This window comes from Natranaerovirga pectinivora, from assembly GCF_004342165.1.
Classification (GTDB): Bacteria; Bacillota; Clostridia; order Lachnospirales; family DSM-24629; genus Natranaerovirga; species Natranaerovirga pectinivora.
The window spans coordinates 1-115,343 of the sequence record NZ_SMAL01000004.1; the positions used below are offsets into that span (position 1 = coordinate 1).

General features: G+C 31.0%; 121 protein-coding genes, 1 riboswitch and 1 other annotated feature (1 of these 123 running past the window's edge). Of the genes, 12 read left to right on the top strand and 109 right to left on the bottom strand.

From position 1 onward, the window contains the following. Window positions 1-82: 82 nt before the first annotated feature. The 17 genes from EDC18_RS06995 to EDC18_RS07065 form a co-directional block, all read right to left on the bottom strand. Window positions 83-274, bottom strand: coding sequence for a GIY-YIG nuclease family protein (locus tag EDC18_RS06995; RefSeq protein ID WP_132251672.1), 192 nt, complete (start codon window positions 272-274; stop codon window positions 83-85). A 156-nt stretch (window positions 275-430) separates the two neighbouring features. Beyond that, window positions 431-685, bottom strand: coding sequence for a hypothetical protein (locus EDC18_RS07000; RefSeq protein ID WP_132251674.1), 255 nt, complete (start codon window positions 683-685; stop codon window positions 431-433). A 30-nt stretch (window positions 686-715) separates the two neighbouring features. Further along, window positions 716-1,624, bottom strand: coding sequence for a YecA family protein (locus EDC18_RS07005; RefSeq protein ID WP_165878509.1), 909 nt, complete (start codon window positions 1,622-1,624; stop codon window positions 716-718). 189 nt (window positions 1,625-1,813) lie between these two features. Beyond that, the gene (locus EDC18_RS07010; protein WP_132251677.1) at window positions 1,814-2,245 is read right to left on the bottom strand and encodes a hypothetical protein; all 432 of its coding nucleotides are present in this window, start codon (window positions 2,243-2,245) and stop codon (window positions 1,814-1,816) included. Window positions 2,246-2,443: 198 nt separating this feature from the next. Beyond that, the gene (locus tag EDC18_RS14760; RefSeq protein WP_279230916.1) at window positions 2,444-3,124 is read right to left on the bottom strand and encodes a reverse transcriptase domain-containing protein; all 681 of its coding nucleotides are present in this window, start codon (window positions 3,122-3,124) and stop codon (window positions 2,444-2,446) included. Between the two features lie 9 nt (window positions 3,125-3,133). Next, entirely contained in the window at window positions 3,134-3,463 is a 330-nt protein-coding gene (locus EDC18_RS14765) for a hypothetical protein (protein ID WP_243115082.1), read from the bottom strand. Between the two features lie 643 nt (window positions 3,464-4,106). Further along, a complete protein-coding gene (locus tag EDC18_RS07025) occupies window positions 4,107-4,703 on the bottom strand; it encodes an HAD family hydrolase (protein WP_132251681.1) in 597 nt (198 codons plus the stop codon). Between the two features lie 288 nt (window positions 4,704-4,991). Beyond that, on the bottom strand, window positions 4,992-5,456 hold the full coding sequence (locus tag EDC18_RS07030) for a GNAT family N-acetyltransferase (RefSeq protein WP_132251682.1): 465 nt from the start codon (window positions 5,454-5,456) through the stop codon (window positions 4,992-4,994). Between the two features lie 280 nt (window positions 5,457-5,736). Continuing rightward, window positions 5,737-6,294, bottom strand: a complete 558-nt coding sequence (locus EDC18_RS07035) for a hypothetical protein (protein ID WP_132251684.1) — start codon at window positions 6,292-6,294, stop codon at window positions 5,737-5,739. Window positions 6,295-6,621: 327 nt separating this feature from the next. Further along, complete coding sequence (locus tag EDC18_RS14860; RefSeq protein WP_341472719.1) at window positions 6,622-6,909, bottom strand: group II intron maturase-specific domain-containing protein; 288 nt, start codon at window positions 6,907-6,909, stop codon at window positions 6,622-6,624. Window positions 6,910-7,010: 101 nt separating this feature from the next. Next, complete coding sequence (locus tag EDC18_RS14865) at window positions 7,011-7,217, bottom strand: reverse transcriptase domain-containing protein (protein WP_279230913.1); 207 nt, start codon at window positions 7,215-7,217, stop codon at window positions 7,011-7,013. A 45-nt stretch (window positions 7,218-7,262) separates the two neighbouring features. Beyond that, window positions 7,263-7,475 carry a hypothetical protein gene (locus tag EDC18_RS14780; RefSeq protein ID WP_243115083.1) on the bottom strand — a complete coding sequence of 71 codons (213 nt, stop codon included), beginning with the start codon at window positions 7,473-7,475 and terminating at the stop codon, window positions 7,263-7,265. 684 nt (window positions 7,476-8,159) lie between these two features. Beyond that, window positions 8,160-8,810, bottom strand: a complete 651-nt coding sequence (locus EDC18_RS07045) for a flavin reductase family protein (RefSeq protein ID WP_243115084.1) — start codon at window positions 8,808-8,810, stop codon at window positions 8,160-8,162. A gap of 557 nt (window positions 8,811-9,367) precedes the next feature. Then, window positions 9,368-11,503 carry a heavy metal translocating P-type ATPase gene (locus tag EDC18_RS07050; protein WP_132251686.1) on the bottom strand — a complete coding sequence of 712 codons (2,136 nt, stop codon included), beginning with the start codon at window positions 11,501-11,503 and terminating at the stop codon, window positions 9,368-9,370. A gap of 23 nt (window positions 11,504-11,526) precedes the next feature. Continuing rightward, window positions 11,527-11,910, bottom strand: coding sequence for an ArsR/SmtB family transcription factor (locus EDC18_RS07055; RefSeq protein ID WP_279230914.1), 384 nt, complete (start codon window positions 11,908-11,910; stop codon window positions 11,527-11,529). 262 nt (window positions 11,911-12,172) lie between these two features. Continuing rightward, window positions 12,173-13,363: an N-acetylglucosamine-6-phosphate deacetylase gene (gene nagA / locus EDC18_RS07060; RefSeq protein ID WP_132251687.1), complete on the bottom strand. Its 1,191-nt coding sequence runs from the start codon at window positions 13,361-13,363 to the stop codon at window positions 12,173-12,175. Between the two features lie 51 nt (window positions 13,364-13,414). Next, window positions 13,415-15,490 carry an EAL domain-containing protein gene (locus EDC18_RS07065; protein ID WP_132251689.1) on the bottom strand — a complete coding sequence of 692 codons (2,076 nt, stop codon included), beginning with the start codon at window positions 15,488-15,490 and terminating at the stop codon, window positions 13,415-13,417. Between the two features lie 341 nt (window positions 15,491-15,831). Here EDC18_RS07065 and EDC18_RS07070 point away from each other — a divergent pair, with 341 nt between their 5' ends. Genes EDC18_RS07070 through EDC18_RS07080 form a run of 3 tightly spaced genes read left to right on the top strand, consistent with a single transcriptional unit; the run spans window position 15,832 to window position 19,481 of the window. Next, entirely contained in the window at window positions 15,832-16,773 is a 942-nt protein-coding gene (locus EDC18_RS07070) for an ABC transporter ATP-binding protein (protein ID WP_132251691.1), read from the top strand. After that, on the top strand, window positions 16,760-18,094 hold the full coding sequence (locus tag EDC18_RS07075; protein ID WP_132251693.1) for an ABC transporter permease: 1,335 nt from the start codon (window positions 16,760-16,762) through the stop codon (window positions 18,092-18,094). Before EDC18_RS07070 ends, EDC18_RS07075 begins: the two co-directional genes overlap by 14 nt. A 1-nt stretch (window position 18,095) precedes the next feature. After that, a complete protein-coding gene (locus EDC18_RS07080; protein WP_132251695.1) occupies window positions 18,096-19,481 on the top strand; it encodes an ABC transporter permease in 1,386 nt (461 codons plus the stop codon). A 63-nt stretch (window positions 19,482-19,544) separates the two neighbouring features. Here EDC18_RS07080 and EDC18_RS07085 read toward each other — a convergent pair whose 3' ends face one another. The 7 genes from EDC18_RS07085 to EDC18_RS07115 all read right to left on the bottom strand — a co-directional run bounded on the left by EDC18_RS07085 (window position 19,545) and on the right by EDC18_RS07115 (window position 28,205). Further along, window positions 19,545-20,924, bottom strand: a complete 1,380-nt coding sequence (locus EDC18_RS07085) for a class II fumarate hydratase (protein WP_243115085.1) — start codon at window positions 20,922-20,924, stop codon at window positions 19,545-19,547. Window positions 20,925-21,085: 161 nt separating this feature from the next. Then, complete coding sequence (locus EDC18_RS07090; protein ID WP_132251697.1) at window positions 21,086-23,077, bottom strand: LTA synthase family protein; 1,992 nt, start codon at window positions 23,075-23,077, stop codon at window positions 21,086-21,088. 184 nt (window positions 23,078-23,261) lie between these two features. Next, window positions 23,262-24,488 carry an MFS transporter gene (locus EDC18_RS07095; protein ID WP_132251699.1) on the bottom strand — a complete coding sequence of 409 codons (1,227 nt, stop codon included), beginning with the start codon at window positions 24,486-24,488 and terminating at the stop codon, window positions 23,262-23,264. Beyond that, window positions 24,478-25,278: an ABC transporter ATP-binding protein gene (locus EDC18_RS07100; RefSeq protein WP_132251701.1), complete on the bottom strand. Its 801-nt coding sequence runs from the start codon at window positions 25,276-25,278 to the stop codon at window positions 24,478-24,480. The genes EDC18_RS07095 and EDC18_RS07100 overlap by 11 nt, the downstream gene beginning before the upstream one ends. 3 nt (window positions 25,279-25,281) lie before the next feature. Continuing rightward, complete coding sequence (locus EDC18_RS07105) at window positions 25,282-26,286, bottom strand: FecCD family ABC transporter permease (RefSeq protein ID WP_132251703.1); 1,005 nt, start codon at window positions 26,284-26,286, stop codon at window positions 25,282-25,284. A 1-nt stretch (window position 26,287) separates the two neighbouring features. Next, window positions 26,288-27,280 (bottom strand): FecCD family ABC transporter permease, encoded by a 993-nt coding sequence (locus EDC18_RS07110; protein WP_132251704.1) that lies wholly within the window; start codon window positions 27,278-27,280, stop codon window positions 26,288-26,290. Beyond that, the gene (locus tag EDC18_RS07115) at window positions 27,267-28,205 is read right to left on the bottom strand and encodes an ABC transporter substrate-binding protein (RefSeq protein WP_132251706.1); all 939 of its coding nucleotides are present in this window, start codon (window positions 28,203-28,205) and stop codon (window positions 27,267-27,269) included. The genes EDC18_RS07110 and EDC18_RS07115 overlap by 14 nt, the downstream gene beginning before the upstream one ends. Window positions 28,206-28,381: 176 nt before the next feature. Here EDC18_RS07115 and EDC18_RS07120 point away from each other — a divergent pair, with 176 nt between their 5' ends. Continuing rightward, on the top strand, window positions 28,382-29,383 hold the full coding sequence (locus tag EDC18_RS07120; protein WP_132251708.1) for a helix-turn-helix transcriptional regulator: 1,002 nt from the start codon (window positions 28,382-28,384) through the stop codon (window positions 29,381-29,383). Window positions 29,384-29,428: 45 nt separating this feature from the next. Here EDC18_RS07120 and EDC18_RS07125 read toward each other — a convergent pair whose 3' ends face one another. Beyond that, window positions 29,429-30,409 (bottom strand): pectinesterase family protein, encoded by a 981-nt coding sequence (locus EDC18_RS07125; protein WP_165878510.1) that lies wholly within the window; start codon window positions 30,407-30,409, stop codon window positions 29,429-29,431. 162 nt (window positions 30,410-30,571) lie between these two features. Between EDC18_RS07125 and EDC18_RS07130 the strand changes: the two genes are divergently transcribed. Further along, window positions 30,572-31,213, top strand: coding sequence for an FMN-dependent NADH-azoreductase (locus tag EDC18_RS07130; protein ID WP_132251709.1), 642 nt, complete (start codon window positions 30,572-30,574; stop codon window positions 31,211-31,213). A 31-nt stretch (window positions 31,214-31,244) separates the two neighbouring features. On the opposite strand, the gene EDC18_RS07135 is transcribed toward EDC18_RS07130, so the two are convergent. The 11 genes from EDC18_RS07135 to EDC18_RS07185 form a co-directional block, all read right to left on the bottom strand. Continuing rightward, window positions 31,245-33,206: an ATP-dependent DNA helicase gene (locus EDC18_RS07135; RefSeq protein WP_165878511.1), complete on the bottom strand. Its 1,962-nt coding sequence runs from the start codon at window positions 33,204-33,206 to the stop codon at window positions 31,245-31,247. A 347-nt stretch (window positions 33,207-33,553) separates the two neighbouring features. Beyond that, window positions 33,554-35,827, bottom strand: coding sequence for an efflux RND transporter permease subunit (locus EDC18_RS07140; protein WP_132251712.1), 2,274 nt, complete (start codon window positions 35,825-35,827; stop codon window positions 33,554-33,556). A 5-nt stretch (window positions 35,828-35,832) separates the two neighbouring features. Continuing rightward, window positions 35,833-36,417, bottom strand: coding sequence for a TetR/AcrR family transcriptional regulator (locus EDC18_RS07145; RefSeq protein ID WP_132251713.1), 585 nt, complete (start codon window positions 36,415-36,417; stop codon window positions 35,833-35,835). Between the two features lie 178 nt (window positions 36,418-36,595). Further along, complete coding sequence (locus EDC18_RS07150) at window positions 36,596-38,635, bottom strand: sensor histidine kinase (RefSeq protein WP_132251715.1); 2,040 nt, start codon at window positions 38,633-38,635, stop codon at window positions 36,596-36,598. Continuing rightward, a complete protein-coding gene (locus EDC18_RS07155; protein ID WP_132251717.1) occupies window positions 38,613-39,299 on the bottom strand; it encodes a response regulator transcription factor in 687 nt (228 codons plus the stop codon). The genes EDC18_RS07150 and EDC18_RS07155 overlap by 23 nt, the downstream gene beginning before the upstream one ends. Before the next feature lie 174 nt (window positions 39,300-39,473). Continuing rightward, window positions 39,474-41,084: a SulP family inorganic anion transporter gene (locus tag EDC18_RS07160; protein WP_243115086.1), complete on the bottom strand. Its 1,611-nt coding sequence runs from the start codon at window positions 41,082-41,084 to the stop codon at window positions 39,474-39,476. 285 nt (window positions 41,085-41,369) lie between these two features. After that, entirely contained in the window at window positions 41,370-43,187 is a 1,818-nt protein-coding gene (ftsH, locus tag EDC18_RS07165; RefSeq protein ID WP_132252060.1) for an ATP-dependent zinc metalloprotease FtsH, read from the bottom strand. A 163-nt stretch (window positions 43,188-43,350) separates the two neighbouring features. After that, window positions 43,351-44,076, bottom strand: coding sequence for an Rv2686c family ABC transporter permease subunit (locus tag EDC18_RS07170; protein WP_132251719.1), 726 nt, complete (start codon window positions 44,074-44,076; stop codon window positions 43,351-43,353). Window position 44,077: 1 nt separating this feature from the next. Further along, complete coding sequence (locus EDC18_RS07175; RefSeq protein WP_165878512.1) at window positions 44,078-44,806, bottom strand: ABC transporter permease; 729 nt, start codon at window positions 44,804-44,806, stop codon at window positions 44,078-44,080. Further along, window positions 44,799-45,653 (bottom strand): ABC transporter ATP-binding protein, encoded by an 855-nt coding sequence (locus EDC18_RS07180; RefSeq protein WP_132252062.1) that lies wholly within the window; start codon window positions 45,651-45,653, stop codon window positions 44,799-44,801. Before EDC18_RS07180 ends, EDC18_RS07175 begins: the two co-directional genes overlap by 8 nt. Before the next feature lie 15 nt (window positions 45,654-45,668). Beyond that, window positions 45,669-46,280 (bottom strand): TetR/AcrR family transcriptional regulator, encoded by a 612-nt coding sequence (locus EDC18_RS07185; protein WP_165878513.1) that lies wholly within the window; start codon window positions 46,278-46,280, stop codon window positions 45,669-45,671. 271 nt (window positions 46,281-46,551) lie between these two features. Between EDC18_RS07185 and EDC18_RS07190 the strand changes: the two genes are divergently transcribed. Continuing rightward, the gene (locus EDC18_RS07190; RefSeq protein ID WP_132251723.1) at window positions 46,552-47,601 is read left to right on the top strand and encodes a tyrosine-type recombinase/integrase; all 1,050 of its coding nucleotides are present in this window, start codon (window positions 46,552-46,554) and stop codon (window positions 47,599-47,601) included. Window positions 47,602-47,731: 130 nt separating this feature from the next. Here EDC18_RS07190 and EDC18_RS07195 read toward each other — a convergent pair whose 3' ends face one another. Further along, complete coding sequence (locus tag EDC18_RS07195) at window positions 47,732-48,040, bottom strand: LysM peptidoglycan-binding domain-containing protein (RefSeq protein ID WP_165878514.1); 309 nt, start codon at window positions 48,038-48,040, stop codon at window positions 47,732-47,734. A 221-nt stretch (window positions 48,041-48,261) separates the two neighbouring features. Here EDC18_RS07195 and lexA point away from each other — a divergent pair, with 221 nt between their 5' ends. After that, window positions 48,262-48,870: a transcriptional repressor LexA gene (lexA, locus tag EDC18_RS07200; RefSeq protein WP_132251727.1), complete on the top strand. Its 609-nt coding sequence runs from the start codon at window positions 48,262-48,264 to the stop codon at window positions 48,868-48,870. A gap of 56 nt (window positions 48,871-48,926) precedes the next feature. Here the strand turns inward: lexA and EDC18_RS07205 are convergent, their stop codons facing one another. From EDC18_RS07205 to rplU, 10 genes are all read right to left on the bottom strand, one after another. Continuing rightward, window positions 48,927-49,916 (bottom strand): hypothetical protein, encoded by a 990-nt coding sequence (locus EDC18_RS07205; RefSeq protein ID WP_132251728.1) that lies wholly within the window; start codon window positions 49,914-49,916, stop codon window positions 48,927-48,929. A gap of 272 nt (window positions 49,917-50,188) precedes the next feature. Then, window positions 50,189-50,548 (bottom strand): ribosome silencing factor, encoded by a 360-nt coding sequence (gene rsfS / locus EDC18_RS07210; RefSeq protein ID WP_132251730.1) that lies wholly within the window; start codon window positions 50,546-50,548, stop codon window positions 50,189-50,191. Between the two features lie 31 nt (window positions 50,549-50,579). Further along, entirely contained in the window at window positions 50,580-51,152 is a 573-nt protein-coding gene (gene yqeK / locus EDC18_RS07215; protein ID WP_132251732.1) for a bis(5'-nucleosyl)-tetraphosphatase (symmetrical) YqeK, read from the bottom strand. 15 nt (window positions 51,153-51,167) lie between these two features. Then, on the bottom strand, window positions 51,168-51,779 hold the full coding sequence (gene nadD, locus EDC18_RS07220; RefSeq protein WP_132251734.1) for a nicotinate-nucleotide adenylyltransferase: 612 nt from the start codon (window positions 51,777-51,779) through the stop codon (window positions 51,168-51,170). Window positions 51,780-51,788: 9 nt separating this feature from the next. Continuing rightward, a complete protein-coding gene (locus EDC18_RS07225; RefSeq protein WP_132251736.1) occupies window positions 51,789-53,450 on the bottom strand; it encodes a helix-hairpin-helix domain-containing protein in 1,662 nt (553 codons plus the stop codon). A gap of 33 nt (window positions 53,451-53,483) precedes the next feature. Continuing rightward, entirely contained in the window at window positions 53,484-53,768 is a 285-nt protein-coding gene (gene yhbY, locus EDC18_RS07230) for a ribosome assembly RNA-binding protein YhbY (RefSeq protein WP_132252063.1), read from the bottom strand. Window positions 53,769-53,794: 26 nt separating this feature from the next. After that, window positions 53,795-55,072 (bottom strand): GTPase ObgE, encoded by a 1,278-nt coding sequence (obgE, locus tag EDC18_RS07235; protein ID WP_132251738.1) that lies wholly within the window; start codon window positions 55,070-55,072, stop codon window positions 53,795-53,797. A gap of 376 nt (window positions 55,073-55,448) precedes the next feature. After that, window positions 55,449-55,739, bottom strand: a complete 291-nt coding sequence (rpmA, locus tag EDC18_RS07240; protein WP_132251740.1) for a 50S ribosomal protein L27 — start codon at window positions 55,737-55,739, stop codon at window positions 55,449-55,451. Window positions 55,740-55,742: 3 nt separating this feature from the next. Continuing rightward, window positions 55,743-56,069, bottom strand: coding sequence for a ribosomal-processing cysteine protease Prp (locus EDC18_RS07245; RefSeq protein ID WP_132251741.1), 327 nt, complete (start codon window positions 56,067-56,069; stop codon window positions 55,743-55,745). Between the two features lie 8 nt (window positions 56,070-56,077). Next, the gene (rplU, locus tag EDC18_RS07250; RefSeq protein WP_132251743.1) at window positions 56,078-56,389 is read right to left on the bottom strand and encodes a 50S ribosomal protein L21; all 312 of its coding nucleotides are present in this window, start codon (window positions 56,387-56,389) and stop codon (window positions 56,078-56,080) included. A 507-nt stretch (window positions 56,390-56,896) separates the two neighbouring features. On the opposite strand from rplU, the gene EDC18_RS07255 reads away from it, so the two are divergent. Beyond that, complete coding sequence (locus EDC18_RS07255; protein WP_132251745.1) at window positions 56,897-57,661, top strand: alpha/beta hydrolase family protein; 765 nt, start codon at window positions 56,897-56,899, stop codon at window positions 57,659-57,661. Between the two features lie 58 nt (window positions 57,662-57,719). On the opposite strand, the gene EDC18_RS07260 is transcribed toward EDC18_RS07255, so the two are convergent. The 3 genes from EDC18_RS07260 to EDC18_RS07270 form a co-directional block, all read right to left on the bottom strand. Next, window positions 57,720-58,853, bottom strand: a complete 1,134-nt coding sequence (locus tag EDC18_RS07260; RefSeq protein WP_132251747.1) for a trans-sulfuration enzyme family protein — start codon at window positions 58,851-58,853, stop codon at window positions 57,720-57,722. A 1-nt stretch (window position 58,854) separates the two neighbouring features. After that, on the bottom strand, window positions 58,855-60,009 hold the full coding sequence (locus tag EDC18_RS07265; RefSeq protein WP_132251749.1) for a trans-sulfuration enzyme family protein: 1,155 nt from the start codon (window positions 60,007-60,009) through the stop codon (window positions 58,855-58,857). A gap of 125 nt (window positions 60,010-60,134) precedes the next feature. Next, window positions 60,135-60,238, bottom strand: a riboswitch (SAM riboswitch). Window positions 60,239-60,295: 57 nt separating this feature from the next. Then, on the bottom strand, window positions 60,296-60,670 hold the full coding sequence (locus tag EDC18_RS07270; protein WP_132251751.1) for a RidA family protein: 375 nt from the start codon (window positions 60,668-60,670) through the stop codon (window positions 60,296-60,298). A gap of 208 nt (window positions 60,671-60,878) precedes the next feature. After that, window positions 60,879-61,079: a binding site (T-box leader), on the top strand. 59 nt (window positions 61,080-61,138) lie between these two features. On the opposite strand from EDC18_RS07270, the gene argS reads away from it, so the two are divergent. Together argS and EDC18_RS07280 are read left to right on the top strand one after the other, a co-directional pair. Further along, complete coding sequence (gene argS / locus EDC18_RS07275; RefSeq protein ID WP_132251753.1) at window positions 61,139-62,899, top strand: arginine--tRNA ligase; 1,761 nt, start codon at window positions 61,139-61,141, stop codon at window positions 62,897-62,899. A gap of 172 nt (window positions 62,900-63,071) precedes the next feature. Further along, the gene (locus EDC18_RS07280) at window positions 63,072-63,467 is read left to right on the top strand and encodes an SHOCT domain-containing protein (protein WP_132251755.1); all 396 of its coding nucleotides are present in this window, start codon (window positions 63,072-63,074) and stop codon (window positions 63,465-63,467) included. Between the two features lie 235 nt (window positions 63,468-63,702). Here the strand turns inward: EDC18_RS07280 and EDC18_RS07285 are convergent, their stop codons facing one another. The 10 genes from EDC18_RS07285 to asnB all read right to left on the bottom strand — a co-directional run bounded on the left by EDC18_RS07285 (window position 63,703) and on the right by asnB (window position 73,221). Further along, on the bottom strand, window positions 63,703-64,116 hold the full coding sequence (locus EDC18_RS07285) for an FxsA family protein (protein ID WP_243115087.1): 414 nt from the start codon (window positions 64,114-64,116) through the stop codon (window positions 63,703-63,705). A gap of 50 nt (window positions 64,117-64,166) precedes the next feature. Continuing rightward, window positions 64,167-64,430, bottom strand: coding sequence for a TIGR03905 family TSCPD domain-containing protein (locus EDC18_RS07290; protein WP_132252067.1), 264 nt, complete (start codon window positions 64,428-64,430; stop codon window positions 64,167-64,169). Between the two features lie 158 nt (window positions 64,431-64,588). Further along, window positions 64,589-65,155 (bottom strand): MEDS domain-containing protein, encoded by a 567-nt coding sequence (locus tag EDC18_RS07295; protein WP_132251757.1) that lies wholly within the window; start codon window positions 65,153-65,155, stop codon window positions 64,589-64,591. A 57-nt stretch (window positions 65,156-65,212) separates the two neighbouring features. Beyond that, the gene (locus tag EDC18_RS07300) at window positions 65,213-66,022 is read right to left on the bottom strand and encodes a helix-turn-helix domain-containing protein (RefSeq protein ID WP_132251759.1); all 810 of its coding nucleotides are present in this window, start codon (window positions 66,020-66,022) and stop codon (window positions 65,213-65,215) included. A gap of 233 nt (window positions 66,023-66,255) precedes the next feature. Beyond that, entirely contained in the window at window positions 66,256-66,453 is a 198-nt protein-coding gene (locus EDC18_RS07305) for an aspartyl-phosphate phosphatase Spo0E family protein (RefSeq protein ID WP_132251761.1), read from the bottom strand. A gap of 424 nt (window positions 66,454-66,877) precedes the next feature. Next, window positions 66,878-68,107: an Rne/Rng family ribonuclease gene (locus EDC18_RS07310; protein ID WP_132251763.1), complete on the bottom strand. Its 1,230-nt coding sequence runs from the start codon at window positions 68,105-68,107 to the stop codon at window positions 66,878-66,880. A gap of 56 nt (window positions 68,108-68,163) precedes the next feature. Beyond that, on the bottom strand, window positions 68,164-68,844 hold the full coding sequence (locus EDC18_RS07315; RefSeq protein ID WP_132251765.1) for a TIGR03936 family radical SAM-associated protein: 681 nt from the start codon (window positions 68,842-68,844) through the stop codon (window positions 68,164-68,166). Beyond that, window positions 68,834-70,681: a TIGR03960 family B12-binding radical SAM protein gene (locus EDC18_RS07320; RefSeq protein ID WP_132251767.1), complete on the bottom strand. Its 1,848-nt coding sequence runs from the start codon at window positions 70,679-70,681 to the stop codon at window positions 68,834-68,836. Before EDC18_RS07320 ends, EDC18_RS07315 begins: the two co-directional genes overlap by 11 nt. Before the next feature lie 252 nt (window positions 70,682-70,933). Further along, window positions 70,934-71,323: a hypothetical protein gene (locus tag EDC18_RS07325; RefSeq protein ID WP_132251768.1), complete on the bottom strand. Its 390-nt coding sequence runs from the start codon at window positions 71,321-71,323 to the stop codon at window positions 70,934-70,936. A 59-nt stretch (window positions 71,324-71,382) separates the two neighbouring features. Beyond that, complete coding sequence (gene asnB / locus EDC18_RS07330) at window positions 71,383-73,221, bottom strand: asparagine synthase (glutamine-hydrolyzing) (RefSeq protein WP_132251770.1); 1,839 nt, start codon at window positions 73,219-73,221, stop codon at window positions 71,383-71,385. Between the two features lie 307 nt (window positions 73,222-73,528). Between asnB and tyrS the strand changes: the two genes are divergently transcribed. Then, window positions 73,529-74,758, top strand: a complete 1,230-nt coding sequence (gene tyrS / locus EDC18_RS07335) for a tyrosine--tRNA ligase (protein WP_132251771.1) — start codon at window positions 73,529-73,531, stop codon at window positions 74,756-74,758. 61 nt (window positions 74,759-74,819) lie between these two features. Here tyrS and EDC18_RS07340 read toward each other — a convergent pair whose 3' ends face one another. The 32 genes from EDC18_RS07340 to EDC18_RS07495 form a co-directional block, all read right to left on the bottom strand. After that, on the bottom strand, window positions 74,820-75,122 hold the full coding sequence (locus tag EDC18_RS07340) for a hypothetical protein (RefSeq protein WP_132251773.1): 303 nt from the start codon (window positions 75,120-75,122) through the stop codon (window positions 74,820-74,822). Between the two features lie 177 nt (window positions 75,123-75,299). Further along, the gene (locus EDC18_RS07345; RefSeq protein ID WP_132251775.1) at window positions 75,300-75,908 is read right to left on the bottom strand and encodes a hypothetical protein; all 609 of its coding nucleotides are present in this window, start codon (window positions 75,906-75,908) and stop codon (window positions 75,300-75,302) included. 166 nt (window positions 75,909-76,074) lie between these two features. After that, window positions 76,075-76,350, bottom strand: a complete 276-nt coding sequence (locus EDC18_RS07350) for a YesK family protein (RefSeq protein WP_132251777.1) — start codon at window positions 76,348-76,350, stop codon at window positions 76,075-76,077. Between the two features lie 16 nt (window positions 76,351-76,366). Further along, entirely contained in the window at window positions 76,367-77,101 is a 735-nt protein-coding gene (locus EDC18_RS07355) for a hypothetical protein (RefSeq protein ID WP_132251779.1), read from the bottom strand. A 3-nt stretch (window positions 77,102-77,104) separates the two neighbouring features. Then, window positions 77,105-77,326 (bottom strand): YdbC family protein, encoded by a 222-nt coding sequence (locus tag EDC18_RS07360; RefSeq protein ID WP_132251780.1) that lies wholly within the window; start codon window positions 77,324-77,326, stop codon window positions 77,105-77,107. 223 nt (window positions 77,327-77,549) lie between these two features. Continuing rightward, entirely contained in the window at window positions 77,550-78,464 is a 915-nt protein-coding gene (locus EDC18_RS07365) for a metal ABC transporter solute-binding protein, Zn/Mn family (protein ID WP_132251782.1), read from the bottom strand. A gap of 15 nt (window positions 78,465-78,479) precedes the next feature. Beyond that, a complete protein-coding gene (locus EDC18_RS07370; protein WP_132251784.1) occupies window positions 78,480-79,355 on the bottom strand; it encodes a metal ABC transporter permease in 876 nt (291 codons plus the stop codon). Continuing rightward, window positions 79,355-80,110: a metal ABC transporter ATP-binding protein gene (locus tag EDC18_RS07375; protein ID WP_132251785.1), complete on the bottom strand. Its 756-nt coding sequence runs from the start codon at window positions 80,108-80,110 to the stop codon at window positions 79,355-79,357. The genes EDC18_RS07370 and EDC18_RS07375 overlap by 1 nt, the downstream gene beginning before the upstream one ends. A 186-nt stretch (window positions 80,111-80,296) precedes the next feature. Beyond that, window positions 80,297-80,782 (bottom strand): transcriptional regulator MntR, encoded by a 486-nt coding sequence (mntR, locus tag EDC18_RS07380; RefSeq protein ID WP_132251787.1) that lies wholly within the window; start codon window positions 80,780-80,782, stop codon window positions 80,297-80,299. A 69-nt stretch (window positions 80,783-80,851) separates the two neighbouring features. Further along, a complete protein-coding gene (locus tag EDC18_RS07385; RefSeq protein WP_132251789.1) occupies window positions 80,852-81,205 on the bottom strand; it encodes a cytochrome b5 domain-containing protein in 354 nt (117 codons plus the stop codon). 83 nt (window positions 81,206-81,288) lie between these two features. Beyond that, on the bottom strand, window positions 81,289-81,609 hold the full coding sequence (locus EDC18_RS07390; protein ID WP_132251790.1) for a hypothetical protein: 321 nt from the start codon (window positions 81,607-81,609) through the stop codon (window positions 81,289-81,291). Between the two features lie 18 nt (window positions 81,610-81,627). Further along, window positions 81,628-82,356 (bottom strand): hypothetical protein, encoded by a 729-nt coding sequence (locus tag EDC18_RS14785; RefSeq protein ID WP_132251792.1) that lies wholly within the window; start codon window positions 82,354-82,356, stop codon window positions 81,628-81,630. 39 nt (window positions 82,357-82,395) lie between these two features. Next, a complete protein-coding gene (locus EDC18_RS07400; protein ID WP_132251794.1) occupies window positions 82,396-83,181 on the bottom strand; it encodes a hypothetical protein in 786 nt (261 codons plus the stop codon). Window position 83,182: 1 nt separating this feature from the next. After that, the gene (locus EDC18_RS07405; RefSeq protein WP_132251796.1) at window positions 83,183-83,716 is read right to left on the bottom strand and encodes an RNA polymerase sigma factor; all 534 of its coding nucleotides are present in this window, start codon (window positions 83,714-83,716) and stop codon (window positions 83,183-83,185) included. A gap of 143 nt (window positions 83,717-83,859) precedes the next feature. Continuing rightward, on the bottom strand, window positions 83,860-84,249 hold the full coding sequence (locus EDC18_RS07410; RefSeq protein ID WP_132251797.1) for a DUF2721 domain-containing protein: 390 nt from the start codon (window positions 84,247-84,249) through the stop codon (window positions 83,860-83,862). A 107-nt stretch (window positions 84,250-84,356) separates the two neighbouring features. Beyond that, window positions 84,357-84,782: a hypothetical protein gene (locus EDC18_RS07415; protein ID WP_132251799.1), complete on the bottom strand. Its 426-nt coding sequence runs from the start codon at window positions 84,780-84,782 to the stop codon at window positions 84,357-84,359. Between the two features lie 158 nt (window positions 84,783-84,940). Further along, complete coding sequence (locus EDC18_RS07420) at window positions 84,941-85,690, bottom strand: metallophosphoesterase family protein (protein ID WP_132251801.1); 750 nt, start codon at window positions 85,688-85,690, stop codon at window positions 84,941-84,943. Between the two features lie 110 nt (window positions 85,691-85,800). Further along, window positions 85,801-87,081 carry a dihydroorotase gene (locus EDC18_RS07425; protein ID WP_132251803.1) on the bottom strand — a complete coding sequence of 427 codons (1,281 nt, stop codon included), beginning with the start codon at window positions 87,079-87,081 and terminating at the stop codon, window positions 85,801-85,803. Continuing rightward, window positions 87,065-88,006 carry an aspartate carbamoyltransferase catalytic subunit gene (locus EDC18_RS07430; protein WP_243115088.1) on the bottom strand — a complete coding sequence of 314 codons (942 nt, stop codon included), beginning with the start codon at window positions 88,004-88,006 and terminating at the stop codon, window positions 87,065-87,067. The genes EDC18_RS07425 and EDC18_RS07430 overlap by 17 nt, the downstream gene beginning before the upstream one ends. A gap of 262 nt (window positions 88,007-88,268) precedes the next feature. Beyond that, window positions 88,269-89,510 (bottom strand): uracil-xanthine permease family protein, encoded by a 1,242-nt coding sequence (locus EDC18_RS07435; RefSeq protein ID WP_132251806.1) that lies wholly within the window; start codon window positions 89,508-89,510, stop codon window positions 88,269-88,271. 137 nt (window positions 89,511-89,647) lie between these two features. Beyond that, window positions 89,648-90,181 (bottom strand): bifunctional pyr operon transcriptional regulator/uracil phosphoribosyltransferase PyrR, encoded by a 534-nt coding sequence (pyrR, locus tag EDC18_RS07440; RefSeq protein WP_132251808.1) that lies wholly within the window; start codon window positions 90,179-90,181, stop codon window positions 89,648-89,650. 275 nt (window positions 90,182-90,456) lie between these two features. After that, window positions 90,457-91,371 (bottom strand): RluA family pseudouridine synthase, encoded by a 915-nt coding sequence (locus EDC18_RS07445; protein WP_132251810.1) that lies wholly within the window; start codon window positions 91,369-91,371, stop codon window positions 90,457-90,459. A 46-nt stretch (window positions 91,372-91,417) separates the two neighbouring features. Next, window positions 91,418-91,894, bottom strand: a complete 477-nt coding sequence (lspA, locus tag EDC18_RS07450; protein WP_132251812.1) for a signal peptidase II — start codon at window positions 91,892-91,894, stop codon at window positions 91,418-91,420. Window positions 91,895-91,904: 10 nt separating this feature from the next. Continuing rightward, a complete protein-coding gene (aroB, locus tag EDC18_RS07455) occupies window positions 91,905-92,990 on the bottom strand; it encodes a 3-dehydroquinate synthase (protein WP_132251814.1) in 1,086 nt (361 codons plus the stop codon). Between the two features lie 26 nt (window positions 92,991-93,016). After that, window positions 93,017-93,574, bottom strand: coding sequence for a DivIVA domain-containing protein (locus EDC18_RS07460; protein WP_132251816.1), 558 nt, complete (start codon window positions 93,572-93,574; stop codon window positions 93,017-93,019). A gap of 12 nt (window positions 93,575-93,586) precedes the next feature. Beyond that, a complete protein-coding gene (locus EDC18_RS07465) occupies window positions 93,587-94,348 on the bottom strand; it encodes a YlmH family RNA-binding protein (RefSeq protein ID WP_132251817.1) in 762 nt (253 codons plus the stop codon). 4 nt (window positions 94,349-94,352) lie between these two features. Then, a complete protein-coding gene (locus EDC18_RS07470; protein ID WP_132251818.1) occupies window positions 94,353-94,646 on the bottom strand; it encodes a YggT family protein in 294 nt (97 codons plus the stop codon). Window positions 94,647-94,734: 88 nt separating this feature from the next. Further along, on the bottom strand, window positions 94,735-95,199 hold the full coding sequence (locus tag EDC18_RS07475; protein WP_132251820.1) for a cell division protein SepF: 465 nt from the start codon (window positions 95,197-95,199) through the stop codon (window positions 94,735-94,737). Between the two features lie 11 nt (window positions 95,200-95,210). Further along, entirely contained in the window at window positions 95,211-95,909 is a 699-nt protein-coding gene (locus tag EDC18_RS07480; protein WP_243115089.1) for a YggS family pyridoxal phosphate-dependent enzyme, read from the bottom strand. A 13-nt stretch (window positions 95,910-95,922) separates the two neighbouring features. Next, window positions 95,923-97,239, bottom strand: a complete 1,317-nt coding sequence (locus tag EDC18_RS07485) for a biotin/lipoyl attachment domain-containing protein (RefSeq protein WP_132251822.1) — start codon at window positions 97,237-97,239, stop codon at window positions 95,923-95,925. A gap of 2 nt (window positions 97,240-97,241) precedes the next feature. After that, window positions 97,242-98,192 (bottom strand): tRNA modification radical SAM protein MnmL/YtqA, encoded by a 951-nt coding sequence (gene mnmL / locus EDC18_RS07490; protein WP_132251824.1) that lies wholly within the window; start codon window positions 98,190-98,192, stop codon window positions 97,242-97,244. A 119-nt stretch (window positions 98,193-98,311) separates the two neighbouring features. After that, a complete protein-coding gene (locus EDC18_RS07495) occupies window positions 98,312-99,565 on the bottom strand; it encodes a M14 family zinc carboxypeptidase (RefSeq protein WP_132251826.1) in 1,254 nt (417 codons plus the stop codon). 195 nt (window positions 99,566-99,760) lie between these two features. On the opposite strand from EDC18_RS07495, the gene EDC18_RS07500 reads away from it, so the two are divergent. Continuing rightward, a complete protein-coding gene (locus tag EDC18_RS07500) occupies window positions 99,761-99,964 on the top strand; it encodes a DUF378 domain-containing protein (RefSeq protein ID WP_132251828.1) in 204 nt (67 codons plus the stop codon). Window positions 99,965-100,017: 53 nt separating this feature from the next. Here EDC18_RS07500 and EDC18_RS07505 read toward each other — a convergent pair whose 3' ends face one another. From EDC18_RS07505 to rsxA, 17 genes are all read right to left on the bottom strand, one after another. Then, window positions 100,018-100,431: a twitching motility protein PilT gene (locus EDC18_RS07505; RefSeq protein ID WP_132251829.1), complete on the bottom strand. Its 414-nt coding sequence runs from the start codon at window positions 100,429-100,431 to the stop codon at window positions 100,018-100,020. A gap of 404 nt (window positions 100,432-100,835) precedes the next feature. Further along, entirely contained in the window at window positions 100,836-101,810 is a 975-nt protein-coding gene (locus EDC18_RS07510; protein ID WP_132251831.1) for a D-alanyl-D-alanine carboxypeptidase family protein, read from the bottom strand. 314 nt (window positions 101,811-102,124) lie between these two features. Beyond that, window positions 102,125-103,435, bottom strand: a complete 1,311-nt coding sequence (locus tag EDC18_RS07515; protein ID WP_132251833.1) for a zinc-ribbon domain-containing protein — start codon at window positions 103,433-103,435, stop codon at window positions 102,125-102,127. A 185-nt stretch (window positions 103,436-103,620) separates the two neighbouring features. Beyond that, window positions 103,621-104,016, bottom strand: coding sequence for a methylglyoxal synthase (locus EDC18_RS07520; protein WP_132251835.1), 396 nt, complete (start codon window positions 104,014-104,016; stop codon window positions 103,621-103,623). Between the two features lie 9 nt (window positions 104,017-104,025). Beyond that, window positions 104,026-105,147 carry an FtsW/RodA/SpoVE family cell cycle protein gene (locus EDC18_RS07525; RefSeq protein ID WP_132251837.1) on the bottom strand — a complete coding sequence of 374 codons (1,122 nt, stop codon included), beginning with the start codon at window positions 105,145-105,147 and terminating at the stop codon, window positions 104,026-104,028. Between the two features lie 11 nt (window positions 105,148-105,158). Further along, the gene (minE, locus tag EDC18_RS07530) at window positions 105,159-105,437 is read right to left on the bottom strand and encodes a cell division topological specificity factor MinE (protein WP_132251839.1); all 279 of its coding nucleotides are present in this window, start codon (window positions 105,435-105,437) and stop codon (window positions 105,159-105,161) included. 11 nt (window positions 105,438-105,448) lie between these two features. Next, the gene (minD, locus tag EDC18_RS07535; RefSeq protein ID WP_132251840.1) at window positions 105,449-106,240 is read right to left on the bottom strand and encodes a septum site-determining protein MinD; all 792 of its coding nucleotides are present in this window, start codon (window positions 106,238-106,240) and stop codon (window positions 105,449-105,451) included. A gap of 128 nt (window positions 106,241-106,368) precedes the next feature. Continuing rightward, window positions 106,369-107,043 (bottom strand): septum site-determining protein MinC, encoded by a 675-nt coding sequence (minC, locus tag EDC18_RS07540; protein ID WP_132251842.1) that lies wholly within the window; start codon window positions 107,041-107,043, stop codon window positions 106,369-106,371. Between the two features lie 15 nt (window positions 107,044-107,058). Continuing rightward, window positions 107,059-109,836 carry a penicillin-binding transpeptidase domain-containing protein gene (locus EDC18_RS07545; protein ID WP_165878515.1) on the bottom strand — a complete coding sequence of 926 codons (2,778 nt, stop codon included), beginning with the start codon at window positions 109,834-109,836 and terminating at the stop codon, window positions 107,059-107,061. Between the two features lie 3 nt (window positions 109,837-109,839). After that, the gene (gene mreD, locus EDC18_RS07550; protein ID WP_132251846.1) at window positions 109,840-110,343 is read right to left on the bottom strand and encodes a rod shape-determining protein MreD; all 504 of its coding nucleotides are present in this window, start codon (window positions 110,341-110,343) and stop codon (window positions 109,840-109,842) included. Window positions 110,344-110,368: 25 nt separating this feature from the next. After that, the gene (gene mreC, locus EDC18_RS07555) at window positions 110,369-111,199 is read right to left on the bottom strand and encodes a rod shape-determining protein MreC (RefSeq protein ID WP_132251847.1); all 831 of its coding nucleotides are present in this window, start codon (window positions 111,197-111,199) and stop codon (window positions 110,369-110,371) included. A gap of 179 nt (window positions 111,200-111,378) precedes the next feature. Further along, entirely contained in the window at window positions 111,379-112,416 is a 1,038-nt protein-coding gene (locus tag EDC18_RS07560) for a rod shape-determining protein (protein ID WP_243115090.1), read from the bottom strand. Window positions 112,417-112,541: 125 nt separating this feature from the next. Continuing rightward, the gene (gene radC, locus EDC18_RS07565) at window positions 112,542-113,240 is read right to left on the bottom strand and encodes a RadC family protein (protein WP_132251849.1); all 699 of its coding nucleotides are present in this window, start codon (window positions 113,238-113,240) and stop codon (window positions 112,542-112,544) included. A gap of 22 nt (window positions 113,241-113,262) precedes the next feature. Next, window positions 113,263-113,853: a Maf family protein gene (locus EDC18_RS07570; protein WP_132251851.1), complete on the bottom strand. Its 591-nt coding sequence runs from the start codon at window positions 113,851-113,853 to the stop codon at window positions 113,263-113,265. A 15-nt stretch (window positions 113,854-113,868) separates the two neighbouring features. After that, window positions 113,869-114,132 (bottom strand): DUF4321 domain-containing protein, encoded by a 264-nt coding sequence (locus EDC18_RS07575; RefSeq protein WP_132251853.1) that lies wholly within the window; start codon window positions 114,130-114,132, stop codon window positions 113,869-113,871. A 342-nt stretch (window positions 114,133-114,474) separates the two neighbouring features. Then, the gene (locus EDC18_RS07580) at window positions 114,475-115,272 is read right to left on the bottom strand and encodes an RnfABCDGE type electron transport complex subunit B (RefSeq protein ID WP_132251855.1); all 798 of its coding nucleotides are present in this window, start codon (window positions 115,270-115,272) and stop codon (window positions 114,475-114,477) included. Window positions 115,273-115,293: 21 nt separating this feature from the next. Then, window positions 115,294-115,343, bottom strand: the final stretch of a protein-coding gene (rsxA, locus tag EDC18_RS07585; protein WP_132251857.1) for an electron transport complex subunit RsxA. The gene runs 523 nt beyond the window's last position; 50 of the gene's 573 nt are visible here — the last part of the coding sequence; its start codon lies beyond the right edge, outside the window; its stop codon occupies window positions 115,294-115,296.

The window sequence follows — 115,343 nt, forward strand, 5'->3', positions numbered from 1 at the left end:
TATTGTTGTTTTTTGGCATATCAATTCTCCTCAGGTTATTGTCGTAGTTTTATTATACACTTTTTTCTATACGACAACTATCCTAACACATAGGGATAACCTCTTCTTCAAATTCTGATTTCATAATTAATACACTCGTTATTTCATGTGGGCATCCTGTTTTAATATTATGAACTCGTCTATATAAATCAGTTGTTCTACCAATTTTTATAAATTTGTATTCTTTAAATCTACATACTATTAAATATAAATAAGATATTTTTTCATATTTCATTAGTTTTCTCCAATCTCTAGAACTACCTTAATATGAGTATGTCAGCTAACGTTCTGTTGTTCCCGACGTTCCTGAACTGGACCCACAGAGCTCTTCTCCGTAGGCGGTGCTTGCACCCAGTGAAGGAATGTGCGTTAGCGAACGGGAACAAGCTTGTTAGCAGACGTTACGAACGGAAAGTTCTTCAATATTCTTAAACACGTTATATGGTACTGTTTTCAACACATCCGTGTTGAATCCCTTTTTATTGATTTCAATTAATGAATTCTGTAATGATGTAAGTAATCTGCTCGTTCTACGTTGACTTACTTCAGTCATCAAATACTGAAGCATCATTTGTCCTTCTTCAGAAAATGAATCATGCAACAATGGGTTTATAATCAAATTTTCCGAGTACAACGGCAAGAACATATTAAGATAAACCTTTATTAATTCATCATTTCAGCTTGATAGTGAATCGAAATACTGTCCATAAGATGTTAACTCATCTTTAAATCCTGAGAACAATATGTATGAACAGGTTTCATCTGGAACTATTGTAATAAATAATCTTTTCAGCCTCTTCTTAATACCTATTAGTCCTTTAATACGTTTGCCATTTATGTCGAATGGTGGCGAGATAGACATGTAACCTGACACCCCAATCGGATAAGGTAATTTCATGGTGTATGTGAACAACTCACCAAAATTTCTATCCCTCAGACATTCACCAAAGCGTCTCCAATAGTACTCTGTTTCATCTGCTTTTAGTAGTGCGTTTCTATACTTATAAATAAAAATAGGATTCTTAAAATTCTCAGGGAAATCCTTACACATTAAGGCATGGAACCTTCTAACAGAAATATCTTTATAATGTTCAAAAGAAAATGTCTTATACGCAAAAAGGAATTTCTGTTCTTCCGTCATTTTTTCAAATGAATGCTGTTGTTTTTCTATCTTTTGAAACAACTCATCATCATGTTTACCACAAAAACACCTAAAAGCAGTGGCTTTTTTAATATTAACCTCTTCGAGCAAATAGAATGGTTCTTTTTCTCCTCTACCCATATCTAACATGGTTGGCTTCCCAGAAAAGTCTTGCATTAAGACACGATTCTTATGCGCAATCTTCTTCAGAATTCTATTCTTTTGAAGTGCATGAGCAAGAATAATGTCTTTTGGTTTAGCATTGCACCCTTCGTAAAGACATAATTTCAGTTGACTCTTTTTTGAGTATTTATTTACCATACTCAAATAATGCTCTACATTCTCACAGTTCTTATTCTTTCTATTTTTACAGCAATCTTTGTATTTCTTGCCACTTTTGCAGGGGCAAGGTTCGTTGCCAAATATATGAAATAGTTTAATCATAGAAAACCCCCAATTTACTAGTTCGGAATGTATGCTAACGTTCCCGCAGTTTCCGACGTTCCTTCCTTTTAACGCCTTAGCGGAATAAGTGGCGCAAGGCTTGCCTCGCAAGACTTGTGACATCGGAAGGAATGCAGGAAACTGGCGTGTTATATGATTTTGTCAATCTTGCTTATTCAAAACACTTTACTATTTTAAAGCATGTTCCATTTTTTCTATTTTTCGGGTTCCAATCAATAGAACCTTACCATCAATTGTTCTTATACGCATAATGGTGTTTCCTCCAAAATAATAAAATGTACCACTCGGTGTATTCTTTATCTTAAACCCAAATATACCTAATTGACTTGGACGTATAGTATCAATTTTTACTATCGAATTAAGCATTATTACTCTATTGGATTTATGAAATGGAAATAGCTTATACTCAATTCTATCATCGTAAACAGTGAGATTTAGCTTGAGAATAAAAAATATTATTAAAAAAACAAGGCACATAATAGTTCCTACAATAAAATCTTCATTTAAAAATATAGTTAATGTCAAGAAAACGACAAATAATATAAACAATATTATTATAAAATTGCTACATATTCGCTGAGTTTCTTCAAATTTGGGCATTTGCTACCTCCTTCACTAAATTTTAATTTATAAACTTGTTCATAAGTAAAGCTAATTAGATAATGTACATATAATACAAAAAGATTGACAATTTCATAGTCACGATAGAGCCATCGGTTACCCGATGCCCCTCGCACAGATCCTAGCGTGCGGATTTCCCGCACTGGGCTCCTCAGTTGTAAAATCTACTTCCATATTTCAGCAACTTATCTTTATTGTCGTTTGTTGATATCTTGATGCTATATAGGGTTTTAAGAGCTTATATCTTTTTATTACTTTCCCAAACGCTCCCCATATAAAACTTTTTCTTTGACTACGTCTATTTAACCACTTATATAGAGTTCCTATTACTATTCTATATACTTGGGTTATTTTTTTGCTATTTCCTATTGTTCCATAGTAATTATAGTAGCCACGTAGTTTTGTATTTAGTTCTTTAAACATTTTCATTAAACGACAATGTCTATTTTTCCTTATCCATTCTTTGAACTTTTGTATGGTCCTTTTGAATCCTTTTTTACTAGTCTTATGGGTGATTATATCTTTTCCTTTTCTTGACTTTTCCCATCTGAAAGTAAATATAATGCCAGCTTTGAGCCATTTTTCTATTAATGTTATTATTCTTTTGTCTCTAACTTTTTCTTCTAGCATTCTTTTTAACCATTGATGATTGACATTATCAAAGAATCCCTTGATATCAGCTTCTACTATATAGGTGTATTTTCCGAAGTTCAGTTCTTTTCCTAGATATTCTACTGCCTGTTTTGCGCCTCGGTTTTTTCGATATCCCATACTACTTTCTATAAACTCAGGTTCATATATGGCTTCTAGTATTTTCTTTGTTGCAATTTGTATAGTTTTATCTTTTACCGTTGGTATTCCTAATGGTCATTGTCCACCACCAGGCTTTTCTATATATGTTCTTTTTACTAAGCTTGTTCTATATCTATTGGTTTCCAACTCTTCTTCGATTTTTGTTACTTCTTCTATCAAATTTTCACCGAATTCTTTTGCACTCTGCCCATCTATTCCACTTGATGCTTGTTTATTTATATCTCTATAGGCTTCTATTAGGTTTTGACTGTTTAGTAATTGATATAAGTTCTCGAAATTATGCTTTTTATTCTTAGTTGCTTTCCTTTCGATTTCATACAGGGAGGTTTGCAATGTTTTACCCAGCCCTACTTGTCTAGTCATTGTTTCCTTTGTATGATTCATACTCCTGTTTCTCCCTTCCCCTTGTAGCCGGCTCTCCCGACCTCTGAGTACTATGAAGAAATCCGACTCCTCATTACTCTTCAGCCATCCTCTTTTTCGATTGGGTAGGCTTACCAATCTTTGTTGGAAGTATTGAGGTCTCCCAAGTTCCTGACATTTCTCTTCCTACATACCACGTTCTTTGACCCCGACAGACCATCCAAAGTCTTGCCTTTATCGACTTCTTTGTATTGACTTCCGTGACGTTAAACACGTCGTCATCTGCGCTTCCTCTAATTCTAGAGCAACATTAACGGGGCTCAATGTGCTTCAGGGATTATGGTCTCCCTTATGGTCTATAGGATTCTCTGTGTACGCTTTACCTTTACTGTCACCAGTAACGGCACAACACTCGATAAAGGTGGTTGGCTAGACCTTACCTTGCAAAGACTCTCACTTTGCCAGAAATGCCAAGCTTCGCTTGGCGCACTAATGTTCTGTTGTTCCCGACGTTCCTGAACTGGCCTCTCAGAGCCCTTCTCCCTGTCGGTGCTTGCACCCAGTGAAGGAATGTGCGTCAGCAAATGGGAATAATCTTGTTAGGCGATGGAATCAATGGAAACTACCACCAAAAATAGATTAAGATTGCTCATATAATATTCGTTTATAATTTTGCAAGCATATTTTCGAGTTCTTTAAAATTCACAACGGTCTTTCCTTCATATTGAACATTCCTACTATTAAATAATATAGTTTCCATACCAAGGGATTCTGCTGCCGCTAAATTATATCTTCTATCATCTATATAAGTACAATCTGACGCTAAACAACCGAGTTTTTCAAGCGTGTACTTAAATATTCGTTCATCAGGCTTTTTTATTTTTAGATCTCCACTTATTGTTATGGCATCAAAATAATCATTAACTTTATATTTATCTCGAAAATACCTGCTCCATTCACTTGAATCGTTTGATATTAAAGCCAACTTGTAATTTTTCTTTATATTTGTAGCAAATTCATAAAATGATTCATCAATATCCACTGTATCCAAATATTCTTTTTCAATTTTCTCCAAATCACCTTTAAATCCTAGTCTTTTTAAAACTTCTAAAGAAGATATTTCTCCTACATCTGCTTTATCCCAATGCTGATATATATCACGTGAACTTAAATTAGGAAATGTTCGATTCACATATGTATAAAAACCTTCTCCTGGGTCTTTTAAGATTACCCCATACATATCTAATATTACTGCCTTCACATTATCACTCTCCCATAAAGATAGAAACTAATTGATTCTGTTGCCTAACGTCTCCGTGTTTGCGACGTCCCTGAGCGGGACCACATTAACCTTCCCCCTTGGTGGAGCTGTGCTCCCGGTGAAGGGATGTGGTGCTCTGATCTTTCCCTCAACTCGTGCTGCCAGCACCCTTGCGCAAACATTTTTGTTCTCTGATGCCACACGACCCGTGACTCAGAGTACGACAGGACATCGTACCCTTAAACTTATAATTTTCAATACTTCGCATTATAAAAAGTTTGCGAATCATTATTCTTTTGACTTCATCATCAAACATTCCGTTATACCTTGTCTGTATAAGTTAGGTATATCACCAATTACTGAATATCCTATATCTTTGTACAATCTTTTTGCATCCGGATTAAAATCGGATACTACCAAAAATAGTTTTGAATATTTTTTATAATAAACATCCTCAATAAATTTTAAGAGCATTTTTCCTATTCCCTGACCACGATTTTCACTTTTGACAGCAATAATATGTACATAAGGATGCATATGGAAGATTCCATTTAATATAACCCATACAAATCCTTTACAGTTGTTATTATTGTCTATTGCGACATATATATCATTTTTGTTAAATCCTTCTTCTAATGCTTTTCGAGCTTTTCCCTTTTCTGAAAAATATCTTTTTCCCAGTTCTGAATTTACTAATGCCTCCTCACAATCATCTATATAATTTATACTTCCCTTTATGACTGTTATTTCCATATAAAATACACCCCTAATCTTAAGTTAATTTCGCAATATATTACTAATGCAAATCAATAGTCTTAAATGTACCTACTCATGCCCGCGGCAGGACGCCGCGATCTTGCGTGTGGTTTCAGAGAACGTTTTGTTATTCCCGACATTCCTGAACTGGACCCTAAGAACCCTTCTTCGTAGGCGGTGCCTGCACCCAGTGAAGGAATGTGCAACGCGAACGGGAATAATCTTGATATATGAAGTTTGCCGCCCCACGAAGCCATACTCACAATTAATTTTTGTATTAGGTTAGTATAAAATCTGGGGCTTTCAAATAATCAATTGAGTATATACTGTTTCTTGTAGTAATTAAACCTTTAATCAATCCTTCATTATATTTGGGATCTACATAAACTATAGCAAAAGCATCTCTTTTTTTTGATAAAGGATAAATTATATTATCAGTGCTAAACACTTTATCAATTAAATCTAATGTTAATACACAAACATCTTTACTTCTCCATCTACCTTGAACAATCTTAAATGCTTTATTAGAAATTAACTCTATAAACATCTCTTTTTCTAAGTTTAATTCAATACCAGTTATATAACCTTCATTATCCATATCATTACAGTATTCCATATTAATATCAAAACTTTCATATACAGCGCTTCTATAAGTCTTATGTATAAGCTTCAATCCCTTTAATCTTTCTATTAATTTATTGTTAAAGAGTACAGGTATTTCCATATTATCTTTTTCTATGTACTTATCTAAATTATTACAACTATTGTAATGTTGTTTTGAAGGCATAAGATAAATGTAACCCATGCCACCATCTGCATCACATGTAATTCTCATTATCATCACCTAAAATAATTTTTCTTCAAAGCCTAAACCACACAAAAGCGGCTAATTTCATAGTCACGGTAGAGCCATCGGTTACCCGACGCCCCTCGCACAGATCCCAGCGTGCGGATTTCCCGCACTGGGCTCCTCAGTTATAAAATCTACTTCCATATTTCAGCAACTTATCTTTATTGTCGTTTGTTGATATCTTGATGCTATATAGGGTTTTAAGAGCTTATATCTTTTTATTACTTTCCCAAACGCTCCCCATATAAAACTTTTTCTTTGACTACGTCTATTTAACCACTTATATAGAGTTCCTATTACTATTCTATATACTTAGGTTATTTTTTTGCTATTTCCTATTGTTCCATAGTAATTATAGTAGCCACGTAGTTTTGTATTTAGTTCTTTAAACATTTTCATTAAACGACAATGTCTATTTTTCCTTATCCATTCTTTGAACTTTTGTATGGTCCTTTTGAATCCTTTTTTACTAGTCTTATGGGTGATTATATCTTTTCCTTTTCTTGACTTTTCCCATCTGAAAGTAAATATAATGCCAGCTTTAAGCCATTTTTCTATTAATGTTATTATTCTTTTGTCTCTAACTTTTTCTTCTAGCATTCTTTTTAACCATTGATGATTGACATTATCAAAGAATCCTTTGATATCTGCTTCTACTATATAGGTGTATTTTCCGAAGTTCAGTTCTTTTCCTAGATATTCTACTGCCTGTTTTGCCCTCGGTTTTTTCGATATCCCATACTACTTTCTATAAACTCAGGTTCATATATGGCTTCTAGTATTTTCTTTGTTGCAATTTGTATGGTTTTATCTTTTACCGTTGGTATTCCTAATGGTCTTTGTCCTCCACCAGGCTTTTCTATATATGTTCTTTTTACTAAGCTTGTTCTATATCTATTGGTTTTCAACTCTTCTTCGATTTTTGTTACTTCTTCTTTTAAATTTTCACCGAATTATTTTGCACTCTGCCCATCTATTCCACTTGATGCTTGTTTATTTATATCTCTATAGGCTTTTATTAGGTTTTGACTGTTTAGTAATTGATATAAGTTCTCAAATTTATGCTTTTTATTCTTAGTTGCTTTCCTTTCGATTTCATACAGGGAGGTTCGCAATGTTTTACCCAGCCCTACTTGTCTAGTCATTGTTTCCTTTGTATGATTCATACTCCTGTTTCTCCCTTCCCCTTGTAGCCGGCTCTCCCGACCTCTGAGTACTATGAAGAAATCCGACTCCTCATTACTCTTCAGCCATCCTCTTTTTCGATTGGGTAGGCTTACCAATCTTTGTTGGAAGTATTGAGGTCTCCCAAGTTCCTGACATTTCTCTTCCTACATACCACGTTCTTTGACCCCGACAGACCTTCCAAAGTCTTGCCTTTATCGACTTGTTTGTATTGACTTCCGTGACGTTAAACACGTCGTCATCTGCGCTTCCTCTATTTCTAGAGCAACATTAACGGGGCTCAATGTGCTTCAGGGATTATGGTCTCCCTTATGGTCTATAGGATTCTCTGTGTACGCTTTACCTTTACTGCCACCAGTAACGGCACAACACTCGATAAAGGTGGTTGGCTAGACCTTACCTTGCAAAGACTCTCACTTTGCCAGAAATGCCAAGCTTAGCTTGGCGCACTAACGTTCTGTTGTTCCCGACGTTCCTGAACTGGACCCACAGAGCCCTTCTCCGTAGGCGGTGCTTGCACCCAGTGAAGGAATGTGCGTTAGCGTACGGGTACAAGCTTGTTAGGTGTCGTATCATAAATAATAATTCACCTTACTTTGCAGTTGGATACAAAGGCAAATCAAATCCAGCAAACAAGAATTATCGAAGCTGAATACCCCTTTTTTTTAATATTCACCCATGTCCTTAAGCTTGTTCAATGATGCTATCCAATCATGTGATTTCCCCTCAAAATTTTCAGGATTAATTGGATAGTGTACATTATATAGGTAACCTTTTTCCCCATATCTTCCTTGAATATTTTCATCTAAATGCACTTCATCTGCGCAAATATTAATAACTTCTAAACATATTAAAACGTGGGTATCTCCATCTTTTATTTCCCGTTCCCACAGATAACGGCATTCCAGATTAAGAAAACATTCTTTGATACGTGGTGCATCTACACTTGTTGCTGCTTCAGCAGTAAGCCCCGATAACGTTATTTCATCATTATCAAACCCATTGTTAGCAATTGTTGCTGTGCATTTATCGTATATATCAGCAGAGGGAAAATTCAACACTGCCTCCCCTTTTTCCTTAAGCGTTTGATACATGTGTCCTGATTTATTTACACTAGAAAGAATCGCATAGAAACCACTAGGGTTACCCTTAAAACATGCCCACGACTGTAGGCAAGCATTTGGCATCCCATTAGATTTGTATGAAGTCACAACAAATAATGGTGATGGAATTGCTGTTACAAAATCCATCCACGAAAAGCCATAAGTTCTCATCTTGCCCATTGATATTGGAATATTAGAATATTCTATTTTCATTTCCGTATCACCTTCCTCAAATTTATTAATCTTCGCAATATATCTGAAAATCTTTGCTTCGCTGTGTCCACCTATAACGATTTAAATAAAGGCTACGAAGCCCTTCTCATATTGATATTACACCTAACTATTGTATCTCTGAATTTTACGTCTGACTATTCATCATTTTGGAGGTATCTGCGACGTTTATTTCGCAAATACCACTTATGTATTAACTCAATTTATGCCTCTTGCTTCCCAATAAACACAAACCTTGATTAACCAAGAACTTCAGCCCTTGCAATCAAGCGTTTAACTTCATTTTCATATTGAGTTATTTATTTGATAATTATACTACATTTCAAAACTTTTGGGTGTATTTATTTGTATAATTCTGTTTTTTCTTCCAAATCATTTATAGAACACTTATATATAACGAATTCAATTTATTTAATCCCACAAAAAAAGAAACTGACTTATTTCAGCTTCTTTTCTAACTTTTTACAAGTCTTGGATATTCATTTTGGCAATCTCATTGCTTTTCTTTACTTTTTCTCTACAAGCAAAATATATAGCCATTAAAATAAATGTTTCACTTTCATAACTCTCATTGCATTTAATACTGCTAGTATAGCTACACCAACATCAGCAAATACTGCCTCCCATAGGTGAGCAACGCCTAAAGCACCAAGAACTAAAAATATTATCTTTATTCCCATAGCCAGTATTATGTTTTGCCATACGATCTTTCTTGTTCTTTTAGCAATTTTTATTGCTGTACTAATCTTTGATGGTTCATCAGTCATTATGACAATGTCAGCAGCTTCAATGGCCGCATCTGATCCTAGACCACCCATAGCCATACCAATATCTGCTCTAGCTAATACTGGGGCATCGTTTATACCATCTCCCACAAAAACGATCTTACCCTTAGGTGATTTTTGGCTGTCAAGTTCCTCAAGTATTTCCACCTTTTCTGTTGGGAGTAATTCTGCATAAACCTCATCTATCCCTAATTGATTCCCCACTTTTTCACCAACGGATTTGGCATCTCCAGTGAGCATTACTATTTTCTTCACACCAAGTGCTTTTAATGCTTTAATCGCATTGGCTGAGTCCTCTTTGACTTCATCAGAAATCACAATATAGCCAATGTAATCACTATTTACTGATACATATAATATAGTCCCTATTGATTCAATTTTGCTATAGTTGATATTTTCTTTATCCATTAACTTATGATTTCCAACAAGTATCTCTTTGTCTTCAACGCTTATCTTAATGCCATGCCCAGGTATTTCATCGTATTTTTCAATCTTATCTTTATCTATTTCTTTTTCATAGGCTTTTAGAATGGAGATAGCAATGGGGTGATTGGAGTAACTTTCAGCATATGCTGCGTATTCAAGCAACCCTTCTTTTGTCACATCATTTTTCGGGTGTATCTCCGTCACATTAAAGACACCTTTTGTTAATGTTCCCGTTTTATCAAAGATGACTGTTTCCACACTATTCAGTGCTTCTAGATAATTACTTCCCTTAACTAGCACACCACTTTTTGAAGCCCCTCCAATACCACCAAAGAAACTTAATGGAATTGATACAACCAATGCACAAGGACAAGAAATTACTAGGAATACCAGTGCTCTATATACCCACTCGGAGAAACCAGCCCCTGGAATGATAAGAGGTGGCACAATGGCAAGGAGGGCCGCCACACTAACAACAATAGGGGTATAATATCTAGCAAACTTTGTTATGAAATTTTCCGTTGGGGCTTTTCTGCTACTTGCATTTTGAACAAGATCCAATATCTTAGATACAGTGGACTCGTCAAATTCTTTTGTAACTTCTATTGTAAGAACGCCATTTTTATTAATACAACCACTTAATACATCATTGCCTGCTTCAACTTCTCTTGGTACAGATTCACCTGTTAGAGCCGATGTATCAACCATTGAATACCCTTCAATAACTTTACCATCTAATGGCACTTTTTCTCCTGGCTTTACAACGATGATATCTCCAATGCCTACTTCTTCTGGAGAAACTTTTATGAGTCCTTCATTGCTTTTTAAGTTTGCAAAGTCAGGTCTGATATCCATTAGTTCACTTATTGAACGTCTTGATCTATTCACTGCTAATTCTTGGAAAAACTCTCCTACTTTATAAAATAGCATTACCGCTACCCCTTCAGGATATTCCCCTATCAAAAAGGCCCCTATAGTAGCAATACTCATAAGAAAGTTTTCATCAAAAACTTGACCTCGGAGTATATTTTTCGTGGCTCTTAGAACAATCTCTCCACCTACGATGACATAACTTACTAAAAATACAGATAGCCTTATCCAATCTGATATATTTAAAAGCAATCCTAAGGCAAATAGTGCCCCACCTACACCGAGTCTAATAAACTCCTGCTTATTATGTTTAGATTCTTTATTATTTTTATCATTTGCCTTTTCTTTAATGACTTCTTCTGCACTCACTAATTTTACATGTGATTCAATTTTCTTTATAATGATTGAAGCTTCTTTTATAATTCTATTAAAGTCATTCTCGCTATTTGCCTCAATGACTAACTTTGTAGAAAGAAAATCAACATTGGCATTATTTACGCCTGATAAGTTCTTAATTTGACTCTCCATTTTAGCTGCACAGTTTGCACATCCTAATCCCTCTAATAAAAACTCTTTTCTAAGTCCATTACTCATAGTCAATCCCCCTTTATGTCAAACTATTTACCCGTGTGGTTTTGTTCACTTATATGATCTAGTCCTTGGTCAAAAATTTGTTTTACATGGTCATCATCTAGAGAATAATAGACCACCTTGCCCTCTTTACGGTATTTAACAAGTCTTGCTTGTTTTAAAACACGTAATTGATGAGAGATGGCGGACTGAGTCATATTAAGTAATACTGCAATATCGCAAACACACATCTCCGAGGAAAATAAAGCATAAATGATTTTTATTCTTGTTGTATCTCCAAAAACTTTAAAGACGTCTGCCAAATCATATAAACTTTCCTCTGGAGGCATACTCTCTCTTACTGATGTTATAATATCTTCATGTATAACTGTACAATCACATCTTTCAAAATCTATCTTATTGTCTTTCACTTTTTATCCCACCTTTTCAAACAAATATATGAACAACTATTCATATGTTATAGTGTTATAATATTCCTTTTTATATTTATTGTCAATAGTTATATGAATGATTGTTCATATATTATTATATGCATTGCACTATTAAATGTTAATACAACCTTTTTACAAATTGCTAATTTATTTTTTATAATAAGAATTTAGGGCTTTATAGCATTAAAAAAAGAAACTGATTTTCACCAGTTCCCCATCAAAAAGCATCTTCTATTAATATCTAAAAATCTGAAGCCGTATAATTCACCTTACCTCTTACCATAACCATTTTAATATTAATATCTTCATCAAATACCACTAAATCTGCATCTTTGCTTTCACAAATGGACCCTTTTTTACGATCAATCTTAAGAAGTTTTGCTGGTGTTAATGACATCATCTTAACCACTTCATATAAAGGTGCTTCCGTTAACTCATGGAAGGTTCTTATTAATCTATCAGCAGTTGCCACACTTCCGGCAAAAGCACTGCGATCCATTAATTTGGCCACATTATCTTCCACAAAAATCTTTGTTCCATTTTCTTTACTGCCTAAATAGTATTCACCTTCTGGCATTCCAGCAGCTCTCATAGAGTCTGTAACCAAACAAATTCTATCGGGTCCTTTTACTTTATAAATCAATTGAAGCAATTCTTTTGGCAAGTGTTTCCCATCAGCTATCACTTCAACAAATAAATCATCTAACAAGTATCCTGCTTCAACTGCTCCTGCTACCCGATAAGCATCAATCCTTCTCACAGAGGACATTGCCGAATAAAAATGGGTCATAGCAGACAAACCATTTTCATAAGCTCTAAAGACTTCTTCACAAGTAGCATCTGAATGCGCCAATGAACTTATGATGCCATGTTCCCTTAGAACATTTAAGAATTCCATAGAGCCTTCTAGTTCAACTGCAAAGGACCAACGTATTATTTTGTCTGTCAGTTTTAATACATCCATATATTCTTTTGGATCTGGATTTCTTAAGTATCTATGATCTTGTGCCCCTTTTTGGCTATAGGCAAAATAAGGTCCTTCTATATGTAATCCTAATATATTTGGCAACCCTTCTTTCTGTAAATAAACAGAATTAAATAGTTCCACAAAATTAAAAAGGGATTCTTTTGTACCTGCAAGAGAAGTTGGGACAATAGAGGTTGTGCCATGGATCATATGGGTCTTACAGGCTTGATGAATGCTTTCAATATTCCCATCCATAAAATCTGCATTACCTGCACCATGGGTATGAATGTCAATAAACCCTGGTGATAGGTATTGCCCTTTTACATCAATGATTTCATCTGCCCCATCAATAATGGTTCCATTTAATACAACTTTTTTAATTTTTTTATTACAGACTAATACTTCGCCTTGGGTAATCCCTGTAGGTGTAATAAGTCTAGCATTCTTAAATACTATTTTATTCATAATGTAACAACCCCCTTATTATATGTCTATGAATTAATTAATACAGGCATTCTAAACATCGTATTTTTTTCTTATAATTTCTAACACTATCTCAGTATCAACAGGTTTGCTAAAATAGTACCCTTGTATATAATCACAGTTCAATTTTTGTAATAATTTTACTTGCTCTAAAGTCTCTACCCCTTCTGCTACCACCTCTAAATCATAAGCTTTTGCTAATAATATTAATTGCTTCATAATTTTTTGACTTGATACATTTAAATATTGTTGAATAAACGATCTATCCAATTTCATTTTTGCTACTGGAAATTTACTTAAATAATTTAAAGAAGAATACCCAGTACCAAAATCATCTAAACTAATTTTTATGCCTAACGCTTTTAAGCTATTTAAAAACTTAGTAGCCCCTTCGCTATCAATTAATATGTTTTCTGTAATTTCTACTTCTATATATTTTGTTTCAATAGTGTATTCTTTTAGTAGTTCTTCTATATAGTTTATTAATCCTTCATCATTTAATTGCTTAACAGAAAAATTAATGGCAATAGGCGTTATTTCTAATCCCTGGTCTTTCCATTGAGATAACTGATGAAAGACTTCTTTTATGACCATTCTTCCAATAGGAATAATTAATCCTTTTTCCTCTGCTATAGGTATAAATTCATCTGGAAAAATATTATGATTTTTAAATCTTAATAAGGCTTCAAATCCCACCGTTTCACCTGTAAAAACATCTACTTGCGGCTGATATAATATTTTAAATTCATTATTCGTGATAGAACTTCTTAAAATACTGTGTATATAATTCTTTCTTTCAGCAGATTCCAATAAAGACTCTGTAAAATATGCCCATTGGTTTTTACCGTTGGTTTTTGCTTCATACATAGCCAAGTCAGCTTTACTAATAAGGCCATCTAATTCTTTGTCATGTTCTGGATACAGACTTATTCCCATGCTTGCTTCAACAATAACTTCTTCACCTTGTACATAAAAGGGTCTTTTGAATAAATTTTCTAATTCTAATATGGTTTCTTTAATACGCTCTTCACTTTGGTGATAAATAAACACTAAGAACTCATCTCCGCCAAACCTTGAAATATATACCCCTTCCCCTTTTAATCCAATTAAACGCTGAGCTATTGCCACTAATAACCTGTCACCGTTCAAATGCCCCTTGGTATCATTGTACTCTTTAAAACTATCAAGATCTAATAAGGCAATTGCTCCTATTTTATTGTTTAGTATTACCTCATGGAATTTTCTTGCGAAACTAATTCTGTTAGGTATTTTTGTTAAGTAATCTTTATATGCAAGGTCTTTTATTTCTTCATTTAAATTAAAATTCTTATGTAGTGATTCATTTAACTTGTCAAAGAGTTCATTTATGGTATTGTATAAGCCTTCAAAATTTTTATTTTTAGATATCTCTAATGGCTTAAAATAATAGTCATCTGTATTTATGTTTCTAATATGTTTGTTCAAAGTTAGTATTGGTTGAATTACATTTATTCTCTGTGTGATAAAGAAAATAATAGAAATAACTACTGCCATTATGAATGAACCAAATGTTAATATAGCAACATTTTTTTTTGTTTCATCCATAGAAATACCAACACCAACAATACCAATTATATCCTCACCATATCTTAATGGTACCGCTGCTTCTAACACATAATCATCAATAATTGGATAATACCATGTTGATACACTTCCTACTCCATTTAGTGCCTTTTCATATTCCAAGTCTCCAGAATAATCTATTCCAATGTCTTCCACATCTGAGTCTGCAATACATATTAAGTTCTCATCTACAATAAGCGCATATAGGATCGTATCATTTTCCTCTTTAGTTCTTTCAACAATATTTTGTAAGTTATGAATATCTCTTTGTAAATTAATGCCAAGTGATTCGTCTTTATTTATCCCTTGATGATTTAATTCTAGCTCTATTTTACTGGATAAAAGCTTTGTAAATTCTATAACATTTTCTTCTTTCTGATTAAATAATATCCTCTGACTCAAATTATGAGTAAAAATTGCAATGGTAAAAATAGCCATCAATGTAAATACAATGGGTAAATAAATCAATTTGAAATTATTGGTTATCACTTTTTGTGTATCTTTCACTCATAACACCTCTTTTGTAGTAACTTAACTTGTTCGTCTTCCTTCCCAAGAAATACAAGCTTTATTGAAAACAAAAATTTAAGCCCTTGTAAAAAAGCATTAAAAAATTTTTTTCAAATTAAATACATATAGTTATATATTATAAAGGAATTTTTATAAAATGTCTTGGATAATTTATTTTCATCTATATCTTTTCAATATACTTTTACAGTGGTATAATATGTCTGTTAATAGACAAAGTATTTTTATAATCAAAGTATTTTTTTATTTTTTGTCTAAATACATATTATAAATTTCATTTCAGGTCAACTGTTATGAATCAATGGGAAAGAGGGTTTTTTATGTCTTTAAGCGTTAGGAATTTAACAAAGAAGTATGGAGATAAAGTAGTTGTTGATAATTTAAACTTTGAAATTAATGAACCAGGGGTTTATGCCCTACTAGGTACAAACGGCGCTGGAAAAACAACTGCATTACGTATTATTTTAGGTATGAGATCTAGTAATAATGGTGAGGTATTATGGAAAGGGAAACCATTAGTTGCTGTAAGTACAAATATTGGCTATCTTGCAGAAGAACGTGGATTATACCCAAAATATGCTCTACTTGATCAATTATTGTATTTTGCTAAGCTTAGAAATGTTCCTAAGAAAACAGCTTTAGAGCGTATTGAATATTGGTCAGAGCGATTAGCCGTTACTGAATATGTATTTCCTCCAAAAACAAAAAAAAGAAAATCTTCAAAATCTAACAATGCTGAACAATTGTCTAAAGGGAACCAACAAAAAATTCAATTAATGGCTGCTTTGATTTCTGATCCAGAGTTAATAGTTCTTGATGAACCTTTAAGTGGGTTAGATCCTGTTAATACAGATTTATTTAAATCCATCATACGAGAAGAAATTGCTAAAAACAAATATTTAATTATGTCCAGTCATCAAATGCCAACCATTGAAGAATTTTGTTCTGATATAACAATATTAAACCGTGGAAAGGCTGTATTACAAGGGAATTTAAATGAAATTAAGAAAAGCTATGGTAGAGTTAATCTTTTTGTTAAAAGCGATGTAGATATTTCATCATATATATCATCTTTTAACCTTACTATTGCTAATAAAACACCAAGTGAATTTCACTTAAAAGTTGAAAATGAAGAACAAGCTATGACATTTTTGTCTAAGTTGATTCAAGACAATATTCCAGTTGTAAAATTTGAATTACGTGAACCGTCATTACACGAAATATTCATTGAAAAGGTGGGGGTCGTTCATGAAGAAGAGTAATATTTCTGGTTGGAAGGATGTCTTCTCCTTTACGTTAATACAAATGCTTAAGAACAAAGCATTTATAATTACTTTTGTTGTATTGGTTTTGTTCGCTTTAGCATCCACACCAATTTTAAATCTTATTACACCTAGTGAACCTGATGATATAGATTCTCCTAACCCTGTACAAAAAATTTATGTTATTAATGAAACTAATTTAGTTGGTTTGGATTTTACTAATTTATTAAATCATAAAACAATGGATCATATTGTAATTGAGATAATGGATGAATCCTATGAAACCATTACAAATAGAATTGAAGAAAATGAACAAGACTCTATTATTTTAACCCTTAGTGAAACTGAGGAAGCTTATTTCTTAACCTTAGAAAAAGCCAGTACAGGGCCTGTTAAAAATTCTAGTATGCATCTGTTATCCATTGAAATCAGGGAACAGTTTGAAACCCTTTTAATGACTCAATTAGGCATATCAAGGGAACAGCGTATTATAATGACTACGCCTATCGAAACAAAAGTAACTATGGTTGATTTTAATGGAACAGAAATGATATATGAGGATACTTCTATCTCTTTTAATGAGTATTGGTTTATCTATGGGGTACTCTTTCTTATACTAATGATAAATATCTTTGCTAGTACTCAAATTGCAACTTCTATTGTAACTGAAAAATCTACTAGAGTCGTTGAATATTTGTTAATTTCTGTTAAACCTCTAGCCTTAATGGTTGGTAAAATAATAGCAATGTTAGTGGCTGTATTGTTACAGTTGATTTCTGTTTTTATTGTTGTCACTATTTCTAATAAAGTATTTGCAGGGAATGGTCAAAATCCCCTTACAGAATATTTACCTAGTGATATGTTTCAAAATTTGAATATTATTAATATTGTACTATGTATCATTGTCATCGCCTTAGGATTAATTTTTTATGGTGCTTTAGCCGGTGTAGCAGGTGCAACTGTTAGTAAACTTGATGAAGTAAATGAAGGCCTTACAGTATTTACTCTTATTAATCTAGTTGGGGCTTATATTGGATTAGGGGCAAGTGGTGTTTTAATGGGTAGTGGCATCAATACATTCGTAATATTTTCATTTTTGTTTCCATTATCTGCTCCTTTTATATTACCAGGTTCTATCTTAGTGGGTAGAGCAAGTCTTCCTTTAGCTGCTGGCGCTATTGGATTACAAATATTATTTATTATTTTATTGTTCCTTTTTGTTGCTAGAGTTTATGAAACCCTTATACTTCACAGTGGCAACAAGGTTAAACTTAAGGAATTAATTAAACTTTCTAAGACTGTGTCAAAGGAGGATTTATAATATGAAAAATAATTTTAGAGGATGGACCTCCGTTTTTAATTTTACATTTAAGCAGTCTACGAAACTAGTCGGTTTTAGGGTTGTTACCACTCTTATTTCTGTGCTTATATTATTAGGTCTTATACTTATGAACGTGTTAATGGCAAGGTCTGATGCTAAAACAGACCCATATGAGTATATGGATCCTTCTGAATATGTAATAGATGAAATAGAACGCTCCCCTATTAATACGGTTTACATTCTAGATAATAGTGGCTTAGAAGCTACTGATTTTAATGAGTTGCTAGAGGATATTACAGATAATCAATTTGCACACACTGAATTTGTAACTGTAACAAATCAATCTAGAGATGAAGTGGTTCAAAGTGCTGCCCAACATTCCAACCAAACCATTGCAGTAATCATATCTCTTAGTGATACAGGATATGAACTAGAGGCAATTGTACCCTATAATAGTTTAATTAGTACTTGGGAGGCAGAATCTTTCCTTTGGCCAATGTTATCTGCCTTTGATTATAATAAAATAATGCAAATGGGTTTAACAGATGATCAACTTAATGCTGCTCTTAAACCTATTGTTACATCTCACTTAGTTATAGGTGATGAAACAAATGAAATTGCTAATATGATTAAGGTAGTAGCTCCTATGTTTTTTGCTTTTGTACTATATATGATGTTAATCTTATATGGGCAAACTGTTAGTAAATCTGTTTCTTCTGAAAAAGTATCAAAAATTATGGAAACTTTGTTATCCTCAGTACACCCATACGCTATAATAACAGGTAAAGTACTCGCAATTACTGGAATGGCCATTCTTCAATTTTCTATTTGGATTGTATCGGCTATTGTAGGCTTATACGGTGGCAATGCTATTGCACAAGGGATTTATCCTGGTTTTGAAAATACCGCTATAACAATAATCAACTTCTTTAGAGATAATATTGGTGAAACAGCATTTACATTACCGGCTTTTGTATTGGCCTTAGTATTTTTCTGTGTTGGATTTTTATTTTATTGTGTCCTTGCAGGCCTTACAGGGTGTATTGTTTCTAAACCAGAAGATGTTGCTTCAACACAATCCTTATTTGTTTTCCCTATCATTATTAGCTGGTTAGTAAGTTACTTAGCCCCAGGTATGGGTAATCAAACATTGATAGGCATTATACGGTATATACCTTTTACTTCACCATTTTCTGTTCCTGTTGAAATCTTAACAGGTTCTATAAGTTATATAGAAGGCATTATCTCTTTACTTGTTCTATCTCTATTCTCTTTGTTTGTTATTATGATTGCAGGGAGAATTTACAAAGGCCTTGTATTATATTATGGTCAGAAACTAAGTTTTAAAATGTTTAAAGAAGTATTAATAACAAAAAGCAATCATTAAAAACATACAAAAGAGATTGTAGTGAATGTATTCAACCATTCATTACAATCTCTTTTTCAAAATCTAAACCATCCTATTAGGGTCTATTCCTTGACTAATCTCTGCTGTTAACATGCCTTTATCTTGTAGGATTTGTTTTAATGTTTTACTTTGTTCCTCTGCTTCCATACCTATCTGAGATGCCATATCATAACCTATTTTAGGACTTAAGCCAGTTACTAGAGCAAGACTCTCCTCCATCCATCTTCTACACTTTTCTTCATTTGCCTCAATGCCACTGATACATTTTTTAGTGAGTATTTCTATTGCATTTGTAAATATTTCAAGAGCGTGAAGAAATGTATAGGCAATCATAGGCATCATAACATTAATCTCTAGTTGGCCTGCTGTTACCGCTGTAGCTATGGCTGTTTCGTAGCCAATGATTTGGCAACATACCATATGCGTCATTTCTAATATAGCAGGATTTATTTTTCCTGGCATAATGGTTGAACCAGGTTGCACAGGTGGCAGGGAAATTTCTGCTAATCCAGTTCTAGGTCCAGAACTGAGCAAACGTAAATCGCTTGTTATTTTAATTAAATGGATCGCCAATTCTTTAAGGGTTAACATACAACGCATAGGTTCATTCATATTTTGCATAAAGGTAAACATATTGTTAGGTTGACGAAATGGCAGACTTGTTCTCTTACTCACTTCTTCAATAATCTTAGGGATATAGCCCGGTTGTAGATCTATAGATGTACCAATTGCATTACCCCCTAGACCAAGTTGGTACAATGCGTCTACATTTGCCATCAGTTCATCATAGATGGATTTAATAGTTCCTGCATATCCTGAGAATTCTTGTCCTAATCGAATTGGAATCCCATCGTGCAAATGTGTTCGCCCAGATTTTAATACTGGCATAAATTGATCCGCTTTTTTTTGAAGCTCTTGGTGCAATTGTGAGAGGGCTGGTAAAAACTTTTGATTTAATGTTTCTACTGCAGCAATATTTAAGGCTGAAGGAAAAGTATCATTAGTTGACTGAGACATATTTACATCATCATTGGCATGGACTTGTGTACTGCCTCCTAATATCTCAGAGGCACGATGGGCTATGATTTCATTGGCATTCATATTCTGTGATGTCCCTGCCCCAGCTTGATACACATCCACAACAAAATCCTGATCCCATTTCCCATCAATGACTTCTTCTGATGCTTGTATAATTGCTTTTCCCAGTTCTGGTGACAGAGTCCCTAATTCAACATTAATGGTTGCTGCAGCAGCCTTTATAATGCCTTGAGCTCTAATAAATGAACGGGGTAATCGTAGTCCACTTATAGGAAAATTATCTAATGCTCTTTGAGTCTGAGCCCCATAATAGGCTGATGAAGGAACCATTACACTACCTAGCGTGTCTGTTTCTATTCTATATTGATTGTTAGCATTCATCATCTCATCTCCTTATATACTATTTTTTGTATGCCTTCTTATCTTTAGTATACCCATTGCATTTACTAGTAAACTTTCATTTCTTGATTTTGAAAGCGTAAAAAGGGATACTTTGTATATCATACAAAATATCCCTTTTCTTCTATACTATTCGTTTTTTTCTTCTAGTAATCATTGTACCAATTAGGTGTCTGACTCATAACTCTCCTATCATCACTAACTTGTGCTACAAAAACATTACTGCCATAACCGAGGAATTCATTTTCAACCATCAATGTGCTCTCATCGATGAATCGTGTTTGTTTTGGTCTATTGTTAATATATACAACACTCCAAGGGGTAAATCCTACACCACTTATTCTAATATTATCTTTTTCTTGACGCGCATTCCTAATCTTAATATCCGTGACACCCATTTGCATATCAATAATCTCATAAGGATTTATACCATTAAACACGTATTGATTGCCGTATAACATATCATATTGTAGCATTAAAAGTTTATCCTCATAATCTTCTTCATTATTATAGGCCTGATGCAATTTTGTTAATGTGCCATTATTGATGCCAAGGAGCTCCAACACATAGGCGCTTAACTGGTATGTTGTTAGATCTTGATTTATACTTTCTATTGGAAAGTTACTCCAAATAACATACTCTGTTTCAAATAGATCTCCATTGACTAAGTCATCATCTGTAATAGACAAACTTGGTAAATGATCTCCGAATATTACTACTACTACAGGTTCATCATAATGAGATAATTCTTCCGTAAGGTTTCCAAGAAATTGATCTACCTCATAAATTTGATTGATAAAGTATTCATACGGTATGACTTCAATATCATTTTTACTTCCTGTTACTTTTATTTTTTGATTGCTATCCACCTCTACCCTTGGGTATTTGCCATGGGCTTGGACAGAGATAGCATAAACAAAATCTTTAGTATCCGTAGATTCCATAGCTTTAATAATCTCAGTTGTTAGGATATCATCCTTCGCCCAACCAATAGGAGAATACTCAACATTACTCATGTATTCAATTGGAATAAAGGTATCAAACCCTAAATTAGGAAATACTGTATGTCTGTTATAAAATGTAGCGGTATTATTATGTATGGCATGACTTTTATATCCCAGTTCACTTAGATTGTAGGCGATGGTCTCTGCCGTTGACGAAGTAAGTATTGTTTTATAAGGGTATTCTCCTAAACCAAAGTAACTTAGATTCATCCCTGTTAACACTTCAAATTCTGTATTTGCTGTACCAGCTCCTATGGATGGTACTTTAAGAAATCCTGAAGGAAAATCTTCTTTTAGTTGAGTAAAATAGGGTACTGGGTTTTCTGATAATTCTAACCCTTTTATGTGGTTCACATCAAAAAAACTTTCAAGTTGTACCATCACTATATTAGGCCTTCTTTGAGGCGTGTTGCTGTCTTCTATATTAAGTACTGATACTATTTCATCAATGTTTTCTTCTGAATAGTTTTCAGGTCTACCAATACCTCTATCTATTAAACTTGTAGAAAAACAATAAGCAAATCCATATTCGTTATATGCATCAACTAAATTTCTAAAAACCCTTGCTGATGATATTTCTGAAACTGAAAAAATTAATATTAAGGTTGAACTAACACAGATAAATGTTTTGTAATAGGGCACTCTATTTTTAGGCAATTTATTCCAAGCCATGACCAATCCCATAATAGACATTATCAATATTCCTAAAATCATCATAATTTGAATGGTATTTAAATAAATATCAATAATACCAAATACTGATTTAAGAATATAAAAATCACTGGCTGAGAGTGGTATTGTTCTATAGCTTAATAAAACAAAATTAGCTATTCCAAAAGCTATCCAAATAGTAGATATTAAAATAAGAAAAAAGTGTCTTCTAATGAATAACAATGAAAGTGAAAGTGTAATAAGTATTATTAGTGTATTATAAAGAAATATGTAAGGCCTAGTAACAATGTAGTCTATTGTTCCAAAGATAGAATGTCTTATGGAAACTTCTAAAAAAACATTTAACACTGTTGCTATAATCATTAATTGTATAATAGGATTAAAGTAACCTTTTCCACTTTTATTATATGTTGTATTGTTAATCTTTTTTAATAAATCAAATCCATCGTATTTCTTTAACATATGTCATCCCAAACCAACTTTCTATATATATAGTCATTCATTTTTTTATTACATATAATCTTATAATAAACATGTAAATAATATGCCTCTTAACAAAAGCCATTACAACTTATTATTATATCAAATTTTACAATGTTTGACTAATATTTTCTCTAAAAAATCAAAAGATAATAAGCAAAACTTATTATCTTTTTATGTTTCTAGCATTCCTCTTTATAAATGCAATAACGCCAATACTCATCACAAAAGTCAATATCAATATTTTGTAAAGGCTTACATTGATATCAATTAAATACCCATATATTAATTGCCCAGGTGCAACACTGGCCGTTGCTATGGCAGTAGAAAAAGCACTGACTTTACCAAGCATATCTCCCTCTACTTCATTCTGAATATAAGTTAAAGAAATGATATTGGATAACGCCAAAGAAAACATAATGCCAAATCCGCCTATAGCGTATAGTCCAATAATTAAAAATAAATTCCCACCACTTAAATATGTAGATACCACCATAGTTATAATGGCCAGTACCATAGGGTACATTGTTTTATGTATTATACGCATTTTAAAATGCTTTGGTTTTAATGTAATCAATAAACCCCCTATGATCATACCTAGAACAAATGTACCTTCTACAAAGCCATATATGGTAGATGACACATTTAATTGTACTTTAATAAAATAGGGAGATACAATACTAAGTATTGGTACTACGAAAATATTTGTTAACCCGTAGGAAATGATGATGCCTAATACCACTTGCTTCTTTTCTTTAAGATATATAAAACTTCTTTTCATTTCCTTAATCGATTTTACAAGGGGATTTTTCAGTTTTTCCTTAATTTCTAGATCAGGGATATGTAAAAACAACTCTAAAACTGCTGCTAGAAAAAAACTAAAACCATTTACAATGACAATTATTTTTATGTCTACAAAACTATACAATAATCCTGCACATATAGGTCCAATCAGATTGACAATAGAGCCAACTTGTTGAATAATGCCATTGGCTGAAGCCAGTTTTTCTTTTTCAACAATCTGTGGAATACAAGCTGTAACTGATGGGTTATATAAGGTATATACGATTGACAATATAAACATAACGCTTCCTACAATGATGGTATTGTCTTTTCCATTAAACAAGATGATGGCATATAGCCCTATTAAAGCTGTACTAAATAAATCCAAATAAAGCATTATTTTTTTTCTGTTTATTGTGTCTGCTAATAGCCCTGCAATAGGGGCGAACAATATATATGGAATCGTAGAAAAGGCTAATATTCTTGAAAAAACAGCCGCACTACCTGTTAAATCTAAGATATACAAAGACATACAAAATCTTTGAATGGCATTCCCAAACAAGGAAATAATTTGCCCAGTGACCACGATTAGAAAATTTTTATTTTTCATTGGACCCCCTAATAAGCTCAAAATCTACGCATATTGGGTACTTTTTATTTTCACTTAATTGTAACTTTACATCAATGCCATAAATGTCTTTTAAAGTATCTTTTGTAATGGCTTCTTTAGGATTACCCTTACAAATGATTTTGCCGTTTTTAAGGCCGATAATATGACTTGCAAATCGACAGGCATTGTTTAATTCATGGAGTACCATTACTATGGTGATGTGTTTTTCTTTGTTTAATTTTTCAAGGACTTGAAGGACTTCTAATTGATAGGACATATCCAAGTAGGTTGTTGGTTCATCTAGCATAATGATATCTGTTTCTTGTGCCAGTGTCATAGCAATCCAAGCTCTTTGTCTTTGACCACCAGATAAACTTTCTATTGCTCTATCTGAAAAATCTTTTAGACCTGTTTCTTCTATAGCCCAATCTATAATTTCTTTGTCATGGACGTTTAAACCGCCAATCATTTTCTGATGTGGGAACCTACCATAAGCAACCAGCTCTTTTACAGTAATCCCAGATGGACAGATGGGTCCCTGAGGTAAAAAAGCTACTTGTGTTGCAATGGTTTTTTCTTTTTGTTTTTTTATATTTTTTCCATTGATAAAAATTTCTCCACTTTTTGGTTTTACAACCCTAGCGATGCTTTTAAGCAAAGTAGATTTGCCACACCCATTCGCCCCTATAATAATACTAATTTGACCCTTAGGGATGGAAAGATTCATATTCTCTATAATCATATTGTCTTCATAAGCTACTGATAGATTTTGTACACTAATTGCTTCCATATACTACTCCTTCATCATTAAATAAATAAAATATGGCACGCCAAATATTGAAATTGCAATCCCTACAGGTATTTCGATTGGTGAAAACAAATTTCTTGACACTGCATCTGCAAGTAAAATAATCACCATACTAACCATTCCAGATATTACTAAATATTGCTTATGATATGGCCCTACTAATCTTCTAGCAATATGGGGTGAGATCAATCCGATAAAAGCCACATTTCCCGCAAAAGCAGTGGCACTTCCAGCAAGTATAACGGCGTAAACCAAGAATTTTTTTCGCTCTTTATTCAAGTTTAGCCCTAGAGAAATAGCGTGTTCATCTGATAAATTAAGAACATCTAATTTCTTATAATTTAATACAACTAGGATAACCATCAAAAAAACCAATGGCAGAATTATTTTTACATAGTTCCAGCCAGCCCCCCAAAGGCTTCCTGATGTCCAGATTAACACTCTATTATAATCACCAACACCACCTCTAAATGTAAAGAAAGTGATAAAAGCATTAAGGCCTGCATTTAATCCAATCCCTATAAGCAACAACCGTATAGGTTTAATACCATTTCTACTAGATAGAAGATAAATGCCTATAGCCGAAATCCCTGCTCCAATAATAGCCATAAAGGGCAAGACATAAATGGATAATGGCCCTAGAGCATTATAATAATTAACACTACTAAATGATATAAAGATCACTGCTGCCACTGCCGCTCCTGCATTTATTCCAATGATACTTGAATCGGCTAAATCATTTTTAGTGATGGTTTGTAATAAAGCTCCTGCTGTAGATAAGGCGATCCCTATAGCAATTCCTACTAGCATTCTTGGCAATCTTATATCAAATATGGCTGTATTTTGAAGTCGTGTCCCTTGTCCTAAAAAAGTCTTAATAATATCTAAAGGCCCAATCTTGTAAGATCCCCAAGACAAATAAGTTATAAAAGAGACTAATAATAAAAGCAATAAAAGAACTAGGGTTAATTTAAATTTATTTCTTTTCATATTAGCCTCTCTCCCTTCTAGCCAAGATGATAAAGAATGGTACACCTATTAATGCGGTAAATATACCAATTGGTGTTTCATATGGACTATAAACCATTCTTGCTGCTATATCTGAATAGATTAGAAGAATAGCACCTAATAAAAAAGAAAAAGGTATATTGATTCTATAATCTTCACCAAACAACTTTCTGATGATTTGTGGCACAATGAGACCTACAAATCCTATGTTTCTACCAACGGCAACGGCAGCTGCACACATTGGAATCATAAGAAATAATGTGATTAACCTAGTACGTTCAGGTTTTTCTCCAAGACCTATTGCCACATCGTCCCCTAAACTAAGAATATTAATCTTTTTGGATAAGTAAATTGCCATACACAAACCAAATATGCCAACAACTGCAACAAGGTTAAAGTCTGACCAAGTGGCATTTCGAAAACCTCCTGCAACCCAAAAAGCAATAAGATGAGATTTATTAGATAATAATCCGATTATGGTTGTTAAAGAGATAAAGAAAGTACTTAAAGCAGTTCCAGCTAAAAGTATTTTCGTCATAGAATTTCTTTTTGTTTTCATTGATAAAAAACCTATAACAATCATGCCACTAAAAACAGCACCTATTAATGCTGCCATCATAACATTTCTTGTATTTATTGTTATCCCTATTGCATAAAAAATAGCTATAACCAAAGTAGCTCCCTGGCTAACGCCAAGGAGTGTTGGTTCTGCTATTGGATTTCTTGTAACACCTTGAATCATTGCACCTGTAACACCAAGAATACCACCTGTGAACAAAGCACTAAGAACTCTTGGAATACGTACATCTCTTATTAACATAAGATCAAGGGTTTCACTATAATTAAAAATACTATTCCATATTTGAGTTATGCCAATAGGCGTTGCTCCTAAGCTTAAACTTAGGAATAGACCTACTAATAATATGGATACACTCAAACCTAAAAAAAGAATTATGTTTTTATTATTTTGTCTCATTTAACATCGCCACTATTTCATCTAAAAGTATTTCTCTACCAATAGAACTATAACCTTGAATAAAATAAGGTGAAGCAGGTAAAGTCACAACATTACCATTTTGAACTGCTGGTAGATTATTCCATATTGTACTGTCTAAAAGCAATTTTACATCTTCATCTGTAGCTATTAAAAAGATATGGTCTGCTTCTATTGTTGCTAATCCTTCAAAGGTAACTACTGGTAAACTAATATCACTTTGCTCTGGCATACCTACTGGTTTTTTTAATCCCATATCTTGATATAAAACGCTTCCAAATCCAGCACCATCAAAGATAAAGAATGAACCACCACTGGCTAAGAAAGACAAATAACTTGTATCTTCCCCATATGCTTGTCTAATTTCAATGCCAACTTCTTCTGCCCTTTGATTGTAATTTTCTAACCAAGTATTTGCAATGTCTTCTTTATTAAATACTTTTGCTAAGGCTTTTACATCATCTTGCCAATTCAGGGCTTCTAATTGAATCATTACTGTAGGTGCAATTTTACTTAATTGATCGTACATTTTTTCTTGTACTGTAGAAATGACAATTAAATCAGGGTTTAAATTCATTACAGCTTCAATATCCATTGTATCTTGCATGCTATATCCTAAAATAGTAGCGCCTTCTAATACTTCTTCTAGATATGTAGGGAATTTTGTATAATCGTATGCATCACTATTGGCAGTTCCAATTACTTTATAACCAAGTATTGATAAGATATCACTATTACCACTTAAATCAACAATACGTTCTGGACTCTCTGGAATCTGAACATCGCCTCTAACATCTGTTACAGTTACGGTCTTTACCTCTTCATTCTTTTCTGTTTCATTGTTTGAACAACCAACGAACATAATCATAGCCAAACAAACAACTAAAAGTGTTTTTACCTTTTTCATTTATATCTTCCTTTCAACTTAACTTCATTTTTTTGACAAAATTTATTGTATATGATTATCATTCTCATTTCAATATCTGCAACTCATTTAATTATTTTTGCATCTCTTATAATTATTTTTCTTGAATAATATAAAGTTATATCCTATAATCTTTTTTATAGATTAGGAGGATTCTTATGATTGTAAACTCTAATGAAGCATTTAAATCTGCTGTTTTAAATCAATTAACTTTTGATAAATATGAGCATACTCATTACACTTTACATACCAATAAAAAAAAGCCTGAACTTGGGTATCTCATTAGCTATACAAGGAGGGGGTACTACAACTTAGGCATTGCAGACTACACTATCCCAGAAGATTTTTCCATTTCATTTGATAACCCAGAGCTGTTGATGCGATTTGGTCTTGTTTATAAAGGTGTTACAGAATTTCAGATTGAAAATAACCCTGTTTCTTCCTTTACACCTGCTTCATTTTTCGTTGTTGAAAAAGATTTAAAAGGGCATCAAACTTGGAAAAAGGGGCAACATTTTCATGGCATAGAAATAACCCTATTTGAAAAATACTTTAGGGAAGTCATTGAGCCTAATTTTCCTAATTTAATGGACCTTGATTATTTTATTAAAAATCACACTTACATTTATTTGCCTTTAGAAGTTGTTGAGATCATCCGACAACTCCAAACATTGACCAATGAAAATGCATTAAATAATATCTATCTAGAAAGTAAAATACTTGAGTCTCTTGCTATTTTAATCAATGAAGTGACTAAGTCTCCAGAGAATGCTTTTACCAATCAGATTAACTACGGTAATATCCGTATTGGTAAGAACAGAATTATAAAATTAACCTCTTCTGATATCCATGCTATTCAAAAAGCTCATGATATACTAGAAGAAAATTATACCAATCCACCAAGCATCAAAGCATTAAGTAAGATGGTCTTTTTAAATGAACAAAAATTAAAAGCAGGTTTTTCCAAACATTATCATGTGTCCATTGGAGAATATGCTAACCATGTCAAAATGACAGTTGCTGCAAACCTACTCTCTACAACAGATTTAAGCATTGAAGATATTGCCATAAAAGTTGGTTACAATTATTCTGCTAACTTTTCAAAAATGTTCAAACAAACCTATGGAAAAACACCTTTACAGTTTAGAAAAACAAAGTAAAAAAGATTTTAGAAGTGTTATTTTCTAAAATCTTTTTTTCATGTATTACATTGATTCACTTAATCCTTTTATCATTTCATTTGGCAGTATCTTTTCTATTGAATACTTTCTTGCCTCAACTTCTGATAATACTTTAGCCCATTTTGCTCTTGATTCTAATTTTGCACCTGGTCCCTTGCTATTATACTCAACAAACTCTACTGTCGCTTCTGCCTCTACTTTATTCCAGTTGTGCCAGCCTTCTCTGTGGATGTGCTTATCCATCCAACAATTAATATAAGCTACTTTTCCTTCATTTCGCCATGGTCTCCCTAGGTAGACCGTTTCTTCTTTTGCATCACTTATTAAATCACACTCAATAAATACATACCCATAATCTTGGTTAGCAGGAGTAGATGGTGCTGTAATATAGGCATTTTCTTTCATATTTCTATCAATGGCTTCTATAACACATTTATAAAAAACAGTTTTTGACGAACCAAAAATAAAATCAATATCACCTTTTATATAACAATTGCTATAAAGTTGACAGGTTGGCTTTCTTTCTAAGTGTTCCCCTGGTCCCTTAAAACCACCAGGAATAATTTCTTTCAATGGTAAAGGTCCTGTAAAAAGGGTATCTTGGCTACCTAAAAATTTACAGTTATTAAATACAGCTTGATCCCCATTTGCATACACTGCTATGGCTTGTCCAACAATTGTGCCGGGTCCAGCTGAATTTTCAAAAGTAATATTCTCAGCCTTAAAATGATCTCCACCAATAAAAACAGTGTAAGACCTAAAGGTTCCCATTAATTCTTCACCAAATTCTTTTTTACCATAGTCATTGTATGTAATTATCGTTTTATCTTTAGATTCTCCTATAAGCTCTATATTAGATTGCTCTATAAAGAGTTTTTCTTTGTATGTCCCGTTTTTAATTAAAATACGAACTGTCTCATCTTTATACTGACTTGCTGCATCAATTGCTAATTGAATACTTGTATAATTGCCACTACCATCTAAAGAAACTATAATATCTTTCATCATATCCTCCTTAAAGCCACTGTTATATCTTCTAATAATTATATAACAGTAATAGGAAATGAACAACTAACAGTATTCAATAATTTCTGTATTCAAAGTATAAAAAGATATAGAAAGAGAAAACTACTCTAGATACTTATATTAATAAACGAGGTGTTTCATATGAAAAAATTGCTTTATATCACTTGCAACACAAAGCCTGAGATATTATCTACTAGCAAATCAATTGGTAGGGAATTTGTTGCTTCCTTTTTAGAAAACAATAAAGATGTGGAAGTTAATGAATTTGACCTTAATGATATCTCTTTGCCAAAGCTTCATTATAAGTATTTTAAAGAGAGAAATTCTCTTGTAGATACTGAATCTTATAACGCTCTATCTTTAGAAGAAAGAGCTAATGTTGACAGAATTATTGAACTTTCAAAAGAATTTAAGGATGCAGACATCTATGTTCTCGCTGTACCTATGTGGAGTTTGATGTTTCCTGCGCCATTAAAAGAATACTTAGATTGTATCATACAAAAAGATATTCTTATAAAAATTGGTCCTGAGAAAGTTGAAGGATTATTAGATGACAAAGAACGAACCATGGTATACATTCAATCGTCAGGTGGCAGTATTCCATGGCTATTAGAAAGAAAAATAAACCACGGGGGTACTTATATTAAGGACATCTTCAAATTTTTAGGAATTAAGCATTTCAATGAAATATTAGTTGATAATATAGGATTTACTAAAGAAGAACATGATAAGGCCGTTGAAAAAGGAAAAAAAGAGGCCAAAGCCTTAGGCATAAAGCTCTAATCCTCTTATCATATAATTCTCCAAATAACATTTATTTAATAAAATCCTCTAGTGATTTAATACTGGCTCCTTGGGGCAATGCGTTCATTACAACCTTTTCCCATGGAGATCTAACTATTGAATCTAATATAACAATAGCACCACGGTCATTTTGGGTTCTAATTAATCTTCCACAGCCTTGTTTCAATTTTAGTCCCATTTCAGGGTAGTCAACTGCTTGTATTGGGTCTAATCCATCTTCTTTTGCTTCTTTTCTCTTAGATTCAATTAATGGATCTAGAGTTGGAAATGGCATCTGCCATATAATTAAAAGGGTTAGTGCGTCGCCAGGTACATCTATTCCTTCCCAGAAATTAGAACCAATTAACACAGAGGATACATCTTCTCTAAAGGTTCTTACAAGATAACCTCGGTCTCCCTTATCCTCCCACAAAAACTGAAAGGGCAATTTATAAGTTTCAAGACCCTTTCTAATTTTTTTAACTTCATTTAGAGAATTGGTAAGTATTAATGCTTGACCCTTGTTTTGTTTTAATAAAGAGGCTAACTTTGTAATCTTCTCTGTGAAACTCATATCTACGCTACTTTTTGAAATAGCCTGATTCAAATAAACCACAGCTTGTTCTTCCATATCAAAAGGACTTTCAATAGTTGAAAATGAAGGGTTTGTTAAGCCAAGGGTTCTTATAAAATAACTAAAGTCACCTTTACTGCTTAATGTAGCAGAAGTAAAAACAATAGGTAAGCCCTTCTTATATAAGTTCTGTTCTAACCGTTTATCTAAATGTTTTGGTACTACCCAAAAACTATTATCTTTTTTATCAACCCAAGTTATAACATTTTTACTTTTGTCTCTATAAAATCTCATTAATGCCATCATTGCACTATCAATTTGACCTTCATATATTTGCAAATCTGTTGAATGTACAGATTCAATATATAATTCTTGTTCGATTTGTATTTCCAGTAATAGGGCATCTAATGCTTTATGAAGATTACTTGCTGCTTTTAATATTTGATCATCTACTTTAATGGCTAACCTTTCTGAACCTTCATCTAAAATAATCCTTTCGTATAATTTATTAAAAAACTCTGAGGAAACTTGACTTAGAGTACCTATTATTGAAACCAATGCTTTTCTTGCATCCTGAATTTTTTCTAAAGTTACAATTATATTATCTATATTTTCCTTAATAATTTGTGTTCCTGCTGCCATAGCTGCCGGAAGGATCACTTTATGACCCTCATCAAAAACAACCCCTGAATAAGTAGGAAGGATAGGTAATTTACCATCTGCAATGCGTTCATCCCTTGTCCATAAGTCTTTAAAAAAGATTTCATGGTCTGCAATAATTAAGTCTATTGTAGGCCTATAATGTTCTCTTGCCTTAATAAGTTTACAAAAACCACGACTGGAACACATATCACAAGGCAAATACTCATTCCAACTTATTTGTTTCCATACACGATCTGATAAAAGTGGCATTTCTGAGCGCTCTCCACTTTTTGTTTTATTAATCCATTCTTCTAAGTCATTGGAACTTACATTAGATACATTATTTAAAAAGTTCTTAGATTCACTAACCCGTACATCACAAAGATACTGGCTAGGATCCTTTGCCATTCTAGCATCTATTTCAATACCTAGTATCTTAGATAAAGCACTAATATCACCATTAGGCCCTGCAAGCTGTTCCTGAAGTGCTGTTGTTGCACAAGCAATGACAACAGGTTTTCCGCTATAACGGGCATAGGCAATGGCAGGAAGCAAGTATGCAAAAGTCTTCCCCGTACCCAGTCCTGCTTCAGCCAAATGTACGTTTTTACCAGAAATGGCATCTCCTACTTGAAAAGCTGTATATATTTGTTCATCACGCACTTCATAGCCATGCTCTGGAAGGATATCATAAAAAACATCTCCAATCCATTCTGATAACTTGGCTGGAAACGCGTCTGCTGTATCGTAATGAAAAAGTGGTTTAACTCTTGGCATAATTCTTTTCTCCTATATAATCTTAAGCACTATACTTAAGAAACTTCTTCTATATAATTATCAACTACTACATGTTTTAGCAATCTTTAGAGATTATATCATATTTTTACCTTAGTAAATTATAATATAACAAAAAACAAACCCAATCAAGATAATATCTCAAAAAGGGTTATTTACAATCTTATGTCTTTTGGGAATTAAGAGGAATAGGCTGAGTTCTTCTAAAAACAACTAAAATTACACTATTGAAGAAATTATATCATGTTTTTTACAATAATAAATATAATAAAAATAAACCCAATTAAAATATTCATTTTAAAAGGGTTTATACATCTATTTTTTAACTTTTATGAAGACTTATCATTTACAACAGTCTTTGATGAATATAGTATCAAAAACAATGCAGGAATTAGGGTCAAAGTAATAATAATGCATATCAATAATCCTAAAGCCACAGTAAATCCTAAATTAGCCATTCCTGGATGATTTATAAATGTTAATCCACCAAATCCAATTAAAGTTGTAAGTGCTGTTAAAACAATTGCTTTACCGGTAGTCATTAAAACATATCCAATATTTCTTTCATCCTCTGACTTTAAGCGGTGCAACAAATGAATGCTACTGTCGATACCAATTCCAATGAGTAAAGGAAAAGCTGCTATACTTAATACGTTAATATCTTTATCTAATAAAGGTAATACCCCTATGGTAAAATAAAGTGTCAAAATAACTGGTGCAATGGCTATTACCATATCTTTGAAAGATTTAAAAACGATCAATAAAAATACTGCCACTATAACAATACAAATTATTGAAATCCTAACAATATCCTCTTTTACCATAGCCACAACTTCATTCATAATTGCAGCCATACTTACAGGGGTATTCCCACTAACTTTCAATATTACTTCTTCTAAGTTTTTATAATGCTCTTCCTCATATATATTTACCGAAGGAATAACTTCCACTAACAACCTTCCTTCTAAGCCTACGTAATTTCCTTGTAAATTATCAGGGAGATCAATAATCTTCATCTTTTCAATATTAAACCCTTCTAGGTTCTCATACCCCATTGAAAGTAGGAAGTTTTCAAGATTTCTAATGACTTCTAACTTGTATCCTTGATCTTTGGGTAAGTACTCATATATAGAAAGCACTCTTTCTACATCATCTCTTTTTTCTAGGACTTCTATGGCATTTATTAACATGTTTTCATCTTCTACCATAAATGTTAATGTATTGGGATTGTAGCCAAATCCTTCTTTTATAATTTCTTCCCATTTTTTACTCTCAATATTATCAGGATATATTTTATCCATATCCCCCACAATTTCTGTATTCTTTACATTTAAGTAGAATAATGGGATTAATAATGTTATAACAAATATGATCAAATAAGGTCTTTTTTCTATTTTTAACCCAATACTGTTTAAAAATTTAAAGTTTGCTTTTTTCTTTGTAACTTTTATTTGTTTATTATGGTCTATTAAAAGTATTAAAGACGGTACGATTATTAACATTGTGATACACAAAGCAAAAACCCCTATTGCTGATATAATGCCCATTTGCTCAAAGGCTTTAAATTTAGCCAATACGAATGCAAAAAATGCTACACTTGTTGTAATTGCACCTGTAACGATACTTACACCTGTTTTCTTTAAAGATATTCTAACGGAAGTCACAACATCTATCTCTTTTTCCCTTTCTTCAATATATCTAGAGATTAAGTGAATGGCAAAATCAATTCCAAGGCCTACAAGCAAAAGTGCAAAACTCATAGAAAACATATTAATTGATCCATAGACCCCATAGGCAAATGTAGCTGCAATTAACGCACCTAGTACCAAAGGATAAATAACAGAACTTAGCAATATGGTTCTTCTAAAAGATATTACAATCAAAAGAATTATCAAACAAATAGTTATAAGAAATGTTCCAAAAAAACCATCAAAGGCCACTCTATCTGCTTCAATATCTTGAATAAAAGCACCACCTGTTAACCCTGCTTCAATATTACGATATGTCTCTTCATTTAACAAAGTATTAATCGAACTTCTTATTTCATCATAAAATTCTTCTCTACTTTCTAAAAAATTATTTCTTTCAATCTTTGGTCTTAACATCATTAAAAATATATTTTCTTCTTCATTTGTTATGTATTGTATTAAATCTTCATCAGGTATATCCTTTTCATTTGATATTGACAACAATATCGTATTAATGGTTTCTAAGTCCGTTGATTTCATAGCATTATCAATATCTTGGTATACTTGTATGTCTAAAAATAACATACTATAATCTTCTACTTCTTTTAAGTCAATATTATATAGTATTTCTACACTTACTTGTCTTTGAAGGATTTCTTTTTCTAGGTCTCTCATAAAAGGTTTTATTTTTTCTTTCTCACCTTTTACTACTACAATACCACTTTCTTGAGAATCAAAATATTGATCAAACTCATTACTTGATTCCAATATTTTACTATCTTTTGGTAACATTTCTTCCATATCAGAACTAATCTTAAGTTTTGATGCAGCAAAAGCTGTTATTACAAAAATAAACAAACTCATGATTAGTATCTTTTTATAATGTTTTATAATCATATTTTCTAATTTATACATTTTATTTACCACCCAATTATCTTATTAATGATATTTTTTAATTCTTCCTCTACCTCCAAAAGTTCGTATTCAAGAGTTCCTAATATAATTCTTTCTAAAAATTCATGTATGGCTATAAAAATAAATCTAGCATAAAATTCCGTATCTTTTATATTCAAAATACTTTGAGCAACGCCCCTATCAAACCATTTTTTCAGTGCACTTATATATTGTTCTTCTATTGAATTGTTTTTCTTATCAAAATGAATAAACTCTAAGAATTTTACTTGATGAATCATTCTGATAATTTTTTTGTTTTTTGATGTAAACTTTAACATTTTATTAATAAAATAGTCTATGGTTTCCTTTGTAATAGGCGCATAGTTAAACTTTTCTAACTCACTAGAAAATGTTAGAACCCCTTTTTGAACAAGACTCCAAGCCAATTCATCTTTGCTCTCAAAATATAAATAAAAAGTACCTTTTGCAACACCTGCTTTTTCTACAATTTCATTTACAGAGGTTTTGCTAATATCTTTTTCATAGAACAAAGCTTCAGCAGCTTCTAATATTTTTCTTTTTGTCTTTTTTGCTTTATCACTTTTTAACATTTAATTCACATCCTTACGCGCGTAGTAGGAGTTGTAAAATGACCCTTGGTCATATTTTATTATATAAAGGGTTTATAATTAATTCAATGTACACTTTTATTAAAAAGGTCAGTTTCTATGTATTAAACTAAAACCAACCCCTCCTAAGACAATGTTCTCAAAAGGGGTTGGTTTATCATTAAATTTGCTGTTCTACGTGTTTTGGAATTACAATAATTACTTTAAACAAATCACCATCTATATTAATATCTATCCTTCCATTCTGAAGTTCTACCAAACTTTTAGCAATGGAAAGACCTAAGCCTGAACCTTCTGTATTTCTTGATTCATCTCCTCTTACAAATCTTTCTGTAATCTCTCTAGCATCAAAATTCATCTCATAGGCAGAGATATTTTTAAATACAAATTCTATCTCTTTTTCATTTTCAATAACATCTATATAGACTCTTGAGTTTTCCATAGCGTACTTGAATATATTGTTCATTACATTATCAAATATTCTATAGGTTCTTTTTCCATCTAATTGACACATCACTTTGTTTTCTGGAAGATTCCATTTAAATGTCAGTGAAGACTCTTCAATTTTCTCTTCTAACTCACCAATGGTTTGTCTAAAAAGAGCTATAACATCTATGTTTTCGATATTTATATCAATATTGCCACTACTTGCTTTGCTGGCTTCAAACAAATCTTCAATAAGTATATTTAATCTTTTTGATTTTTTATCAAGAATTTCAATATACTCTTTTTGGGTTTCAGATTCTATAGGTTCTTTTTTTAGTAAATCAATATAAGTAATAATGGATGTTAATGGGGTTTTAAGGTCATGTGATACATTGGATATGAGTTCTGCCTTCATCTTTTGGCTTTTAATTTCTTTATCGACTGCTAATTGAAAGCCTTCTTTTATATTGTTTAAGTTTTCATTGATTGGTTTTAACATGCCCTCTTCATCAAGGGTAATATTAAAATCCCCTTCAGCGAGTTGACTAGTCCCATTGTACACCTTTTGCAGATCCAACATAAATCTAGTTAAATATTTAAAAATAAAGACACTATAGATACCCGCAATTATAAACATAATTGGTCCACCCATTAAGACTAACCATAATATTGTTATGTTAACAAGTAGTATCCCAAATATTTTTTTATGAGGATCTTTTGTAATGTCTATTGAAAGTAATTCCTTTATTGGTTTACTAAATAAATGAATTACCCCTAGAGGAATATTAATAAATACACTGTTCTTTAGAAAGCCATTTAAAAAGCCAGTATAATAAATGTATTTTAAATTAACAATGGATAAGTATATAAGCATATACAGTGTAAGTGTTATTGGTATTCCAATAATAAAGAAATAACTGTTTGCCTCGTAAATAATATTGGTAAAACTACTATAATAGGCTAAACTATTTCTATCCAGTGTCAATATAATGGCAATACTAATGCCAATTAATGAGGCCCATAATAAGGCTTTGACTTCTAAGAAGAGCTTATTATAGATTGTACAGATTAAGGTTCTTTTTTGAATGGAATAAGGCACACAAAATGCTATAACAACTAATAAAAATATACTTATAATCCCTATAGTGAGTATTAACAGTAATAAACTTGGCAAAATATATATTGCTTTCATATTAAAAGTAAATACATCTTGGTAATCTAAAAAATCTTGAGGCATTATATAATACATGGTCAGATTAGCAAAATCCATTTTGTTTTCAGTGTAAGAGATGATACTAATAAATAAATTTTGATTAAATCTATATCCTAAAGTATTCTGGGTAGTAAGATTTCCATTCTCATCAAATATTGCTTTAACATAAAACAAACTATCCTTAATTTGTTCTTCCAACACATTTTCATCCACATAGCCCATATTGGTAATATGAATGTCTTGTTCATTGGTTAAATAGTATTTTATACTTTCAATATTATCAAAATCTGATCTATATCTTTTTTCCCCTCGTATTTCAGAATTGAATAAATACCTCGTTAACCCGCCTAACTCATTAGCAAAGTGGAATCCTTCTATATATGCTCGTGTATCATTTCGAGAATGTATTCTAATTGCCTTAATAGGTACATAACTTGAAACGGATACTACTGTAAAAAGCAAAATCAACAAAAAGGTTATTAAGTTGTTTTTATAAGTATATTGAGGCTTTTTGCCACTTTCTCTATTCTCATCAGTATCATTTTTCAAATTTATATCCAATGCCCCACACCACCTTTAAATATTTTGGCTCCTTTGGATTAATCTCTATTTTTTCACGAATTCGTCTTATATGAACCGTTACTGTGTCTGGGTTATAAGCGGGTTCTTTCCAAACTTTTTCATATATATCATCAATAGAAAATACTCTATTTGGATTGCTCATAAGTAAGTAAAGAATTTTATATTCAATTGGCGTAATTTTTACTGCTTCACCATCTACAAATACTTCTTTGCTATCGTCTCTTAACTCAATGCCACCAATTTTTAGAACACTGTCTTTTGTTTCATTATTTGGTGAAAAAATAGTATATCTTCTTAAATTAGAGTTTACTCTTGCTAACAGCTCCATTGGATTAAAGGGTTTTGTTATGTAATCGTCAGCCCCAACATTAAGACCCCATATTTTATCTACATCTTCTGATTTTGCAGATAGAAAAATGATTGGGACAGTACTTTTTTCTCTAATTTTAATGGTTGCACTTGTGCCATCTAACCTAGGCATCATAATATCAATTAAAATAAGATGTATCTCTTCTTTATCAAAAATCTCAAGGGCTTCTCTGCCATCATAAGCCTTGAATACATTGTAATTTTGGTTTTTTAAATATATTTCTATTGCATCAGTAATTTCTTTTTCATCATCCACCACTAGTATATTATACATTTAATACTACGCCTCCTAATTGTAATGAGATATCTCTTAATTATAATAACATATACTTCTTAAATTACTATCATTATAATTATTAAAATTTTCTTAAGGTCTATACCCTTTTTTTTTACGCAAAAAAACTCATCAGGTTTTTTTCCTAATGAGTTTATATATTTTTGATTCTATTTATACATATGGGAATGGTGATGGTTCATTGAATGAATCGTCTATGTTAACACTTGTAATAGTCTCAGCATTTTTAAATAACACTTGGCAATTTTGACTTAATCTTATTAATGTTACTTTTTTGCCTAATGTATGGTATTTGTCAGCTACGCCATTAATAGCCTCCATTGCTGAATGATCCATTACTTTAGCATATTTCAAATCTATTATTATTTCATTTGGATCGTTATTAAAATCGAATAAGTCTCTAAAGTTTAATACTGAACCAAAGAATATTGTACCGTTAATTTTATATGTTGTTATTCCATTCTCTTCGTCATTTTCAACATTTGCATAGATAACTTTGCCTTTTTCCCAAGCAAATATTAACGCTGATAAAACCACACCTATAATTACTGCTGTTGCTAAATCTATAAATACCGTACCTACAGTAACAACAATTACAACTAATAAATCTTGCATAGGTATTTTATTTCTATATTTTAAACTCTCCCATTTGAAAGTCCCTACTACAACCATAAACATAACACCCACTAGACCAGCTAGAGGAATAGCGTTTACAAAACTAGATCCAAACATAATAAAAATCATTAATGATACAGAGGCAACAATACCTGATAATCTTGTTCTACCACCTGATTTAATGTTGATGATGGATTGACCAATCATAGCATCTCCACCCATACCACCAAAAAAACCATTTACAAAATTTGCAAACCCTTGTGCGATACATTCTTTATTACTTCTACCTCTTGTATCTGTCATTTCATCTATAACTCTAAGGGTAAGAACTGCTTCTGTTAATCCTACAAGGGCTCCAATTAACGCATATGGGAATATAATTCTTAGCATATCTATACTAATAACCACTTGTGGCATATGGAATCTTGGCAATCCACCTGTTAATTCCATCCCTGCAAAATCTTGTACATTTCTTAAGTGATATCCAAAACGTCCTAAAACAACAGCGATAACTGTCATTACGATAATAGCAACCAAGCTAGATGGTACTGCTTTAGTAATCTTAGGTACAATATGGATAATAGCCATTGTAAATAGTACAAAAAGTAACATTATAGTAAAATCAAGCCTTGGTAACCAAACTTTTTGAATGGTTTCGATACCATCTACTACTACAACTTTATCTACTTTGAATTGTGACCATTGAGCTAAAAATATAACAATTGAAAGACCATTAAGAAAGCCTAACATAACTGAGTAAGGTATAATCCTTGCAAATCTGCCTAATCTAAATACCCCTATTAACATCTGAATAATACCCATTAATACTACTGTTGCAAATAAGTACTCTAATCCATGTTGATATATTAAAGAAGCGAAAACCACTGAAATTGCTGCTGTAGAAGAACTAATCATTCCAGGTCTACCAGTGAAAATTGCTGCAATAAGACCAATCATAAATGCTGTTTGTAGACTTAATATTGGACTTACTCCTGCAACAAAGGCAAAGGCTACTGACTCAGGAATTAAAGCAAGGGCTACTGTTAATCCTGAAAGAATATCATTTTTAATATATTTCTTATTGTTACTAAATTGATGCTTCATCTTGATTACGAAGTTATTTACATTGTTTTTTATTGAATTTGTCATGTACATCTCCTTATTTATATTATTTATTATCATTTAAATGATTTGTTTATCCGCTCACATTTGAATCTTCCTGAAGTCTCAGGAAACATTAACTCTTAATAAATCTAAAGTTTTATGTTACAAGCCGAATAATGACACTTCCTCATAAACACTTTAAAATTATTTTTTAGTTAATAGCCACAAGAGAATACTATAGCAAAAAAACTCCAAAGAGACAAATAGAAAATTATGCACTATATACAATAAAAACCCTACAAAATATGTAGGGTTTTTATTGTTATATTATTAACTTTGTAAGATTTTCATAAATTCTTCTCCAGTTATCGTTTCTTTTTCAATAAGATAACTAGAAAGTTCGTGTAGTTTATCTATGTTCTCTTGTAAAATATTTATAGCCTTTTCGTGAGCTTTTTTAATTATACTTAATACTTCTTCATCTATCTTTGTAGCAGTTGCTTGTGAACAAGCCAAAGAGGAATCGCCGCCTAGATACTGATTAGAAACCGTTTCTAGTGCCATCATATCAAAGTTTTTACTCATACCTAAGCGTGTTACCATATTTCTTGCTATTTTTGTTGACTGCTCTATATCATTAGCTGCTCCTGATGTACATGTTCCAAATATCAATTCTTCAGCAGCACGGCCACCTGTGAATGTAGCAATTTTATTAAGGGCTTCTTCTTTAGTCATTAGCACATTTTCTTCTTCTGCAATTTGCATTGTATACCCTAGAGCACCAGATGTACGTGGTACAATTGTAATCTTATGAACAGGTGCGGATTCAGTTTGTTTGGCCGCAACAATGGCATGGCCTATTTCATGGTATGCAATGATTTTCTTTTCCTTAGGAGAAATAACTGCGCCTTTTCTTTGATATCCAGCAATAACAACTTCTACTGATTCTTCAAGATCAATTTGTGTAACAACTTTTCTTCTATTCCTTACAGCACTTAGAGCACCTTCATTAATGATATTGGCTAATTCTGCCCCTGATGCCCCTGATGTTGCTCTTGCAATGGCATTAAAGTCAACACTATCATCAATTTTTATATTTTTAGAATGAACTTTTAATATAGATTCTCTTCCTGCTAAATCTGGTAGCTCTACAGGGATACGTCTATCAAATCTTCCAGGTCGAAGGAGTGCTTTATCCAGAGAATCTGGTCTATTGGTTGCTGCTAATATAACAACACCTTTTTCTCCACTAAAACCATCCATTTCAGTTAATAATTGATTTAGGGTTTGTTCTCTTTCATCATTACCCCCTAAACCACCATTGTCTCTTTTTTTACCTATTGTATCAATTTCATCAATAAATACAATACAAGGCGCCTTAGCTTGGGCTTCTTTGAATAAGTCTCTTACTCTAGCTGCCCCCATTCCAACAAACATCTCAACAAATTCTGACCCGGATATAGAGAAGAATGGTACTTTGGCTTCTCCTGCGACAGCTTTAGCAAGGAGTGTTTTACCTGTCCCTGGTGGTCCTACAAGTAATGCACCTTTTGGCATTATGGCACCAATTTCTTTATATTTATTAGGATTGTTAAGAAAATCTACAATCTCATTTAAAGCTTCCTTCGCTTCATCTTGCCCTGCTACATCTTTAAATGTTTTACCTGTTTCTGCTTCCACATAAACTTTGGCATTGCTCTTTCCAAAGCCCATAAGGTTATTACCACCCATTCTCTTTTGCATAGAATTCATAAGTAATCTACTGATTCCAACAAATAAAAGGATAGGGAAAACCCAAGTTAATATAAAATTCATAAGAGGTGAATTCTCTCGAGGGATCACTCTTGTAAATTTTACCCCTGCATTTTCAAGACGGTTGGTAAGATCTGGATCATTCATAACACCTGTTACAAATATTTTTTCTTCCCCTGCTTCATTGGTTGTTGAAAAAGCAATTTGATTGTCTTGAACCTCTACTTTTTCTATAATACCTTCTTCTATTTTAGATAAAAATGTGCCATAATCCGTTTCTGTAATATTTCTACTTATAAAATATGGAAATATAAAAGCATTTAAAAACATTACAATAATCATAATGGTCATATAGTAAAAAAATATGGGTTTTTTTGGATTTTTTTGATCTTTCATCATTCTAGCCCCCTTCTAAGGTCTTTATCTATTTTAAACTATTTTATTTCTGTGATAGCTTACCTTATTGTATATAGTCAATATTAACTCAATATGAACTCAGAAACAAAGTAATTTATTCAGAAAAACTCGCCTAATAAGTTATAGACGAGTTTGATAAAAACTATACCATTATTCGTTTTTTAAATACTTTAAAGATTAATATATTCATTAAGATTAAATACACAAGGCCAACAACATAATAACTCCAAAACCCAAGATTTAAAACCCCTTCACCTAATACAGATACACTAAAGGCCTTAACAGACCAAAAATTAGGTTCAAAAGAGAAGAAAAATTCCTTAGCATCTGTAAAAAACAATGAACCTATCGGTAAGACAATAATCATCCCAACTGCCTTTAACATTGCAAAACCTTCTATTTTATTGCTTGCTAAACAATTAATTGCCATAGCAGCAATTGAACTAAAAAAAGCGATAGAAAGAGGCACTAGAATCATTGCGTATAGTGGTACTTCAACAAGTCCTCTCATAATTAACAAGGATATTATTGAAGTCACCAGAGTCAATACATAACTCATTAAAAACCTAAACCCTACAAAAAAATTAAAACTTACAGGTGATACATCAATGGCATATAAAATCTTATCATCTCTGTCATCCAAAATAGAAAATCCAATAATGGCTCCAGTAATTAATGCGGTCATAAGCATTAACCCTGCCATTACAATATGATAAAATCCCGCCAAAGAAAAGTTAAATTGTTCTTCTGCATATGGAATAGCAAATCTTGCTATGGTTGATAAAAGTAATGGATAAAAGAGTAAAAAACGAAGCAAAGGATCACGAAGCCATTTTTTAACTTCATACGTCATATAATTTTTGCTCATATTACTCACCTCCATATTCTTTGGCACTAAAGACATCAAATTTCTTGGATACAAAGTAATACAAAATGCCTGCAAATCCAATAAGATAAGCTAAGCTAAAGCTAAATTCAAGAGTGTCTGGACTTTCAACAGAGGCCATTAATATCACCAAAGCTGCTCTTGTAGGATTGATAAATTGTACCCATTCAAACCAATTGGCAGTAATAATATGAAGGGCTTGAAGCAATGTAGGAATGGCAAGTACAAAAGTTCCAATAAATACCCACATTAGTAAATTGGTGAAATCCTGAGATTTGTAAGTAAATAAAATACCACAACAAGCAAAGACAAATGATACTAAAATGACACCACCAAAAATGCCAAAGTAATTAATGGATAAATCCCTAAAGATCACACCATAAATCAAAAGGATTGCTAATGTAATAACACTTGAAATAACGGTAGCAACAATCTTTGATATCAAATAATAATGCTTACTAATAGGCGTAACCATTAGACTTTTTAAGGCATTTTCTTGTTTTTCAAACATCATCCCTGCACCAATTAATAAGAATGACATCATTGTAGCATCCAGATATATAAACAGTGGAAAATAGGCATCTAAAGGGTTGACATTAATCAACTGAATCATAATAATCCATATTAATGAGGTGCCTAAGCTGGCATAAGTAATACCATACTTTAGCATTCTACTTTCTTCACATTTTAATAGCGTTATAAATTTACTCATAAGCATTCACCCCAGTAACTTTGATAAATATCTCATCAAGGGTCGTTTCTCCACTGTGAATTGTAATAACTTCTTTATTTCTAAGTATTTCAAAAAACCCATCGTTCTTTTGCAAAGTATCCATATCATATACTCTTGTCATCATACCATTATCATCTTTATATTCGACTTTTATTTCTCTTTTCCCATATCTTAGTTTCAAATCTTTTGGTGTACTAATCTCTCTTATTTCCCCATTGGTGATAAATGCCACACGATCACAAAGCTCTTCTACATCGTGCATCATATGAGTTGTTAAGAAAACTGTACCGCCATTGTCTCTAAACTCAGCGATCATATTTTTAACAATACGTGCATTTACAGGATCTAGACCACTTGTTGGCTCATCTAAAAACAACATTTTAGGATTATTAATTAAAGCTCTTGCAAAGTTCAATCTAGATTTCATACCTTTAGAAAATGAGGCTACTCTTTTATCTCTGTCTTCCCATAGCCCTAGTCTTTCAAGAATAGGCTGAATCTCTGCCCCATAAGGGTATAAATCACGGTAAAACTTCAAATTCTCAAGGGCTGTTAATTTTGAAAATAAAACTGGCATTTCAAACCCTACACCGATGTCATTAAAAATACTTTTATCGTAATCTTCAAGGTTTTTACCCATATAAGTAATTTCACCTTCATAATTCTTTAGTATTTTAGTCATTAACTTTTGTGTAGTGGATTTACCCATTCCTGAAGGCCCTAAAAACCCAAAGATCTCTCCTTGTGAAAACTCAAAGGAAATGCCTTTGATGGTATCCTCTTTATTGCCTGGATACTTGAATCTTAAATCGGAAACTTTAAACATAATCATCCATCCTCCCTAATTTGAAATGCCTTTTTTTATTATTTGAAACACACCATCGAATATTGTTCTTACTTCTTCTAATTCAGAATGTCTTTCATATATAAGTTTTATAGCCATATCCGATGTAGCGTTAGAAAACAAAAGTAAAATTGATTTATTATTAAGATCTTTACTAATGGCACCATTTTCTTTGTCTTTATTAATAATCCTTTCAAAAAATGGATAAAAACTCTCTAATCCTTGTTCAATCAGTTTCTTAATTTTCTTATTTTTTGAAGTCATTATATATGACCCAATGGTTAAATATTTGGGCTGGGAAAAGGCGAATTCTAATGCGCCATTAAATGAGCTATAATAAAAATCATAAAAACTCATATTCATTGCATTGTCCATAGTATCCTTTATATATGTTAATTTTTCAGTTTGTATAATATTAATAATATGAAAAATGACATCGTCTTTGTCTTCAAAATACTGATAAAAACTACCACGAGCTATCTTAGCCTCTCTAACGATATCCGCCACATCTGTTTCATCAACACCTTTTGAAGCAAAAACATCTATAATGGCCTCTGTAATTCTTTTTTTCTTCTCATCTGGTAAATTCTCAAATCTCTGAGTTGGCATTAGTACCTTCCTTTCAATAAAATTCAAAAGTGACACATCTGTCATCTTTAAGATACCATAAAAGTGACACACGTGTCAATCTTTATTGTTTAATTTTTATACTTTTTCAATAGCCTTTTATTCCTACTATAAATAGTGTTTAACAATGACAGCTTTTTTTTCATATGGTATAATTTAGAAAAACCTAAGATACATTAGATTTCATAGGAAGTCTATTTCATTAAAAACTCTATCACAATAAAATAACTTAACTTTAAGGAGTTGCTTACATATGAAAAACGATTATAGCTATCATGATAAAGTGGATATAAATAATTCTCTAAAACTAAGAGAATTAATCAATGTGCTCCCCCCTTTTGCATTTGAATTTTTTAGAGGCATTGAGCCAACGACATCCTCTAGGACAAGAATTGCTTATGCTTATGATTTAAGAATCTTTTTTGATTACATTCTTAGCTTTCATGATGATTTTAAAGAAAAAGCATTAAAGGATATGATTGTAGATGATCTAATGATTATCTCACCAACGGATATAGAGAAATACATAGAATATCTTAGTTATTATTATAAAGATGAGAAAGAGCATAAAAACAAAGAACGTGGCAAGGCAAGAAAAGTTGCTTCTCTAAGGACTTTTTATAACTACTTCTATAAAAAACAAAAAATCAGCGGCAATCCTGCTCTACTAGTAGATTTGCCAAAAATCCACGATAAAAATATTACAAGATTAGAAATTGACGAAGTAGCAAGGTTATTAGATGAAGTGGAGTCTGGTGATCAATTAACAACTTCTCAAAAAAAATTCCATAAACACACTAGAGACAGGGACCTAGCTTTGCTTACTGTACTTTTAGGTACAGGCATAAGGGTTTCTGAATGTGTTGGCTTAGATATAAATGACATCGACTTTGATGTGAATGGTATTCGAATTGTTCGAAAAGGTGGGAATGAAGTTATAATATACTTTGGTGATGAAGTCAGGGAATCTTTACTTACTTACTTGGAGATAAGAAATAAAGTTATACCTGCTACTGGACATGAAAATGCTCTGTTTTTATCCTTACAGAATAAAAGATTATCTGTTAGAAGTGTTCAAAATCTAGTAAAAAAATACTCTAAGGTTGTTACGAAGCTTAAGAATATATCTCCTCATAAACTGAGAAGTACTTATGGCACCAATTTATACCGTGAAACAGGTGATATTTATCTTGTTGCTGATGTCTTAGGACATAAGGATGTTAATACCACCAAAAGACACTATGCACAAATAGAGGATGAAAGACGAAGAAGTGCAGCGAAGGTTATAAAACTAAGAAATTGACATATCTATGAGATATAAAAAGAACAAATAGAACACAAAGGGACGCTTCTCCTGTGTTAGTGTTAAGTCAGAAAAAAATAAGAAAAGCCATATGGCTTTTCTTAAAAAATATATAAGGGGTGAGAACGAATCAATAATTAGATTCGTTGCTAGCTAAGTTAGGTATTATCAGATATTCTCCTGCAATTATTTTGTCAGTACTAAGATTATTAATCACTTTTACTTCTTGTATGTATGTATTAATCGTATAGTAATTAGCATCCATATTATCCTTTGCAATGCTCCAAAGTGTATCACCATATTCAATGGTTATAACACTAAATATCTTTTCTGGATGATCAATATTCCCTCTAACAACATTTGAACTATTGAAAAAACTAGATTGAATAAAAACAACACACATAATAATCAATATTATAATTAAACCTTTTCTTTTCAAAATAATCGCCCCCGAACATCTGTTTGTTTTATTATATCGAACATACATTCTATTGTCAATGGTTTTTTGCAAAAAAAGGAACATTTGTTTGTAATGTGTAAATTAATATGTTATAATAACTAAAACCTTAAGAAATTGTAAATTATTTCAATTTACCCATAAACACTATGCTACAAGTGTACAAAATTATAAAGCACAATAATTGTTGAGGTGAGAATTATATGAGTAAAGGAACAGACAAACAAGAAAAAATATTAAATTTCATAAAACAAGAATTACTTAATAAGGGTTATCCACCTTCAGTTAGAGAGATATGTACTGCTGTAGGTTTTAAATCTACTTCTACCGTACATGCACATTTAGAAAAACTTGAGGAAAAAGGTAAAATTAGAAGAGATCCAACAAAACCTAGAGCCATTGAAATAATAGATGAATCCTATAACCCTCTAAGACAAGAAATGGCAAGCATTCCTATTGTAGGTCGTATAACTGCTGGACAACCCATTTTAGCTGTCGAGAATATTGAAAGTTATTTTCCTATTCCTACGGAGTATTTACCTAATGAAACTACATATATGTTAAAAGTTGAAGGCCAAAGTATGATTAATGCAGGGATTTTTGATGGTGACTTAATTTTAGTTAAGCAACAAAATTATGCTTACGATAGAGATATTGTAGTTGCTATGTTAGATGATTCCGTAACAGTAAAAAGGTATTTTAAAGAAGACAATCATATTCGGTTACAACCAGAAAACGATTCTATGAACCCTATTATGGCTGAAAATGTATTGGTTTTAGGCAAGGTTATTGGATTGTTTAGGAGATTTTAGGAAAGTAGTCATTTCCTAGCATATAGTAAAAGTCTGAGGCTCTCGCCTCAGACTTTTTATTTTGCTTCTAATAATGCATCTACAATATTTATGACATAGAAGATTCTATGCTGATTGAGGTAATCGTGAATGACTACCGCCTCACATTCATCCCTAATGCCTTTAATGCCTTTTTTAATCCAAACAACTTCTGTAGTATAGTCATTATCTTGTGCCTGTTCTGTTATTTCAATAGCATCTTCAGAAGGAATGCTTCTTTTGTTATAGATAACTTCCTTATTAAAATCCACAACCCAGTCCCCTAATTCATACTTGACTCTCTCATTAACATAAGACACATTACAATCCTGCTCATAATTAAGATTATATAAAAATTTTAAATGCTTACTTCCATAGTTTGTAATCCAATTGTATTTATCTTTTATGTACATCTCATTAGCTTTTTTCTGAAACAGTTCTAATTGCTTTAATCTATCATTTTCTTTCATTTGTAATTCTTCTACCTCTTGTCTTAGCAGCTCTTTTCTTTCTTCAAGCATTACAAATTTTTCACGAAGTTTTCTAACCAATTCAATATAATATTCAAAAGCCTTTTGAATGATTTTATTGGGAGAATCCTTTACACTAAATGTGTAAAAATCACTGGTCTCATTGTTAATACATATTTCTAATTTAGGCTCTTCAATAACTACTCTATTGCTTGTAATTGGTAATTTATCATCTATAAATACTTTACCGGAAGAACTTACGATACTTTCCATATCTACAGGTAATCCAAATAAATAATATATATCATTTATATACGATAAATTAATATACAAATAATTTTGATATGTTCTCGTCGATAAGTTTTTAAAATCAACTGTTAAATTGATATTGGATAAATCTTTAAAATGGGGTATTAATTCAAATAATCTTTTATGAACATCTGAGGTAAGCTCATTCAAATTGAATGACTGCTCCCAAATCGTTATATCTCCACTCTTTTTTTTCAAAAACTTTTTTGGTACATTATCAGAGTAATAAATAAGATTATATATAGCCATTTATAAAACCTCTTCTCCCTCAAATCCTTGCAAGCAAGTTTGAAATTTCATTGTCATATCACCCTTGTAGCATGCCTTTCGCTATACTACAGGCACAAGGTTTCAATGAAAGCATTAATTTCAAATCCTTGCAAGCAAGTTTGAAATTAATACTTTCATATATATTTTAGAACTTGTACTATAATTGGTCAAGCACAAACTTTGTCGTAATATGAAAGGCAATAGATTATTAAGTCATCTATTGCCTTCTGTTTTAAATTCAACTACTATATTTAATTATTTACATCTTGTAAATTGATTTCTTTACCATCTCTCCATACTCTTTCAAGGTCATAGAACAATCTATCTTCTTTTCCAAATATGTGGATAATAACATTACCATAGTCTAAAAGAACCCATGTACCTGTTGAATATCCTTCTTTTTGCTTAGCAAAATAACCCTCTTTTTCTAATGCTTCTTCAGTATTATCAATTAATGTCTTTACATGATTAATATTATTACCATGAGCTATAATGAAATAGTCTGCTAAAACTGTAACGTCTCTAATATCAAGAACCTTTATATCTTCAGCTTTTTTATCATCTAATGCATCATAAATTATTTTAACCATATCTTTTGAATTATCACTCATTATTTTATCTCCTTTTTTATATAAAACAATACTACTTTAATTTATCTAGATAAAAATCATAGGTTTCTTTTGTTAAAGAATCCATTGGTCTCTTTTTTTCTTCTAAATAATCAATAGTATTTTTTAGTATTTTAATTAAGCATAAATCTAAATCAATAAAAGCTAGGGGCCTTAACTCTTCTAGATCTTTTTGTATTCTATTTGGCTCAATATAATCAGCCACATATATGATTTTATCTAATAAGGTCATGCCAGGCCTTCCAGTGGTATGATACTGAATGGCATCTAAAACTTCCTTATCTTCTACTTTGTATTTTGTCTGTGCAATTACTGTACCAACTTTTGCATGTAACAAATCTGGCCAATTCATTTCTATGGTATTTATATCAATATTGTTTTTTGCACATAGCTTTAATTTTTTGTTATTAGATAAATCTTTCCCACAATCATGCAATAAACCTGCAATTTCTGCTTTTTTTAAATCGTATTCATATTTCATAGCTAAACATATAGCTGTATATGAAACGCCGATAGAATGATTGTATCTATACATCTTTAAATCTTTTTTTAGCTTTTTTTTAATTGTATGTGTTTCATATTTCATCAAAACACCTCAAATTTATTTGTACAAATCATTCATGTATATATAATTTTCTACATCTTTAGGGACAAAATACTTTATGGTTTTTCCATATTTCACTCGATCTCTAATATCTGATGAAGAAATATCTATGGTTGGCATATTCAAAATATGAACAGAGGTTTTAAATTTTTTCTCTATAACTCTTTTTTGTTGCTTTAATCTATCCATGTTCTGATCATTTCTTGCAGCAACCACTAATTTACACATTGATAAAAGTATTTCTGGAGCTTTCCATTTTTCAATATTATAAAATGAATCGGATCCGATAATAAAATAGTAATCTGTATTATTATTTTCTTTTTTTAGTACTTCTAATGTTTCATAAGAATACGATATGCTTTTTTTATCTAGTTCAATAGGTGAAACCTCAAAATGATTATTGTCATCTATAGCCAAATCAACCATTTTTAATCGATCTTTCTTAGAAACAATTTCTTCTTCTTGTTTATGTGGTGGTATACCTGCTGGAATAAAAACCACAGAGTCTAGCTCCAAATTTTCATAAGCACTTTCTGCTAAGATTAAGTGTCCAAAGTGTATTGGATTAAAAGTTCCACCCATAATACCCATTTTCATTTTTTTATGCATAGCTACTCCTTAATAAAATACAATATAATTTCTTATTGAATTAAATAGTACATTAGCATTATTATTATTAAAAACATAATTCAATTCATCTATTGATGTAAATGGTTGATCTTTTCTAAAGGCAATTATATCTTCCACTATTTTAGTGGTTATATCTTTGTGTAATAAAAACAATTCTTCTTTAGAAGCAGTGTTAATATTGGTATAAAAACTGAAGAGTCCAACACTTTTTTTATAATCAAATTGCAATTGATTCGTATTTCTATAAAATACATTAGGATTAAATCTTTTCCCTTCATCTTCAGTTAACTTCAAATAACCAACCACTAAATCTTTGCTGGCTAAGTTAATATTAATAAATGTTTTTGTATTATCTTCTACTATAATATATGGTCTTACTTCATTATAGAGACTTGAACCAATAACAGAAACTAAATCTTCTTCTTTATATATTGGTCTTGCCTTTACAATTAGTTCTGCAAAGTGTTTTTTTGTGTTATAATACATTTCTCTTCTACCGAATAATGATATTAATTCATTCAAAGATGCTGTATTAATATTTGTAAATGCTGTAAAGTTTGTATGTTCAAATTGTAAATCAACGCTAGTTACATTGGTCCCAAAATGTAATATCTCAGACACATTTTTATAAATATAATTATGCTTTCTCACATCAACGATTTGATTTGCAATAGAAGCTGATAAATTTGATGCATCAACAATTTCCTTGGCAGTTGCAGTATTAATATTTATAATATTTTCATTCTGTATACTTCTCTTATTATCTAATGTTATAAATCTTTCAAAATAGGAATAATCTCTTGTTATAGGCTTTAAATCCTCAATAGTCTTTATATCATTAAATAATCTATAATGGACCAAGCTATCTAATGCCACTTTTTGATTACTCGCACTAGGAAACAATGTTTGTAATTCATATTCATTTGCATATTTAACATTTGTTACTACAGATATTTTATCTCTATTTTTATTAAACCAATTATGATTAATAAGATGATCCGCAAACTTTATTTCTTCTATTGAATTAAAAGGATTTCGATTTCTATAATTTATGATCCTTGATGCCATATAAGCATTGGTATCTTCTAATAAATTCATTAATTGAGTCTGGGAAGCTGTATTAATATTAACTCGGTTTTTTTGTTCAAAAAATGAACTTCCATCCTCATTCCAAATGCCAATCAAATTACTCTTTGCGTATTCCTCTGCTCTTTTCAAGTAATGATAGCGTTCAGTTTGTGAATATCTGTCATCTACTTTTGCTAATCCCATTTCGATTAGATTCAAATTAAGCAAATCATTATATTCAAGGTATAAATACACTTGTTCAAAATTATTACGATCTACAGGTAATTTGTTTTGATTACTTCCCCTACTTAATATAAAATTCTTTCCTAGCAAATGATTGTGGGCATAGTCAAAAGCTTCTTGATTACTTTCAGTATTTACACCTATTAAACGTACTATTTTTTCTGTAGGCTTATTACCAAGATTATCTATTACTTTAAAAACTTCACCATCAATGATCTCAATAATTCTAGCAACAGTTATATTGTCTTCTCTAAAATCAAGATAATAACTTGCACCTACAGTCCCAATATTAATAAAGCATATGGATACAATTAATAAAACTGAAAAAAACTTTTTCATTAGTATATCCCCCCTATTTACTATAATTTAATATTATAATTCAATTTTTGGTTTATCTTTTGATTTTTTGTATAATATTATCTTTCTACCAATTACTTGAACAACAATAGATTTGGTTCTTTCAGATAAAACAATTGCCATTTCTTTTGGTTCTTCATAACAATTCTTCAATACACTAATTTTAATCAACTCTCTAGCTTCAAGGGCCTCTGCAATTGCTTTTGTTAAATCAGGTGTAATACCTGATTTGCCTATTTGAAATATTGGTTCTATATTATGAGCAAGACTTTTAAGTTGTGCTCTTTGTTTACTTGTGATTATCATCATATACCTCCTAGTATTATTTATTTATAAAAATCAAACTCAAGATCATAAATTTGTACTGTGTCACCTTCTTCAATTCCAAGTTTTTCCAATTCTTCGATAACCTTGTTATCACGTAAAAACTTCTGGAAGAAGTCAAATCCTTTTTCATTATCTAAGTTAGTATATCCTAACATTCTGTCAATCTTAACACCTTCAACTGAATATAGGTGATCTTCAATTTTTTCTACCTTTATAGGCTCATCGATGTTAAGTTCATCCTCAATAAAGTATTCTTTCTCAAATACAATTGGTTCATCATCTAACTTAGAAAGGATTTCTCTTACTTCATTTAACAGTTCTTGTACCCCTTTTCCTGTTACAGCAGAAATAGGGAATACTTTTATACCATGTGGCTCAAATTCTGCTTTTAACTCTTCTATTGGCTCATCTGAATCTAAGACATCAATCTTATTGGCTGCGATTACCTGAGGCCTGTTAAGCAATTCTTCATTGTATGCTGCCAGTTCCTTATTAATAGCTTTTATGTCTTCTACTGGATTTCTACCTTCTACTGAAGCTGCATCTACTATATGGATAATTGTTTTAGTTCTTTCAATATGTCTTAAAAACTCAAGACCTAAACCAATCCCTTCACTTGCCCCTTCAATTAATCCAGGAATATCAGCAATAACAAATCCTTTGCCTTCTTTAAAATCTACAACACCTAAATTTGGACTTAAAGTTGTAAAGTGATAATCTGCAATCTTTGGACGGGCATTTGTAACTCTTGATAAAAATGTTGATTTACCAACGTTTGGAAACCCAACCAATCCTACATCTGCAAGTACTTTCAACTCTAATTTTACCCAAATTTCTCTAGATTTTTGTCCTGGTTGTGCATATTCAGGTGCTTGCATTGTTGGTGTGGCATAATGTTGATTCCCTTTACCACCGCGACCACCTTTTAAGATGATTTCTTCCATACCCTCTATCGCTAAGTCGGCAATAACTTTACCTGTTTCTTCGTCTTTAATTACAGTACCTTTAGGCACTCTTATAATAAGATCCTCACCATCTGCACCATGTTTTCTCTTTTTCATTCCGTTTTGACCATTTTCAGCTTTATACTGTTTGTTGTTTCTAAAATCAGAAAGGGTGTTAAGTCCTGAGTCCACTTTAAAAATGATGTCTCCGCCTCTACCGCCATCTCCACCATCTGGTCCACCATTAGGGATATACTTTTCTCTTCTAAAACTTACAGAACCGTCTCCACCTTTACCAGATTTAATAAATATTTTCACTCTATCTATAAACATTATTTCACCTCTATTAGACTAATGTAGATTCATTTTAATATAGTATGTCTTGTTAATAAGGCACCAAATTCTTACTGTTTTTTCCATGTTTATTATATTACATTTATCGTCAAATTTATAGTATTTATGAACATTTAATTGCAGATTCCATATTTACTTATTATTGTACTATTGCTCCATTATTATAATACAAAATGAACATATATTTTTCTTTTGTATCCCTTATAATTTATTCCCTTAAAAACAAGACTAAACAATGAACCCACTTAAACTTACATTATTATCCATTTATCAAAATGTTAAAATAAAAAGCTTCAAGCCATTTGACTTGAAACTTTTTTAAGAGAAGAAATTATTAACAAGTATTAATTTCTTATTATTCGTTTGAAGCTACTGGGTATACAGAAACTTGTTTTTTGTCTCTGCCTTTTCTTTCAAATCTTACAACACCGTCAACAAGGGCAAATAAAGTATCATCTCCACCACGTCCAACGTTATTTCCTGGATGGATTTTAGTACCACGTTGTCTGTAAAGAATGTTACCAGCTCTTACTACTTGACCGTCTGCTCTTTTTGCACCTAATCTTTTAGATTCTGAATCCCTACCATTTTTAGTAGATCCAACCCCTTTTTTATGTGCGAAAAACTGAAGGTTAATTCTTAACATTGGTTACACCTCCTTAAATGAGACCTGTATATATTGCGTTCCATATTCACTTTCAATTCCATTTAAACCAAGTATAAGTGTATCTAGTAACAATTTTGTTTCTTTAGATACCTTATTATTAAACTTAATTGTTATTAAGCCTTCTTTTTCATTTTCATCTATATGAAATGAATCAGGTGTAAATGACTCAATGGCATTCACTGTGTTGATTATAAGAACAGATACAGCAGCGCATATAACATCATTGCCGTGTTCACCATAACCAGCATGGCCTTTTGAAGTAAATCCAATAATATCTTGGTCTTTTTTTATAAAATTAACTTTAATCATAATCGATCCTATGCGTTAATTTTTTCAATTTTTATTTTTGTAAATGGTTGTCTGTGTCCTTGTTTTTTGTGATAACCTTTTTTAGGTTTATACTTGTAAACAATGATTTTTTTGCTTTTTCCTTCTTCTACTACAGTAGCTGTAACAGAAGCGTTAGCCACTAAAGGACTTCCAACAGAAACAGATCCATCTTTGCTTACCATAAGAACTTCGTCAAAAGTTACTGCTTGACCAGCTTCTACATTAAGTTTTTCAACTTTAAGTGTATCACCTTCAGCAACTTTGTATTGTTTACCACCAGTTGTTATAATAGCGTACATATAGGCACCTCCTATCGTCCTAGACTCGCCGAAATATGGTGACTGGTATTATTTACCAATGCTTAAGACCTCTTCGAGCGGCATACCACTAATGAATGATAGCATAAAGGGTAATTCAAGTCAAGTATTTTTTTAAACTCACTATACATTAAAATTTAAATTATCAAACTATAACGCCTTCCTTTAAGAATGCAGATACATATTTTCTTTGTTTTTTTATACAGACTTTTAGCCAATCCTTTTTAATTTTTTCACATCACCTTAATTCTATTCTTATAACCTTAAAGGACATCCTTCTTATTTTTTTCCAAATGTATATAGCATTCATTAATGTACTTATAAAATATTGACATCTATATTAGTATATATTACAATTACATACATACTATTCATATATGTTTTATAGGAAATTAAGATTTGTTATTCTTTAGAATGTTTTTTACCAAAGCAAAGGTCATAAATTGAATTTATAGAATTATAAAATATACATTAAGAAAGGAGCTTTCTATGGAAACTTCAGTTAATATAATAAGCAATAATAAAACTTTAAGAGGGGTTTTACATACACCAGATATTCAAAATAGTAAGTATCCTATAGTAATGATTTTTCATGGATTCGGCGGGAATAAAATGGGACCACACTTCCTATTTGTAAAACTATCAAGATTATTAGAAAAATACGGCATCGCAAGTATACGCTTTGATTTTGGGGGAAGCGGTGAAAGTGATGGTGAATTTATTGATATGACCTTAGATAGTGAGTTAGAAGACGCAAGAAATGTTTTAGATTATGTTAAATCATTAGAACAAATTGACCCATCCAAAATTGGGGTCTTAGGATTCAGTATGGGGGGCGCTATCGCTAGCTTGCTAGCAGGAGAAAATCCTAATGAAATAGATAGGTTAACCCTCTGGGCTCCTGCAGGAAATATTGGAGAAATTGTAATCAATAATTTTATTGGAAAGGGCTATTCTGACTTCGTAAAAGATGGCTATTACAACTATGAAGGATTAAAATTTGGCAAAAACTTTGTTGAGAATGTTACCAGTACGGATGTTTTCAATCTGGCTTCGCCCTATACTAAAAAAGTTCTATTGATTCATGGCAACGCTGATGAGGTTGTTTCATTAGAAGCTTCAAAAAAATATCTTAAGATATACGGAAGTTCTTCTGAATTAATCATCATAGAGGATGCAGATCATTTATTCAGTCATCATTTATGGTCTGATAAGGTATTAGAAAAAACAGTTGATTTTTTTGTTGAGACATAGGTTATTTATATAAATAACAAGTAAAATAAGGTCAGAAAACCTCTGACCTTATTGATTTTCAAAGTAATGCATTCTTAAAATCATCTATAATATCATCTATTTCCTCTAGCCCAAGGGATACCCTAATAAGATTATCCGTTATACCTAACCTTTCTCTTTCTGTTTTAGGTATTGCAGCATGAGACATCTTAACAGGATAGGAAACAATTGTTTCAACGCCACCTAAGCTCACCGCTACCGCTGCGAGAGTCACCTTCTTCATAAAACTTCTTGCTCTTTCAGGTGTGTCTGTTTTAAAGGACAAAACAGCGCCACTACCTTCTGCTTGTGATAAATGCAACTCTTTACCTGGATGATTCTTTAACCCTGGATAATAGACTTCTGTTACCCCATCTTGTTTTTCAAGCCAAGTGGCAAGTTCTAAAGCGTTTTTTTGTTGAAAATCCATTCTTACTTTTAGAGTCTTTATACCTCTTAATAACAACCAACTGTCTTGTGGCCCTAAAATAGCACCGAAACCATTTTGAACAAAATAAACTTTTTTGGCCAATGCCTCACTATTAACAACAACTAAACCACCTATTACATCACTATGACCACCTATAAACTTTGTAGCACTATGAATAACGATATCCATACCTAAGTCAATAGGCCGTTGCAATAAGGGTGTCATAAAAGTATTATCAATAATGGTTAGAATATTATGTTCCTTTGCTATTTTAACAACACCTTTTAAGTCTGTTACTTTTAATAATGGATTGGATGGTGTTTCTAAAAAAATTGCTTTTGTATTCTTTTTTATATTTTTTCTAATATTTTCTATATTTGTCACATTAACAAAAGTAATCTCGATACCAAATTTATTAAAAAATTTACTTGCAACCCTATGAGTGCCTCCATAAACATCTTCACATACAATAATATGATCATCCTTTTCAAAAATTGAAAGAACAGATGAAGTAGCTGCCATTCCAGAAGAAAAAGCAAAACCTTTATACCCACCTTCAAGAATTGCTATAGTTTCCTCAAGGGCCTTCCGAGTTGGATTCCCCGATCTAGAATAATCAAATTCAACGGGTCCATCAATATCTTTTTGATGAAATGTTGACGCCTGATAAATAGGAATGCTTAATGCTCCTGTTTTTTCATCTATTTCATTACCATTATGAATCAATCTTGTTCCAAATTTCATATTATTCCTCCTTCATTGCTTGTTCAAGGTCATTAATTAAATCATCTACATCTTCTATACCCACTGACAATCTTAATAGCTTATCATTAACCCCAATTTTTTCTCTCATTTCTTTTGGTATTGCTGTATGCGTTTGTTTGATAGGATAGGTAATAAGACTTTCTACACCACCTAAACTTTCTGCATAAGAAATAATTTTTACATTTTTCAATAGCTTATTAACTGTTTCAACATTTTTAACTGCAAAAGATAGCATTCCCCCAAACCCAGAGGCTTGATTTATTGATATCTCATACCCTTTATGATCCTCAAGGCCTACATAATTTACTTTTTCTATTTCTTCTTTTTCTGTTAACCATTTTGCAATTTCCATTGCATTCTCTTGCTGTTTTTTTAACCTAATGCCTAAAGTTTTCATACCTCTAAGAATCAACCAGCTGTCAAAAGGAGATAATATTGCGCCAATTGTTTTTTGTAGCAATTGAATGGGTTCTATTAACTTTTCATCTTTAACGACAACAAATCCTGCTAAAGTGTCGTTGTGTCCTCCCAAATACTTTGTGCCACTATGGAGTACTATATCAGCACCTAATTCCAAAGGACGTTGATAATAAGGTGATAAAAAGGTATTGTCTACAATAACTAAAATGGATTGTTGTTGTTTTAATGCACTTATTTTTTTGATATCCGTTACTTTCATCATTGGATTTGAAGGTGTTTCAATATAAATCCCCTTAGTCTTTTCATTAATACAGGTTTGTAATTCTTCTATATTACTTGTATCAATATAAGAAATCTTTATACCATTTTTTTTAGAAACTTGTTCAAACAGTCTATACGTGCCACCATATAAATCATCTGAAACAATGATATGATCACCTGGATAAAACAATTCTAAAGTTGTAGAAATCGCTGCCATACCACTAGAAAATGCAAAACCTGCTGTACCATTTTCAAGAGTAGCAATTGCTTTTTCAACTTCCTGCCTTGTAGGATTATTCTCTCTTGAATAATCAAATCCTGTTGATTGATCCACTCCTGGGTGTCTAAAAGTAGCACTTTGATAAATTGGGAAACTTATGGCACCTGTGACTTGATTTTCACCTCTGCTGCCATGTACAATTTTTGTTTCAATACCCAAACCTTCTTTTTTCATTGCTTCACAGCCTTTCAATATGTTAAATAAATTATCTTACCCTTTATATATTACTTATAAAAATGAGAACTTTACTATACTGACCAAAAGAAAAAAACCTTCCTAAGTAGGAAGGTTTTTTCTTCCTCTTATCTTTCAGCTTTTTGCTGCAGGATTTAGCACCACTGCATATATTTATGCCGGTTGCTGGGTTTCATCGGGCCAGTCCCTCCACCACTCTTTATAAGAGTTGTCATATTAAATTATTGTATTAGATTATCATACCAGTAAAGTTGTGTCAATATTTTTAACCTTTTACAATCATTTCAATTTCTATACTTGCTCCCATTGGCAAAGCTGCTACACCAATTGCTGAACGTGCAGGATATGGGGGTGTAAACTTATTTTTATACACTTCATTCATACCAGCAAAATCATCCATATTGGTTAAGAACACCGTTACTTTAACCACATCATCAGAGGTCAATCCTGCCGCTGCCAAAACGTTAAAACAATTTTCAAAACACTGCTCCGTTTGAGCTTTGATATCCCCTTCTACAATTTTACCTGAAGCATCAAGGGGTAATTGACCTGAACAAAAAATAATATCTCCTGCATAAGCAGCATGGGAATAAGGTGCAATAGGTGCTGCGCCAGCTGCATTAAATGTTTTTCTAGTCATTAATAGCACTCCTTCTTATCTTAGCTTTTTCATATTTTAATCTTGTTTTTCTTTATCTTTTATTATATCTCTTAACTTTATTCTAATCAACATATAGTATCTTATTTTGCATCTCTACATATAATATTTATAACCAAATCAAGTTACTTTTACAGTAAGCATTGACATAAATCAAGCTATACTATATAATAATCCCAACTAAATTATGTTAAATTCTATGAAGAGAAAAGTATCTATAGTGTTTTTTATAGCGATCAGGAGATGGTGAAAGTCCTGAAGAAACTTATAGAGAAAAAGGGTCTCTGAGAATCTTATTCGAGCTTTGGCAAGAGTAAGACGCTAACTGCGTTAAAGTTTCGAGTGGACTTATGTCAATTAGAGTGGTACCGCGGATTACTCCGTCTCTTGTTATAGAGGCGGTTTTTTATTACCATTTTATAAAAAATTTTTATATCTAGGAGGATTATTATGAATAAATTTATTAAACAATTAAGCCACATCTTTGAAGATACTTTTGAGCAATGTGGTTATGACAGATCTTATGGAACCGTTACAGTGTCTAACCGTCCTGACTTATGTCAATTCCAGTGTAATGGTGCTTTGCCAGCTGCTAAGAAATTCAAGCAATCTCCTATTGAAATTGCTAATAAAGTTCTTGAGGCTTTAAAAGACAATCCGATCTTTAAGTCCATTACAACAGCAGGTCCAGGGTTTATTAATATTATTTTAGAAGATGAATACTTAGTCAATTATATTAATGAATTGTCAAAAGAAAACAAATACGGATGCGCCGACCTTTTAGAACCAAAAACAATAATGGTAGATTATGGCGGTGCCAATGTTGCAAAACCGTTACATGTAGGTCACTTACGCTCTGCTATTATTGGTGAAAGCATCAAAAGAATCTCACGTTTCTTAGGCCATAACGTCATTGGCGATGTTCATTTAGGAGACTGGGGCTTACAAATGGGTATGGTGGTTTCAGAAGTAAAACGACGTCAACCAGACTTACCATACTTTGATGAAAACTATACAGGCGAATACCCTACCAAAGCACCTTTTACAATTAATGAATTAGAAGAAATCTATCCTGCTGCCAGTGGTCTGGCTAAAACCGATCCTGCAGCAATGGAAGAAGCTAGAAAAGCAACGGCTGAATTACAAAAAGGCCGTAAAGGGTATATGGCTTTATGGAAGCATATTCTTGATGTTTCTGTTGCAGACCTTAGAACAAACTATGGTAATCTTAATGTAGAATTTGATTTATGGAAAGGCGAAAGTGATTGCCAACAACATATTGATTATATCGTTGATTATCTTAAAGAAAATAATTACACAACCGAAAGTGATGGGGCTTTGATTGTTGAAGTGGCTGAAGAAACAGATACTTACAATGTACCTCCATTCATTGTTTTAAAATCAGATGGTGCTTCTTTATATAGCACGACCGATTTAACAACCATTTGGGAAAGAGTAAAAGATTATAACCCTGATCGAATTATATATGTAGTTGATAAAAGACAACAACTTCACTTTGAGCAAGTATTTAGATGTGCTAAAAAATCTAAAATTGCTAACGATGATCTTTCCCTAGAGTTCTTAGGCTTTGGTACAATGAATGGCAAAGATGGTAAACCATTTAAAACAAGAGAAGGTGGTGTTATGCGCCTTCAAGACTTAATTCAAATTATTAAAGACAATGTACGTGATAAACTAAGAGACAATAGTGGCTTTACTCCTGAAGAAACTGAAGAAATCGCTCGTAAAGTTGGTTTATCTGCTTTAAAATATGGCGATTTATCTAACCAGGTAACAAAAGACTATGTGTTTGATATAGACCGTTTCTCTTCTTTTGAAGGTAATACAGGACCATATATTCTGTATACCGTTGTAAGAATCAAATCCATTTTAAGAAAAGCCAATGAAGAAGGTTTATCTGCTTCCAAAATCATTGGAGCTTATAGCGATACTGAAAGAGATTTATTATTAACCATTTCAAAATTCAATGAAGTCATAGAAGGAAGCTATTTAGACAAAGCACCTAATCGAATATGCGAATATGTTTATGAGCTATCTAATTTATTTAATAAGTTTTATCATGAAACTAAAATTTTATCTGAAGAAAACATTGGTAAAAAATCATCTTGGATTGGACTTATAACTTTAACTAAAGATATATTAGAAACTTGTCTTGATCTTTTAGGCATTGAAACACCTGAAAGAATGTAATTTTCTATTGATAAAGAGGACTATTTGAAGTCCTCTTTTGTCTTTTAATGGTTTCAGTTCATATATTTATTACCATGTTTTTTTCTAATTAATTTCCAATTTCCTACCATACTAAATAAAGGAGGTACTATTAAATTTATATTTATCTTTGTTAAAGAAAGGAGTAGATCTTATGTTTTTTAAAAAAGGTATACTATCTACTGGTCTTTCATTTGCCATACTTCTACCCTCTGCTTCTCTATCACATGGTCATGCCTTGTCAGATCACACCGTTTTTTTTCATTCTTCTGCCATAGTAGCTGAAGATGAAAAAACTGAATTCTCTCCAGACATTAAAGAAAAAGCTAAAGACTTAAAATCTAAGTTTAAAAAAGGTGAAATAACCGAAGACCATTACCATGAAGAGATGAAAAAAATCAAACCTAAAAAATGTAGTCATAAAAGAGGGTCAAAACTTTCTGCTGAAGATAAAGCAAAATTAAAAGCACTTAAAGCTCAATTAGAAAATGGCGAGATAACAACACAAGAATTCAAAAAACAGTTTAAAGGGCTCCAAAATAAAGAATAGTATTTCTTGCAACTAATGTGCCTCCTAAAAAGAGATAGATAAAAAATTTATCTATCTCTTTAATCATACCACTCACCTACTGTCTTAAACTATACTAACCCCTTCTCAACTTTTTATATCATATCTTTTTACCTTTATCAACTGTGAAAGACTATTTATCGAATAATTCTTCACAAAAAAACACCTATCCCATAGATAAATGTTTTTGAGAGTGACGAAGTCACTTTGTTCTAATCTAAAAATCCTTGTGCTCATATATAAAGGTATCTCTTTGAATTTTATTACTGAATTTTTCTCTTATCCATCTTTTATAAATGATTCTTGTCACTGGAATAATTAAAGTGAACCCAATTATATCTGTTAAGATGCCGGGAGTTAATAATAAGGCCCCACCAATTAACACACATAACCCGTTAATAAGTTCCTCGCCTGGTAAATGACCTGTGCTTAGTTCATTTTGAATCCTACTAATGATCTGTTTTCCTTCACTTTTAGCCATATAGGCCCCTATTATCCCTGTTGTAATAACTAGTAAAATAGTATAACCCCAACTGGTTTTACTAGCTATTTCAATTAATACATACAATTCAACCAATGGCATAACTGTAAATAGCAACACGAGTTTGGTAAAGATATTTTGTTTTTTCATTAGATTCACCCAATCTATTATTTGCTTTTGTAATGGGATTGTACAAATATTTATATACAATTTTCTAAGTCCTCATATGCCTTTTTTACACCTTGAGCAAGTTGATCACTACAAGAAGTTAATTTTCTCTCGCATATAATACCTGAACATTTTTCTATTATTTTCTCTACTGTCCATCCATCAATTAAATGCGATATTGCTTTTAAGTTGCCGTTACAACCATCTACAAATTCAACATTTGTTATTACATTATCATTTATATCAAATGTGATTTCTTTAGAGCATATATTTACTGTTTTATATGTATATTTCATACTATATCCTTCCACATTCTTATTAACGCCTTTTAAATCAACACGTCTTTCTTCATATAATTTTATCATATCTTAAAATGTATAGCAAATACATCTCCCTTAATATTTTACAATAATATAAACCCACTAATATACCTAGATGTTTTAGTCGGCTTATTTTATTTACTCATATACAAAGATGATCTAACAAACTCTGTGTCAGACATAATATATTCATGACTTCTCATCAGTCCTGTATAAAGGGATGCACATATCTCTGAGGTATTATAGGCACATACAACCATAATTTTCATATTACTTATGTTCTTATCTGATAGTTTCTCGTACTGTTCAACTATAGAAAAAATATTTTTCTGTTCTTTCCATTCAACATGTGCCCAAGCACGAACAGTAATTCGTTTTTTTAAAAAAGATTGAACCAATTCTTCAAAATGCTTTAATATGCTTTGTAATTCAAAATCTCCATAACATTTATAGAACATATGATTATCAAAATAGTGAATTTTTTTTTGGTCATCTTCAGATAATATTTTTTTAACCTTCTCCTGAATTTGCTTGTAAATTTGTAGATTTTCTATAATAATAATGTGATGACCTCTTTCAATTCCGGCCTTTATATAAGCCATCATATTATCGATATACCTGTTTTTTCTTTTAAAAACATAAGCAATGTGAGCAGCATTTGAAACTTTAAGGTATTTGGTTACGGGAATAAAATCTGACATTATATCACTACTTTCTAATTATGTCTAACACTTATGCGGTTTTTAATACACATCAAATTATAAATCCTCTTGTATGTAAAAGGAAGGAAGTACCAAAGATTTTTTTGAAATAAAAAAGGGTGAATTAACAATCTCTCCATCTGTCATTAGCAGAGGGTATTTTTTCATTAACTTTATATGCTCTTCTGCTGAAACTAATGAAGCTTTGTAGGTTTGAACAAATAGAATCTTATCAAGTTCTATATCACTTTTTTCTAGTTTTCCTATTATATCGTATTGGCATATTTTTTCATTATGTAGCCAAATATATATTGATTCTTTATACTTATATTGTGATTGCAATTCTTTAACGCAAGAAACTATTTCTTCAAGATTTTTCTTGCAGCGCACACCTTTTTTAAAATGATGCAAATATTTCTTAATCTCCGTGGTACTATATATTTTTTCAAGTTCTCTATTTATATTACAGTAATCCTCTTCATTTTCTACAATTATACAGTGTCTATTCTTCTGAATTACTGCTAAAAGATAGGTTAGAAAATTTATGTAATAGTTTTGTATATTATTATATAAATATATCATATGAGCATGTTCGTTGCTATTGAAATAACTAATGATATCACTAGGAAATGTATTATTGATAGAACTTGTCCTCTTCTCTTCTGCGGCAAAATCAAATTCACTGTTAAAAAATTTCAATGGATTAAATCCTAGTGTACTTGCTATGTTTTTAGCAACGTTAATACTTGGATTTCTTGTCCCTCGTTCTATTTGTGAATAATACGACCTTTCTATAAAACATTTTGAGGCAACTTGTTGTTGAGTTAACCCCTTCAACTTTCGAAGATGTATTAGCCATTCTCTCATCGATCCTCCCCCACTCTTGAAGTTATCTCGCTTATAAGTTGTGTATAAAAGATATGGGTGCTTAGCTACCGTTAACATAATAATATTATAACATACTAAAAAAATTTATAACCTTGGTAAAAAATGCTTTTTTGTATATTATGCTATGTAACCGAAAGGATCAAAACTCATGTTATAGACTAAGCAGACTTCACAGTAGAACTCATAACAATCAACTCATTAATTAACCTCATTTACGCATTTTTTTTACCATACCTTATTTGTTGATACTCATAATATTTATTGATCAGTATGTCTAAATCTTGACTTATCTGTATAGTAATATTAGAATTACAACCGAATTCATTTACCGCTCTATTTAATTTTTCCTTACACACTTCTATTTCTTTCATTATTATTTCTTTCTTTATTAAGTATATCTCCTTCTTCACCTAATCACCCTTTTTAAAATACTAATTTATATAACTATCATAATCAGTTGGCTGCAACGAATGTGTCAAAACTTATATACAAAAAAAAACACTTACAATTCCAATCAGGTGTAAATGATATGTATAGTATGAATTAAATTTACTTAAATTGCGAAATAGCAGAACACTACAGCCCATTGACATTTATAAATTTTGAAACACCTAGAAAAAATATAACATGATTATAAATGTAATGATAGTGGCAAAAAGCCACATTAAAGTTTCATAGATGAACAGGAAGAAACAACAGAAAAAATTAATACTTGAGTGGAGTTTATCATATCTTACCTTTAAGGTCAACTCTCAGAAATAGACTAGCAAAATAATTATATTTATACTCATAAAAGCCTAAAAAAAAGGGGATATTTTGAAACATAAGGGAGTCTTACTCCCCTGTATCCCAAACATACCCTCTTCCATTACAGGTAAAGCATTTCTTTCCGAATTGCTCATATATTGGTTTTTTTATCTTTTTTCTTGTTAATTCAACAAGATTCAAAGGTGTCATACCTATTAATGTAGTTTTTACTGGATCATCGGTTATATAGGAATTTAGTTCTTGCAATAAAGACTCTCTATATTCTGGTTTTTTCATATCAATAAAATCAATGATAATAATGCCTGATAAATTTCTTAACCTTATTTGTTTAGCAATTTCTTTAGCTGCTTCCATATTTATTTTATACACAGTTTCTTCGAAGTTTTTCTTCCCTGAATACTTTCCAGTATTAACATCAATAACAACTAAAGCTTCTGTTGGATTAATGACTAAATAAGCTCCTGATTTCAGCCATACTTTCTCTTTCATGGCTTGTTCTATTTTTGTTCCTAGACTATTTAAGTCAAATAATGATAGATTGCTATCTTCATAATATTGTAATTCTATGTTGTTTAAATTGTACTGTTCTAAAAACCCTTTAATATCCGCATATATTTCCTTATCATCTACTGTAATTCTATCTAATTCATTATTATAATAGTTTCTTAAGGAAGCAATAAATGGGCTTGGTGACTTTTCTATTATTTGATAACAGGATCGGTACATGGCAATCTTTTTAATATTTTCATATCTTTCAATCAAATCATTAATTTCTTGGATAATATCTTCTTCACCAACAAATTGAGCGTTGGTTCTTATAATAAAACCATATTCTTTGCTTTGATAAGGTTTCATAAGTCGTTTTAATGTACTTTTCTTTTTTGTGTCTATAATTTTATTGGAAATGCCTATATAGGTTTTTCCATAAGTTAAGACCATATATCTTCCTGTCACACTAAAATGAGTGGTTAATACTGGACCTTTGGTTTTTGTACTTTCTTTCGTTACTTGAACAAGAATCTCATCACCAATATTAATTTTATCATTATTTTTAGAATTAAGAAAGATAAAACCACTGTTTTCTGTTAAAGAAAGATAAGCATTTTCTTCTCTTCCAATATCTACAAAGGCAGCATTTATATTTTTCAATATATTTTTCACTTTACCTATATAAATATTGCCTATGATTTGAGATTCATCTATATCTTGATAATCTAAATCTATTAAATTATCATTATTCATAAGAGCTGTAATAACTCTATTACTATTTTTAGTTATAACTAATTTTCCACTCATACCTACACTCCAATCATCTCATTTGAGTTAAGCATTCTCATTAGATATGCTCAATCCTATAATTGGTCCAAGGGCTTAAAACTTCCCTCAGCGAAAGCATATAATTCATTTCTGTGTATTCTATATTCAAAAGGTTTAAATTCTTTATTAATAAACTTGCTAAATGCTTCTAATACTAAGTCAGGCTTTGTATTTAACTTACTTCCTGTTGCTAGAAACATTTTAAATTCTTTGTCATCTGTAAAATTAAGCATTAATATGCCTTCTTTTATATTAACTTCTCTTCTTTTTTTCTTAGATTCCTTCATTATAAGGATTTCTTCTTGACTCATAAAAGCTTCAATGGCTTTTTTTGTATCCTCAACAGATAATTCCCACATATTTGGCTGTATGGAATAAGTCCCAGCCTCAATAATGGCCATTGAGGTTTTTGCATCATCCTCTAGTTCTAACCAATCCGTTATCCTTAAGCCACTTGGCACTACTTCATTGATCATATGAATGGCCTTTTCTTTTTCTAGCTTTTCTTTAATAACAATATCAATGTATTCCCCTTCACTTGTAACACCAATAGGCAATGGTGCACCTATTGATATTAACTGGTGTGGGTTAAAACCTTGGGAATAAGCCATAGGTACACTAGCCCTTCTAAAGGTTTTTTGAAAAACTCTTAATAAGTCAAGATGTCCAACAAATTTCATTACACCAGTTTTAGTAAATTTCATTCTAATTTTCATAACAAACGCCTCCACCTAATTCTTTTAAGCCACAATTAGCACATCCCGTACGACAATTAGGTGTTATTTTACACTCTATAGCACGTTCAAATTCACGGTATAAAAAGTCTTTCTTAACTTCTGTATCTATAAAATCCCAAGGAAAGATCTCATCTTTTTCCCTTGTTCTAGTGGTATAGAAATTAGGATCAATACCTGCTAATTCATAAGCCTTTTCCCATTTACTATAATTAAAATGCTCAGACCAAGAATCAAATTTTGAACCTTGTTTAAAGGATTCGAAAATTAAATTACCCACTCTACGGTCCCCTCTAGCAATAACGCCTTCCAGTGTACTTAATTTTGCATCATGAGAGTTGTATTTAATATTCTTTTTATTGATTTTTCTATTTAAGCTTCTTTGTTTTTCCATAAAAGAGTCATAACTGTCTTGTGGTGACCACTGGAAAGGTGTGAATGGCTTTGGTACAAAGAAAGACGTACTTAAAATAACTTGAACCTTTTGATGTCTCTTTTCCTTAGGCATTTTATAATATTCTTCTACTATATCTTGTCCTAATTTAGCAATACCATCTACATCTTCCATAGTTTCTGTAGGCAATCCTAACATAAAGTATAATTTGACTCTATTCCAGCCACCATTAAAGGCTTCACTGGAACCTTTAATAATATCTTCTTCTGTAATCCCTTTATTAATAACATCACGCAGTCTTTGAGTGCCTGCCTCAGGTGCAAAAGTTAAACTACTCTTTCTAACATCTTGCACTTTACTCATTACATCTAAAGAGAAATCGTCTATTCTAAGAGAAGGCAAAGACACATTAACGCCTTCTTCTTCTAATTCATCTATTAAATAATAAGCCAGGTCTTTTAAGCCCGTATAATCACTTGAACTTAAAGAAACCAAAGAAATCTCATCATGTCCAGTATTTCTTATTAATGTTTTAGCTTGCTCTTTTAACTGACCAAGATCTTTTTCTCGAACAGGTCTATAAATCATCCCTGCTTGACAGAATCGACAGCCTCTAATACATCCTCTAAACAGCTCAAGAACCACACGGTCATGAATAGTCTGTATAGATGGCACAATTGGTTTCTCAGGATAAGGCAATTTATTAACATCCATTACAACACGCTTTTTAATTTTTTCCTTAGCTTTCGGATTGTTAGGTGTAAAAGATTGAATAGTCCCATCCTCTTTGTATGCCACATCATAAAACCTAGGCACATAAATCCCTTCAAAATCCAATAACTTCTCTAAAAATGTCTCACGACTGCCTCCAGCCTTCTTATGCTCTTTATACATATCAAGAATATCATTAAGAGACTCTTCACCTTCTCCGATATAAAAGAAATCAATAAAATCAGCCAAAGGCTCAGGATTATAAGCACAAGGTCCACCTGCACACACAATAGGATGACTCTCATTCCTATCCTTAGCATAAATAGGCACATGACTTAACTCCAATACATTTAAAATATTTGTATAACTCATCTCATACTGCAAAGTAAACCCAAGAAAATCAAAATGCTTTATATCATCCTGAGAATCAAGAGCAAACAAAGGAATATTCTTCTCTCTTAAGATTTTTTCCAAATCAACCCAAGGGGAAAAAACTCTCTCTGCATAAGTATCCTCTCTAAGGTTTAGAAAATTATACAAAATCTGTAACCCTAAATGAGACATACCAATCTCATAAACATCAGGAAAACATAAAGCAAATCGAATATCAACACCCTCAACATTCTTCTCAGTCATATTATACTCACTACCAACATACCTAGCTGGCTTTTCAACACTCAATAAAATCTCATCTGTAAGACTTAACTTTTTCATCCATTGTACTCCTTCTAATGTCTTTAGTTCAAAAACAAATCATTTATCCTTTAAGTATTAAGGCTTTTTACTCTCGATTTAACAATTACGTACTCTTATATAATGATTTCTCAGACTAGCAAGCATTTATATATAAGATTAAACAGCGGAGCCAAGGATGGCGTAGCTCGACCCTTATAGCCAGGGATGGCTATGGGTCGATAAATCTTATATATAAATGCTTGCTAGTCGTCAACAGCCACTCTCTAATATTTATTTGCTCCAGAAAGTCCGAATAGTCTGATCATAAGAATCCATAAACCTCTCACTTAATGTCTCAATTTCTTCGTTATAGTATAGCATATCATATAATTTTTCACTAGTAAAATTCCCAATATTAAATTGAAATTGATGTATTACAATAACAAATATGAGTATAACAACACAAAAATATACTTTTACTTTAAAAAAATTTAATGGCGGTTCATCATAATAATCCCTTCTTGACCTACTACTACTTCTAGAACCACTCCTTGAACTGCTTCTACTGCTACTTCTCGATGTGCTTTTCCCTGAATTTCTAGCATTGACCCTAGTGTTACTTTTAGGCTTAAGTTTAGGTTTTGATTGTGCTTTTTGCAAATTCTTAAGTTTACTAATCATTATTACACCACCTAATTAACATAATATTTTTACTGTATACTATTCCTGAATAACTCAAGCTAAACTTCAATCTTCACTTTATATTTTTCAAGCCAATAGTTTAACTGTACAATATATGCTAAAAATTGTGGACCTTTCATCAGCTGACCAAACCAAGGTTTTTCAAATGGTAATGTTTGATCTAAAATGCCTTTCAAGCTTTTTTTATCAATGAGTTGATGGACTGGAGCATTTTTATTATCAATAACCTCTTGAAGCATTAATTTTACAAGGTTCTCGTACTTAGGATTATAAGTTTTTGGATAAGGTGATTTTTTTCTAAAGGCTACTTCTTCAGGTAAGAATCTTTTTAATGCTTCTCTTAAAAGTGATTTCTCTACATCATTTTCGTATTTTAACTCCCAAGGTATATTAAAGGTATACTCAATTAATCTATGATCTGCATATGGGACCCTAACCTCTAAACTATTAGACATACTCATTCTATCTTTCCGATTTAAAAGAGTGATCATAAACCATTTTATATTTAAGTAAGTTAACATTTTTATTCTTTTACTATGTTCATCTTCTGGTTCAATAAAATCTAATTCTTTAACCGTATCCATATATTTTGAATACACATAATCCTCATATGGTAAATTCCTTATGCTACCTGAAAGAATGCTTTTACGAAAATCTAAATGCTTATTCCAAGGAAATCCATCAAAATAAATATCATCAAGGTCCCTAAACCAAGGGTACCCTCCGAAAATTTCATCAGCACACTCTCCTGATAAAGCAACCGTATTGTCCTCTTTTACTTTCTCGCAAAATAAATATAAAGAAGAATCAATATCTGCCATGCCAGGTAAATCAAGGGCTTCAACAGAATTATACAATGATAGAGCTAACAAACTATTGTCCACTACAAATCTATGATGTTCAGACCCAATGTGCTTTGATACCACATTCACCCAGTAATTATCACTTGTTGGTTGGTAATAGTCCCCTTTAAAATACTTGTCATTGCCTTCGTAATCCAAAGAGTAAGTTTTTAAAATTCTCCCTTGTTCTTTTTCATGTAGAGCAGCTATTGCAGAAATACCACTAGAGTCTAATCCTCCTGATAAAAAGGTACAAATGCCTACATCTGAAACCAACTGTCTTTTAATGGCATCTTCTACTAATTCACTTGTAACTTCAATGGTTTTTTCTCTACTATCACTATGGCTATGGGGTTTAATTTGCCAATAAATTTTCTTTATTGTGGTTTTCGGTGTTAGAATGATATATTCTGCAGGCTTTAATTCATTTATATTATGAAAAATTCCATGACCTAAACTTCGACTAGGGCCTAGACCAAATAATTCTAGAACACCATCTTTTTTTAAAATAGGTTCTATGTCTGGATGTTTTAATAAAGCTTTTATTTCAGAGGCAAATATAAAATTAGAATCTATATTTGCATAAAAGAGTGGCTTAACACCTAATCGGTCCCTCGCCATAAATAATGTATTAGTATAATCTTCCCATACAGCAAAAGCATATATACCATTGAGACGATAAACACAATCTTCTCCCCATTCAATATACGCAACGAGTAAAACCTCAGTGTCTGAATGAGATAGGAAATAATGGCCCTTTTTTTTCAACTCTTCTCTTATTTCCTCTGTGTTATAAAGCTCACCATTATACACGATTGTATATTTGTATTGACCAATTTCTCTAGTCATTGGTTGTTTCCCGCCTTCAGGGTCTATTACTGTAAGTCTTCTATGGCCAAGCAATACATTATTGTGACAATAATAACCTACCTCATTAGGCCCTCGAAGGGCTAGCGTATCTGTCATTGATTGAATGATTTTTCTATGGTTTATAATATTATCCTTATAATTAACCCATCCTGTGATACCACACATTAAAATACCTCCTTGTAAACGTAAAGAATAAAGAGCAATATAGGCCTTCTATCAATTACTTTTTAATCTTAAAATTAATGGAATAATAAGTTTATAGTTAAAATTAGCACTGCTTGAACACTTTTAGCACCTCTAACAAATATATGTTTAGAAAAGTAAAAATATGATATTTATAGGCTTGATACCACTTGGTAATTATGGTAGGATAATAAGAAAACTCATACCAAAAAATGGCTGAGTCACCGTGTCAACCTGAACAAGTGAAGTGAAGGAAATGACAAAATAAGATACATTCAGGAGGAAGAAAATGAATAATGCTTTTGATGTTTTAATGGAAAGAGGTTTTATTGAACAAACAACTCATGAAGCAGAAATAAAAGAAATGTTTGCTAAGGAGAAAGTTACTTTTTACATAGGCTTTGACCCAACTGCAGATAGTCTTACCGCAGGCCATTTTGTAACAATTATGGCTATGGCTCATATGCAAAGAGCTGGCCATAGACCGATTGCTCTAATCGGTGGCGGGACGACTATGATCGGTGATCCTAGTGGTAAAGCAGATATGAGAAAAATGATGACTTTTGAACAAATAAATGCCAACGCTGAAAAATTCAAAGGACAATTATCAAAACTGATAGATTTTACAGATGGCAATGCCATTATGGTTAATAATGCAGATTGGTTGCTTAACCTAAATTATATTGAATTTTTAAGAGAAGTTGGTGTGCATTTCTCTGTCAACCGTATGTTATCAGCAGAATGTTATAAATCAAGATATGAAAAAGGATTAACTTTCTTAGAATTTAATTATATGATTATGCAGTCTTTTGACTTTTTAGAGTTAAATAAAAAATACAACTGTACCCTTCAATTAGGTGGTAATGATCAATGGTCTAATATCCTTGGTGGTGTTGAGTTAATTAGAAGAAAAGAAAGCAAGCCTGCCTTTGGAATGACTTTTAAACTTTTAACAACAAGTGAAGGTGTTAAAATGGGTAAAACCGTAAGTGGTGCTGTTTGGTTAGACCCAGAAAAAACCACACCATATGAGTTCTATCAATACTGGAGAAATATTGAAGATGTAAAAGTACAAGAATGCTTATCATTATTAACATTCCTCCCAATGGATGAAGTTAGACGCTTAGGCGCATTAGAAGGTGCTGAAATTAATAAAGCAAAAGAAGTGTTAGCTTATGAAGTAACTAAAATCGTTCATGGTGAAGAAGAAGCTAAAAAAGCTGAAACAGCTTCAAAAGCTTTATTTACAGGTGGTGCTATGGCTGGATCTGTCCCTACTTCAGAAATCGGAAAAAATGTTTTTGAAAACGGCATTGATATCATTTCTCTTATGGATAAAGCTGGGTTAATTACTTCTCGTTCCGAAGCAAGACGTTTAATCCAACAAGGTGGTGTGGCTGTTAACGATGTGAAGGTTGAAAGTGTTGATGCAACCATTACTTTAGCTGACTTTAAAGAAGATGGTACTTTATTAATCAAAAAGGGTAAAAAAGTTTATCATCAAGTGAAATTTATATGATAAAAATAGTTTACAACAAGAAAAGAGTGGGTTACCCACTCTTTTCTCATATTTATTCCCTCTAATAGATTGTCTTTCTTTCCAGTATGGACTCAAAACCAACTACAAGGGTGTTAATAACATTATTATAATCCACTTTAACCGAACCATCAAAAGAAAGATCAGAGAGTCCTTTTACTTCTGCTAACTTCTCTTTAATTTCTACTAATTTGATCTCTAATTCATCTTTTAATTCTTCATATTCCAGTCGCTCTTTTGAATCTTCTTTAAACTCTTCAATTTTTTCATTAACTCGTCCAATTCTGTCTTCCAATCCTTTAACTTTGTCTTCAATTTCTTTGATAAATTCATCTCTAATACTCATAAAAATCCCTCCAGATATAAGGCAGATTTTCTAGTTTCAAATACATTCTTGACAACCTATCACCAAGAATTTATATATCAATTGTATCATATATAATGTATTTGTCAAGTTAATGAAATTTTTTTAGTATTTTTGTTTGCATTTTAATAGTTATTGTAATAATTAATAAACAATTTATTAGTCTTCTTCTCCGAATAAAAAAGCATCTAAAAGCTCCCAACTTATACGCATGCCTTCATCTATCTTATAGTGAAGTAATCCATAACCGTTTATATGACCATCCTCAAAGTATCCTAGGACCCATCTTTCATTTAATAATATAGACTCTGTTGGCCACCATGTCATAGTTCCTCCAAGAACACCTTCGTATGGAATTAGATCATTATTATTATTTAAATCTTCTAGAATAGTATTAATATCAGAAATACCTTTCTCTGCAATTATTCGAAGACTTAGTTCATCAAAAGGTAAAGTCATAATCATGTCTGTTTTTAATAACTGATTTTCATTTTTTAATATCTCATTTTCCCTTATTAAGTCCTCTATCTGATTCACTAATTTATCCAAAAGTACATTTTCTTCTAGTACCTCTTCATCTTCTACAACTTCATCTTCTATATTCTCAATCCTATCCTTGTATTCACTTAGTGCTGTATTAGCAAGCTTCAATTCTTCATTTGCATTTCTTAAATCTCTAAGTTCATTACCATTTACAAGTAATAAAATAAAAAGTATACATATAATACCTAGACTTGCTATAAATAAGATAAAGTTTCTGTTTTTCATAAATATCACTCTCTTCATTCTATATTTCTCTTTCTAGTAAGAATTCATTAACCTCATTTACATTTAACTTACTGTACAGAGATACCTAGTTTTATAATTATTTATTCTGTAGTATTCTCAACTAGAATAGATTATAACCATTAGAACTTAAGAATATAAATTTATATTACTTTTTTTTCTTATTCTTATAACCTATAAATAGTGCTGTTATCAAGGTTATAAAAAATACAACTACTGCGATAAATGCAAAAATAAGAAAAGCTATATCCTCCCATGTTTGGGAGAAAAAAACTGCTTTAATAAAGAAACCCACACCTAATAAAGCAGCTATAACTGATGGAATATACTTTATTTCTGATTTAGTACTTATTTTGCTTAAGTAGAGGGTAAGGATAACAAAAAGTATTGCAAAAAATAGTATCAATAATAATAAATTTTCCATATGAATGACCCCTTTCTTATTTACTTAATAAGTTTACTGGCACATAATACTTGGAATATCTTGAGCCGTTGTTATCCACAAATTGCCCCTTTGTATCCTTAACCATTACTGTTGCATTTTTATTAATTCTATAAATAACACCTGTTTTTTTATAGCCTTCAAAAGTAAAACTCACCATATCACCAAGATGTAGCCCTAAACTTTTCCCAACTATTTCTCTATTGGTGGGCAATTGATGATAACTGCTGGTATGTCCAAAAAGATTAAAAGCCAGTTCTTTAAATCTCTGTCCTTTACAGCTGGATTTATAAAAACACAAAAATTCTATAACATGACATAATTCATGTTCAAAAACCAATTGCAATGCTTCAAAACTATTATTGGTTTTAATGCCACAAACACTTTTTTCAGATTTTAATGCGTTGTATTTTAAAAAGAAGTTAACCCCTATACGAATTTCAATGGTTACATCTTCCGCCTTTATTACGCTTATATTTTTAGGACACATTGTAAGTCCAGCACTTTTTGTCATTCGATTTGATAATGAAAATAATAATTGGCCTTTGAAATGCTTTTTAAACCAACTTTCAAAAAAGATTTTGTCATAAAAATCAAACAAAATCCTTATATCATCATTACTTAATTTGTTAATATTAGGAGTTCTAATATTTAAAGATTCCAGAAAAAATTTGGAAGCTACTTTTTTTCTTTTTTCAGTTATGTTACTTTCGTTATAAGTAATATTAAGCATATTCTACATATCCATTTTCTCTAGTATTTCTTTTAAAGCAATTAATTCTTCTTTGGTAAGTGTAATACCTTTACCCATTTTTTCTCCATCTGGTGCCCATTCTCTTATATCATACTTTGGCTCTCTATCATTCCAGCTAATGGATCTTAATTCTTTTGTCCAACCTTTATTTGATTCTGATAAAACACCAAGTTTTTCTTTAATATCGTATTTAATTTCTGCCATAATAATCCTCCTTTATAAAACAAATAATATATCTTAATAATATCGTATCTTAACCCATTCGTCAAAATTTAATCATTAACAACAAAGTGACTTGGTCACTTTCAAAAACACTTATTAACTTCTTATCTGAAATCATCTTTTTACTTTATAAGAAAGAGAACTTTCTATAAAGTAATAAAGGGCTATTATTATATATGCCTATATAATAATAACCCTATAGCATTTATTTACTTAACCCTTCTACAAACAATTCTGTATTGTACCTAAGCATTTTTATATAAGTTTCTCCATCACTTCCAGGCTTTCCTAATGCATCTGTATATATGGCACCTGCAATTGGCACATTGGTTTCATTACTAATCATCTCCATATATCTTTCATCTACCGTTGTCTCTATAAACAATGCTGGTAATTCAATCGCTCTTACTAAATCTACAATTCTTGATATTTGTTGTGGTGTCCCTTCTGAGTGGGAATTTAATTCCCAAATACCTTCTGTTTTAAAACCATAAGCTTCACCATAATACTTTAAAGCATTTTCACTTATAATAATCACTCTGTTTTTTTCTGGTATTTTTTCAATTTCTTCTTTAATCCAAGTGTCTAAAGCTTCTAATTGAGAAATATAAGCTTTGGCATTTTGATCATAGTATTCACTATTATCAGCATCAATTGTTTTTAATTCACCTAATATATTTTGAACATAGTAATTGGCTACTAATGAAACATCAAACCAAGCATGTGGATCTGGTACATCTTCGCCTACTAAATTAATAGGCGTTATACCCTCTGTTAAATGCACTATGTTAACATTAGTAACATTGGTTAGACCTCTTTCTATTACTTCTTCTAAGCCCCAACCATTCATAAATAATATGTCTGCATTATTTACTTTCATTAAATCGCTTGAAATAAGTTCATAGTCTTCAGGGTTATCACCTACTGGTACAATAAACTCTACAACACCTTTATCTCCTACTATATTTTCAACTAAATCTGCTATTATTGATATTGTAGTAACAATATCTAATTGATCTGATTTATTATTATTTTCACTTTTTTGACTACAAGCTGTTAACAAAATGAATGCTGATACTATGCTTAACAGAAAAAATTGCTTACCTCTTTTTAAATACATTTCATTCCACTCCTCTTAAATCTCTGTAGCATTTTTTCTAGAATATGATTTAATTTTATGATAAATAATCCCTTGCTTTGGCGAAAGGAAAAAACTCAAAGCAAAAATTAAGGATGCTACTAAAACGATAGATGCCCCAGTTGCTACATCATAGATAAAGGAAAAATAAACCCCTACTACTGATGAAAACACCCCAATAACAACTGATAGCCCTAACATAACTGGCAGTCTATACGTGAGTAAATACGCCGTTGCCCCTGGCGTTATTAACATAGCCACAACAAGGACAATACCTACGGTTTTTAATGATGCTACTGTTACAAAAGATAACATTAACATTAAAAAATAATGAATAAGTTTATTAGGCAACCCAATAGCTGATGCCATTACAGGATCAAAAGTACTAAGTAACAATTGTTTATAAAACAATACAATACATATTAATACTACAATACCAATAACAACAGTTATCCATAGATCTGTTAATGCAACAGCCAATACATTTCCAAATAATATATGCCATAAATCAACCCCAGTCCCTCGGCGCATTGTAATTAGAATAATGCCAAGAGCAAATGAAGCCGTGAACATAATGCCAATTGCAGAGTCAGATTTTATCTTACTATTTTCAGTAATATAACCAATGCCTAATGCTGTAAGGACACCTGTTGCCACCGCTCCTATAAAGAAACTGACCCCTATCATATAGGCTATAGCCACCCCTGGTAAAACAGCATGAGATATGGCATCTCCCATTAGGGACATCCCCCTTAAAATAATAAAACACCCTATAACACTACAAATGATCCCAACTAAAATTCCTGCAAATAATGCATTTCTTAAATACTGATATTGAAATAAAGAATCAATAAAAAATCTTATATTCTCCATTAACCATTCACCGCCTTTAAGTTTTTTTGACTACAAAAAACGGCAGCCATGTCGTCATATGCTTTACAAAGATTATCTATACAAAATACTTCTTCTCTTTTTCCATAAGCTATTATTTTGTTTTTCATTAATATTAAACTGTCAAAGTAACTCTCAGCTTTAGATAAATCATGATGTACTACAAAAATCGTTTTACCATTATCTCTTAGTTTTTTTAGTAAATTCATTATCATATTTTCAGATATCACATCTATTGCAGCAAAGGGTTCATCTAAAAATAAAATTTCAGCTTCTTGAGCCAATGCTCTTGCTAAAAACACCCTTTGTTGTTGGCCTCCTGATAATTGACCAATTTGTCTGTGTCGATATTCTAACATCTCCACTTGTTGCAAGGCTTCTTCTACTATTTTACGATCTTTACCACTTGGCATCTTCCACCATGTCATATGTGGATAACGCCCCATCATTACCACGTCTTCAACTGTTACAGGAAAGTCTAAATCTATATTATTTCTTTGGGGTACATAAGCAATTTTTTTTCTCATCTTAATAACGGGTTGATCCATAACCTTGATTTTACCTTGATCAACTTCTAGTAATCCCATAATTGCTTTCATTAATGTTGATTTTCCCGCACCATTAGGTCCAATAATACCAATAATTTGTTTTGACACCATAGAAAAGGAAATATTTTCAAAAACTTTCTCGCCATCATAAGATACAGAAAGATTATTTACTTCTACAATTGTTTGCATCCTACCACTCCATTACATTTCAAAATTATTTAGAAGCGTTTATAATTTTTAAATGCGTCTAACTCTAATAATATTTTATGCCTTAACCTTTTTTTGGTGCTTGTACAATTTCACATTAATTATATTTAAACTAGTAGTTTAATAGTATATAAAAAGCTCAGATTCACCTTGAATCTGAGCTTTTTGCTATTTCTTTAAATATAGTTTTGAATAATCATTAAAACGCTTTAGAAATTCAGAATCTGCTTTCATAAAATTAACTAAGGCAGAAATAACTTTATATGTATTAAAACTAATACAATGCTCCATCATTTCCACATCTTTTTGCAGATTATCATTTGCTTGAATAAGATTTAAGAATTCCTTTACTGTATTATGTCTTTCATAAAAGAATTTTCCCAATTTTAGCCCTTTTTCCGTTAAAGAAATAACGCCATATCTTTCATATCTAAGGACTGATTTTTTATTTAGTTTTTGTACCATTTTTGTAACTGACGGAGGTTGGACATTCAATTTGTCTGCTAGATCGTTCACTCTTACATATCCAATATCTCTACTTAAACGATAAATCATTTCAAGATAATCTTCCATACTAGCAGATAACAGATCTTCTTCTATGTTTGCAATTTCATAACCTCTAGCTGTATGAAACTCTTCATAGTTATTTTTCATAATAGATCTCCATTACCATTATTCATTAATACTATAATATGTCTCAGTCATTAGATTTAATCGTATTAATTATTCAACTTCTCCATCATCCATTATTAACCGTCCAACTATAGGCACTCTTCTTAATACAAAAAAACCAGGATGGCATCTGTTAAACTCATAGGTTAAGTCTTGACCTGCTTCTAACCTATTATGTACGCCTCCAACCCATCTGATACTGTCAGTAACATCATATATAATACCATCTACAGCCACATATGCTCTACGGCCTTCTCTACCGTCATAATTTGCTAACTCTTCTCTTGTTAATATTAATCCCTCTTCAGCTACCATATCATTGTTATCAATGTCATTCGTATTATTGCTATTATTTCTATTGTTATTGTCATTGTTGCTATTATAATTATTATTGTTATTATTCATAAAGGCATCCCTCTCATTTAAAAAACAACTTATTTAATTATACTACCCACTTATACCTTATATGACAGTATGTAATCATTGTATTAAGCAAATATAAATAATAACAAAACAATAAAAATTATACTAATAATAATAGTTAATTGGGATTTTATTTTATTAAGCAAAAAACCATTATTTATTATTATAAGATTCTTAAACTCTTCATCATCAATATCCCAAAGTATGATTCTATAATATGTATTATTTAAATCTCTATTTAGATTATTTTCTTCAACATAAGCTTTTAATTCTTCCCCTTTCATTTTATAAATAAGTTCTTGCTCTTCCTTATCAACATACACTTTATCATAGTATTCAAAGTCTAAAATATATTTTTCTTTTATCTTTTCGTATTTCCTTTTCATGAAACTCCCCCCTATTATTTACTTAATTTCTGCACCGCCCCACTCAACAACAGAGAAACCATGTCTTTCAAAAGGTTGTAAAGCTTGTTCTGGAATCTCTATTTTGTCATCTAAACCTTTAAAAACCATAAATATTCTTTGAATACTATCAGGCTTAGGATCAATAATTAATTGTGCGTCTTCAACATATTCTTCCCCTACAAAATATATTAAGTTGTAATTGTTTTTTTCCATTAAAGGCAACCAATAGACAATGAACTCATTGTATTCTCTTGGTATTAATCCTAGATATTCAAGTCTTTCTTGTAAAAAAGGAACAGTCTCTGATCCACTAACTACAAACCCCTCAGTAATCTCATAAGAAGCACCATCACCTTCCCAGAACAAATAAGAATATTCCCTTCCATCCTTTAGGCTAATAAGATCACCATTGGGTTTTGCAAGGACTTCCCAACCTTCATCATACTTAGGATAGGTAAACAATAATTCACCCTTATAATCTAGTTTTACCTTTATTGTGATTTCTTCTTCAGGATATAAATATATAACAGGTTTTGCAAAAATAATATTACTATCCATTTGTATAGGTACTATATCCTCTATATTATTTGTATTGCTATCCACCTTCTCTTGTTCTAATCCCTCAAACTCATTGGTGTTTGAATTGTTTATGATTGTATCATCTTTAATTATACTACAACCTCCAAGTATGACAATAAAAAATAGTATGAAAATTCTTTTTACCATATTTAACACCTCTTATTAATTAATATTAACAAACTTTTATTACCTAAGATTATAATTACCTTTTTGAGCAAGCGCTAACATATCTTCATAATTTATTTTTGCACCACTACCATTAGTCAACTCGTCCCCTTGTTGAAGGAATACCCCTTGTTTCAAACTAACAAGAGCATATGTGTATTCTTCTTCCCCTTGAACTTCTTTTAATAAGAAAATGTATTCTTTTCCAATTTCTATATCTGATCTTTTACTTATGGAAAAACCCAATAAAACTTTTTCTTGATCAATTGTTCCCTTGATAACTTCGTTGATTTTTAAGTCGTATAATTCTACTGGAAAATTAATCGTACCTGAAACATCATATGCATTAATGACTTTGTTGAATTTTTCAATTTTAGCTTTCACCACTAAATCACTATCGTTAACCAGTTCTTCAACACTGATTAATATTTCACTACTCTTTGTACTTCCAATAGAAGCACCAAATGTGAATGTGATATCTAAGTCATGATGATCTATAGGTTTTATTGGACCATCCATAAAAGAGCCTTTGTCATTACCAACTACACTCTCTTCACTATTTGTAGACGCCCTTTGATTAAACTTTGATATCATTCCTGGATAATAAAAAACACTTAAAATTACCACACTGACTATTAAAGAGGCATATACTGGTATCTTAAACATAGGCCATCTATTTATTGTTTTATTCCTATGTATTTTCTGTTCATTATTTACTTCCTCTAGAATTTTAGATTTTATGTTTGGAGTGTCTGATAATATACTTCTTTGAAGACTTTTTCCAATATATTGTTCATTTTTCTTCAATTCAAAACTCTCCTTCCACTAATTTATTTAACTTACTTAAAGCTGACTTGTATCTCCACTTTACAGTAGGAAGAGGTACGCCTGTTATTCTTGATATTTCTTTTTGGGTAATCCCTGATAACAAATAAAGTATAATAACTTGTCTTTCTCCAAGAGATAACTTATTTAATAATTCCAATAAAATCAATTTATCAATAAGAGCATTGTCAAAAGTGTTAGAATAACATTCTTCCTTTCCTTTAAATTGAAGGTGATTATCGTATTTTTGTTTTTTTAATATGTTAAAGGCTGTATTTCTTGTTACTCGTAAAATCCAAGCTTTAGCCTTATTTTGAGTTTTATATAAATGTGCTTTATTAAACACACGAATATAAACATCATGCATAATATCCTCTGCTATTGTTTTATCACGAACAATAGCATAAGCATATCCAAATACATCCTTATGTGTCATATCATATAACGCCCCAAGTGCATCAGAATCTCCTTTTGAAACACGGTCCATTAGATCATCTAATAAAATAGCCTCATTCATAACCACACTCCTAACTCTTTGAAAGATCTTTCTATAATAATAACAATTGAAAAGACAAAAAAGTATAACAATAATTTAATTTTTTAAAAAAACTCATCCTTTTATAAGGACGAGTTTTTGATTACATAAAATATATGTAAATTTTATTTTTTATAATCATTAATCTGTAAGGTTAATGCTTTCATAGATATATGAACTTCTATAATTAATAACAAAAGAGAGATCATTAAAGCGATTAAGCTAGCACCAAAAAAAGCTTCTCCTGCTTTATTTAAATCTCTAAATAGTAAAAAAGTAGATAGTGTACATAAAAAAAAACTGATTCCCCCCATAATTTGGCAATATCTAATGAGTGAGACCCTTTTGCTTAAATTCAGGATTTGTCCTTTAATTTCTTTACTAGGATTGCTTTTATACAAAGCATCTAACTGTCGTATTAATTGAGCTAATGTTAAGAATCTACTGGTATAAGCTGAAATTAATAAAGAGATAGATGTAAATAATAACGCAGGTGTAGTAAGTTCTAACTTCAAGTATAGACCTCCTTTGTTAAGATCTTCTGTTTTTCTACTTTAGAAAACTCAATACTTCTACATATAAACTTTAAAATTCCTGTCATTAAAGACGGGAACAGATTTAATTAATTTTTAATTTCTAAAGCAGAAAATCTTATGTCGTATTTAATTATTAATTTTGGTCCGTCCTCATAGTCATTCTCGTTGATTGCCTTGTTTTGAATGGCACTTTTTTTATTTTTACCTTCTAATATAATATTCCAGTCTTCAGGAACTTTAATACTAATGGCACTGAACTCACAATACAAATCCAGGATATTCACATCCTCTTCTAGTTCAGCTCCAGTAAAGTCAATTTCAACAGCACTAAATGCTGCTGCTACCGATTCACTGTTAAATATTTCTTGATCATAACGTATTTCTTTTCCTGTAAAGGTAAAACACTTTTCGTACTCATTTTTTAATTTGTTTACTTTACCCGTTACTTTATATATTAAAAAACCAGCACCTGATAAAGCAATAAAGGCTATGCCTTTTTTCTTAAGACTCATAAGACCACTCCTTCATTTATTAATTAGTTAAGATCATTAATTTCTTTATTAGATCATTATTAATTTACAAATAAACTAGTTCATACAGATTTGTATCTGATTTATTATATAGTATCATAATAACATAATTTTACCAATAATAATATTCTTTTCAAATATTAATTCTTTTTTCTTTCATTACAATATATAGCTGTTTGTAATTCCTTAATATATTCCTTTTTAAATGGTATATTAGAATCTTTGGCATCCATTGTTGCTTTTTCTATATTGTAATTAACTCGACATAATTGAATACCAATATTGCCTAAAACTTTGGAAGCATAATTACCTTCTATGATTACATAAGATGCCATTGTGATATGATCGCAAGGGTTGCCAACACTTCCTACATTAAATAAAGTTTTACCACCTATTAAAGTGTCAATAAAAGCACCATGTATATCTCCATATCCTACTATATCTGATTCACAATTTACATTATCCACTCTAGATATTTTAGGAATATCAAACATTTCTAAACGTTCTTCTAATTTAGAATTAGAAAATACTCTTTTAAATACATTGTGAGGATGTGCATGGAATAATCTAATATATTTACCACTTAAATAGAAACCTATAGATTCTGGTAAGTTTTTTATGTATTCTAATCTATCTTGTCCTAACTCATTAATCCAATTTATATCTCCAGGATTAGGATTATTAGATACAAATTTTTCCCAGTTTCCCATTATTACAATATCACTAACATCTCTACAAATGTCTAATGTTTCTAATGAGCTGGGACCTTTTCCTATCATATCACCTAAACATATAATTCTACTTATTTCTTTTTCTTTTATATCATCTAAGACCGCTTCTAATGCAGGGAGATTACCGTGTATATCTGATATTATTGCTATTCTTTCCATTTTTTCCTCCTAAGTTAAAAACCTAGTTGTTAACCATTTAACATTGATCTGATGTAATAAATGTCACTCTGATATTACAACTTATTTAAACCTATCAGAGTGACATTAATTTATTCACTAATTTTCAAATCTATATCTTTGCCATCTACAATGGTATTTTTTATTGATATATCTAATTTAAAACCGTCAAAAGGTGTGAACTTTGATTTCGATAAAAATCCTTTTGAATTAATTATTTTTTCTTCTTTTTTTATAACTATTAAATCTGCATCAGCACCAACCTTTATAACACCTTTATTAAGTCCTAATATTTCTGCAGGTTTTTTAGACATGAGATGAATTAACTGTTCCAAAGTTATTATTTGGGTAGAAACCAAAGCCGTATAAGCTAGTGGAAAAGCAATTTCTAGAGATGACATTCCAAAAGAAGCCAACTCAAATTCAACCAATTTTGAATCAATAGTATTAGGTTTGTGATCCGAACTGATTACATCAATGATCCCCTCTTTTATTCCTTGTATAATAGCGTTAACATCTTCCTCAGTTCTTAAAGGAGGGTTTACTTTAGCAAATGCATTATAATTCTGAACCTTATCTTCATTTAACATAAAATAATGAGGGGATGTTTCAGCAGTAATATTAACACCATTTCTTTTTGCATCTTTAATCAATTCTACAGATTTTTTTGTAGAAATATGTGTTATGTGAATATGAGCCTTGTAATAGTCTGCTAATAAAATGTTTCTTGCAACCATTATTTCTTCTGCTGTTCTTAAAGCCCCTTTTAAACCCAGATAAGTTGACATTTTTCCTTCATTAACGCCACTAGAAAAGGAAAGACTTGTGTCTTCACAATGGGTAATTATTGGCATATCAAACATTTTTGCATATTTAATAATTTTACTTATGACATTAGCATCTTGAATGGCTTTATCCCCGTCTGAGATGGCACAAACCCCTGACAATTGCATATCACCAATCTCTGCCAATTCTTTTCCTTCACATTTTTTGGTCATACTACCATAAGGAAATATATTAACACAACTGTCTTCTCTTGCTTTTGATAGAATAAATTCCACTACAGTTTTGTTATCAATTGTTGGAGACGTATCAGGATTCATAGTAATAGAGGTAAAACCACCTCTTGCAGCACTTATACTAGCCGTTTCAAGAGTTTCTTTATATTCATATCCTGGTTCTCCAATGGTACAGTGCATATCTACAAGACCTGGAATGACATAACACTCACTGGCATCAATTACCTTATAAACATCTAATTTTTGAAGTTCTTTGCCAATTGCTGTAATTTTACCGTTTTCTATATAAATATCAATATTATCTTTAAATCTATCACTTTCATAAACTATCCCATTTTTAATGAGTAGCTTCATAAAAATTCACCCCACTTTTAGAGAGCAAATGGAATACTGCCATTCTTACTGCCACTCCATTTATTTCTTGTCTATCAATCAAAGAGCTTTTTCCATCAATAACATCTGAACTTATTTCAATACCACGATTAATTGGACCTGGATGCATAACAATTACATCTGGTTTAGCATACTTTAATCGATTAGAATCTAGCTTAAACAACTTAATATATTCATTTTTTGATGGAATCAAATTATTTTCTTGTCGCTCAGTCTGTACTTTAAGAGTTAATATAACATCTGCATCAATAATGGCTTCAGTTATAGAGTGATATACTTTAATGCCAAAAGACTCTAATTCATAGGGCAATAAAGTTGGCGGCCCTGCAACAGATACTTCTGCCCCTAATTTAGTTAGTGCCCATATATTACTTCTTGCAACTCGATTGTGTTTTACATCACCAATGATAGCAACTTTTAACCCTTCGAAATTCTTTTTAATTTCATATATAGATAACAAATCAATTAATGCTTGGGTTGGATTCTCATTTTCTCCATCACCTGCATTTATTACTGAAGCACTAACATATTTTGCTAGATGATTTGGTCCTCCTGCTAATGGATGTCTTAATACAATGATATCTGCTCCCATTTGATCTATGGTTCTACCAATATCTCTAAGAGATTCACCTCTAGAAAATTGACGCTTTGTTGTAAGGCTTATAAGATCCGCACTTAAGTATTGGGCTGCTAATTCATAAGATATTTTAGACCTGGAACTTTCATCGTAAAAAAGGGTTGCTACAGTTTTACCTTTTAACTCCGGCGACTTCTTTCTATTTGAAGTAAGTAAATATTTCATTTTCTGTGCCGTATTAAGAATGTAATATATTTCTTGTGAAGTAAATGATTTTAATTCTAAGAAATGTCTATGATTGAAAATCAAATTAATCAGCTCCATTAATTATCGAATAGGGTTAACCCTAAAAACAATATATTTTATAAATTCATGTCAATTATTATAACATAATTTTCTAGAAAAACAAAAACTTTTATGCATTAACTACTTATAGTTTATACAAATATCTTCTTACTAAGAATATAATATTTAGCAGTCTTGATAATATTTATAGTTATACTCCTTTACTATTAGAAAAAGAGAAAACCAAAAATAGTTTTCTCTTTTTTTACATTCATTAAAATTATTATTAAATTTCTTTTGGTAAAACTTTATTAAAGATTACACCAGCTAAAGCAGCTATTGCTAATCCAGAAATTTGTAAGTCATTTACAAGTGGAATGTCTGCAATACCAATACCTAAAACCAATATAAGAGCTGATATAATTAAATTTCTACTATGTGCAAAGTCTAATTCAGCATTGATTAAGATTCTAACACCAACACTCGCAATCATACCAAAAAGAATAATACTAACGCCACCCATTACTGGAGTAGGTATTGTTCTAACAATTGCTCCAAACTTGCCTATAAAACTTAAAAATATAGCAAAGATAGCAGCCAAACGAATCACTGAAGGATCATAAACTTTAGTTACTGCTAATACACCTGTGTTTTCACTATAAGTTGTATTGGCAGGACCACCAAGTAAACCAGCTGTAATCGTTGCAATACCATCCCCTAACATAGTTCTATGTATACCAGGATTTTTAAAGAAATCTTTACCTACTACTGCACCATTCGTTGTAATATCACCAATATGTTCAATAAATACCACTAAGGCAATTGGTGCTATGGCAATAATACCTGTCCAATTGAAACTTGGTAATGTTAATATTTGGCTTACAAATGCTTCATCTAATAAAGAAATCCAAGGCGCCTCAACAATTGCTGAAGTATTAACAAATCCCATTCCATAAGCTACTATATACCCGATTATTACAGATATTAAAATTGGTACTAATTTAAAGAAACCTTTTGCGAATATAGAGATTACTATCATTGATAGAACAACTATAGATGATACTAGGAGAAAATCTGGTCTGAATAAAACGCCACCATCTCCAAGTCTTTCATACATTGCATCTGTAATTGCTATTGGACTTAACCTTAAACCAATAACCATTATAATTGGTCCAGTAACAATTGGTGGAAAAAAGGACTTAACAGTTTCTACACCAAATAATTTAATTATACCACCCATAATAACATATATAATACCCGCTATTATTAGGCCACCTTTTACACTAGCCAATCCTTGATTGCTTAGAGTTACTGCTATTGCTGGAATAAACGCAAAACTTGAACCTAAAAATACAGGTACCATTCCTTTTGTTACTGCATGAAATAATAATGTACCAATACCCGCAGCTAGTAAGGCAATCGCTGGGTCTAAACCAGTTAAAATTGGAACCAATACTGTTGCTCCAAACATAGCTAATACATGTTGAAAACCTAAAATTACTTTTTTACCTGTTGTAATATTTTCCATCTTGTTTCCTCCTCAAGTATTTTAGTTTATTATTGAGCTCCCACTATCTATAATCAAAACTTAATATATCTTTTAGATAATAGCACTATGTATGGGACATCTCTATAGTTAAATAAGGCATACATCCTTACTTAATTTCACAACTCAACTTCATTAACAACTACTTCATCTAAGCCATCTTCTTCTGACAAATGAACATGTACAATCTCATTGTTAGATGTAGGAATATTCTTACCCACATAATCTGGTCTAAGTGGAAGTTCCCTATGCCCTCTGTCAATTAATGCTGCAAATTGAATCTTTTTTGGTCTACCAGCATCAATTACTGCATCAATGGCTGCTCTTAATGTTCTACCTGTATATATAACATCATCAATTAAGATTACAGTTTTATTCTCAACCAGTACTTGCAGATCATTATGAACAATCGGCTGATTGGTTTTTTTCTCTAGATCATCTCTATAAAAAGTAATGTCCAATACATCGAAAGGTATACTTTCTGATTCAAAGCTTTCAATTTTCTTAACTATTCTTTTAGCAAGGGGAACCCCTCTAGTCTTAATGCCTAAAATAACAATATCTTCTACACCTTTATTTTTTTCGATTATCTCATGTGCTATTCGAGTCAAAGCTCTGTTAATAGCTTTATCGTCTAATAAAATTTTACTCATACCTACAACCCCTTTTATATAAAGTTTTTACTTTATAAGATATAGAACTTTCCTGGAAAGTAAAAAAGCCCCTTGTAAAATACTTTACAAGAAGCTAGAATTCCTCTATCTGAACAGAATTATACCCAAAAAAATCGAGTAAAACTCATTACCACTTCTTATTAGTATCACAGTACTAATTTAAAGAAACTTATATATTTATAATTATTTCATATAAAATTTACCATATATTAATAAGTTTGTCCAGTGTTATTTTTAAAAATACATAAGATATTTCATCTCAATTTATCCAATAATTCCTCAAAATAACTTGGAAGTGGTGTTTCAAATTCCATATATTCGTTTTTAATTGGATGTATAAACCCAAGGACCCTAGCATGTAACGCTTGTCCATTAATATTAAAAGGATCCTTTGATGGCCCATAAACGGTATCTCCCACTAATGGATGATTAATACTAGACAAGTGAACACGTATTTGATGGGTTCTACCTGTTTCTAACTGACATTCAATATGGTTGTATTTATGATTTAAAGGATCTAATACCTGATAATGGGTGACAGCTCTTTTCCCATTCCTAGAATTAATAGCCATTTTTTTTCGGTCAATTGGATGCCTTCCTATAGGTGCATCAATAATTCCTTTATCTTCTTTCATGTTATGATATACAATGGCATTGTATTTTCTAGTTATTGAATGCTCTTTTAGTTGTTCCGCTATTTTTATATGGGCAATATCACTTTTACATACGACTAAAACACCCGTTGTGTCTTTATCTATTCTATGAACAATACCAGGCCTTAATACACCATTAATACCAGATAAATTGTCTCTACAATGATATAATAATGCATTAACTAAAGTACCACTTGTATGACCAGCAGATGGATGAACAACCATATCTTTGGGTTTGTTAATGATTACAAAGGCATCATCTTCGTAAACTATGTCTAATGGAATATTTTCTGCTTTTATATCTAATGGCTCTGGATCAGGCAAATTCACAGTAATTGTATCCTTTACATTCAGTTTATAATTGGCTTTTATTTCTTTACCATTGGCTAGTACACAATTGTCTTTTATTAATTTTTGTAGATATGAACGTGATAATTCTAAATCTAAAATTTGAGAATATTTATCTATTCGAATACCCTCTTCTTCCTCTGCAACAAAAAAGGTATATGTTTTCATGGCATTGTCTTCCTTTACTAATTCATTACTCTAATGAATATTGATATTATAAGTATTTATTGAAAAACTCATCATTCTTATATACAAATATAATAAGTATAAAAGTTAAAATAGCACCCACAGTAACATAAATATCTGCAATGTTAAATACAGGGAAATCTATTAATTTAAAATATATAAAATCAACTACATACCCAAGAAAAATTCTGTCAATCAAATTCCCAATTGCTCCTGAGACAATTAAAATCAAACAAAATCTTATATAATTGTATTTTTTTTCTTTAGGTATTTTATTATAGTAATAAATAATAAATCCTAAAATAGCAAAGGTTATAATTACAAAAAACATTACTCTATTTTGCATTATACCAAATGCTGCCCCTCTATTTTCTACATATACCAATTCAAAAACATCTTTTATTATTGGTATGCCCCTTGTATTCATAAGGTGTTCTATGGCTAAATATTTTGTTATTTGATCTATTCCTACTAAAACAAAAACTGCAATAATAAAACTAAGCATATCCCTCTCCTTATGAAATAATGTTATTTATAGCATTCAATAATTCATCATCTGTTACATCTGTATATATGTTTGCTACCCCTAATTCATTTAACAAAATAAAATGTAATACACTAGACTTAACTTTTTTGTCTAATTTCGTTACTTTAATGATTTCTTCAGGAGATATATCTTTTACCTCAATGGGCAAATTATACTTCACTAAGACATTATTAATTCTATAACATTTTTCTTTGGATATATAGCCTCTTTTATATGAAAGATAAGCAGCAACTACCATACCTACAGACACACATTCCCCATGCAACCAAGTAAAATCTTTTATTTTTTCAATGGCATGGCCTACTGTATGCCCAAAATTTAGTAATGCTCTAATATTTTCTTCTTTTTCATCTTTCTCTACTACATCTTTTTTTATGCAACAGCTTCTATAGATCATTTCTGTTAAAGACTCTTGATTTAAAAGGTTTACTTGTTCACTATTTTTCTCTAACCAATCTAGATACTCTAAATCTTTTATTAAAGCATGTTTTATAATCTCTGCCATTCCCGAACTAAATTCGTTTTTAGGCAATGTATCAATGGTTTTAGTATTAATAATCACAGCTCTCGGTTGATAAAAGGCACCAACCATGTTTTTATATCCTTTAAAATCCACACCTGTTTTTCCACCAATACTACTGTCTACTTGTGATAATAATGACGTCGGCATTTGAATAAAATCAATACCTCTAAGGTAAGTAGATGCTGTAAATCCTGTTAAATCACCAACAACACCACCACCTAATGCAATTAAAATTGATTTTCTATCAAACTTTTCATTTATTAATAGTTCATATAATTCATATACTGTATTTAGTGTTTTATTTTCTTCCCCTGCTGGAAAAGTAAATGCCACCACCTTTTCAGCACTATACCCTAAGGCATTTTTAACTTCTTCTAAATAAATATTGCCTACATTTGTATCTGTTACGATACAAACTTTTTTATTAGTAAAATCAATATGATCTAATAACCCTAATAATCCTTCGTAGGATTGACAGAACTTTATAGGATATTCTTTATCTTTTGTTTTTATTTGTAATTCTCTATTCATCTTTATCTCCCTTTAAAATAAGAACTCTAATCATTAGAGTTCTCTTTAGTTTGCCCTTCTTTAATTTCATTATCATTATTGTTTTTTGATAAATGCTCTAAGAATGAATCTATTTCATCTTTACTTGTAATATTAGCCATAGAGATTGTTTTATCATCAATTATTTCTAACTGAGTCTTTAAGAATTGTTTTATTTGAATCTTATATGTATCGTAGTGGCTAATAAGTTCTTCAATTTTTATTTGAACTCTATACAATTCATCTTTTGCTTCTTGTACAATTAAGGTTGCTTTCAACTCTGCTTCTTTTTCTATTTGTTGAGCTTTGTTATGTGCGTTTGCTCTTGTTTCTTCCGCTGTTCTTTCAGCTAGAAGCAAAGTGCTTTGAAGTGTTTCTTCAATTGTTTTATAATAAGAAATACCTTCATTTAATACATTGATTTTATCTTTTAGTTCTATGTTTTCCTTATAGAGTTTTTCATAATGATTCATTATTTCTCTTAAGAATTTATCAACTTCTTTGGCACTATAGCCCATTCCACCCTTTTTAAAGGTTTTTGACTCAATATCTAACGGTGTCAACATATAAAACTCCTCCTAAATAAAGCGATCTATTATAATATAATTACGTCCTTTTTTAGTTTGTTGCTTTACTTCCCTGTAAATTATCTTTCCTAAACCTCTAACGGATACAATATCGTTTTCTTTTAAGATATAACTGTTAGATTGAATTAACTTTCCATTAACAAAAACTTTACCCCCCTGTATTAAAGGAGTCATCTGCCCCCTAGACTTTGTAAACCCTAATGCAATTACAGTATCTAATCTAATTGAAGATACAGAACCGCTAATGGTTTTAAACTTAGGGCTAAATTCAACCTCATTTAAATCATATATGATATCAATTTCTATACTTGTCCTTTTTATTTCAAAAAAATTGTCCTTAATATAATTAGAAATACCCTCTGTACAAAAAACAAATGCTTCACTATCATTTATTATGATGTCACCAATTTTACTTCTATCTATCCCTAAACTCAAAATCGCCCCTAAGTAATCTCTATGGTTCAATTCATCTTTAAATTTCGGGCTACTAGGTTTTATTTTCAAGCAAGCATATGGGGCATATAATTCTTTTTCATCGTAATGATTTGGATAAAAAACAATCATTTTTCTTTCAGCATATTTGTACCCACCATCTAAAGACACATTTATATTTTGAGTTTCTTCTTTTACCCAGCTTAATAAATTTTGTTCGTTTAGATTTAAAAAATCTGAGAAAGTGGGAATATTTTTGTTATGACATATACTAGCTAAATCCCTTAGCCTATTGATTACAATTTGCTCTTCTTTATTCACGGTCTTATAAGCCTCTTAATATAGAATCTATAAATCTTTGTAAGTATGCTAATATAATAAATACTATAATAGGTGAAAAGTCTAACATAGATGTTCTGCCACCAAAAACCGATTTTTGTATTAGACGTCTTACTGGGGAAAGTAATGGCTCAACTATAGATCTTATAAACTGAACCAATGGATTATTAGGCTTAATTGGCAACCAAGACATTATTATATATGCAATCAAAAATATTTCTAATGCTCTAAAAAAGTACAAAAAGGTTGTTAAAATAATTTGCAATGTTTGTTCTGGCATTGAGTCCTCCTGCTATCTTGCTAAATTTTTATTCTCAGTCAAACTTGTTCTCTTCCTCAGCAAGAGACATCATTTGAGTATATTATAGTTATTCCTTTTTCCAAGGTAAAATTATCCCATTTGTTTTTAATTCTTCTTTAAAGTCTCCTGCTATATCTACATTGTCAGGGGCAATAATAAAAATATTATTGGTAACTCTTTGAAGGTTACCATTTAAAGAATAACAAGCACCACTAATAAAGTCCATTATTCTTTGAGCAGTGTCTCTTTCCATAGTCTCTAAATTAATTACAACAGGTCTTTTAGATCTTATATGGTCACAAATGTCTTGTGCTTCGTCATAGGATTCTGGATGTATCACAATGACTTCCATTTGTATATTTGTATGGATGTTTACAATTTTTGAGTTATTTCTTTTATATTGTTTTAATTGTCTTACCTCTGTCATCGGTTCTGCTACCGCAATCTCTTCCTCTGTTTGTTCCATTTCAAATTCTTCCTCATCGTCATTTAATTTCATAAAATTCATCATTTTGTCCAAAAACTTAGACATAGTATCCACCCCTATTTATAATTTCTTTCTCCAAAAATACCAGTTCCAACTCTTATCATAGTTGCGCCTTCTTCAATTGCAACTTCAAAATCATTCGTCATCCCCATGGATAAAATCTCCATATTAACATTATCAATGTTTTTACTTTTTATGTCAACATATAATTCCTTCATTTTAGCAAAAAATGCCCTATTTTCTTCAGGATTATCTGTATAGGGTGCAATAGTCATTAATCCTTTCACAGAAACATTACTTAATTTCGATATGCTATGAATTAGAAGGTATAAGGCTTCCTTTTCTACACCGAATTTTGACTCTTCATTTGCAATATTAACCTGAACTAAAATATTAACGATAATACCTCTTTTGTTTCCTTCTTCATTTATCTTTTCAGCCAGTCTTAGAGAATCTACGGAATGTATTAAAGAAACCTTATCAATAATATATTTGACTTTATTTCTTTGCAGATGCCCTATAAAATGCCAATTAATTCTATGGCTAATTTCTTCCATCTTATCTCTTAGTTCTTGAACTTTGTTTTCGCCAAAATCAACCATGCCTTCCTTATAAGCAGCATCAATATATTCATTAGGCTTTGTTTTACTTACTGCAATAAGTGTCACTTCACTAGGGTCTCTACCTACTTTTATACAAGCTTTTTTAATCTGTTGATCCACTTCTGCTAGATTATCTTTTATATGCATATGCATTTATACCACCTCTTTAATAAACAATTTCATTTTCTTCTACTTCATTAGCATTCATTATTATATGATCATATAGCCGAATGCCATATGGCGTACCTTGTTTTACTATGGTATAAGCGTTATTAGAAAACACCTTTTCAATCAATTTAAATTGAGCAAACCCTCTAATAGAATCATATACCCCTTCTAAACTTACCATATAATCCACTCTAAAACTTTCAGTAGAGTTAGGTTTTATAATAACATCATTATGATTGAGTACCGTATCTCTAATATAATAATAGTCATCATCTAAATAATTCATAGCAAATGGTATAAATTGAACCGTTTGAGAGCCATCATCTAATGTTGTTGCTCTCATAATACCATTCTCACTACCACTCCTTGTAACAAAGTCTCTTGGTATTCTATAGAAACTCTTAGATATTATAGCACTATTTGGTATTTTAATACCTTGTATATCATTATATATAATTTCAAAATCCATAAATCTATAATCTGTAAAATCATTAACGGAATGATTGAATTCAAGAACAATCTTTCCACTGTTTTTCTCTATAATTAGCCCTGTTAATTCTCGATCATTAAATAAATTAATATTAAGTGTATTTCTATTTTCAATATAATTCAACAAGCTCTCTGTTGGTTCAAATACCATATACCATTTTTGACTATTTATAATTTTATATAAAGGGTCTCCTACACTTACTCTATTTGTTAGAAGTTGTTCATTAGTCACCTTTTCACTAAGAATGATTGTATCAACATTTTCAAGAGAAAGCTCTTCTAGACCATCCATTCTATATGAAATTATACCACTGTACTTACTTCTTATAACATTCATTCCATTCATATCAATATTATTATTATTTACAATTTTATTAAACTCGATTAGACTATTGTTTATTTTATATGTAAGATCATAAACTGAATTAAAATATGAATCATTGTATTCAGATTTAAAATTTGACACTTGATATTGAATGACATTTAATTCATCTCTATTTAAACGGCTAATCTCTTCTACTCTTCTATTATTCATCCTATCAATGGTACATATGATAGTTTCTCTTGACGCTCTATCCCCATTTCGAAAAAAATAACTCACATAACCATCATAGGGACTATTTATTACTTCCTCATCTCTAATAATAATGCCTGTGAAAAACTCACCTTCTCTTATAGAACCACTTATTGCCTCAAATCTAGAAGGGTTTTTTCTACTTATAAAAGTGAACACAGAAATAATTATATATATAAGGATAACACTATATATTATCAAACCAATATTAAATGGCCTTCTTTTTTTATATTGAATAACTTTTCCACTCAATCTTAATAGCACCCTTTCCTTAGTCCACTACCATTAAGATAGTTGTATTTTTTTCCTTGGTATGTCCCTCTTTTATTCATAATCAATTCTATCTCGTCTTTTATTTTCCACCAGCTTGTATCCCAGTTGCAAAAAATAGTTTCTTCATTAGGTGCCCGACCTAATAACCTTTGAATACTTATATTTGGATTAAGATACTCTAAAAACAAAATAACTCTTTCAATGTATTCATTTTTTGAACACAAACTGATTTTATTGTTTTCATATAAATATGCCATTTCTGTGTTTTTTGCTACATACAAGGAATGCAATTTGACATAATCTATTCCAAGTGCTGATAGAATCTTGGCAGACTCTTTTGCGTCATCTTCATTATCCTCTGGAAGATTAAGAATAAGATGTGTACAAATTTTGAACTCGTACATTTTAATCTTTAGAACTGCATCTATATATTCTCCTAAAGTATGGCCTCTTTTAATTTTTTGTAATGTATGATAATTAACGGTTTGAAGACCTAACTCTATTGTTATATTTATCCCCTTTTCTTTTTTTAGTGTTGATAAAAACTCTAAATAATCTTCCCTGATACAATCTGGTCTTGTAGAAATTGCAATTTCAACCACATCTTCTATTAAAGCTTCTTTTACATATTTTTTAAAATCCTCTAATGGCAAAAAAGTATTGGTATAGTTTTGAAAATACGCAATAAATTTATTTGCTTTATATTTATTTTTAATATAATCTCTATTTTTCAAAAGTTGTTCCTTAACCTCTATAGTGTTGGAAAGCATTTCAAAGCCTGTCCCAACTTCCGCACAAAATGAACAGCCTGCCCCGTCTATTCTATTAGGACAAGTCACAGGCAGATTCACTGGCAATTTATATACTTTATCATTATAAAGGTTTTTTAAATAATTTGAGTATGTATAATACAGTCTATTGTTTGTTGTCATAAAATCTCCTTTTGTTCCTTATCCTCTTATTTTCCTTTTGTATTTCTAAATACTACTCTCTATTATAGTATTTTTCTACTGTTTTTTAAATACTTAATTTGTCCCTATTGATATTTCTTTTAAATAATACTTGCTAACAATAACAATTCTTCGTTGTTTTCATAAATAAGAGGAAATTGTGTCATAGGTAATGGATTAACCCCACTTCCTACTTCAATGGTGTAACCAGGTCTTCTAAACTCTTTAATAAACCAGTCTTTATACCCTGCAAAGGATTGAGATAAATCTGGAGAATCTAATGCATACCCTGTTACATCACTAAAAGTCAATGCAATATCGTAACTTTCTTCTGGTTGTAAACCTCTATAATCCCAAAAAATAACTTGACCCTGGGTATGGAATGCTAGAACCAACCTATAATTATTACTTCTTGTTAATTCAATCATTGCCCTACTTTCAGGTTCTGATCCTGGATAAGGTCCTGCAAACATTGCTGGTCCAGGACCAAAAGCACCAAAGTCTTCTTCAATTTCTTTGTATTCATAAAATCCTGCATCATAATTTCTATTCAAATCAACACCATTAATATTGGCTTTCCATAAACTAAAATCTTCACTATAATTATTCCATTCTAATATTTGATCTCTATTGACAGTTATATTTTCAAGTCCGTTAACAACTAACTCTACACCATCTGGATTAACCATTGGTATAATATCTATGGTTGAATTTTTCCATATTTCTTCTGTACTATATCCTTTAATAGAACCTCTTAAAGTATACACTCTTAAAAATTTTTCCAACCAACTCATTAATAATGGGGTTGTAATCCATTCATTTGCATGGTGTGAAGCGTTATAACTTACTTTATTTTCTCCTTCACCAATTCTTATTCTATAAATATTTCTATAATCTACACTAGTCCCTATAATATCTACTTGAATAAATGGATATAGTGTTTTTAGAGATTCAATATTTTCTTCAAGTATTTCATAAGTATAATTAATATCTGTTGGTACAATACTATTTGTATTTGGAACTATTATATTTTCATTTTCTGTTAGCAAAAATGGATTCACTTTTGGATTAGAAATAATGATATCATGAGCAGTGATGCCATTTTTATTAGCATACTCATATAGAACATTTTGTGAATTAACCTTAAAGATGTCATACCCTTTCATCAGCCATTCTAATTTAGAAAAGGTTGTTTCATCAAACTCAGCTGTTACATTTATTTTATTATTTTGTTGAAATACTTCAACTGCTTTTTGTGTTTTAGGACCTATAATGCCATCAATTAAGCCATCATAATACTTTTGTTTTTTTAGACAGGATTGAATAAATTGAATTCTTGAATGGGATAATTTCATATTATTTACCTTTATACCTTTTTATTATTATCTTATAAGTTTCCTCTTAAAATAATACCTATTTACTAGGATTTAATCGTTATTTAAATTTTCTTTTTGAAAAATAATAAGTATTTAAAAAAAGTAAAATTATAACATAATAATATTTATAAAAAAAGACAAACTAGTATTAGATACTATAAAGGAGGTCTATAAATGAAAACTTTAGATTATATTGCGTTAATATTGGTTTTAATAGGTGCAATAAATTGGGGCCTAGTAGGTTTCTTTAACTTTGACCTTGTAGCTGCCTTATTCGGTGGTGTAAACACTGCTTTTAGTAGAGTAATCTACGCAATTATTGGTATAGCAGGTCTATATGCTATAAGCTTCTTTGGTAGATTGAGAAGTGAAGAATAGTATCTAATTTTCCTATCAAAAAAACCTATTCACAAGGAATAGGTTTTTTGTTTTTATGCGACTAAATATTCTTTCAAATATTCCGGTAAGGATTTTAACTCACAACTGATTGAAATAATAAAGTGAACATTATATCTATCAGATACTTTTTTCAACTTATCTATAAGCGATGAAACACTATCAATATCGATTTTAGCTAGTTTTAATAATTCATCGAAGTAAATTTCATGGATATCGTGATCTTCTGACAATATACCACACACAAAACCATAAAATTCATTAGCGTTCATTAATGGGAACTCTCCCGTATTTATAAGCCTAACCTTATGATTAATCTCATAACTGTACTTTTTACATTTATCAATAAAAACAATATTCCCTTTAGAAGTTTTTACTGATTTGTTAGCCATACTAATAAGTTGCCTTGTTTTACCTTCCCCCGTATCACCAGCTACAATGCTTATCATAGTAATCTCCTCCTTAAAATTTAAAATTAAATTTATAAGTGAATTTTTCAATGGCATTTGTCATTGAAAAACATCATTAATCTTGTTGAAAGTTGTGGAATAAGTTACATATATCTTAAGTTTTTAACCTTAGAAACTTATTTACTACTTCAAGCTAGTATAATACCTGTATTAATGTCAGTTTAGGAGATATTCCAGTATCTAAGAAATGGGTGAATTAAGAAAATAAAATGGTACAACATTTGAGTGATTCACTAAACTAGGATATTGTTAAATAAAAATCATAACCGATATTCTAAGTGAGTAAGGGAATTTATTACCAAATAAAAAATTGATGTATATATTTCATTATATTATTAATATATAACTTTTACAATCAAATATTGATTATTTTGTTAAATATATTATCTTAGTTTAATAAGTTCAATAGAATTTAGTATCTTAGACATGTCTTCATACAATAATTCTCTTGTTTGTGACCCAATTATCAAAGATATATAGGGCGTATTATTAATATAACTTAAAAGCACTAGATTGTATCCAGAAGCTGTTATAAATCCTGTTTTTCCACCCCATATTATAGTTTGATTATTCACTTGGTGAATACTATGTAAATACATATTTGTATTCATCCAAGTTTTTTTAACTTCTTTACCATCTATAGTATGATATGTTGCATTATAATATGGTAATCCTATAATTTCTTTGAACTTTTCATTTTTTAACCCTTCATTAAATAATAAATACAAATCATATGCTGTTGAATATTGATTTTCGTCATACAATCCATGTGGGTTCACAAAATTAGAGTCAAGTGCACCTAATTCTTTTGCTTTTTCATTCATAAGGACAGCAAAATCTTCTACACTACCAGCTATATGTTTCGCAATGGCAATAGCAGAATCATTACCTGAATCTATCAAAATGGAATGTAATAATTGTTCTAATGTAAGAATATCCCCTTTACTTATACCAGATCTTTTAGCATTAAATACCAAATCATTAAAGTTATGTGTGATTACTACTTCCTCATCTAAATTCCCATAATCTAATAGTACCAGCGCTGTCATGATTTTGGTTATACTAGCAGGATATATTTTTTCAAATATATTGTTAGCATAGAGTAAATTCTGTTCATAAGAATCAATCAACAAACTTGCAGTGGTATTAATATTTATAGATACTGAATTTTTAAAGTTTGAAGAAACTGTAAATATGTCTTGTGAAACAGGTTTTAACTGTTCGAAATCTGATAAATCTATCTTAGTATCCACTGTATCTAAAATAGGATATGGAAAGCTTTGTACAATAGTATTACCTCTTCTACAACCGCTTGTTACTAAAATTAAGAAAATAAATACTATGAAAATTCTTTTCATTAAAATACTCCTTATTTTGCTTTTTATCTAGCCCATTATTGAAATTGACTTGTTTTTGAAAGGATACCCCACCTTTCTTTTAGACTTTTATTATAATTATATTATACCCAAATAAAAATCAATTTAAAATAAATTACCAATAATTTTTATATTTCTTAAGTGAAGTCCCCTTGTTCTTTGCTCATCAACCTTTTGGGAATAAAAATGCTGTACTTTATAGGATATAGAATTTTCAACGATCTTGTTTCTCTTACAAAGTAAGTGGCATAGGCTTCATTAATATAAAAAGCTAGGAGTTTCTTCCTAGCTTGCATTTAGATTCCAAATAGGTATTTTATTGTGGCGTCAATTGTATTGAATCCAAACCATACAGATAGCATTATAATAATAGTAATTATTATATAAAAGATTAATTTAAAATCCCCTAATGTTGTTTGAATAACTCTCGGAATAGAATGGTCTTTTAATAAGTATACAAAAAAGGATATAACACTTAAAAACAATAAAGTTATCAAGAAAGCATTTATTGGACTTACCCCAATATACATTCTATCATTATTATTTACAATTCTCATATATTCAAATACTTGTCTGGAATAAAAACTTAATAAGAGATTTCCCAATGCTATAGTACATATACTTTTAATAGCTTTATAAGAATACCCATCCTTATTTTTCTGATACATCTTATAGTATTCATTGAAAACTAAAAGGATTATTGCCAGATACAAAAACACTGTTAGAAAGGCAAAGGATCCATATAACTCACTACCAATTCTTAATCCTATAATATGCATTCTTAATTCTTCAATGGCTATTCCAGAACCAAAGAAAAACAAAAACACATATACCAAAATATTAGGCAATAAAACAATTAGCCCTAATATAAATGTCAAATTAATAAAATCTTTTAAATAAAAAACACTATATGAAATAACAATAAAAACAAATATTGAGGATACAATAACAATAGGTTTTATTATTTTTAGTATGTATGTATCTAGAACTGCTTTGCCATCTTTATCTATAAGTAATGAAGTTAGATAACTTAAAAGTGTTAGGAGTATTAATGTATTGGCAAAGTTAAAAAAAGTCAAATAAGAACCCCTTGGGTCTGTAATAAATACTGCTAAAATAATATTTAATAATGAAATCATAGTACCATTAAAAATACATAAAAGGGACCTAGAAATCAATTCACTTTTTCTATAAAAAAGCTTATATCCTATGAAAATACTTAAAATAGGAATAAGTAATAATATTAGAATTCTTATTGTTTGAGAAGAGTAGTGTATTAATTCCATTTTGTTAAATAGGGACAAGTTAAAGATATTATATACATCAAAAATTTTAAATTTGGGTGTAAAAAATCCGTAAGATTTTACTAAGTAAAAATAGCCTATAGAAATTATTAGAGATAAAAATACCATTATCCCAAGAGCAACCCCAGTAATTTTCAAGGACATTACTACAGTTTCTTGACTAAAATTAAAATTTTCTTTCAACCTGCTGTAAAACAATTCATTATTCCTTTTATCCATTTTTTTTACATCTTTCTTCGTACCACAATGGGTGCAAAATACACTCTTATCATCTAATGGTTGACCACAATTTTTGCAATACATAAAAACCCTCCTTTTTTTATATATCTAGAAAAAATTATTATACTTTTATGTGTTTACCTTCTCCTTGAAGCAATATATGTATATCATTCTCTCTTTATTCCAATAGGTACACTTTTAACTTTATAGGAAATAGAACTTCCCAATAAAGCAAAACAAGTTCTTGCTGTTAACAGCAAGAACTATTTTTATTTTACAATATTACGCCAATCTAAGTCTCCCCTATCAAGGGCTTTAATAAGTAGTTCTGCTGTAGCTAAATTAGTTGCTAATGGTATATTATGAATGTCACATAATCTCATAACAGCACTAACATCTGGTTCATGTAATTTTGGATTTAGAGGATCTCTTAAAAAAATCACCATATCAATTTGATTATGAGCAATTTGAGCCCCTAATTGTTGCTCTCCACCTAAATGACCTGTTAAGTACTTATGAATATGAAGATTTGTAACTTCCTCAATTAATCTTCCTGTTGTTCCTGTTGCATATAACTCATTTTTACTTAATATATTCCGATAGGCTATACAAAAGTTTTGCATAAGCTTCTTTTTGGTATCATGTGCTACTAATCCTATATTCATTGTTAAAACCTACCCCCTTTTGATTAAGCTTTTTCGCTGCATACTTATATTCAGTACAATGCCTATTCCCATCATTGTACTAATTAATGAACTCAAACCATAACTAACAAATGGTAATGGTATGCCAGTGTTTGGTAAAATAGCTGTTGCAACACCAACATTAACAAATGTTTGAAAAGTTATAATTGATACAACACCAACCACTAATAAAACCCCAAACAAGTCCATTGCATCTTTCGCTATAAGTATACATTTAATTATAATGATAAGCAATGCTACTATAACCAAACTTGCCCCAACAAACCCTAATTCTTCGCCTATTACAGCAAAAATAAAATCTGTCTGTGGTTCAGAAATAAAATTGGTATTTTTAACAGAAGTTACCTCTCCACTATAAATTCCTTTACCATACAATTGACCTGACCCAATGGCTAGTATTGAATTATATTGTTGCCAAGCTTCAGATAATAAATACCTTTCTGGATATCTAAGGGATAATATTCTATTAACTTGGTATGATTTTAATAATTTTTGAGTTGGTTGTTCAACATACCAAAATATAAATGCAAAACTTGGTACAGAAAGTCCTAAGACTGTTAATACATACTTGTAACTAATACCAGCTACAAACAACATACATACTACCAAAAATATTAGAACCAAACTTGTGGATAAATCCGGTTGCCTAGTTATTAATAGCATAGGAATTGCTACCAGAATAAGCAGTTGTAAAACAATAAAAGGATTATTAATTCTATGTTTGTTTTTTTCTAAAAACATTCCAATAAATATAATCATAAATATCTTACTAAATTCTGAAGGCTGAATATTAATAAAACCTAAGTTTATCCAACGAGTTGCACCATTAATGTTAGTTCCTATTAATAATACCAATACTAAAAAGCCTATATTAAATAAATATATAATCCAATAAAACTTACCTAACAAACGATAATCTACTAATGACATTACAATCATTACGATTATTCCTAAAACTAATCCAAAAATTTGTCTTTTGTAAAAAGATTCATCAGAAGCACTTGCAATTGCAATGATGCCAAAGATAGATATGGCTATAACAAGTAATGCCAATAAAAAATCAAAACGCCTAAATTGATAATGTCTAAACACTTAAAACACTCCTATTTATTATACAAGCTCCTTAAACTCTTAATAGGAATATTAGCATATAAAGCAGGTACTGTCATATCAGATGAATCGGATTTAGCTTGAGTAATTTGAATTTCTATACCATCTCTATCGATCTCCATGTAATTACTAATTACATCAATGATATCAGACTTTATCATTTCTAATACCTCTGGAGAACAATTAGCACGATCATGAATAAGTAATAATTTCAGCCTATCTTTTGCTGTGCTACTTGACGCTTTACGGTTTAAAATATTAGCCAATGACATCTAACCCCTCCTTAACTTCCAAATTTCATCATGCTTTTCAGCCTTTTCATAAAACCTTTTTCTTCGAATTCCATAATAGGAATATCTTCTCCTGTTATTCTTTTACAGATATTCATAAAGGCTTTACCTGCTACTGTACTGTTTCCTACCAAAGGTTCTCCGTTATTAGTTGATATTACAATATTCTCATCATCTGGAACTGCTCCAATTAAGTCTATTGCTAATATTTCTACAACATCATTAATGTTCATCATATCACCACGTCTAACCATGTCCATACGAATTCTATTAACGATTAATCTTGAATTTCTTATTTCATGTGCTTCTAGTAACCCTATAATTCTATCTGCATCTCTAATTGCTGATACTTCAGGAGTCGTTACTACTATTGCTCTATCTGCTCCTGCAATTGCATTTTTAAAGCCTTGCTCAATACCAGCAGGACAATCAATAATAACATAGTCAAATTCTTCTTTTAAAGATTCCGTTAGCTTTTGCATTTGCTCCGGTGTTACAGCATTTTTATCTCTCGTTTGAGCTGCTGGTAATAAATGTAGGGTATTGTATCTTTTATCTTTTATTAAAGCTTGTTTCAATCTGCAATTTCCTTCAATGACATCTACGACATTATAAACAATACGGTTTTCAAGACCCATAACAACATCTAAGTTTCTTAATCCGATATCTGCATCTATTAAAACAACCTTTTTATTTAACATCGCTAAACCTGTCCCAATATTAGCAGTAGTAGTAGTTTTACCTACCCCACCTTTTCCAGAAGTGACTACAATGACTTCACCCATGAATTCATTCCTCCCCAAATATATCTTTATTTATTATATTACCAAATTTTTACACTTATTGCACCTATTATTTCATTAATTAGGATTTTTTTATCCAACAATACAAAAAATATTACTCATTATATTACTTATGCAAATTTGATATCATTAATTGTATTTCTACTAAGGGGTTCTATAAATATACTCCCATCTTCTACAATAGCTATTTGAGGCTGCTTTGTAACTTGTTTACTACTTGGTTGGTCTGGTGAACGTGCAATGACGTCTCCAATTTTTATTTGCATTGGACTCATTTCTAATGCAACAACAAAAGCATTATCATTACCATTAGCACCAGCATATGCAGTTCCTTTTAATGCGCCTAATACTATAATATTACCTCTTGATACAACCTTGGCACCAGGGTTAATATCTCCTATTACTATAATGCTCTGTTCAATTTCAAGTAATTGTCCAGATCTTAAAGTTCCTTTATAAAATTGACCCGTATTAAAAGACAATTCTTGAAGTTTCTCATCAAGTTTCTTTTTAAAGTGAAGCTCTTCTTTTTCACTATTATCCATAACACACACAACATTAATCGTTGAGTTTTCGGATATTGTGAACACCAATTCTTTCTGTTCTTCACTGGTTAAATTTCTTCCTTCAAAAGAAACTGCTAATTTAGCCTGATCAAAAAACTTAGAAGCTTCTCTGACTTTATCTGCTAATTGTTCTTTGATTACTTCAAAGTCAACAACCTCATCAAGAATAATAGTTAGCCCATATTTATTACCCTTTATTAAAACACTATTATTTTTCATAATGTCCCCCTATAACTACCTAAGTGTATTTTCATAGCTAAACTTTTCATTTGTATTATTAAGAGCAAAGTAGTGTCTCAGTACTTCTCTAGCAACAATAGCTGCTTCATTACTTGACATACCATTAGGAATAACCACAGTTATAGCTACTTCAGGGTTTTCATATGGTGCGTACCCAGAAAACAAGGCATGGCTAAGTCCATCAACTCTTTCTTGTGCTGTACCAGTTTTTCCAGCAACAGTAACAGGAAATCCTCTAAATAATGATACAGCGGTTCCTCTCCTAGTACCATTGGTTACAAAATACATCCCTTCACGGATAATATTTAAGTGTTGTTCATTAAATTCACTAATGCCATGAACTTCTGTCTCTCTTTGTTCATGGACTGTTTTATTAGGATTCACAATTTTATCAATAATTCTTAACTGATTGATCGTTCCTCCATTTGCTAAAGTTGCCATATATCTTGTTAAATGAGCTGATGTAAAGTTATTGGTTCCTTGGCCAATAGATGACCTAACGGCATCTTGATTAGAAATCTGTGGTGAATATTCTGGTAGTTCAATGCCTGTTCTTTGATCCAAACCAAACATCGTTGCATATTTTCCTAAATAGTTAATACCAAGAGCACTATTATAATTCCTACTTTCTCTAGTACTTAACCTAAATGCAACCTCACTAAAGAAGTAGTTACAAGAATATGCAATAGCGTCAATAACATTTAAATGTCCAGCCGTCGTCCGATTCCTTCCCCATGCCCAAGTTGAAACTGGTGGAGAAATCTTTGTAAACAACCCTTCATCTCGAATGGTTTCATTTGGCCTAATAACACCTTCTGAAAGACCTGCCAATGCCGAAATCATTTTAAAAGTTGAGCCCGGAGCAGTTCTTTGCTGTAATGCTCTATGAAACATTGGTGTAGATAAGTCAGTATTTAATTCTACCCAATAGGCATTATCCATACCATTAACTAACCTATTGTTATCATAACTCGGATAACTAACCAATGCAAGTACTTCTCCACTATGAACATCTGTTACAACAACAGAACCTGAATAGGGTTCTAATGCAAGTTGCTTAGGTGTTATCTCTAAGTTTAATATCTTATCCTTTATAAAGTCAATAGGCATTATGCTGTTTGATAAAACTTTTCCAATCATTTCCTCATCATACTCTAAAATACCTTGCTCATATATTAATAATATCATATCTTTATTAGAGATTGCATGACTTTCTATTAAATAAGAATATACTTTTTTTTCTAATTCTCTGTTATTTCTAATAGAGCTGATGATAAAATCCACTAGAATATTATAAATCTCATCATTATTGTAATAGTTACTGCTTAGACCAATTCTTTCCAGATCTATATAATTAGAAACTATAGCATGTTCTAAAAACTCTTTAAAACTAATAGATTCATTCATAAAGCTTCTATATACTGAATCCCTATTTCTGTTTTCAGCAGAAATGACAATAACCTGTTGACTTAGTAGATGATTATATACATATTTTGTAAAGTCCCTTAATTCACTATTTAGCAACATTATTGACCTAGCTTCATCTTTTAATTGTCTCTCTATATTATTTAAAAGGGAGTCTTTTTTATTAATATACTTATCGTAGATATTCTTTTGAAGTTCACTTTCAACATTTCTTTCTATTTCCCTTAAGCTTATGATATTATTATTTAGAAAAGCCATAAAAACATCACTTACAACTAAATCTGTATTGCTACTTTTGTTATTCACTATTCTTCTTGCAAGAATAGTAGCTAATTGTTTTTCAAGTTCATTATATGCACCAACTTGAAGTTGTTTATCAATGGTTAAATATACGTCTTTCCCAGGTACTGGATCAATTCTTTCAGCCACATCAATTGTTTTTCCTAGACTATTAACAAAAACTTTCTCTGCTCCAGTTGATCCCCTTAGATAAACTTCCATTTCGCTCTCAATGCCAATTTGACCTACAATATCATTCTGGTCATATGTTTCATCATGTAATCTTAGTTGTTGTAGCTGGGACTCTGTAATAGAACCCGTATAGCCAATAATATGGGCAAAGTACTCTCCTTCAGGATAAACTCTTATTGGATCTTGAAGTATTGAAACTCCAGGAAACTTTATGCTATTTTCTTTAATGGCCGCTAATGTTCTTTCATTAATATCAATTGCAATGGTTTCTGGTCTGTACTTATAGTATCTATTCAAATACAATGCATATCTAATAGCTATAATCTTGAGAGCCTCTTCCTTTGAATATCTATCTGGAGCAAGTTTAAAGAATTTATCCCCACCCATGTATTCAAGCATTTCTCTTGCATTCATTTCTAGTTGTTCATCTTTAATGTTTTGACCAAAAATATCTCTTTTAAATCGAGTGATTCTTGTATTGTTTCCTAGAAACTCATACTCTCCAACCTCATTTATTATAATAGGGAGATCATTTATTATGTTATCTCCATTTTTTTCAATAATAGTAATTAATTCATGAATCATTTCATTTTTATCATCCACATCATAACTGTCATCTATAATGACAGAATAAGCTAATTGATTTACTGCTAGAGGCCTACCATATCTATCATAAATATTTCCTCTAGTAGTCCCTAAATCTCTTTCTTTAATAATTCTTAATGTAAATGAATTAAGGTGTTCTTCTCCCTGGATGATTTGAAGTGTAAATAATCTATTGATAAGGACACTAAACATAAAAATAATTATAATTGTTAGTATAGAGAGTCTATGTGTAAAAAACTTTAGGATGTGTTTAAATGCTTTTTTTATCAATTTTTACACTCCTTTCTCTACTTTTTCTAGCTTATTATTTATATACAATATTATTCTATATAAAAACAGGGTTATAAAAGTGGTATACACCATCTCAGGTATAATAATTCTATATAAGTAGAATACTAAATCTGTTCGTCCTCTTAATAGGAATGATACTGAATAAATAGTAAATCCATAGAAAAAACTACTTAGTAATACCATTAATGTTGGAATTAATAAACTTTCTCTAAAAAAAGATTGATATACAAAACCATTGAAATAACCTATGTACATATAGAGTAATGCATAGGCCCCTATTACTCTTCCAAAAAATATATCAAATAGTAATCCACAAAAAAAGCCGATCAATGCACCTTCAATTTTGCCCCTAATCAAAGCAAATGAAACAGTAACTATAATCAGTAAATTAGGAGCAACTTGACCAATGTTTAACATTTGAAAAACTGTACTTTGTAATAAAAAATTTATTAATATAATAAGTCCAATAACCGTAATGCGTTTCAATATCACTCCTCCTAAACTATACTATTTATTTCAAATGGGTTATTACTAAAACTTCCTCGATATGTTTAAAATTAACCGCTGGTTCTAATAATGCTACTTTTGTTAAATTATTAGGATTTTCTCTAATTTCTTTTACTGTCCCAACGAGTATACCTTGTAAGTATTTATCACTAATATGAGATGTAACAATTTCATCTCCTTCAACTATTTTTGCATTAATATCAATATATTCTACACTTAATAGACCTTGATCCATTAATCTTTTTTCACCTTTAACAATACATAAATCAGCAGTTCTTAAAAACATAGCACTTAAGTTACTTGTATCATCAATGATAGATAACACTTTTGCGTAATTAGGTCCTACCTCAATGATGTGACCAATCAAACCATTTCCTGCAATCACATTCATATTTACTGCTAATCCATCTTTCTGACCTTTATCAATTAAAAATACATTGTACCAATTACCAGGGTCTTTTCCTATTACTCTAGCCCCTACTTTTGGATAGTCGGAATACTTCTGATCTAAATTAAAAAGATCTCTTAGTCTTTCTAATTCAAATTTATCCATTTGAAGAATCTTATTTGCATATTCTAACTCATATACTTGTTCTTGAAGCTCTGAGTTTTTTTCTTCTAATTCTTGAATATTCTTAACAAAATCAACCTTATCTTGAATCCATCCCCCAAAAGTCATTATGCCTCTTTGCATCGGCACAACAATATAAGCAATTGACTTTTCAACTGGACTTACATTTTCTCTTGTATTAATAGTAAAGATAATACTAAGACTGCATAGTACTGTCATTATTATTAAAACATGCTTTGAGCTAATACCCCTCTTTCTCTTCATAACTAACTCCTTTTTTTCTAATTGAACATCAAATTTTTCTCGCTTTTGAGAAAAATATCGCCTATTAAATCAAATATTATATATTAAGAAAGTAGAACTATCATAATATACAAATAAAAATTAATTATATACTCCCTACATCCTATGGAGTATATAATTATTTTAGATTAAAATTCATTCTATGAATACTTGTATTTTTTGGCTTTAGGGATAGATGTTAATGATTTGTATGAATGACTTTTCTCAACGATTTTTCCAATACCTCTTATAACACTATTATCAGGTTCATCTACAACATTAACTTTTAGACCCGTTTCTTTTAAGATAAGTTCTCCAAGTCTATCAATCATAGCACCCCCACCAGTTAAGTATATTCCTGTTTCAATAATATCAGCAGATAATTCTGGTGGTGTTTTTTCTAAAACAAATTTAATTGAATCTATAATATTAAATAGATATTCAACAATAGCATCATACACATCCAGTGATGAAACAGATATTTCCTTTGGTAATCCAGTAACCAAATCTCTACCATACACATTAATTGTACCTTCTTCTTCTTTATAAGCAGAGGCAAGATTAATTTTAATTTGCTCAGCAGTACGATTACCAATTAATATACTGTATTTTTTCTTAATATAATTACCAATAGCTTCATCAAATCGACTTCCACCAATATTTAATAATTTGCTTATTACAATACCACCTAATGATACAACAGATATTTCCGTAGTGTCTCCACCTAAATCTACTATCATATTCCCTTGGGCAGAAGAAACATCAATACTTGCACCTAATGCTGCTGCAATAGGTTTATCAATGACAAAAGTTTTTTTTATGCTCGCTTCTGAGTGATTTACTAAATCGTAAATAGCTCTTTTTTCAACCTCTGAAATATCCCACGGCACACTAATATATGCTACATTTTTAGAAAATAAACTCTTTTTACATTTAAGTTTTTTCAGATACCAATTAAGTAATTTTAACATATTATCAAAATCTGCGATAACACCATTTTTCACAGGATAGGATACATTTATTGTTCTTGGTGTTCTCTCAAGCATTTCATATGCATCATTCCCTGCTGCTACTATTTTTTTCGTCTTGGTTTCTTTTGCAATTAAGTTAAACTCTTTAAGAGCAACACCTTTATGTTTTTTATATATTTTAATTGATTTTGTTCCCAAATCTATTCCTATGACTTTTACAACGATCATAAAAATCTCCTTTCAAGTTAAAAGGAATTATAAAATAATAAAACTATTATTCTATAATTCTGAGCTAGAATTTAATGTCATTAATAGTATTACCAATTAAGGAGATTTAATAATTTCCTAATGGTTTAAAGTAAATCTCTTTCTTTAAAGCTTGTATACTTACCATCACCAATAATAATATGATCTAATACATCTATCCCAATCAATTCACCAGATTGTTTTATGCGTTTTGTAATGAGTATGTCTTCTCTACTTGGAGTTGGGTCTCCACTTGGATGATTATGTAGGATGATGATATGAACAGCTTCATTTTTAATTGCTTCTATAAAAATTTCTCTAGGTGTAATAAGAGATGCATTTACTGTTCCTTTGGTAATCATTTTATCATTTATAACATTATTCTTAGTATCTAACATTACAATCTTAAGTATTTCTTGATTTAAATGTCTCATTTCTTCCATATAACAGTTGGCTACAGAGCTTGGAGAATTTATATTAAATCTCTCAACCCCTTGTAATTTAGCCATTCGTTTGGCTAATTCAGCAACACATTTTATTTGTATCGCCTTTACTCTACCAATTCCTTTAATTTTTGTTAATTCTTTTAATGATAGATAGTTTAAACTAAGTAATCCTTTTTTATAAGAATCCAAATTAAGTATTTTATGAGCCAAATCAATAGATCTTTCTTCTTTTGATCCACTTCTAATAATAACAGCTAACAATTCTGCATCCGTCAACACTTCTGAACCGAATTTTTCACATTTTTCATATGGCCTTTCAGATAAAGGCAACTCCTTGATAGTTAATCTTACTTGTCCCATAGATATTCTCCCCTGAAATATTTTATCCTTGGAAGTCAAATAAATTAATGTCAAACGAATTAAGTCCCTCATAAAGTTTTAATATTGGAAAACCCATTACACTATAAAAATCCCCTTCAATCCTTTCTATGAAAACAGAACCTATTCCCTGAATGCCATAAGCACCAGCTTTGTCCATAGGTTCTCCTGACTTAATATAGGATTGAATTTCTGTCTCTTTAATATGTCTCATATATACATTAGTCTTTTCATAATTAACGTATACATTATCAGATTCTGTGTCAACAATGGCAATGCCTGAATACACTTCATGTTTCTTGCCTTCAAGCATACTAATGAACTCAAAGGCTTCTTCTTCATTCTTTGGTTTTCCTAGTATCATGTTGTTAAACACAACAATTGTATCAGAACCTATCACTAAAGAAGGTTCTTTTAACAAATCCATTACAGATTCTGCTTTTCCCTGAGATAAATTTTTTACTAATGAACTTGGCTCTTTGATGTCACATATACTTTCATCAAAATCACTTGTTATTGTCTGAAATGGAATTTTTAGTGATTGTAGTATTTCTTTTCTCCTTGGAGACTTAGATGCTAGTACAATTTTTCTCAAGTGTTTTCACCTAACCTATAATTTTCTATATACAAAAATTGAAATTGCAATCCCTATTAAACTTGCTAATGTAATTTTAAAAGCAATTCTAAATTCAAGAAATAATATGCCTAAATCCAACTTCAAAGGTGATTCAAGTCCAAAGTCTCCACCTACATTTAACCAGTCAAAGTATCTTGTGCCTTCTCCTAATTCTCCAAGAAAGCCTCCTAATACGATACCTGCTAAAACTAATAAAAATAAAGCCCACCCGTTTTTTTCTTTTCGATTATAAGCCAAAGTACCACCCCTTGTATACTATTTTGTTCATTTTAACTCAACTTATGCATCTTACTCGTATAAGCGCCTAGTTTCATTGAAAATAAAAACTTTATGCCCTTTGGAGCAGTCTTTAAATTTTTATTTTCATTCCGTATATATTTTAACATAAGACTGTTTTTTTGTATATATTATTAAGTAACACTAGTTAATTCTTACTAAATTCGACACCAATCATCGTACTTACTTTAAACACATTCCTTTAAAATAGTAAAAACAAACATCAGGGTAGGTATTTCTTAGAAATACCTACCCTGATGTATTATAATATTTGATTTCATTTTATAGAATATTTCTAAATAATTAAGCCGATGTTATGATCTTAACTGGACATTTTTCCGCACATGCATTACACATTGTACATTTTTCATAATCCACTTTTGCAATATTGTCTTCTACTATTATAGCGTCAAACTCACAAGCTTTAACACATAGACGACATGCAATACATCCAACTGAACAAGATGCTTTTACATCTTTTCCTTTTTCTCTAGAATTACATTGAACTCTTACTTTACTATCTGTAGGTATAATTTCAATTAATCTCTTAGGACAAGATTTTACACACATACCACATCTTGTACATTTGTCTTCATTGATAATAGCAATACCATCAACAATATCAATGGCATCAAATTGACAAGCTCTAACACAAGTTCCTAGACCAAGACACCCGTATTCACAAGCTTTTGATCCTTTACCTGGCGCTGCATGTGCCATTTTACAATCCATTGCTCCATCATAAATGTACTTTTCTTTTGCTGTTTCACAAGTGCCATTACATTTTACAAAAGCTACTTCTCTTGCTGTTTCACCAGCTTCAATGCCTAAAATACTGCCAATATTTTCTGCTGTTGATGCACCACCAACTGGACAAGCGTGTACAGCAGCTTCACCACCAACAATAGCTTTAGCTAATGGGTCACATCCTGTATAACCACAAGCGCCACAGTTAACCCCTGGTAATGCAGCTTTAACTGCTTCAACTAAAGGATCTACTTTAATGGCAAATATTTTACCAGCAATTCCTAAAATCAAACCAAATACAATACCAATTCCACCAATAACTAATGCGGGATATAATATATTATTAAAATCCATAAGTCTCTAGCCTCCCAACTATTATATAAGCCCAGCAAAACCTAAAAAGGCAATTGCCATTAGACCTGCTG

Coding starts and splice junctions, on each gene's coding strand:
- EDC18_RS06995 (WP_132251672.1), bottom strand. CDS start 274: ATGAAATATGAAAAAATATCTTATTTATATTTAATAGTATGTAGATTT.
- EDC18_RS07000 (WP_132251674.1), bottom strand. CDS start 685: ATGTTCTTGCCGTTGTACTCGGAAAATTTGATTATAAACCCATTGTTG.
- EDC18_RS07005 (WP_165878509.1), bottom strand. CDS start 1,624: ATGATTAAACTATTTCATATATTTGGCAACGAACCTTGCCCCTGCAAA.
- EDC18_RS07010 (WP_132251677.1), bottom strand. CDS start 2,245: ATGCCCAAATTTGAAGAAACTCAGCGAATATGTAGCAATTTTATAATA.
- EDC18_RS14765 (WP_243115082.1), bottom strand. CDS start 3,463: ATGAATCATACAAAGGAAACAATGACTAGACAAGTAGGGCTGGGTAAA.
- EDC18_RS07030 (WP_132251682.1), bottom strand. CDS start 5,456: ATGGAAATAACAGTCATAAAGGGAAGTATAAATTATATAGATGATTGT.
- EDC18_RS07035 (WP_132251684.1), bottom strand. CDS start 6,294: ATGAGAATTACATGTGATGCAGATGGTGGCATGGGTTACATTTATCTT.
- EDC18_RS14860 (WP_341472719.1), bottom strand. CDS start 6,909: ATGCTAGAAGAAAAAGTTAGAGACAAAAGAATAATAACATTAATAGAA.
- EDC18_RS14780 (WP_243115083.1), bottom strand. CDS start 7,475: ATGAATCATACAAAGGAAACAATGACTAGACAAGTAGGGCTGGGTAAA.
- EDC18_RS07045 (WP_243115084.1), bottom strand. CDS start 8,810: ATGAAAATAGAATATTCTAATATTCCAATATCAATGGGCAAGATGAGA.
- EDC18_RS07050 (WP_132251686.1), bottom strand. CDS start 11,503: ATGAGTAATGGACTTAGAAAAGAGTTTTTATTAGAGGGATTAGGATGT.
- nagA (WP_132251687.1), bottom strand. CDS start 13,363: ATGAATAAAATAGTATTTAAGAATGCTAGACTTATTACACCTACAGGG.
- EDC18_RS07070 (WP_132251691.1), top strand. CDS start 15,832: ATGTCTTTAAGCGTTAGGAATTTAACAAAGAAGTATGGAGATAAAGTA.
- EDC18_RS07075 (WP_132251693.1), top strand. CDS start 16,760: ATGAAGAAGAGTAATATTTCTGGTTGGAAGGATGTCTTCTCCTTTACG.
- EDC18_RS07080 (WP_132251695.1), top strand. CDS start 18,096: ATGAAAAATAATTTTAGAGGATGGACCTCCGTTTTTAATTTTACATTT.
- EDC18_RS07085 (WP_243115085.1), bottom strand. CDS start 20,924: ATGATGAATGCTAACAATCAATATAGAATAGAAACAGACACGCTAGGT.
- EDC18_RS07090 (WP_132251697.1), bottom strand. CDS start 23,077: ATGTTAAAGAAATACGATGGATTTGATTTATTAAAAAAGATTAACAAT.
- EDC18_RS07095 (WP_132251699.1), bottom strand. CDS start 24,488: ATGAAAAATAAAAATTTTCTAATCGTGGTCACTGGGCAAATTATTTCC.
- EDC18_RS07100 (WP_132251701.1), bottom strand. CDS start 25,278: ATGGAAGCAATTAGTGTACAAAATCTATCAGTAGCTTATGAAGACAAT.
- EDC18_RS07105 (WP_132251703.1), bottom strand. CDS start 26,286: ATGAAAAGAAATAAATTTAAATTAACCCTAGTTCTTTTATTGCTTTTA.
- EDC18_RS07110 (WP_132251704.1), bottom strand. CDS start 27,280: ATGAGACAAAATAATAAAAACATAATTCTTTTTTTAGGTTTGAGTGTA.
- EDC18_RS07115 (WP_132251706.1), bottom strand. CDS start 28,205: ATGAAAAAGGTAAAAACACTTTTAGTTGTTTGTTTGGCTATGATTATG.
- EDC18_RS07120 (WP_132251708.1), top strand. CDS start 28,382: ATGATTGTAAACTCTAATGAAGCATTTAAATCTGCTGTTTTAAATCAA.
- EDC18_RS07125 (WP_165878510.1), bottom strand. CDS start 30,409: ATGAAAGATATTATAGTTTCTTTAGATGGTAGTGGCAATTATACAAGT.
- EDC18_RS07130 (WP_132251709.1), top strand. CDS start 30,572: ATGAAAAAATTGCTTTATATCACTTGCAACACAAAGCCTGAGATATTA.
- EDC18_RS07135 (WP_165878511.1), bottom strand. CDS start 33,206: ATGCCAAGAGTTAAACCACTTTTTCATTACGATACAGCAGACGCGTTT.
- EDC18_RS07140 (WP_132251712.1), bottom strand. CDS start 35,827: ATGTATAAATTAGAAAATATGATTATAAAACATTATAAAAAGATACTA.
- EDC18_RS07145 (WP_132251713.1), bottom strand. CDS start 36,417: ATGTTAAAAAGTGATAAAGCAAAAAAGACAAAAAGAAAAATATTAGAA.
- EDC18_RS07155 (WP_132251717.1), bottom strand. CDS start 39,299: ATGTATAATATACTAGTGGTGGATGATGAAAAAGAAATTACTGATGCA.
- EDC18_RS07160 (WP_243115086.1), bottom strand. CDS start 41,084: ATGACAAATTCAATAAAAAACAATGTAAATAACTTCGTAATCAAGATG.
- ftsH (WP_132252060.1), bottom strand. CDS start 43,187: ATGAAAGATCAAAAAAATCCAAAAAAACCCATATTTTTTTACTATATG.
- EDC18_RS07170 (WP_132251719.1), bottom strand. CDS start 44,076: ATGAGCAAAAATTATATGACGTATGAAGTTAAAAAATGGCTTCGTGAT.
- EDC18_RS07175 (WP_165878512.1), bottom strand. CDS start 44,806: ATGAGTAAATTTATAACGCTATTAAAATGTGAAGAAAGTAGAATGCTA.
- EDC18_RS07180 (WP_132252062.1), bottom strand. CDS start 45,653: ATGTTTAAAGTTTCCGATTTAAGATTCAAGTATCCAGGCAATAAAGAG.
- EDC18_RS07185 (WP_165878513.1), bottom strand. CDS start 46,280: ATGCCAACTCAGAGATTTGAGAATTTACCAGATGAGAAGAAAAAAAGA.
- EDC18_RS07190 (WP_132251723.1), top strand. CDS start 46,552: ATGAAAAACGATTATAGCTATCATGATAAAGTGGATATAAATAATTCT.
- lexA (WP_132251727.1), top strand. CDS start 48,262: ATGAGTAAAGGAACAGACAAACAAGAAAAAATATTAAATTTCATAAAA.
- EDC18_RS07205 (WP_132251728.1), bottom strand. CDS start 49,916: ATGGCTATATATAATCTTATTTATTACTCTGATAATGTACCAAAAAAG.
- rsfS (WP_132251730.1), bottom strand. CDS start 50,548: ATGAGTGATAATTCAAAAGATATGGTTAAAATAATTTATGATGCATTA.
- yqeK (WP_132251732.1), bottom strand. CDS start 51,152: ATGAAATATGAAACACATACAATTAAAAAAAAGCTAAAAAAAGATTTA.
- nadD (WP_132251734.1), bottom strand. CDS start 51,779: ATGCATAAAAAAATGAAAATGGGTATTATGGGTGGAACTTTTAATCCA.
- EDC18_RS07225 (WP_132251736.1), bottom strand. CDS start 53,450: ATGAAAAAGTTTTTTTCAGTTTTATTAATTGTATCCATATGCTTTATT.
- obgE (WP_132251738.1), bottom strand. CDS start 55,072: ATGTTTATAGATAGAGTGAAAATATTTATTAAATCTGGTAAAGGTGGA.
- rpmA (WP_132251740.1), bottom strand. CDS start 55,739: ATGTTAAGAATTAACCTTCAGTTTTTCGCACATAAAAAAGGGGTTGGA.
- EDC18_RS07245 (WP_132251741.1), bottom strand. CDS start 56,069: ATGATTAAAGTTAATTTTATAAAAAAAGACCAAGATATTATTGGATTT.
- rplU (WP_132251743.1), bottom strand. CDS start 56,389: ATGTACGCTATTATAACAACTGGTGGTAAACAATACAAAGTTGCTGAA.
- EDC18_RS07255 (WP_132251745.1), top strand. CDS start 56,897: ATGGAAACTTCAGTTAATATAATAAGCAATAATAAAACTTTAAGAGGG.
- EDC18_RS07260 (WP_132251747.1), bottom strand. CDS start 58,853: ATGAAATTTGGAACAAGATTGATTCATAATGGTAATGAAATAGATGAA.
- EDC18_RS07265 (WP_132251749.1), bottom strand. CDS start 60,009: ATGAAAAAAGAAGGTTTGGGTATTGAAACAAAAATTGTACATGGCAGC.
- EDC18_RS07270 (WP_132251751.1), bottom strand. CDS start 60,670: ATGACTAGAAAAACATTTAATGCAGCTGGCGCAGCACCTATTGCACCT.
- argS (WP_132251753.1), top strand. CDS start 61,139: ATGAATAAATTTATTAAACAATTAAGCCACATCTTTGAAGATACTTTT.
- EDC18_RS07280 (WP_132251755.1), top strand. CDS start 63,072: ATGTTTTTTAAAAAAGGTATACTATCTACTGGTCTTTCATTTGCCATA.
- EDC18_RS07285 (WP_243115087.1), bottom strand. CDS start 64,116: ATGAAAAAACAAAATATCTTTACCAAACTCGTGTTGCTATTTACAGTT.
- EDC18_RS07290 (WP_132252067.1), bottom strand. CDS start 64,430: ATGAAATATACATATAAAACAGTAAATATATGCTCTAAAGAAATCACA.
- EDC18_RS07295 (WP_132251757.1), bottom strand. CDS start 65,155: ATGTCAGATTTTATTCCCGTAACCAAATACCTTAAAGTTTCAAATGCT.
- EDC18_RS07300 (WP_132251759.1), bottom strand. CDS start 66,022: ATGAGAGAATGGCTAATACATCTTCGAAAGTTGAAGGGGTTAACTCAA.
- EDC18_RS07310 (WP_132251763.1), bottom strand. CDS start 68,107: ATGAGTGGAAAATTAGTTATAACTAAAAATAGTAATAGAGTTATTACA.
- EDC18_RS07315 (WP_132251765.1), bottom strand. CDS start 68,844: ATGAAAATTAGAATGAAATTTACTAAAACTGGTGTAATGAAATTTGTT.
- EDC18_RS07320 (WP_132251767.1), bottom strand. CDS start 70,681: ATGAAAAAGTTAAGTCTTACAGATGAGATTTTATTGAGTGTTGAAAAG.
- EDC18_RS07325 (WP_132251768.1), bottom strand. CDS start 71,323: ATGATTAGTAAACTTAAGAATTTGCAAAAAGCACAATCAAAACCTAAA.
- asnB (WP_132251770.1), bottom strand. CDS start 73,221: ATGTGTGGTATCACAGGATGGGTTAATTATAAGGATAATATTATAAAC.
- tyrS (WP_132251771.1), top strand. CDS start 73,529: ATGAATAATGCTTTTGATGTTTTAATGGAAAGAGGTTTTATTGAACAA.
- EDC18_RS07340 (WP_132251773.1), bottom strand. CDS start 75,122: ATGAGTATTAGAGATGAATTTATCAAAGAAATTGAAGACAAAGTTAAA.
- EDC18_RS07345 (WP_132251775.1), bottom strand. CDS start 75,908: ATGAAAAACAGAAACTTTATCTTATTTATAGCAAGTCTAGGTATTATA.
- EDC18_RS07350 (WP_132251777.1), bottom strand. CDS start 76,350: ATGGAAAATTTATTATTATTGATACTATTTTTTGCAATACTTTTTGTT.
- EDC18_RS07355 (WP_132251779.1), bottom strand. CDS start 77,101: ATGCTTAATATTACTTATAACGAAAGTAACATAACTGAAAAAAGAAAA.
- EDC18_RS07360 (WP_132251780.1), bottom strand. CDS start 77,326: ATGGCAGAAATTAAATACGATATTAAAGAAAAACTTGGTGTTTTATCA.
- EDC18_RS07365 (WP_132251782.1), bottom strand. CDS start 78,464: ATGTATTTAAAAAGAGGTAAGCAATTTTTTCTGTTAAGCATAGTATCA.
- EDC18_RS07370 (WP_132251784.1), bottom strand. CDS start 79,355: ATGGAGAATATAAGATTTTTTATTGATTCTTTATTTCAATATCAGTAT.
- EDC18_RS07375 (WP_132251785.1), bottom strand. CDS start 80,110: ATGCAAACAATTGTAGAAGTAAATAATCTTTCTGTATCTTATGATGGC.
- mntR (WP_132251787.1), bottom strand. CDS start 80,782: ATGAAAAATAACTATGAAGAGTTTCATACAGCTAGAGGTTATGAAATT.
- EDC18_RS07385 (WP_132251789.1), bottom strand. CDS start 81,205: ATGAATAATAACAATAATAATTATAATAGCAACAATGACAATAACAAT.
- EDC18_RS07390 (WP_132251790.1), bottom strand. CDS start 81,609: ATGAAAAGGAAATACGAAAAGATAAAAGAAAAATATATTTTAGACTTT.
- EDC18_RS14785 (WP_132251792.1), bottom strand. CDS start 82,356: ATGGTAAAAAGAATTTTCATACTATTTTTTATTGTCATACTTGGAGGT.
- EDC18_RS07405 (WP_132251796.1), bottom strand. CDS start 83,716: ATGAATGAGGCTATTTTATTAGATGATCTAATGGACCGTGTTTCAAAA.
- EDC18_RS07415 (WP_132251799.1), bottom strand. CDS start 84,782: ATGAGTCTTAAGAAAAAAGGCATAGCCTTTATTGCTTTATCAGGTGCT.
- EDC18_RS07420 (WP_132251801.1), bottom strand. CDS start 85,690: ATGGAAAGAATAGCAATAATATCAGATATACACGGTAATCTCCCTGCA.
- EDC18_RS07425 (WP_132251803.1), bottom strand. CDS start 87,081: ATGAAGCTACTCATTAAAAATGGGATAGTTTATGAAAGTGATAGATTT.
- EDC18_RS07435 (WP_132251806.1), bottom strand. CDS start 89,510: ATGGAAAATATTACAACAGGTAAAAAAGTAATTTTAGGTTTTCAACAT.
- pyrR (WP_132251808.1), bottom strand. CDS start 90,181: ATGAGTAAAATTTTATTAGACGATAAAGCTATTAACAGAGCTTTGACT.
- EDC18_RS07445 (WP_132251810.1), bottom strand. CDS start 91,371: ATGAAAACATATACCTTTTTTGTTGCAGAGGAAGAAGAGGGTATTCGA.
- lspA (WP_132251812.1), bottom strand. CDS start 91,894: ATGCTTAGTTTTATTATTGCAGTTTTTGTTTTAGTAGGAATAGATCAA.
- aroB (WP_132251814.1), bottom strand. CDS start 92,990: ATGAATAGAGAATTACAAATAAAAACAAAAGATAAAGAATATCCTATA.
- EDC18_RS07460 (WP_132251816.1), bottom strand. CDS start 93,574: ATGTTGACACCGTTAGATATTGAGTCAAAAACCTTTAAAAAGGGTGGA.
- EDC18_RS07470 (WP_132251818.1), bottom strand. CDS start 94,646: ATGCCAGAACAAACATTGCAAATTATTTTAACAACCTTTTTGTACTTT.
- EDC18_RS07475 (WP_132251820.1), bottom strand. CDS start 95,199: ATGTCTAAGTTTTTGGACAAAATGATGAATTTTATGAAATTAAATGAC.
- EDC18_RS07480 (WP_243115089.1), bottom strand. CDS start 95,909: ATGCATATGCATATAAAAGATAATCTAGCAGAAGTGGATCAACAGATT.
- mnmL (WP_132251824.1), bottom strand. CDS start 98,192: ATGACAACAAACAATAGACTGTATTATACATACTCAAATTATTTAAAA.
- EDC18_RS07495 (WP_132251826.1), bottom strand. CDS start 99,565: ATGAAATTATCCCATTCAAGAATTCAATTTATTCAATCCTGTCTAAAA.
- EDC18_RS07500 (WP_132251828.1), top strand. CDS start 99,761: ATGAAAACTTTAGATTATATTGCGTTAATATTGGTTTTAATAGGTGCA.
- EDC18_RS07505 (WP_132251829.1), bottom strand. CDS start 100,431: ATGATAAGCATTGTAGCTGGTGATACGGGGGAAGGTAAAACAAGGCAA.
- EDC18_RS07510 (WP_132251831.1), bottom strand. CDS start 101,810: ATGAAAAGAATTTTCATAGTATTTATTTTCTTAATTTTAGTAACAAGC.
- EDC18_RS07515 (WP_132251833.1), bottom strand. CDS start 103,435: ATGTATTGCAAAAATTGTGGTCAACCATTAGATGATAAGAGTGTATTT.
- EDC18_RS07520 (WP_132251835.1), bottom strand. CDS start 104,016: ATGAATATAGGATTAGTAGCACATGATACCAAAAAGAAGCTTATGCAA.
- minE (WP_132251839.1), bottom strand. CDS start 105,437: ATGTCATTGGCTAATATTTTAAACCGTAAAGCGTCAAGTAGCACAGCA.
- minD (WP_132251840.1), bottom strand. CDS start 106,240: ATGGGTGAAGTCATTGTAGTCACTTCTGGAAAAGGTGGGGTAGGTAAA.
- minC (WP_132251842.1), bottom strand. CDS start 107,043: ATGAAAAATAATAGTGTTTTAATAAAGGGTAATAAATATGGGCTAACT.
- mreC (WP_132251847.1), bottom strand. CDS start 111,199: ATGAAGAGAAAGAGGGGTATTAGCTCAAAGCATGTTTTAATAATAATG.
- EDC18_RS07560 (WP_243115090.1), bottom strand. CDS start 112,416: ATGATCGTTGTAAAAGTCATAGGAATAGATTTGGGAACAAAATCAATT.
- radC (WP_132251849.1), bottom strand. CDS start 113,240: ATGGGACAAGTAAGATTAACTATCAAGGAGTTGCCTTTATCTGAAAGG.
- EDC18_RS07580 (WP_132251855.1), bottom strand. CDS start 115,272: ATGGATTTTAATAATATATTATATCCCGCATTAGTTATTGGTGGAATT.